Consider the following 113,955-nt stretch of genomic DNA (forward strand, 5'->3'; position numbering starts at 1 on the left):
GAGATCGTCATCGCCTCCCGTGAGATGAAGCAAGTGCCGCCGCGCGAGATCGCTGTAAGGCCCCGAGAGCGTGAGCTTGCGGCAAGATCGGGCGTCCTTCATCCAGGGCGCGCGCTGGCTGAGCATTTCGCGCGGAACTATCGCCAGGATGCGATGGACCGAGTCGGGAAAGCCCACACGGAACGGCCGTTCGCTGTCGACAATGGCGATCTCCCCGGGTTCAAGGCAGAAGCTCTCCTCTCCCTGAGTGATATTGCTGCGACCCCGGATCTGGAGGCTGACCAGGTAGCTGGCTTCAGGCGCTGCCGCGACGTGGCAATTGTTGCGTACGATCCCGTGAGAGGTGGACTCGAATGAAGCCAACCGCAAGTTGCCGAAAGTTCTGCTGGCAATGCTCGCCGAGAAGCCGTTCGCCGGATGCTCGGTCGACACGCTGAGCACTGTCTGACACACCACCTCTCGCCAGTACGAGAAACGCTCCCGCGACTGCACAGTAGCCGTCGACCAAGTGGCCATGCCGCTCTCTCGGGCTCGTTTGCCCGCTCCCGATCATCAATTGCGCTCTTGACCAATTCGGCTTGCGCTCCTGGCCAAGACAATATTGTTGCGCCCTTGTTATGCGGGCGCCTCGCAGTGGCTGGATGCTCCGTAGGGAACGCTCCTCGCAAGAATGAGCGGCCGTATCGGGCAAATTCGAACGGGAATCAACTCCGCAATACAGGTTTGATGCCTGTTTGCATTGATCCGGTGCCTGAAGGAGAGTGCGCGTGCACGACCAAGAAGCCCTTTCCAACTTAGTCGGCAAAATCTACGACGCCTCGCTGGACCCCGCTCTTTGGGCCGAAACGCTTGAGGAAACAAAGCATTTCGTAAGGGGAATGGCCGCGGCTGTATTCTGCAAAGATCCCAAAAGCAAGACTGGCGGCATTTACTATGACGACGGTGGCATCTCGCCCCATTTCAAGAGGATTTACTTCGAGAAGTATATCAAATTGGACCCCATGTCGGCCGGACACTACTTCGCGAAGATCGAGGAGCCGATCAGCACGGCGGACCTTATCGAGTACGATGAATTCGTCGAGACGCGGTTCTATCAGGAGTGGGCCCGTCCACAGGGCGTCGTGGACTTCGTAAGTGCATCACTCGACAAATCCTCGACCACCACGTCGATGTTTGGTGTGTTCCGCCATGAGCGGGATGGCCTGGTTGACGACGCCACGCGCCAGCGCATGCGCCTCATCGTTCCTCATATCCGGCGCGCGCTACTCGTCAGCCGGACAATAGAAATGCGAACCGCCGAGGCCGCTACGCTGGCAACCGCGCTCGACGGACTGAACGCAGGCCTCTTTCTCGTCGATGATAGCGCTCGCGTCGTCCATGCCAATGCCAGCGCCCGATCGATGCTGGCTGATGGCACGGTTCTGCGTGCGCGTGGCGGCAAGCTCGTTGCGCGAGAAGCCCGCGCGCAGCAGGCTCTCAGCGAGGTGTTCGCCGCATCGGGGCAAGGTGATGCCGCTGTCGGCCTGAAGGGAATTGCCGTCCCCATGAGTGCCACGAGCGGCGATCAGTACGTCGCGCACGTGCTTCCTCTCACTGGGGGCGCACGACGTCGCGCGGGCGGCTCCCATGCGGCGGCGGCTGCCATGTTCTTGCACAGCGTGTCGGCGGAAGCACCGGCGCCGGCGGAGGCCATCGCCAAGGCCTTCAGCCTCACGCCAGGCGAGCTTCGTGTCCTTCTGACGATCGTGCAGGTGAGCGGAGTGGCGGAAGCGGCAGAAGCCCTGGGGATCGGGGAAGCGACGGTCAAGACACATCTTCACCGCCTGTTTCAGAAGACGGGCGCCGGGCGACAGGCAGAGCTCGTCAGGCTTGTCGAGCGCTTCAGCAGTCCTCTGGCCGCAGTCTAACTCTCGATAGCCCTCTCCCGTTCATATGCCGATCAGATAGTGCCTCCTGCGTCTGCGATATCGTTCAGCGTCGCGATATCGCAGACGATAGTCGAGCCGGAGCGACGAATGGCTCCGAGATCCTCGAGCAGCATCAGGGCGCGGTTGACCTTCGATCGGCTGGCACCGACGAGGAGCGCGAGCTCGCTCTGCGACATTCCGAGATCGAGGGGCACGCTGTTGGTGTTGTGTCGCGACCCGGTGGTTCGGATCGTCGAAAGCAGCAGGCGACTGAGACGCACTTCAATGCGATGGAGGGCGATCGCCTCGAATCTTTCATCCGTATCTCGCAGGCGCGAGCACAGGAACAGTATTGTCGCCCTCGCGACCTTCGGATTTGATGCCACGATCTCCAGAAATGAGCTCTGCGAAAGGGCCATCGCTTCAACGCGTGTAATCGCCGTAGCCGTCGCGGTTCGCTCACGGCCATCGAGTGCTGCTATCTCGCCAAAAATGCCTCCTGGGATGGCGTGCACGAGTGAAAGTTCGCGGCCGTCGCTTGTCAGTATGGACAAGCGAACGCGCCCTTTGATGACGAGGTATGTGCTCCGCCCGGTCTCTCCGCGCTCGAATATCGTCTGATTGGCGTCGAATTGGACTGGCCGCATGCGAGCTGCAATTGCCTCTCGATCGGCCTGATCAAGAGAGGAGAACAGGGGGGGCGCGCCAAGAAGGTCGGTAAGCAATCGCGTCATGGACTTCGTGATCTGCCGTTCGTGATTGTGAAGGCGCTGCGTCGGCTTTGCGCGAGCGCCGCGCGAGCACGTTCTGGCAGACATTTCGTGCGCGCGCGTCAGCCGATCGGTTGAAGTCGCGAGATCGAGAACGTGTTACTGGCCCGCCAACGCATGTCGCTCGTCGGCATCCGCTCGGCCAAACGCCTGAGCGGTCGACGCCGGCAAGCTGACACCAAATGTTGGAGCGCAACATGATTACCCGAGCCCCACTGATGATGAAATTCTCCGCCGTGCTCGCGCTGGGCGCGGCAATTCTCCTTCCCATTCACTCAGCGGATGCGCGCAAAGGCGGCGGAGACCGTCCGGCAGCCGCAAGCTCGAAGTTCAGCACGTCGGCTCAGCGCAGCGGCAGTCCCGCACTGGTCGCAAAGCGCAGCCCGAGCACCTCCTATCGCGTGACACGTGATCATCGAGGTGAGGCGCCAAAGCGTCAGGCGCCGAATCGGGGTGTCAGGCCGTGCCGCCAAGGCGGCCAGGTGGGCGGGTCTTGCGATCGGTATAATCGACCTCTGCCGGTGCGTGATCACCGCGGCAAATAGTTGAGCGCATCGGCGCACTTCGCCGCGATGTCAGCGATGTGCGCCTTCTTGAGCGCTTGGCCCGGAAGAGCGGCGCTCAAGCTGAGGGCGACTACGACGGGTTGTGCTCGTGCAGGGTGAGCGTGCGCGTCGCCGGGGCGCCATGCTCGTAGCCACGCGCGAGGATCTCGCCAGTCGCCGCGTTGGCCATCAGCGCGAGCCGGGTGTCGGCATTGAGAATGGGCCAGCGGACCCACTCAAAGTCCGGCTCACAGGCGGCCGATGCAGTACGGATCGCCACGAGACGGCTTTCATTCTCGAATGCCTTGTGATGGCGCACCGCAGGAAGCGTGGCCCGCCATTCATTGACGGCGAAAGCGTCCTTGAGTGTGATGTGCGCCTCCGGCAGACGCTCGATCGTCGCGGTCTGCTCGGGGCGGAGCCCCGCGAGCGTAAAGATGACCGGGGTGGTGATGGGCGTCGATTGCAGCATGGCGAGCGCCGCCTCGAAGTCGGGGGCCGTCTCGAATACACGGCGCAGAAGGTGGGCAGGCTGGAGATTCTTCGAATTCCAGATGGTGGCGCGCGTAATCAGGCGGTCAAGGGCTTCGACACCCAGGCGCCTGGGAAGGGTCGGCTGATTGATGGCAGCGGCAAATCTTCCCGGGGCTACGGCCTGGATGACGCCTGTGAAGGCGGGCCACGTGAAGGATATCCACGTACCGAGCGGGTTGGCGATCCGCGCCGCCACGACGTAGCGCCCGATGCCGCTCACTTCCCAATCCAGCGTCCGTTGCAGCAAGGCCGATTTGCCGTCCGCCGAGGCGCGCGCGGCTGTCGTGCAGCCCCATTCGTATGACGTATTCAGATAGTAGATGCCGGGGCGTCTTGCCCCCTTCGCCAGCACCTCGATCTCGGAGAGATAGGGCGAGCCATTGCGCCTCAACCAGTGACGGGAGATCGCGTCGGCGATGCGCAGCGTGCGCTGGGAGACATGGCTCGTTGCCGCGGTAAGGAGCGCGTAGGCGCGACCGCCAACCTGGCTTGCGACCTCGATTGGAAAATCCGGGCCGACGTCGCAGACGAGAATATTGGGCAAACGCTTCATGATCTCAGGATCGAGTAGCAAGTATTCGGTTGGCTGGCCACGCATTTCGACTTTGCCGGCATCGCAGCGCGCATTGGTCGACGCGCCCATGCTGGCGAGAGCCCGTGCTCATTCTATGGCCGATCCCGCAGCGATCATCCTGTGTCGTCAACGACCCGTATGGGAGGGATCGGTTTCGCCAGGATGACAGCAGGGGCGGCAGCTCTATTTGCGTTCCTGCGCGCGGCGCAGGGCGGCCGCAAGCGCGCTCTCGGCCGGAGCGGCCTGCGGCGAGGGGGCGCTGTTGCGAGCACCCGAGGCCGGCGCTGATGTGCGCGCGTTACCGCCGCTCGGGGCTGCCGTGCGGTCGATCGGGCCTGACCGCATGGTGAGCGCGATGCGCTTGCGGCCGGCATCCACCTCCTTCACGCGCACCTTCACTACATCGCCGGCTTTAACCACCTCGCGCGGGTCCTTCACGAAGCGGTCCGCCAGCTCCGAGATGTGCACGAGGCCATCCTGGTGCACGCCGATGTCCACGAACGCACCGAAGGCCGCCACGTTCGTCACGACACCCTCGAGCTGCATGCCGGGCTCGAGGTCGGCGATCTTTTCCACACCGTCCGTGAAGGTGGCGGTCTTGAACTCGGGCCGCGGGTCGCGCCCGGGCTTCTCCAGCTCGGCGATGATGTCGGAGACCGTCGGAATGCCGAAGGTTTCGTCGGCGAACTGCGCGGGCTTGAGCGACTTCAGGAACGCGCGGTCGCCGATGATGGACTTGAGGGGGCGGCTGGTGGCCGCGGAGATTTTCTCCACCACCGGATAGGCCTCCGGGTGCACTGCCGAGCCGTCGAGCGGATTCTTGCCGTTCATGATGCGCAGGAAGCCGGCCGCCTGCTCGAAGGCCTTGGGTCCGAGTCGCGGCACCTTCTTCAGCGCCGTGCGCGTCTTGAAGGCGCCGTTCTCGTCGCGGAAGGCAACGATGTTGGAGGCGAGCGTCTGGTTGAGGCCCGACACACGGGCAAGCAGCGGGGCGGAGGCCGTGTTCACGTCCACGCCCACGGAGTTCACGCAATCCTCGACCACCGCATCCAGCGACTTGGCGAGACCGCCCTGGTCGACGTCGTGCTGGTACTGGCCAACGCCGATGGCTTTGGGCTCGATCTTCACCAGCTCCGCCAGCGGGTCCTGCAGGCGCCGCGCAATGGAGACGGCGCCGCGCAGCGACACATCGACATCCGGAAACTCCTTCGCCGCCAGTTCCGAGGCGGAATAGACGGACGCGCCGGCCTCCGAAACCATGACCTTGGTAAGCGTCAGGTGCGGTGTCTTGGCGATCAGCTCGGCAGCGAGCTTGTCGGTCTCGCGGCTTGCCGTGCCATTGCCGACACTGACCAGGTCCACCTTGTGCTTCATGCAAAGCGCCGCCAGCGTCGCCAGCGCGCCTCGCCAATCGCGCTTGGGCTCGTGCGGATAGATGGTGTCGGTATCGACCAGCTTGCCAGTGGCATCCACCACCGCAACCTTCACGCCCGTACGGAAGCCCGGATCGAGCCCCATGGTGACGCGCGGGCCAGCCGGCGCGGCCAGCAGCAGGTCTTTCAGGTTCTTGGAAAAGACGGAGATGGCCTCGGCATCAGCCCGCTCCTTGAGGCGCGTCAGCAGGTCGGCGCCGATGGATGCGGCCATGCGGCCCTTCCAGGCGAGGCGCGCCGTATCGGCAAGCCACCCGTCAGCGGGGCGCCCGCGCTCGGCGATGTTGAATGCGGTCATCACCTTCAGGATGGCCGGGTGGGGCCTGTCGGCTTGGTGCGGCACATCGATGTGGAGATCGAGAACACCTTCGTTGCGGCCGCGCAGCATGGCGAGCGCGCGGTGAGAGGGAATTTCCTTTATGCTCTGGGCGAAGTCGAAGTAGTCGGCGAACTTCGCACCTTCCTCCTTCTTGCCCTCCAGGACCTTGGAGGTGAGGATGCCCTCACTCCACTCCCACTCGCGCAATGTGCCGACGAGCTTCGGCTCCTCGGCCATGCGTTCGACGAGGATGTGCCGCGCACCGTCGAGCGCCGCCTTGGCGTCGGCAATACCCTTGTCCTCTGCGATAAACTTCGCGGCTTCCGCCTGCGGGTCGAGCGTTGGGTTGGCGAGCAGCGCATCGGCCAGAGGCTCGAGGCCCGCCTCGCGCGCAATCTGCGCCCTGGTGCGGCGCTTGGGCCGGTAGGGCGCATACAGGTCCTCCAGCGCGACCTTGGTCTCGGCGGCATTGACGGCGCGCGCAAGATCCGCCGTGAGCTTGCCCTGTTCCTCGATACTCTTGAGCACAGTGGCGCGGCGGTCTTCGAGCTCGCGCAGGTAACCGAGGCGCTCCTCCAGCTTCCTGAGCTGTGTATCGTCGAGGCTGCCTGTCTTCTCCTTGCGATAGCGCGCGATGAACGGCACGGTGGCGCCTTCGCCCAGCAGCTCCACGGCCGCGGCCACCTGGGCGACGCCGACGCCAAGCTCGGTCGCGATGCGCTGATTGATGCTGTTCATGATGGCCTTCGCGTTACGAAAATTGAGGGCGGTTACATTGCCGATTCGCGTCGGCGCCGGAAGTATGGCCCGGCGCAAAGGGCGACGGTGTGGCCAGCGCGCCGGGAAGGTTTCGGACCCACGCCCTCCAGTTTCGTAGTTTTGGAACCTGGCTACACCCTCCCCGCACTAACACATAAACGCTCGAAGCGCTTTCCGCCTCCGCGCAATGCAGAACACCCCAAGAGGGCCAATTGATCCAACGGCCTTCATTGCCCGGAGGGACGGGTGCGGCCGCTCAAAATGCCATGGAGGCATGCCAGTGCACCCACTGCGGCGCCCTCACCACCGCCGGGGTCACCGGCCGGCCCATCTCCAGCGCAGGGTACGGCCCCCGACGCTCCTGCGCCAAAAGCCGCCAAGCATGGTGCTCGACGGCATCGGATGGCGCCTAGCCGAGCGGCTCAATGTTGTGGTTCATCCGAAACAGGTTCGCGGGATCGAAGCGAGCCTTCACCTGTCGCAACCGGCGATAGTTTACGCCATAGGCGGCAGCGAGAGCTTCGCTGCTCTCGTCGTGACCGAGATAGTTCACATAGCGCGCGGCGCCGAAAAACGGCTGCATACGGGAATACGTGTCGCGGGCCCAGGCGATGCAGCGTTCGTTGTCGGCCGGGCTCGTCCACTCGGACAGAACCAGCAGATTGTAGCCCTCAGCGCGATGCGGATAGGCCGTCTCGGTCGGTCCCACGCGGGTGGCTGCGCCGTGCATGTGCTCGATCAGCACCTGCCCCATGGGCGTCGGGCATTGCGCGAAGCAGGCGATCAAGGCGTCGATGGCCTCGTCGCTCAATTGTGCGAGGAAGCTCGATTTCCAATAGTTCAACGCCCCCTTCGGATATGCGGCATCGAGCATGCTGTTGAGCGCGGAGTACGCCATGGGCCCGAGAACGTCCATGACCGGCGTGCCGAAGGATTTCAGCGGGCGCATCGCCTTTTCGCCGTCAGCGAGCGGTCCACTGTGACACGTGACCATCGCCGCGAGCTTGTTGCCGTCCGGCGCATGGATCAGGCCGCCAAACAGGATGTGCTCGTCCGGGAGCGCGCGCGTGCTGTCGCGGAAGAAACGCAGGGTCTCGCGGGCGCGCTCGAAAGGATGGGCGACGAGACCGCCGGTGACGGTCGGCCCGACCGGGTGGAGCCGGAACTCGAATGATGTGACGATGCCGAAATTGCCGCCACCGCCGCGCACGGCCCAGAACAGATCGGGCTCCTCCGACGCGCTCGCGGTCACGACCTTCCCGTCCGCGGTGACCATCTCGACGGAGAGCAGGTTGTCGAGCGCGAGACCGTGCTTGCCCATCAGCCAGCCGAACCCGCCACCGAGCGTCAGGCCGGCGACGCCGGTGCTCGAAACCACGCCGCCCGTGACCGCGAGCCCGTGCAGTTGCGTCGCCCGATTGACCTCGGCCCAGGTCGTTCCGCCTTCGGCCCGAACGGTGCGCGCCCTGGCATCGACGTGAATACCCTTCATGAGCGACAGGTCGATCATCACGCCGCCGTCGACAGTCGCGCGGCCGGCGACGTTGTGGCCGCCTCCGCGCACGGCGAGCTCGAGCCCGAGCTTGCGGGTCAAAGCAATGGCGTCCACGACATCGGCCACGCCACGACAACGGGCGATCAGGGCCGGGTGCTTGTCGATCAGCCCGTTGTGCACCCTGCGCGCCTGATCGTAGCCCGCATCCTTCGGCTGCAGCAGCTCTCCCGTGAATGTCGGCGCCAGCGCAGCGGTGGCCTCGGTGATGGCTGATATCGAAGACATGACGATCTCCTCGTGCAACGGCTCGGACCATGCTTCCGCCGATTGCAAGGACAAGCAAAATCAAAGATTTCATCCCAAGGTGAGGGATATTCATCTAGTGTGGCGATCGAGAAATTCGCCGCATGTCGGGACACGGTGTCGCTCGGGACGCCAGCATCGAGGTGTGGCGAGCTTCGGCATCGGGACACTAGATTGCCGCCCATGAGCCAGCTACCACCCTTGATCGAGCTGCGAGCGTTCGAGGCTGCGGCGCGCCACCTCAGCTTCAAGCAGGCCGCGGCTGAGCTGGGCGTGACGCCGACCGCGATCAGTCACCACATCCGGTTGCTGGAGCGCTATTGCGGATGTCCGCTGTTTCGCCGCCGACCGCGCCCCCTGTCACTGACGGAACCCGGCGAGCGCCTGTTTCCCGCTATCCGCGATGGGCTCACGATCTTCGCCGGAGCCATTGCGGCGGTGAAGCAGGATGCGGGCGGCCGCCCCTTGCGCATTACGACAACCAACGCGTTCGCCCACTGCTGGCTGGTTCCGCGGCTGCCCGGCTGGGGCAAGTTGCGACCGGATGTGCCGATGGAGGTCATTGGCACGGACGCCGTGCTCGACCTCAAGCGGCGCGAGGCCGACGTCGCAATCCGATACGCTCGAACGGCGCCTGTCGACGGGGTCGCACAACTCCTGGCGACGGATTCGTTCTACGCTTATTGCCGCCCCGCCCTGAAGGCCAAGCTGCGCCGCGTCACCGACCTGCATGGTCAGGTGCTCGTGCACGCCTTCTGGTCGCCGAGCGATACCGAGGCGCCGACCTGGCAGAGGTGGCTGGCCTTGGCGGAGCAGCGATGGAAGAATGTGCCCGCGGCGAAGGAGATGCAGCATCTGAGCTTCCGGGAGGAGCTGCACGCTCTTGAGGCGGTCCTGTCCGGCCAAGGCATCGGCATTTTCAGTGATGTCCTAGTGGCGTCGAAAGTTGCAGACGGCACGCTCGTGAAGGCTTTCGACCTACGCCTGCCGGGCTACCAGTTCCACCTCGTCCACGAGGCCGACCATCCGCGACAGCAGATCATTCGCGCCTTCGCGAGCTGGCTCGGCTCAACTGTTGCTTCCGGCCGCACGGACTAGGCTCCCCTCGGATCTAATGTCCGCTCATCAGCCATCCGTGGCAACGACCACAACCAAGGCCGATGCCGCCTCCGACGTCAGGGCGGTGACCTTGTGTGGGATGGTCGAATCGAACTGGACGCAGTCGCCGGGGTTCAGAACCTCAATCCGCCGTCCAATCTGCAGCTCGATGCGCCCCGTCAAGACAAAGAAGATCTCTTCGCCATCGTGATGGCTCATGATCCGCGCACGCCCCGGCCTCTGACCCGGTCTCAGGACGAAGGCGCGCATAACTCGATCCGGCCCGCCGGCGACCATGGAAAGATAGTCCCGCGGATCACCGGCCTTGCCGTTCTTGGCCCGCACGACACTGATCGGATCCTCTTGGGATGGCTGGCCGAAGAGCTGCTCGACACCAATCCCAAGTGCTCTCGCTATCGTCATAGCGGCACCGATGGACGGGTTCGACAGGCCGCGCTCAACCTTGGACAGGTAGCTTCGGGTGAGACCCGATTGCAGCGCAAGCTGCTCCAGCGTCATGCCGGCTTGCACGCGCAATAGCCTTAGATTGTGGAGCATATCTTCATTCAACGAAGCAAATACAAGGGAACTGCCCTCATACACCGGCAGCTCCCGATCTGCCAGCGGTCCAATGGACCGCTTGCCCCTAGATATCGAGGACAAGCCGCGGGCCTGCGCATCCAGCGACACATACCATGACCTCGTGCTGGCGCTGCATCGGCGACAGCACGCTGTCATTGTGGATCGGTGGCCCCTCCAGCCAACGCGTCCGGCACGAGCCGCAGATGCCACCGGCACACGAGACAGACACGTCGGCCTCCAGCTCCTCGAGGGCGCCCACCAAGCCGATTTCCGGCCGGACGACGATCTCCTTTTTGCTTTGAGCAAGAACGAGCGTGTAGGGGGCCGCATTGTCGTCGCGCGCAAACGCAGGCGGCGTGAAGCGCTCGACGTGCTTTCGTTCGGCGGGCCAGCTCGCCGTTGCCGCATCGAACGCATCCAGCATGGACGTGGGTCCACAGCAGAAGGCACCGGCCTCGTCGCCATATTGTTTCAGGATGGCCGCAAGGCTCGGCCGTGGCTCGATTGCAGTATTGTAGAGATGCACATGCCCGTCGGCGAAGGCGTCCGCGACCATCCCCGGCAAAACCGGATGGCCCGAGCTCGCCCAATGAAGCACGTAGTTCGTCCGGCCCTTCTCCCGCAGATCGCGAATGGCCGAGACGAAGGGCGTGACGCCAATGCCGCCCGCGATGAACACATTCAGCGCCTGATCGTGGGTCTTGAGCCCGCCTCTCGGGAGGGACACGCCGAGCGCCGTGCCGACGCGGAGCTCCTCGTGCACGAAACGAGAGCCACCACGGCCGTCAGCCTCGCACTTGACCGCAATCTCGTAGCGCCGATTGTCCGTCGGCTCGTTGCACAGCGAATAGGTGCGCACCAAGCCCTTTGCCAGATGCAGGTCGATGTGCGCACCCGGCCGGAACGGCGGCAGCTCCCAGTCATCGGGATCGGCAAGAACGAGGCGCTTCACGCCCCTCGCCGGCTCATCGACGGCGGTCACCACGGTCTGAACCGTCTTGATCGGTTTTGCCATTATTCGGGCCGCACGATATCGCCGACGCGCACGACGCCACCAACCAGGATCTTACAGTTCAAGCCCGAGCGATGGATGAGCGGATCGAACACGGGCTTCTCCAGGATCTCCTCGATGTGCCGGCACGGAAACGACAGGCGCGTCGCCTCGAGCAGGGTCGCGCCAAGCCAGAAGCGGCGCCCGACGAGATGATTGAGCGGCACGCCCTCGACCGTGACGTTGCGCCGGTGCTCGTGCGGCAATAGCTTGATCTTCGCGTCGCGCTCGATGGCCTCCAGCGTCTCCATCTCGAAGAGCGTGACCTGCCGCCCTTCCTCCGGCTTGTGCGAGTAGAAGCCGGCTTCCTGGCCGATCATGTAGCGATCGCCCTCGATGCCGCGCCCTGCGACCAGCGTGAGCTCGTTGAAGGATTTCATCGGCAGGAAGGCGCGCGGCGTGGCGTGCAGGTATCGCACGACACCGCTCCACGTGGGCTTCACCTGCTGCATTGATGTTGGTTGCACGTTCATTGAGACGAAGCTCCGAGGCAGGGAACTAGAGGGACGAAGTGCCGTCCGTACGGATGACGCGAGGCTTGGCAGGTGCTTGCAGCTCAGCGCCCGTGAGGTCTTGAAGACCTGCCAGCGTCAGCCCCTCGAGCATGGCATCGACGACGAGCCCACCCGCTGTGACGTCGATGATCGCGAGGTTGGTGAAGATGCGCGAGACCACGCCCACGGCGGTCAGCGGGAACGTGCACTTCTTGACGATCCTCGGCTTACCCTCGCGCGTGATGTGATCCATCATGATCCAGATGGCCTTTGCGCCGACGGCGAGATCGACGGCACCACCGACCCCGGGTGGCGCGCCGTCGCTGTCACCTGTGCTCCAGTTGGCCAGGTCGCCTTTGGCGGAGACCTGGAAGGCGCCGAGAATGGCGATATCCAGATGGCCGCCGCGCATCATCGCAAACGACGTGCTCGAGTCGAAGTACGAGCCGCCCTCCCTCAATGTGATCGGCATTTTGCCGGCGTTGATGAGATCCCAATCCTCTTCGCCCGACGGCGGCTTGGGGCCGACATTCAGGATACCGTTCTCGCTGTGCAGGATCACACCGGTGTCCGCAGGCAGGAAGTCGGCGATCTGCGTCGGCGCACCAATGCCGAGGTTGACGAAACCTTCGGTGGGCAGGTGCAAGGCCACCATCTTCGCCAAGTCCGCGCGCGCGAGCACCTTCATTGCAGCCCCCTCTCGAATACGCGATCGACGAATATGCACGGCGTCACGATGCTCTCGGGATCGAGCTCGCCCACCTCCACGATGCGATCGACCTCGATGGCGACGGTGCTCGCCGCCGTTGCCATCACCTGGCAGTGATTGCGCGCCGTCATGTTGTAGGTGACGTTGCCGAACGCGTCCGCGCACTTGCCCTTCACGAAGGCGAAGTCCGCCTTCAGCGGAAGCTCGAGCAGGAAATCGCGGCCGCCGACATTGATCTTCTGCTTTCCGTGCTCGAAGACGGTGCCGACACCCACCGGCGAAAGAAATCCGCCGAGCCCCGCGCCGCCCGCGCGAATGCGTTCCACGAGCGTGCCTTGCGGCACGAGCTCCAGCTCCACGGTGCCGGCGCGATACTGCTCCGCGAAGACCTGCGCCGCGCGAGGATAGGAGCAGACGATCTTCCTGACGATGCGCGCCGCAAACCAGAGCGACAGATCGCTCTCGTCGGAGCCCGCATTGTTGGAGATGACCGTGAGCTCGCGCACGCCGGTGTCCAGCACGGCCTTGATCGTATCGCGCGGCAGTCCGGCACCGCCGAAACCGCCCACCATGACCGTGTGGCCGTCCTTCAATCCGGCGACCGCCTCACGCGCGTCCTTTACGACAACGTTTCGCACAATTCCGCCCCTGCTATTGATGATCGAAGCCCGATGCCACGGGGTAGTCCTTCGCGAGCCCGCGGCCGATGCGATCCAGAAGCATCTGATTGGTGCCGTCGCCGTAGGCTGCCATGCGCACCTCGGCCTGGAGCATGCTCAGGCGATGTGCGCCTGACGTTCCGACCGCCCCCATGGCACGAATGCACTGATCGACACCCCACAACGCCGTGTCCACGGCGAACGTCTTGCATTGCGCGGCAAGCGTGACGATCGGCTCGCCGCGTTCGACGCACTCGGCAGCGCGAAAGACCAGCGCATTGGCAGCTTCGAGCCTGGTCGCCACCTCGGCGAGCTCCCACCGCAGACCCTGATGCCCCAGCAGCGGCTTGCCGAAAGCGTGTCGCCGATCACAGTAGGCCACGGCCTCGGCGAACGCGGCCTCGAGTGTCGCCACGCACATGGCCGCGACGTGGACGCGCGCCGCGTTGATGCCGCCCATGGCCGTCTTGAAAGCTTCGCCCGGCGGCACGAACAGCGCCCACGTCGGCACGAAGTGATCCTCGAAGCTGATCTCGGCAAAGCGGAAAGAGCGCGCGCCAGGCACCATGATCTCGCGCCGCGTCACGCTCGACGCGCCGTCGAGGCGCACGAGGAAGCTCGCCATGTTGTCGCCGCGATCTGCGCCCTCGACGCGCGCCAGGACAATAAGGGCGTTGACCATCAGCCCATTGGTCAACCAGGCCTTGGTACCATTGAGGCGCCAGCCACCTTCGGCCGGCGTCGCCGTCGTGGTGAGCGCGGCGACGTCGCTACCGCCACCAGGCTCCGTCATCGCGATCGTTGCAAGGATGTCGCCGCTCAGCATCCCTGGCAGCAACTCCTCTTTCTGGCGCGCGCTTCCCGTCTGCGACAGCCGCGTCAGCGATCCTTGATGATGGTTCATGCAGAAGGCCGCAGCGAAGCTGTGCCGCGCCATCTCCTGCGCAACGCGGATCTTGCAGAGGAAGGAGGCCGCATGGCCGCCGTCCTCCCGTCGCGCCTGGAGACCCAGCATGCCCTCCTGCGCCCAGCGCCTGTACCAGTCCGAAGGAAAGGGCTCTCCACGCATGTACGCATCATGAGCCTCGGAGGAGAAGGCGCCGGCGCAGAAGTGCCGCGCCTTGTCGACGAACGATCGTTCCTCTGCGGTGAGCACACGGTCGTATTGCGCGTAGAACTGCATTGGACGATCCCCATTCCTTCCCGACCGTCGCCGGCCTCTTATCGAGCCAGCGGCGTCTTATTCTCCTTGGCCCACTTGTTCCAGAAGTCTACTTCCTCGCCGACTTCTTTGGCGAACTTGTCGGCAGTGGATCCGCGAATGGGTGATGCGCCGATCTTTTCGAGCTGCGCGACGAACTCCTTGTTCTGCATCATGGCATCGAGCGCATCGCCGACCTTCTTGACGACGGCGGGCGGCAAGGCTGCCGGCCCGACGATCCCGAACCACGGCGAGGGATCCCTGAGCTTTCCGCCGCTTTCCTCGACCGTCGGCAGATCCGGGAGACCAGGCGAACGCTCCGAGCCCGCGATGGCGAGCGCCTTCAGCTTGCCACTCTTCACGTGCTGGGCCACCGTCGCCTCGGTGAAGAAGCCGACCTGAACTGTCCCGGCAATCGTATCGATGATCGGCTGCGCACCACCGGGATAGTTGATGAACGTCATCTTGGTATCGTTCAGCATGTCGAAGAACATACCGCCGATATGGGACGACGTTCCGAAGGTCCCACCCGTGTTCACCTCACTAGGGCGGGCCTTGAGATAGGCAATGAGGCCCTTCACATCGGATACAGGCACGCCGGGATGCGCCACAATCAAGCTGCGCTGCCTCGCGACCTTGCGAATGAAGGTGAAGTCTTTGACCTGGTCGTATGCAAGGTTGCCGTTCATGGCGAGAGCGCGTGTCTGCGCCGATTCCACGCTCACGAGCAGCGTGTAGCCATCGGGCTTGGCTTTGACGACACTGGCTGCCGCGATAACGCCGCCGGCTCCGCCCTGGTTCTCGATAATGACGGGCTTTCCAAGCTCGGCCGACAAGCTCTGGCCGATGACGCGCGCGATAATGTCGGTGGGGCCACCCGGCGGGAAACCGACCACCAGTTTGACCGGCTTTGATGGATAGTCGTCAGCCGCCAGCACCGCAGTAGTCGATGCAGCGAGCGCGACTGCCATCAGCAGCATCTTCGACATCTTCATAAATCGCCTCCGGTGGAAAGCCTTCGCCAGATGCGCAATCTAGCTCCGCGAGGACACAAAGTGTCAATAACGAAACTCATGTCATCCCCTGCGCAAGACTTGAGCCGATTGCTCGGCGAACCGGCACGCGGCCTGGATTTGGTGCAATGGCACGCCAAACAGGCACGATCTGCTCGATGTTTTATCGATTAAACAGAGTTATCCTGCGCTTCTCCGCGTTGAATTGCGGCACTGCAATATGCAGATTGCGCTCGACATGATGCGGTGACGTTCGCATAGCTTGACAGGGTCAAAGGAATAGACGATCGGTCTAATAAGGCACGATCGCTTCCAATCTCCCCACCGGATACCCGCCGCGATGGCAAGAAAAGCCGTTCCTCCGAAGCCCAATGCGCGCGAGATCGGATATGCCTCGACGCGCGATGTGCTCATTCGCTGCGGGATGGAGCTTCTGACCGAGCAGGGATTTGCGGCGACGGGACTCGACGCCGTTCTGAAGCGCGCGACGGTGCCCAAGGGCTCGTTCTATCACTACTTCCAGAGCAAGACGGATTTCGGCGAAGAGGTGATGAAGGCCTACGACGCCTACTTCGTGCGCAAGCTCGATCGCGCGCTCCTCAATGAAAGTCGCGCGCCGCTCGATCGCATTGCCGATTTCGTCGCTGACGCCAAGTCAGGTATGGCGCGTCACCGCTACACGCGCGGCTGCCTCGTCGGCAATCTCTCGCAGGAACTGGAAGCATTACCCGCCGACTACCGCAAAAGCCTGGATGCCATCATCTCCGGCTGGGAAGCGCGGATCGCGACGTGCCTCCGATTGGCACGCAAGCAGGGCGCCATCGCACGCACAGCCGACTGCAATGCTCTGGCTCAGTTCTTCTGGATCGGTTGGGAGGGGGCGGTCATGCGCGCCCGCCTGGTGAGAGGGCCGGGGCCCCTCGAAACCTTCTTGAACGGCTTCATTCGCGGCTTGCCGCGCTAACCCGCGATCCAGTCGCGCTGAGGGGTGTCTCGTGATCGAAGCAATTCTCGTAGAGAAGGACGAACGTGGCTACCGCGCCCAAGCGACCACAGTTCGCGAAGACCAGCTTCCTGAAGGCGAGGTCACCGTCCGCGTCGAATACAGTACGCTCAACTACAAGGATGGCCTCGCCATCACGGGCAAGGGCCCGGTCGTGCGCTCGTTTCCTATGGTGCCTGGCATCGATTTCGCAGGCGTGGTGGAAACGAGCACGGATCCTGAATTCTCAGCCGGCGACCGCGTCATCCTGAATGGTTGGGGTGTCGGCGAGCAGCACTGGGGCGGACTCGCGCAGAAGGCCAGGGTAAAGGGCTCCTGGCTCATCCATCAACCATCGTCGATCTCGTCGCGTGAGGCCATGGCCATCGGTACGGCCGGCTATACCGCCATGCTGTGCGTCATCGCGCTGGAGCGCTTCGGACTGACGCCAAAGCATGGGCCTGTGCTGGTCACCGGGGCGAACGGCGGCGTCGGCAGCTTCGCCATTGCGATCCTTTCGGGCCTTGGCTACCGCGTTGTCGCGGCGACGGGACGCGTTTCGGAAGCGGCCTATCTCGAGGGACTCGGCGCTACCGAGATCATCGATCGCGAGCAGCTCTCCAAGCCGGGCAAGCCTCTGCAGAAAGAGCAATGGGCCGCCGCCATCGACTCCGTCGGCAGCCACACCCTGGCCAACGTGTGCGCCGGGCTTCGTGCGGATGGCGCTGTCGCAGCCTGCGGCATGGCGCAGGGGCTCGATCTGCCCTCATCCGTTGCACCATTCATCCTGCGCGGCGTGAGCCTGCTCGGCATCAATAGCGTCACACGCCCGCGGGAGGAGCGTGCCGAAGCTTGGCGCCGGCTTGCCGCCTCACCCGGCGCCATGGGCCTCGCCCGGGCCACACGCGAGATCGCCCTCCGCGATGTGCTTGCAGCGACCGAAGAGCTCATGGCCGGCAAGCTGCGCGGACGCGTCGTAGTCAACGTGTGGAAATGACGAGCAGCGTGGCCAGCCGCGTGAAAGGGGATGCTCCATGATCGCCATTCGTAGTCCTTCCGATTTCTGGGCAGGCCTCCTGTTCATCTTCTTCGGCTCGCTGTTCCTGTATCACGCCCGCGGGATGGATTTCGGATCGGCGCTCCGCATGGGGCCGAGCTTCTTCCCGATCATCCTCTCCGGCCTCCTGGTCCTCATCGGCATCATCACGATCGTTCGCTCGGTCATTGTCGGCGGTGAGCCGATTACGAAACTCGCGCTCAAAGGCATGTTGGCGATCACCGCAGCCGGCTTGCTCTTCGCCGCATTGGTTCGCGGTGCCGGCATCATCTTCGCGGTGCCAGCGCTGACCCTGATCTCCGCTGCCGCGAGCGAACGCTTCCACTGGCGGACCGCACTGATCATGGCGGCCATTCTCACGATCTTCTGCGGTGTCGTCTTCGTCTACGGGCTCGGCGTGCCAATGCCCGTCATCGGGACCTGGTTCGTCGAGTAAGCACCATGGACGTCATCACCGACTTGATGCTGGGTTTCGGGACGGCCATCACGCCCCTCAACCTGATGTACTGCCTGGCCGGGGTTTTCCTCGGCACGTTGATCGGCGTGCTCCCGGGCCTCGGGCCCGTTGCGACGATCGCCATGCTACTTCCGGCAACTTTCGGGCTGCCTCCCGTATCGGCCCTGATCATGCTCGCGGGCATCTATTACGGCGCACAGTACGGCGGCTCGACGACGGCGATCCTGATCAATCTGCCGGGAGAGTCGTCCTCCCTCGTAACAGCGCTCGACGGCTACGCCATGGCCCGCAAGGGCCGGGCCGGCGTCGCGCTCGCAACGGCCGCGATCGGATCTTTCTTCGCCGGCACCGTCGCCACGCTCCTCATTGCGCTCGCAGCACCACCACTTGCCGAGATCGCCCTCAAGTTCGGTCCGCCGGAATACTTCTCCCTGATGGTGCTCGGCCTCCTGGCCTCGGTCGTGCTTGCGCACGGTCCGCTGCTCAAAGCGATCGGCATGATCGTTCTCGGCCTTCTTCTCGGCCTCGTCGGCACTGATCCGAACGCGGCCGTGCAACGCTTCACGCTCGGCGTCCCGGAACTTTCGGACGGCCTCAACTTCGTCGCCGTGGCCATGGGGATGTTCGGGCTCGGCGAGATCATCAAGAACCTCGAGAACGAGAGCGATCGGTCCGCCCTGGTGGGCAAGCTCGCAAACATGATGCCCACGCGAGAGGACTGGAAGCGCATCGTGGGTCCTATCGTGCGCGGCACTGTCGTTGGATCCGTGCTCGGCATCCTGCCGGGCGGCGGCGCCATCCTGTCGTCGTTTGCCGCCTATTCGCTCGAGAAGAAGATCTCCCCTCGCTCCGATGAGTTCGGAAAAGGGGCCATCGAAGGCGTCGCCGCGCCCGAGTCGGCCAACAATGCCGGCGCGCAGACGTCCTTCATTCCCATGCTCACGCTCGGCATTCCTTCGAACCCGGTGATGGCGCTCATGATCGGCGCCCTCATCATTCACGGCGTCCAGCCGGGGCCGTCGGTGATGACGGAGCAGCCCGCTCTCTTCTGGGGGCTCATCGTGTCGATGTGGATCGGAAATCTGTTCCTGATCATCCTGAACCTGCCGCTGGTCGGGGTATGGGCGCGGATGCTGATGATCCCCTACCACATACTCTTTCCCGGCATCATGGTGTTCTGCGCCGTCGGCGTGTTCAGCCTGAACAACACGCCATTCGATCTCTATGTAATGGTGGTGTTCGGATTGCTCGGTTACATCCTCATCAAGCTCAATTGCGAGCTGGCGCCGATGCTGCTCGGCTTCATCCTGGGGCCGATGATGGAGGAATACCTGCGCCGCTCGCTCACGCTCTCCCGCGGCGACCCCATGATTTTCCTGCATCGCCCCATCAGTGCTGCGTTGCTCGTGCTCGCCGCCGTCGCCTTGTGCCTCGTGCTCTTTCCATGGTTCCGCAGAACTCGAGCCGCGGCATTTGCGGAAGATTGAACCTCCGCACGCGATCGATGGTTCTCAGCAACCGGTCAGATGCTGATCAGGTCGCGTAGCTGTCGACCTCGATGACCGCTTGTGCAAATGCGTTTGGTGCTTCCTGGGGCAAGTTGTGCCCGATGCCGCCCGTGATGGTTCGGTGCGTGTATCTGCCGGAGAACTTCTTGGCATAGGTGCTCGGGTCAGGATGCGGCGCACCGTTGGCATCGCCTTCGAGGGTAATGGTGGGCACCCTGATCACCGGAAATTCGGCGAGCCGCTTCTCGAGATCGTCATATTTTGGCTCGCCTTCGGCGAGGCCCAGCCGCCAGCGGTAGTTGTGCACGACGATCGCCACGTGGTCCGGATTGTCGAACGCCGCGGCGCTGCGATTGAACGTGGCGTCACTAAAGGCCCACTTCGGTGATGCGATCTGCCAGATGAGTTTTGCGAAGTCGTGCGTGTATTTCTCGTAGCCCGCGCGGCCGCGCTCGGTGGCGAAATAAAACTGGTACCACCATTCGAGCTCGCTCTTCGGCGGCAAAGGCATCTTGCCGGCGTCCTGGCTGCCGATCAGATAACCGCTCACGGACACCATGCCCTTGCAGCGCTCCGGCCAGAGCGCAGCCATGATGTTGGCGGTCCGCGCGCCCCAATCATAGCCGGCGACGATCGCCTTCTCGATTTTGAGGGCGTCCATCAAGGCGATGATATCGACGGCGATGACCGACGGCTGGCCGTTGCGGAATGTCGCGCTCGAAAGAAAGCGCGTCGTGCCGTAGCCCCGCAGATAGGGGACGATCACCCGGTAGCCCGCCGACGCGAGCAGCGGCGCGACATCGACGAAGCTGTGAATGTCATAGGGCCAGCCGTGCAGAAGGATGACCGCAGGGCCGTCGGCGGGGCCCGCTTCGGCGTAGCCCGTATTCAGGACACCGGCATCGATCTGCCTCAGCGAGGCGAACGATGTGTTCGATCCTGGCTTGATTTTGGGGAGATCTGCACGCTTCGTCCTGGTTTGCGCCTCCGCAGAGCCGATCGGAGCAAGCTTGGCGGTAGCAATGGCGAGGGCGCCCACAGCCGATGTACCGAGAAAGCGGCGGCGGGTCGGTGGTGGCGTTTTCGCAGGCATGGCGATGCTCCATGGCCGGAGTGCCGGTCTCCTTGCTTCAAAGAAATCGGCCCTGGCGAGGCGATCAGCCGACCAGCTTCCAGGACGCAGCGTGGCCTCCATAGGTCGACCTGGAGTGAGCGTGCCCTGCGAAGCAGACCAGCTCTCGACCGCGCCGAGGATCGGTACAAACCCCGGATCGATGTCACCCCGGCATCCGGATACGTTTATCGACCTGACTCAGGTCACTGCTCTGACGACCTCTGCGCACCGCCGGCAAGGCCGTTGCGACGAAGCGCCAGGAGGCCGGCGATGGCGACCGCGGTGAAGGTTGCGCCGGCCAGGAACGTACCTTGCGGACCGATGACGTCCCAAAGGGCACCGGCGATGACGCTGGCTGCCAGCAGCGCGAGGCCGGTCATGAGATTGAACATGCCGTAGGCCGTACCACGCAGCTCCGCTGGCGCAGTATCGGCGACGAGCGTCGCGAGCAGGCCCTGCGTCAGCCCCATGTGCAGTCCCCACAGGACGACGCCCAAGGCGACACCGACGATGCCGCCGGACAAGGCGAGAACGATGTCGGCAACGATCAGAAGTGTAAGTCCTGCGATCAGAATGGAATGACGGTCGACCCGATCGGAGAGGACACCGGCTGGATACGCGGCAAGAGCGTAGACGATATTCATCAGCACCATCACGGCGGGAACCAGCGCGATCGGCAGTCCGACCGACTGTGCCCGCAGGATGAGAAAAGCCTCGCTGAAACGGGCCAGCGTGAAAACCGTCGCGATGCCGACGACCCACCAGTAGTCCGCGCCGAGCCGGACCAGCTCTACGCGGCTCAACGGCGACATGACCTTGCGCAGCTCAGTCGGCCGCTCGGGCTCTTTGACCGCGAAGGCGATCAGGCCGAAGGCGAGGAAGGCGGGAATGACGGCGATCCAAAACACAGCCTGGAAATTGTTGGCCGTCCAGAGCATCAGCAGGATCGCGAGCAGCGGGCCGACGAAGGCGCCAATCGTATCGAGAGATTGTCTGAGCCCGAAGCTTGCGCCGCGCACCTCGGGCGAAGCCAGGTCGGCAACGAGCGCGTCGCGAGGCGCGCCGCGCACGCCTTTGCCGACCCTGTCGATGAAGCGGGCGGCGATCAGCCAGGAGAGGCTCGGCGCAAGCGGGAAGATCGGCTTGGTGAAGGCCGCCATGCCGTAGCCAAGAACGGCAAGCCCTTTGCGTTTGCCCAGCCAGTCGGACAATGCACCGGAGAAGATCTTGGTGATGGCCGCGGTCGCCTCGGCAATGCCTTCGATGATGCCGACCGCCAAGGTCGAGGTGCCGAGGACGGTCACCATGTAGATGGGCAGCAGCGCGTGGATCATCTCCGATGAGATGTCCATGAGCATCGAGACGAAGCCGAGAACCCAGACCCCCGCCGGGATTTGCTTCAAGTTGCCCTTGATCGATTGTGATACCGCCATGGCGAGCCCAGCATTGAACTTCATTGCCACATCAGTGTTGCGCACCTGCAGGGAGGCTGTTGAGGGCCAGCCGCGTCGATACCACCGACCGATGGCACTTCCGCTCATCAACCCGTAGCGAAGAGCGACTTGTCGAGACAATTGTGGCGAACAGCGGTGATTGTCCGCTGTTCGCCACATAAATAGTACTTGGTGCGAAGCATATGTCGGAAATTCGAAGGCACGAGCAGCGATGGACATCCCCCAAGATCTCGACGAATTGACTGCTCTTTTCGAGAAGCTCGGCGCGAGAGAACCCGCATTGTGGGCAAGATCGCAGCTCGAGGAAGGAATTCCTCAGCTTCAGAGGTTCCTGTTTCTGAGGCAAGCGTGGCGCGACGTCGTTTGCGAGAACGATACGAGCTGGATGCAGGCCCATATTCAAAGGGCACAGAAAAATCCTGATGCGCCTTACGCCGGTGTGGGGCACGCGCTGCGGAGGTGCCTCGACAGTGGGGCGTCCGCTCAAGACCTCAATGACATAGTGCGCGGGATGCAAGCAGAGTTGCTTTTTGGCTTCTGCTATTTGTTGGGCGACCCGATGTTCACCGAGGATGAACTCGCAGAGCTGGGGTGGGGACTGTTTGAAGTGGACGGCGATGGCAAACCAGTTCGGCCCATCGGCGGTCTACACGAATCAGTGCTTGATACCGATCCGACGGGCCGGGAAATGCGGCCGCGCAAAGAACCTAGCTGAGAGCGGAAGATGAGCGACTTCGCGAACTAGCGCAAAATGACTCTGAGCAAGGCGTTCGCCCCAAACAGCCAAGCGCGGCCGATCCATTATCTCAGCTTCGGCGATCGCGAGACGCGCGCGCACCCGGCCCTCGAGATCCTCCGGCGCGAGCGCGCGCCCGAGAGCGGCGAGCTTCCCGCTCATATGGCGAATGTCATCGGCCAATGCGGCGCAGGCAGGGCAGGTCTCGAGGTGTGCCGCCATCTCGCGGCGAGCCTCGGGCGCCAATTCCTGATCGATATAAGCGCCGATAAGTTCGGCGGCGCTGTCACATCGCATTGCTCTCATCTTCCGTCTCGATGCGTGTCAAAATTTTCCGCAGCTCGGCGCGTGCCCGGGCGAGCCGCGACATCACCGTACCGATCGGCACACTCGTCAGGTCGGCAATCTCGCGGTAGGACATGGCTTCGAGCTCACGCAGCACGATGGCCTCTCGGAAGATCGGTGCCAGCTCGCTCAGCGCCCGCCTAAGAGTCGCCTGCTCGCCCGAGCCGATGACGACCTCCTCCGCCGATGCACTGTCGTCCGGCACTTGCCAAACCGCCGCTTCGCCCGACTGCCTGTCGAAAAGCGCCGCGTCGAACGAGATCACATTCCTGGCACGCTTGCGGTCGCTGAGCCTCCGGAACGCGACGTTGCGAACGATCTTCATCAGCCAAGGGCGTATGTCGTCGCCTCGGAAGTCATGGAAGCTGCGATAGGCTCTCAGATAGGCATCCTGCATCGCATCCTCGGCGTCAGCGCGATGGCGCAGGAGCCAGAACGCCAAATTGTATGCCGCGTCCATGTGGGGCAGCGCCAACTGCTCGAAGCGAGCGCGTTCTGTCATCGAGTTGTCACTTGCCGGACGTGCAGCGTTCATGGGTCAGATCCACGAGCCTCGCGCTTTATTCCCGCAAATTCGTGATCACTGTTTGCGCTGCGCGCGTGGTCGCCGGGGAATAAACGCGGCTGCCACGGAGTCTCCCCAGTGCGGCGCGATCGAGAGGATGCGCGCCGACAATTCACGGGAGGTAAGCCATGCCCCTGCTGTCACGCCGCGACGTCATCGCGTCAGCGGCTCTCGCCGCTGCGCTCGGTGTCGGCGCGCCCGTCACGTTGATCACGCCCGCACAGGCACAGAAAACGCCACCTCCGGCCACGCCATTCCGCAGGTTTGCGGTCGGCACCTTCGAGTGCACGGCTGTCTACGACGGTATCTGGGAAAAGCCGCACGATCCGGCCTTCATCAAGAATGCCAGCGTGGACGACGTGAAGCGCGCCCTCCGAGCCGCAGGCCAGACGGACGAGTTCGTGCCGATCCCCTTCATACCGCTCGTCGTGAGCACCGGACGCGACCTCGTTCTCTTCGATGCCGGCACGGGCGGACAGGTGCAGCCGACTGCCGGCACGCTTCTCGACAACATGAAGGAAGCGGGGCTCGATCCGGGCAAGATCACGACGATCATGATCTCTCACTTCCACCCCGATCACATCTTCGGCTTGATGGAGAAAGGCTCGAACGCCGCACTATTTCCCAATGCCGAGATCGTCGTCTCGACGGCGGAGTACAAATTCTGGACCGACCCCGCAGTCATCGAGAAGCTGCCCGAGGCCCGCCGCCCGCTGGCGAAGCGCATCCAGTCCACCTTCCCGGCGTGGAAGAACGTCCGGCAGGTCGACGGCGAAATGGAGGTCGCGCCCGGCATACGTTCGATCGCGACGCCGGGGCACACCCCCGGCCACATCGCTTTCCACATCGCGTCGGGCGGGGAGCAGATGATCTACTCGGGCGACACGTTTTACCAACCCGCTCTGTCGCTCAGGACGCCCCACTGGCATGGCTCGTTCGATCAGGACGGGCCGCTCGCCGAGAAATCTCGCCGCGCACTGGCAGACCGCATCGTTGCCGACAAGGTCCCGGTCGCTGGCTATCATTTCCCGTGGCCGGGAGCCGGCGTCCTGGAGAAGGACGGCTCTGGATATGCGTTGACGCCCGCCAAGGCGTGAAGCGTGCGGTGTTGCAATCCACGGCCAAGAGGAGATCGACATGTACGTCATGAAATGCGTGCTCGCGGTCTGCGCCGCCATGTTGTTTGCGGCCCAGATCGCGCTGGCGGTGGACACGCCCGTAACGACGGACGCCCCCGACCTGACGGCGGTCCGCGCCAAGATCAAGGCCAAGGACTTCAAGAGCGCGCTTGCCGACCTGTCTGGCATGGTCGACCGCGGGGTGCAGCACGCCGATGTGTACAATCTGCTGGGCTTCAGCCTGCGCAAGACCGGTGACTACGCCAAGGCGCTGACCTTCTACAAGAAGGCGCTCGACTTCGACGCCAACCACAAGGGCGCACACGAGTACCTGGGAGAGCTGTACGTCGAGACCGGCCGGCTCCCCCAAGCCAGAGAGCATCTGGCTATCCTCGAAAAGCTCTGCCCCAAGGGCTGCGAGGAGCTCGAAGACCTCGCGAAAGCCATCGCCGATGCCACGCCCAAGACCAACTGAGCGGTTTTCCTCATGAGTGCCGCTTTCTCATCATCTGTCCCGGCTGCAGGCCTTGCCATCGGCCGCCTGTTGCTGGCTGCCTTGTTCCTCCTGGAGGGTTGGAGCAAGCTGAGGGGCTACGACGCGGCGGTCGCCTACATGAATCGTTTCGGCGTCTCCGGCGCCCTGCTGCCGGCAGTCATCGCGCTGGAGCTCGGTGGCGGCCTGATGATCGCCGTGGGCTGGCAGACTCGGCTTGCGGCTGCGGCACTGGCGGCGTTCTGCATTCTGACGGCCGTTATCTTCCACGGCAATGTCGCCGATAGAAGCCAGATCCTTCACTTCGAAAAGGATCTGGCCATTGCCGGCGGTTTTTTGGTGCTGGCGGTTGCGGGCGCCGGGCGTTGGTCGGTTGACCACGCGGCCGGACGTTAGCGCGGTTCTGCTCACAGAATGATGTCGCTGGCCTGCCCACTATTGTCCGCCTGAACGCCGGCCGGATTAGCCGCTGGACATTTCGCTGAGCCGCTTGTGGAGCGCCACGCGATCGAGCGCATCGAAAGACAGTTGCATGAAAATGCGCATCTGACGTTCGATTGCCGACAGAGTTTTGCCGTATTCCAATCGTCGCTCCCACACCTCGCCTTTCGCTTTGGTGGGGTCGGGATAGCGCCAATGAGAGGAAACTGGCGCGCCGGGCCAGGCGGGGAACTCCTTGCTCGACGCTGTGTCGCTGAGCGTAAACACGAAGTCCAGGATCGGTGCATCGGCTCCAGTGAACTCTTGCCAGTGCTTGGGATGCAATCCTTCCGTCGCATAGCCGGCGTGATCCAGCACTTCAATCGCAACAGGATCAATCACATCACTCGGCTCTACGGCCGCGCTGAAGGCGCGAAATTTTCCATTGCCTCGCTTATTGACCACGGCTTCGGCCATGACGCTGCGGGCCGAGTTGCGGCGCGATATGAAGAGCAAATTGTAGGCCCGGTCCATGATATGCCCCATCGCTGCTGCAAACGCGAAACACGATGTGCGTTGTCATAGTTCCGGGTTCGGGGGCGAGCTGAACCCATTGGGACCTGTCGCTGCCGCCACGCGAGCTGCTCCCAGCGGACAGCGCTTCCTCCCACACGCGCCTTGCTTCCTGTGGCTCTGACCCAGCATCAGGTGACCGGAACCGACTGAACGCGGGCGATTGAAGCCTGTTTCGGGCCATATGCCGACCGGGCAGTGGACTTTGAGCGATGCCACTGCGGGCTATGGCAGGGAGCCATCTTGTCTGGCCGGTCCGCCCCGCGCGCCACGCGGGATCCTGAACATTCTGCTCGCGACCAGACGCGCTTCGTGACACTATTGTGAAGGTTCAGTGTCAGTCCATTGAGGCGTGAAATAGCGCATGAGATTGCTCTGGCAGACGCGGTCAAACCCGCTCGCTTGGTGGTGGGCCTTCTTGACGCTCGCCAGCAGCGCGAACATTACGCTCTGGTTCCTGCTGTATTGGGAGTTCCACGGCCAGACCATTAAAAGCGCGAGCAGCGCATCCGGCATGCCGCTCATGGTCTTTCTGTCTGCTGCTTATGTTTTTGGCTGCGCCTTCCGGTCGGTTCTCCCGCGCGCGGATGTGCAGCGAATTTGCTTGTTCGATACCTGGCTGTCGAGTGTCTTCATCGGTCGAACTGTCGCGACTGTAGCGGAGGTCTGCTTCGCGACGCAGTGGGCCATCGTCCTGAGCGAGCTTGCCGGCAAAGCGGGCTTGGACACGATAGGAGGCCTCTCCTACGGGATCGTACCTCTGATCCTCGTTGCACAGTGCTGCTCATGGTACGGTGTTTTGACGACCAACTATCTGGCCAATGCCATCGAAAATTCAATCTGGGCAGTTGTTTTTCTCTCGATTGCGATCGGCCTGTGCCAATTGCTTCCGGAGTTCAACGGTGAGGTCCGCATAGGTCTTGCCGTCGCAATTTCCGGCATCGCGGGTTATCTCTATTTTCTCGTCACTATCGACGTACCGATGTACCTCAATCGCTGGCGCCTAGGGCTCTCTGTTGGCCACAACACTCTGAGCCCACTCGAGGGTCTCCGTGACGCGCGGACACGCTGGATAGTGACGCATGATTTCGCGCAATGGCGGGACGAGATTGCCTGGATGTCGCTGTACTTCACAGCGGCAGTGTGGGCCAGTCTCGCGCTTTGTTTCGCTTACGCGCTCATCGCGGTCCATTGATATTGTGCCCTAGAGGTCGCGCTCGCCTGGGCCACGAAGCTGCGATCGGACGCTCGGCTGGAAGCTTACGCGCGTGTTGTCAAAGTCGAGAGCTGATCGGTGTCATAGCGGTTGCGCAGATCGGCGAGCGCTTTTGGATCCGGCGCACCCTGCGCCGCGAGCTTCGCGAGCTCTTCGAAATAATGCTCGTGGCCGGGCGGAGAAACGGTCATCAGCACGCGTGCCGGCTTCTCACTGACATTCGTGATGTTGTGGGGCACCCCCGGCGGGATGAACAGATAGGTTCCCGGCGTTGCGCGGATCGTCTTGTCGTCCACATGCCACTCGCACTCGCCTTCGAGCAGGTAGAAGGTCTCCTCCTGCACCCGGTGAACATGCCGCCCGGTGGCGAACCCCGCGGGGATCGTCCAGTCGAACATGCTCGTGTGCTTGGTATTTTCGCCGGTGACGAGGAAGTTCATAGGATGACCACGCAGCATGACCCCCTTTGTCTCCCCGGGCATGCGAATGACGGCATGAGCGCTCATATGATCCTCCTTCGACGGGGGGCTTACTGCCGCAAGCATTTGTGCAACATCGGCGGCCCCCGCGGGGAAGTCGTGAACCCATTCCCAAAAATTTGCTAAAAGACACGCATGACAGTCAGGGTTGGCCTCTACCAGTTCGGCCCGTTCCGCCTCGACCCGGAGGCGGGCATTCTCTTTCACGGGGGCGAGCCGACCATGCTTGGCCAGCGCGCCGTCGCGCTGTTGCGCCGGCTGCTCGAAAACGCGGGCGCACCGGTGTCCAAGGACGCGCTGGTCGAGGCCGGCTGGGGCGGATTGGCGGTCGCCGATAACAATCTGACGGTTCAGATCGCAGCCCTGCGCCGGGTGCTGGCCGACACCGGGGATGCCGCGAGCTGGATCGAAACACTGCCGCGCCGCGGCTATCGCTATGTCGGGCCGGCTGTTGCCACCCGCGTCCCGGATGCTTCGGCTGCCGCCGCCCTCGCGTCGGCACCGACCTTGCCTGAGAAGCCCTCCATCGCGGTCCTGCCCTTCTCGAACTTGAGCGACGATCCGCAGCAGGCGTACTTCGCCGAAGGGATGGTCGACGACATCATCACGGGTCTTGCTCGCATTAAATGGTTGTTCGTCATCGCGCGGAACTCGACCCTCATCTACAAAGACCGCGCCGTGGACGTGAAGCGGGTCGGCCGCGAGCTCGGCGTGCGCTATGTGCTCGAAGGCAGCGTGCGCAAGGCCGGCCGTAGCGTGCGCGTGACGGGGCAGATGATCGATGCATCGACCGGTGCGCACGTCTGGGCCGAGCGCTACGACCGCAGCTCCGAGGACATTTTCGCACTTCAGGACGAGATCGCACTGTCAGCGGTGGGCGCGATTGCGCCGAGCGTGCGGAAAGCCGAAATCGAACGCGTCAGGCGGAAGCGACCGGACAGTCTCGACGCTTACGATCTCGTGCTGCGGGCCCAACCTGACGTCGATTCAGGTATGCCCGAGCAAGTAACGAGAGCGCTGGCACTTCTCGAGCGGGCGATCGCACTCGAGCCTACTTATGCGCTTGCGCATGGCAATGCCGCGATGTGTCACCATTGCTTGTTTCTTCGTGCCGGCCTGCAGGAGGTCAACCGTGCCGCTTCGATCCGCCACGCCCGATCAGCCATTGTCTATGGGCAAGACGATGCGCTGGCTCTGACATGGGCCGCCTTTTCCATCGGCATGGACGAGCACGATCGCGCCGCAGCATTCACGGCATTGGAAGCTGCGCTCGCCATCAGCCCCTCTTCGGCGCTGACCTACATTCTCGGCAGCGTCATTCTCGGATGGGGCGGCGAAGCCGAACGCGCAATAGAATGGAGTGAGTGGGGTATGCGGCTAAGCCCCTTCGATTCGTGGGTTTGGGCCGCGTTTGACGCGCAAGCAATGAGCCATTTGCTGCGCGGCCGCTATGAGGAAGCTTGTCGAGCAGCCTACAAGGCCGTTCAAGCCAATCCGGCACACAGCATCACTTACGTGCAATTGGCCGCTGCGCTGGCCAAACTTGGCCGGCTGGACGAAGCGAGGGCGGCGGCCGCGCGTGTGCTCGAGCTCCAGCCAGCCTTTCGCTACAGCCGCCAGTTTGCCGGCGTAGACTGTGCGCCAGCCCTTGCGGAAGCGCTCGGTGGTGCGCTGCAGGCCGCCGGGCTGCCGGAATAGCGCGGCATCGAACAGCTTATGTCCTTCCGATCGCCTTTCGATTGGCGGCGTGGGGAACGCCGACCGCGCTCGGTTTGTGGAGTGCCCGCGATGAACTTGCGCGAATGCCCTCGGCCGACCGCGCCTAATCCTCACCAAGCCCTGCTTTTTGGAAGCCCTCCAGGAAGTGCTCCATGAGCTGCGGCGTCTGGTAGGGAACGTTCGCCCTGATCCAGGAGAGCGATAGTTGCGGCTGCTCCCGCCGGATGATCGTCAGAAGGGACCGTGCCTCGTCGACGCGCCCCGCCTGTGCCAAGCTCGCACACAACAAACGTCGCGAACCCTGAAAGCCCGGGCGCAGCCGCTGAGCCTCGAGCGAGCACTCGATGGTTTCCGCATACCGCCCGGCCGCATAGTGAGCGACCGCGATAGCGCCGAGGAACAGCGCCATCTCCGGATCGAGCGGACTGAGCCGGATGGCCTCTTCTCCGTGCTCTATGGCCTCGCGATCGCGACCTGCAAAAGCAAAGCCGCGACTGAGATGGGAATGGGCGGCCGCCGAATTCGGATTGAGGCTGACCGCTCGACGAAATGTCGCGATCGCCTCGTCCGTGCGCCGCTCCATCATGGCCCAGTAGGCGAGCGCGATGTGGCCCCAGGGATGGCGATCATCGAGCGCGATCGCGCGAATGGCCTGCTCCCGGCCGGGCATCAGCCCTCGCTCACGGTCGATCCAGCCCATATGCGTTGCAAATACCTGGCAGAATGCCAACAGACCGCGCGCCGGCGCGTACTCCGGATAGGCTTCCACGGCGCGCTTCAGAGGTTCGACGGCCGCCGCGCAGTCTTCGCGTGTTAAACGCCAGAAGCATGTTTGCGCGCGGGCAACCAGTTCCCAAGCACCTAAGTCGTCGGCAGAACGCGAAAGCGTGCGAATGCCTTCGGCCGCGAGCAAGTGGGGTTCGATTGCCGCAGCGACACTGCGGGTGATCTCGTCCTGCACGACGAACATGTCGCCGATCTGCCGGTCGTATCGCTCGGCCCAATGATGGGCCCCGGTGATCGCATCGACGAGCTGCGCGCTGATACGCAGCCGATCGCCGTCGCGGCGCACGCTGCCTTCGAGGACATAACGGACGCCAAGCTCACGCGAGACCTGGCTCACATCGACAGCGCGGTCCCTGTAGATGAAGGTCGAGTTGCGAGCGATGACGAACAACCATCGGATGCGGGCAAGACCGGTGATCAAGTCCTCGGAGAGCCCATCCACGAAATAGTCCTGACCGGCATCACCGCTCATATTGATGAAAGGTAGTACGGCAATTGAGGGACGGTCAGGGAGTGGCAGAAAGGCAGATGCCCGTGGAGGCAGATGCGCACTGACGATGCCCGCGCCTTCGTCTTCGCGGACATCACCGACAAAGCGGAGGCCCTTGCGGGGCAATGTCCGGATCAATCGCTGTTTATGGCCGGTATCGCCGATCGCACTGCGGGCAGCATTGATCCGGTTGAAAACTGCGGACTCCGAAACGACGCGTCCCTGCCAGACCGCGGCCAGGAGCTCATCCTTACTGACGACGCGATCCCGGTGTTGGACCAGGTGAACAAGGAAATCGAATACCTGAGGCTCGACTGCGACCAGCGCAGCCCCTCGGCGCAGTTCGCGGCAAGCTGTGTCGAGCACACAATCTTCGAATAAGTAGCGCACGAGCCCAATCCCTGGTCGCTCGAGACTGGCCGCAAGCCTAGCACACCACTCCCAGAGGCAAAATGGAAGGACGCCTAAGGAAAAATGGAGGATACCCTGAGGGCGGGTTCGCGGACTTTCTGGCACGGTGGCAGCAGTGCGATCGCGAGGAGGACCGCCATGAACCTGCACAAGCCCACCATCCTGTGCGTCGCGGCGCTGTTGCTGGGTGTATTGGGAGCAGCTCCAATATCGTCGATCGCAACCGCACAGCAAAAACTTGAAATCAAAAGCGTCGCCGAGAAGAAACTCAAGCAACTGCCGCTCGGCCCGCTCTTCTGGCGGGTTGAGAGCTTTCCGACTCTCGGACAGGCGCAGGCCGCAGCGGGCGACACGTCACTGGCTGCCGAGGTCTCGGGCGAGGTCTGGCTCTTCACGCTCGGCCCGAAGGGAGGCGCGACACCCGGCGGCAGCAAGGTGGCGGAGATCGGGCCGGTTCCCCTCATCACTGCCAATGAATATCTTCTACGCATCAATCACGCGTTCGGGCCCCCCGGCACCAAGACACCCGTACACACTCATCCAGGGTCCGAAGCCTTCTACGTTCTTGCTGGCCGCCTCGGTCAGCGAACGCCGCACGGCGTCAGCTACGCCGAGAGCGGCCAGTCCATGAACGGACATGGTGCCGACATGCCGATGGAAGTCTTCAGTGCCGGCACATCCGATCTGGACCAGCTCGTCATGTTCGTGGTGGACGCCGCACGGCCCTTCTCGTCACCCGCCAAGTTGGACTGAGGTAGGTCTGCGCGCTGAACGGATTTAAAGTCGTTGAGCGCCCATCGCTGCGGTGTCGCAAGGGTCGCTTCCGGCCCGCGCCGAGCCGTCGGATGTCGTTTGCGTCACCGGCCTTACAAGCCGCTACTGGCAACCGGTGCGCGCAGCGGGCCGCACGATTGTCGCGGCTTGAAGTCGAACTGGACGAGCGCTCGCTGCGGCGGCATGGAGCGGTCGCCCTTGATCCGCTTCAACAGCAACTCCACCGTGCGCTCCACGATGTCGTCGGTGCTGACTCTGAGCGCCGCGATCGGTGGCACATGCGTCCTCGCAAAGTCCGGATCGCCGATGCTGATGATCGAGACATCATCCGGTATGCGGCACCCCACCATGCTGAGCAGAGGTCGCTCGGTCAGAATGAGATCAACGGTCGAAGCTCGCGGCAAGACAGGAAATCTTTCGTCAGCGATGCGATCCGCATTTGCCGCCTTCAATGGCACCAGGCTGGGGAGTTGCGGCTGCAGAAATCCGGATGCTATGCCTGATGTTCTTCGCGTATGCCCAGTCTAATGAACATGGCTGCGCCTACGCTGATTTTTGCGCGTGAGTGTCCAACCAAATGCGTCTCACCACAGCCGATCAGCGAACACTCCGCGAATGCAGACTGTTCGCTGCTCTCGATGAGAATGATTTTAATCTACTGGCGCAGCACCATCGTGTCATGGAGCTCGCCTTAGGCCAATCGCTCTTCCAACAAGGCATGCCGGCAGAGGCTTTTTTTGTCGTGCTCGAGGGTTGGGCCACCCTTTTCCGCGATCAGCCCAACGGAAATCGCATCGTGATCCATCTATTCGGCCCCGGCGAGTCGTTCGCGGAAGCGCTGATCTCAACCGACAACCTGTTCTATCCGGTAAGTGCCGAGGCCGCATCGCGATTGCGCGTCGCCCGTTTCGACCTCAAGATCTATCGAGACCTCGTTTCACAAAGTCCGCGTCTCGCTCTCGCGGTCATTTCGGCTGTCTTCAAACAGCTCCGCGGCCTTGTGGATCAAATCGAGCACCACAGTGGATGGCCGCCGCGCCGCCGCATCGCAGGGTTTCTTCTCAGAATGTGCCGAGCGGGCGAAGGTGAGAACCGCTTCGATCTGCCACTTGAGCAACAGCTCATCGCCGCACGTTTGTCCATGACACCCTGGACCTTCTCCCGCGAGCTCGGCCGCCTGAGCGAACTCGGCGTCGACGCGAAGCGCGGGCAGATCGTGATCCACGATACAGCGCGCCTCGCGAGGTTCGTGTCCGGCGAGGGTGAGTGAACATGCCGCAGCCGAAACTGTGCCAGCAAGGGCACGCGGTGCAACGGCAGTGAGGGCCGAGTTGCGCTCGCGCAAGTCGTTTCCCGAAACTATACTGTAGAAATCAACAATATTCGGTGAGGGGAGAACACGGGGCGCGATGCGCGTCCCGCAGGGGAGCTTTGCTATGGCTGGAGAAGGCAACGAAAGCGTACCACGCAAGTCGACCACTACAGCCTGGCGACGGGCGGCGTTGGCCACTGGCTTGAGTTTCTCAATGGCGGTCGGTCACACGCTTTCGGCATCGGCGCAGTCGGCCGCGCCCGGCGCGCCGGTTACCCTACCGCCGATCGTTGTTGAGACTCCCAAGGAGGTGGCGCGCCCAGCAAGGACCAAGGCCCGAACAAAGACGGCAGAGCGCATCACCACTCCGCAGTCGCCTACGCCAGTCGTCACACCGGCTCGCCCCGAGAGCGCAGAGGATATCGCGCGCGCCCGCGTGGATGCGCTGTCGGGCGGCACGGCAGTCATCGGCGCGCCGGAGCTGGTCGGAAGGGCGAACGTGACGATCGCCGACACATTGGCCATGGTGCCCGGCGTGATCGTGCAGAGCTTCTTCGGCGGCAACGATCAGCCGCGCATCCAGATCCGCGGTTCGGGACTGCAACAGAACCCTGTCGAGCGCGGCATCCTCATTCTCCAGGATGGTCTGCCGATCAACCGCGCGGACGGCTCGTACGTCGTCGGCCTTGCTGATCCGCGCCAGGCCGAGTTCATCGAGATCTATCGCGGATACACAGCCAACCGCCTGGGCGCGACCGTGCTCGGCGGCGCGATCAATTTCGTCTCGCCGACCGGTGCGAGCGCGCCGGGTGTCGCCTTCGGCATCGAAGGCGGCAGCTTCGGCCAGATCACGGCAACCGGTCAGGCCGGTGCGCGGCAGGGTGATCTGGACGGCCTTGTTCAATTCAGCACATCGCATCGCGATGGCTTCCGCGACTACAACGAATCCGAGCGCACCAACATCGGCCTCAACGCGGGTGCCCGCATCAGCGACAACATCACCACGCGACTCTTCTTAGGCTATACCAAGCTCGGCTTCGATGTTGCGGGCCCGCTGACCAAGGAGGCCATGGAGCAGGATCCGCGGCAGGTGCATCGCGGTCCGGTGATCGTCGGTGGCGTCGCCATCAATCCCGGCCCGAACGTCGTGCGCGATCGGCCGCGCCGCGAGACCGAACAGTTCCGCATTGGCTCGCGCACGACGGCCACCTTCGGGGATCATCTGTTCGATGTCCTGATCGGCTACACCTACAACGACGATATGTTCCGCTTCCCGATCTCCGGTGGCATCCGTTCTACCGTCGGCGGCGATCTGACGGGCGTCGCGCGCTACGCCTACATGCCGGACAAGACGCGCGCGTTGCCACTGTTCGAGCTCACAGCGCAATACGCCTGGGGCACGGCTGATCGCACCTATCATCAGAACCTCTCCGGCACACAAGGCCCGCTGTTCGGCGAGAACGACCTCGAGTCCAGCACCTTGGCGCTCTACGCAGGGCTCAACGTACCGGTCGGCACGCGCGTCACCATCTCTCCGGCCATCTCATACGCCCATGCGCGGCGCATCAACGATGACGTCTATCAGGGCGCGACGCGACCGACGGCCGCCTACAATCCGGCGAACCCCACGGTGGCCCTGCCGGCTGGCGCTGTCGCCGCCACCGATACCAGCTATACGCGCAGATATTCGGGCTGGAGCCCCAGTCTCGGCCTGCTCTATGAGCTGAGCGCACACAACAATCTCTTTGTCGCGGCCAGCCGCAGCTTCGAGCCGCCAACGCATGACGATCTGCTGGCCACCATTAACGGCACGCCCAACAGCTCACCGGGCCGGCCGCAGCCGCCGAACCCGGCGTTCCCGGCCCAAGCCTTCGCCACTCCCGATCTCGACGCGCAGACGGCGACGACGGTCGAAGGCGGCTGGCGAGGCCGGAATAGCCGCTTCGCGTGGAATGCCGTCGCCTACTATTCGTGGATCGACAACGAGCTGCTGAACTTGCGCGATGAGTCTGGTGTCTCGCTCGGTTCCGTCAATGCAAAGAAGACGACGCATTTCGGCATCGAGCTCGGCGTGACGGCGAAAATCACTGATCGGCTTAGCGGACGCCTCGCCTATACGTTCCAGGAATTCCGCTTCGACGATGATCCCGTGCACGGCGACAATCGTCTCGCCGGAGCCCCTCGCCACACGATCGTTGCAGCACTGGGATACGCATTCACGCCAGCGCTCTATGCGGAGGTCGAGGTGAACTGGCGCCCGGATAAAACTCCCGTCGACAACGCCAACACCTTGTATGCCGACCCGTTTGCGATCCTCAACACGCGCGCATCCTACGCCGTATCCGAGACGCTCTCGATCTACGGCGAAGTGCGCAACATCTTCGACAAGACCTACGCATCGTCGACCCTGATCGTCGACCAGGCACGGCCGGACCAAGCGGCTTTTCTGCCGGGTGATGGCCGCGCTTTTATCATCGGAGCCAGAACGCGCTTCTGATCCGGCGCCATGCAGAAGAGTACGCGGATGAAGACGAGGAAGAAGAGGCCCAACCGGCGGCAGGTTTGCAGCTTGCTGGCAAGTGGGGTCGCAATGCCCTTCGTCGGGCTCGGCACTGCTTTCAGCGCCGGAGCGAAGGACGGAGAAGCGATACTGCCCGCGTTGACGCTCTGGGGGCCGCCGGCGGGTCCGTCGATCACGCTCGCGCACGCCATTTCGGCAGGCTACCTTCAGGGTATTGCAGAGAAGCTGGCCTTCAAGGCTTGGCGCAACCCCGACGAGATGCGCGCCGGCCTGACCTCGGGCACGATGCAGGTTGTCATCGTGCCAACGCAGGTTGCAGCCAACCTCTTCAATCGCGGGCTCGGCGTGCGGCTGGTCAACGTGATGACCGACGGACTTCTCTACGTCATCGCGCGCGACGCGAGCCTGACGACCATAGCGGCGCTGCGCGGCAAGAAGGTCGCCGTCCCCTTCCGCAACGACACTCCCGAGTTCATCTTCCGCCGCCTGCTGATGGCGAACACGATGAAAGCCGGCGCGGATCTTACCGTCGAAACAACCGGCACGCCGATTGAGGCGATGCAGCTTCTTCTCGCGGGCCGCATCGACGCCGCCGTCGTGCCCGAGCCCGCAGCAAGCGCCGCTATTGCCCGCGGTACGCTGACGCTGAATTTCGTGACGCGGGTCATGGACGTGCAAAAACTCTGGCGGGAGATCACCAAGTCAGATCACTCCCTGCCTCAGGCGGGGCTGGCCGTGACATCGGCCTTCGCCGACAAGCATCCGGACATCGTTCGGCGCCTGCAGGCCGGGCTCGTCAAGGCCACCGCATCGGTCCTCGAGTCGCCCACCTCCGCAGCCTACGGCGGTTCCTCGGCCCTGGATCTGCCATGGCCGATCCTCCGTCTCTCCATCCCGTGGTCCAATCTCGTCTGCCACGCGGCGCGCGATGCGCGTCCTTCGCTCGAGGCGATGTACGCCGTCATCGCCGAAGCGGACGCGTCCTTGCTCGGTGGCAAGCTGCCGGCTGCGGAGTTCTACATGTGACACGTGCTGCTGCTATCGTATCGAAGCGCCTCGGCCGCACCGGACGCTTCCTGTGGTCGTCGTGGAGTGGCCTCGCCGCGATATTTCTATTCTGCGTCATCTGGCAGATCGGCCACGAGGCCTATGGCGCTTTCATTCTTCCCTCGCCTATCGCCGCCATCGCGGCGGTCCTCCAGCTCGCGACACAAGAAGCGAACTGGCAGACGGCGCTGGTGACGTCCCGACGCGCGCTCGAAGGCTTTGCACTTGCCGCACTGGTCGGCATCTCGGCAGGAATCATCGCCGGATACTCGGCCGCGTCGATCCGCCTGGCCCGGCCATTGGTGACGCTCATTCTCGGTGTCCCACCGATTGCCTGGATCGTGCTCGCGATGATCTGGTTCGGCTCGACGGACGGTATGGTCGTGACCACGGTGGCAATCGCCGCCACGCCGGCCGCTTTCATCGGCGCTGCCGAGGGCATCATGACCCGTGACCGCGGCCTCGACGACATGGCGCGCGCGTTCGGGGCCGGACCATGGCGGCGCTTCTCGACGCTCGCCGTCCGGCATGTCGCCGCATACGTGTTTCCGGCCCTCGTGCTGACACTCGGGACAGCCTTCAAGGTCGCGGTCATGGCCGAGGTCCTGTCCAATTCCGGCGGCATCGGCGGCGGACTGGCCCGCGCTCGTTCCAATCTCGACGTATCCGAGGCCATGGCCTGGGTCCTGATCTCGGTCGTGGCACTGATCGCCGCCGAGTACGGGTTCGTGCGTCCGCTTCACAGCGAGCTCGAACGTTGGCGCGAGGCGGCGCGCCCCTGGGGTGTCCGCCGATGAGTGCTCTCCAGCTCTCCGGCATCGGGCACGCGTACCTCGGGCGCACCGTTCTTGATCACATTGATCTCACCGTCGGGGCAGGAGAGATCGTCGCCCTCGTCGGACCGTCAGGTTGCGGCAAGAGCACGCTCGTCCACGTGGCCGCAGGGATCGTTCAGCCGCTGCGCGGCCGCGTTAGCGCAACATATGTGCGGCATGGCATGGTTTTTCAGGAGCCGCGTCTCATGCCGTGGGCGACGGCCCGCGACAACATCGCCTATCCGCTGCGACTCGCCGGCGTCTCGAGGAAGGAGCGGCGAGCGCGCGCCGAAGATGCGGCCGCGCGTTCGTCTCTCGATGTCGAAGACCTCGACAAGTTCCCGATCGAGCTGTCCGGCGGCATGCGCCAGCGGGTGGCCATTGCGCGCGCGCTCGCAAACCGGCCGGACTTCGTCTATTTCGACGAGCCATTTACCGCGCTCGATGTCGCCCTCAAGCGCCGTATGCAGGACCTGGTCATCAGCGCGGCCCGGGATGAACGCTTCGGCGCTCTATTTGTGACGCACGATCTGTTCGAAGCCGTACGCATTGCCCATCGGATCGCCGTCATGGAACGGCGCGGCCAGGGTATTGCCGGCGAACGCGTGATCGATGGTGTGCCGGGCGCGCGGGAAGATCGGCAGATCTTCGAGATCGTGATGCGCTATCTCGGCGAGGACAGCCTCTTCCACCACGTCAATGATATCGACGAGCGGCGGTTGCCATGAGCACGCCACCTGCCATCCCGACCACGCAGGACGCCCCGCTGCTCACGGTCCTTACGGACGAGGGCCTGCGTCTTTTCTTTCCGCTGGCCGCGTTGTATGCGGCGCTGTGGCCATTCCTCTGGGTGTTCGCCCACAGCTTCGATCTGCCGCTTGCGCGCGATGTCCCGCCTACGCTGTGGCACCCGCATGAAATGTTGGTCGGTGCCTATGGCGCAGCGCTGATCGGCTTCATCACGACCGCAGTGCCCGAGTGGACGGATACCCGACGCCCACAAAAAAGCATCCTTCTCCCACTGGCCTGCCTATGGGGATTGGGGCGCTGCGTCGGAATTCTGGGCTTCGACGCAGTCGGCGCCTTGGGCGCGGCTGGCGACATCGGTTGGATCGCAGGTCTTCTTCTCTATGTCGCCCGCGTGAGTTGGCAACGGAGGTCCTGGGATCTGCTTGGGATGCTGCTTTGGCTTTCGGTCCTGCTCGCCGCTGAGGCGACCACGCGCGTCGGGTTCCTAACCGGCAACCTCGATCGTGCCACACACGGCATCGCTGCGACGAGCTTCGCCTTTCTGGGCTTCCTCAGTTTCGCACTCGCCCGCATCACGGTGCCGGTCACCAACCGCATCCTCGATCCGACCGAAGCGACGAGCCCATATCGCCCGCATCCGGGTCGTCAGAATCTAGCAGCCGGACTCATACTGCTGGCGCTCGCCGGTGACATCGCGGGCTTGTCGGTGGAAGCGCGCGGCTACCTCGTGCTCGCGGCCGGCGCCGCATTCATGGATCGGGCAGGAGAGGCATTCATCGGCCGGCAGTTCTTCAGGGCGGAGATCCTGTGCCTGTTCTTTGCTGCAGCTCTGGCAGGCGCGGGGCTGTTGATGGTCGGGGCCGCTCGTCTCGGGGCTCCGCTCACGGAAACATCCGGTTGGCACATCGCCCTGATGGGTGGCCTCGGCATGAGCATCCTCGCCGTGCTGTCGATTGCAGGGCTATTTCATACCGGTCGCGACTTTCCCTTCCTGTGGCCGGCGAAGGCAGCTTTTGTTCTCCTGATGGCCGCGACTGTGCTGCGCGTTTTGCCGGACTTTGGGCTGAATCTTCCTGGCGGCCTGCATACGCTCAGCACGCTGGCTTGGTCAGCGGCGTTTCTGGTCTGGCTTTACGGGTACTGGCCGATACTCTCCGACGCGCGTTCCATCGGTGGTCACGCCTGCTGAGGCCCTGATTTTCGGAGCCGGTGTCATCGGACTGATTGTCGCTCTTCAGCTCTGCGTTGCGGTGATCATGGATGAGCGTCATAGGCTGCGCCTCAACCGACTTGGAAGCATGGCCGGCGAGCCTCGCATTCGAAAAGACCACTCTTGAACCTAGCGTTGCTCTGATGGAGACAGCAGCTTAACGATTGCCTCAAAGCCATCCCGACAACCGGAAGCTGGCGACCGCAGCTCGAATGAGCCGCCACTACGACGCAAGATCTGTTGCACGATCGACAGGCCGAGACCAAATCCAGGCGCCATCGAGCCGCTCCCTCGCTGAAACCGGTAACGGATATTGATCAGCTCATCTGCTGGAACTACGGGGCCGTCGTTGGCGATGTGGATCGTTGGGCCTTCTGCAATCCAAACACGTATTGTGGAACTCTCGTTGCTATAAGCAATCGCATTGTCGATCAGATTTTGCAGCACGATGGCAAGACCGTCCTGCTCGATGGCGACCGGCATGGTCATATGACCACCGTCGTCGAACTCGATGCGCTTTTTGGAGGGGAGGTAATAGTAGCCATCGATGACGAGCTCTGCCACGGATATGAGATCAGAGGGAGCTGCACCAACCGCCGGCCCTGCGTCCGCTCTACTCTTCTGCAGGAGCCGTTCGATGCGCCCGCTGAGATCCTGCATGGCCGAAAGCACCAGTTCCGCCCGGGCATGATGAGGGCTCGATGCGAGCGCACCAACGACCAGCTCGGCCTGGGCGCGGGCAGCCGCTACGGGATTGCGCAGCTCGTGCGCCCAGTTTGCCGAGAATGCGCGCTCCGCTTCAAGGGCGCGTTTCAATCGGCGCAGCAAGCGATTCGTGTCCAGCACAATGGGCTTCAGCTCTTCTGGCGCCTCCTGAACATTGAGAGGCGACAGGTCCTGACCACTGCGGCGGCCAATATTCTCGGCCAGAAACCGAATGGGTTGCGAGACACGCCGTACGGTTCGCCAAACGACAATAGCGCCAACAAGAATGAGTGCCAGAAGCGGCAGCAGAAAGCTCGCAAGGAGAGTGAGCAATGCTTCCCGACGCTCGTGAGGCTCCTCCGCGACCTGTATCGACTGGCCGTCGCCGAGCACATAGGTGTAGTACCGATTTGGTCCTACATTGGCGAAGCCATTCATGAGCGGCGCGGGATAGGCGGTGGCTGGAGCATTCTTCGACCGCTCCCGCACCACGCCATCGGCTCCCCTAATCTGGTAAGAGATATACTCCGACCGTTCGCCGGATAGCGCCAGGCTCTCAAGCGTCAAAGATGTTCGCGCATCGATTGGAGAGTGGCCCAATGGAACGAGCGTAGCCAGAATCTTAGCGGTCCCCTCAAGCGCATTGTCGTAGACCTCGTTTGTCTCTTCGGTTACGACGAGCGTCGCGATCAATGTGGCACATATCCAAAGCGCCGACACAAGCATCAGCAAACTACGCAGCAGCTCGCGGGTGATGCTCCAAGGCTGCATCAGCGATCTCGCAATCGGTATCCGAGGCCACGCACGGTTGTAATCGTGCCGCGACCCAACTTCCGGCGAAGTCGACTTACATAGACCTCTACAGTGTTGCTTTCGATTTCAGCACCATCTCGATAGAGAGCGTCCTCCAGTTGAGCCTTGCTAACAATAGATCCAGGCCTATCCGCAAGTCGTATCAGAAGCGCCCATTCCCTAGCCGTCATAGTCACGGTGACGCCGTCAAGCCAGAGCTGATGCCCGATTTTGTCGATCGTGACGTTGGCAATCTTCACCGTTGGACTGGGATCACCGACGTGGCGCCTGTGAACAGCCTCGACGCGCGCTGCCAATTCGTCCAAGTGAAACGGCTTCACTATGTAGTCGTCCGCGCCGGCATTGAGGCCGGCAAGTCGGTCACTGAGCTGATCTGCCGCTGTGATGATAAGAACAGGGCGACGGTCGCCACTGCGCCGGAGCGCCGTCAAGATCGACATGCCGCTGCCGCCAGGCAAGTTGAGGTCCAACAAAACAAGCTCATGAGCGGTTGAACGCACAGCGTCTACGGCACTTGCAAAATCGCCGATCAAATCGACCGCATGAGCATCTTGGGACAGGCGCGTGCGGATGGCTTCGCCGAGCGCCATCTCATCTTCAATCAGCAATATTCGCATCGTTCCGGTTCACCCAGAGCGGCTGGGATGAGGACAGTCTTTCAGCTGCGTTTCAGGTTCCGCAGGTAGCCGTATCTATTCGAACGCTGTCGACGAGATCCAGTCGCAGAGCCTGATCCTAGAAGAAAACGCTACCAAAAGCATGCGCCCTATCAGGCCCGAAAACGCTGGCGCTACTCGACGCCGCGACGCCCAAACTGCTTCCGCACATCACCATGATGAGCGTGTTTCCGGCCGCACATAGCTGACAACTTCCCAGCTCCCAACTCAAAAGCGACGAAAGAGTCCCGAGGGGATCGGCCTTTCAGGCACCTTTCAGCATCGCCTGTTAGTGGCCGCTCGTGCGCGTTTGCAAGCTGGTGCTGGCGGCATCGGCGCGCCTTACCGAAGGGGCGTCCATTGACCAAGATATCGATGGGGAAGACGGCTGGCGCATGGCGGCAGCCTGTATCGGGAGCGACCGCGTTTGAGCGCGCACAAAAGGTATTCGGATCTGAGCTGGCGGCAGCTCAATATCCAGCCGGATATCGCCGAGACCTAAAGGGGTGCTTCGAGCGCCGCGCAGTGCTGCGGATATTGTCCGCGTTCCCGAGCGGGGGACACATTCTTGATTGTCCCTCGGGAACAGGCAGAGTGATGCAATTTCTGTTAGGGGCCGGCTTTCGAGTGACAGCCGCCGATTGCTCCGTCCACATGGTGGACCGCTGCCGCGAGAACATGATCTCCGACTTTCCTCACTTGACCGATCGAATGGACTTCAGGGTCGAGGATATCGCGTCGACGACATTTCCCGATCACTGCTTCGATGGGATCATTTGCAATCGACTTTTTCATCACTACGACGATGCCAGCATCCGGATTAGGGTACTGCGCGAACTAGGTCGTCTCACTCGAGGCCTGATCGTCGTTTCCTTTTCAAACTCGTTCTCTGCCTCGATGTTGCGGACAAAACTGCGGGGCGCACTCAGCGGGCGTCATCGCGCGCGCGTTAACTCAATATCGCAGGCGCAGATGTCGAGAGAGTTCGAAGAAGCCGGGATGGATGTCGTTCTCGTTCAACCGGTTTTGTGGGGCCTATCGCGCATGTGGTACATGGCGGGACGACCACGAAGCTGAGCCCTGGCGTCTTGAATGCGACGACGCTCACGCCGGCAAGGCCCACATTGAGCCTCGCTCAAGCAGAAACAGGCCATACGCCAAGGTTCCTGTTCGTCGAGAGCCCCGCCGCCGGCGCGGGGAGGAGCAGGCTCATCGATAAAGTGCGACTGAGCTGGAGGCGATTGGCTGGCTGGCTGGCGACTGCTGGCTGGCTGGCTGCTCAACAGCCAAGGCCGACAGCATGTAGCAGTATAGCCAATTCTTCATGAGGGCATGAGCGTCCTCGACTTCCACGTGAGCCCTAGAACGCACGCGTGGAAGCTGGCGCGATAGCCTTACGCAACTCGTTCAGCTTCTCCAATGTCGCTAACGCATTGGCCTGATCTGCAGCCGCAATTCCTACGATCAGAGCTTCCAAGCAGGCTACGGTGGCGCCATGCAAGGCCACATGCTCGGTTGCGCCTCGCGGTGCAGGAACAGTTACATCGGCGTAACGAGCCAATCGTTGGTCCAACGAGTCGCTAATAAGAACAATCGGCAGCTTCAATCTGCGGGCTTCCTCGATTGTAACAGCAGCCTCCTTGTACGCTCGCCCGTACGCCATGATGAGCAGTGCTTTGCACTCCGCGAGATGCAACAGTTGATCGGCCAGTGCACCGCCCGTTGAGCGTAGGATGTGGCACAGCCTACCATTCCGGGCCAGCAGCGCAGCCGCGTACTCCGCAAGGAATGCTGTCGGCCCAACGCCGAATACAGCAATCCTTGGAGAGCCTTCCAGCAATCTCACTGCGCTCGAAATCCTGGCTCTCACGCCTTCAGCGGCCAGTTGGCTGATCCCGCTCTGCTGCGCACTAAGGACGAAGTCGATCGTCTGCTCGACGTCACCTTCGACCAACGACAGGGTGCGTTGCATATTGTCGGCCGGGCTCGCGCCCTTTCCAAAGGACGCCGCCAACTCACGCTTGAGCTCGGGCAAGCCGGAATAACCTAGTGCTTTCACGGCACGTATAACCGTTGCATCTGAGATACCGAGAGCGAGAGCAAGCTCAGTCGCCGGCTTTGTCATCGCGTCGAGACGGTTACCATCGATGTGGACTGCGACACGCCTAAGCGCCGGGCTCAGCGAAGCGAGCCGGTTCTTCAGTCGCGCGGTCAATCGATCTTCTGTTGCGGCGATTCTTGCCATCTATACGCCCAGCATCGCAGTGTTTCCAAAAGCACTCGGCATTGTAGTAATCACTACACCGGGAGTATACAATTCCCAATATCGTTGGCGTGCGCCGCTTCTGCCGACCGGATGCTTATCGGAGCGATGGAGACTATCGCTTGTGCGGCGCGGTCGCTTTGGGCCATGTGTCCAGATTGCAACTCCGGCTGCCCGAGCGCTACGCGCTCTCGTCTTTTTGTTTACTGCTACAGTCATGAAACAGACCGTGCCTGCGGGTAGCAAGCCAGCAAGCCAGCCGACCGAACGCCAGCCAGCAAGCCAGCCAACCCTGTCCTAAATCCGCCGACACCGACGTGCCGGCGCAAGCACTGTTCCGACAGGAGACATCATGGCTGGGCTGGAAGTCGGCTCCCCTAGCGCAAGGGGACGTAGAAGTGTGACTGGCGTTTCACTAAGGATTACCTTGATTGCAGGCTGCAGCGTGCTTGGCCTGCAGAGCGCAAGAATGGCTCAAGCGCAGCAGCCGCCAACGACGCTCCCTTCGCTGAGCGTTGAGGCACCCGCGGCTAAGAAAAAGCAGCCATCGGCCAAAGCAAAGCAACGTCCTCCGGTCCAGGCCAAGCAGACAGCGCCGGCCCCGGAACCAACGCCGCCACCAGCAGTACAAGCGACCAATCCGGGCGGAGTTACCGGCTATCAAGCCACTCGGACCTCTACGGCGACGAAGACCAACACGCCGCTTATAGACGTGCCCCAGGCGATCTCCGTCGTCACGAAGCAGCAAATCGAGGATCAAAGTGCGCAATCGCTAGCCGACGTTGTGCGCTACATTCCAGGCATCACCATCGCCCAGGGTGAAGGCCATCGTGACGCGCCCATCATTCGCGGACAGTCATCCACGGCTGATTTCTTCCTGAATGGCATCCGCGACGACGTGCAGTACTATCGCGATTTCTACAACATCGATCGCGTCGAGGTGCTGCGTGGTCCCAACGCCATGATCTTCGGTCGCGGCGGTGGCGGCGGCGTCATCAATCGCGTGTCCAAGGAAGCCGGGTGGACGCCCTTGACGGAAGTCTCGGCTACGCTCGGAACTTTCGGCGAGCGCCGCGCTACCGTCGACGTCAATCAGCCGATCAACGACAGGTGGTCCGTGCGGATCAACGGCTTGATCGAAGACTCAGAATCCTATCGCGATTACTTCGAGAGAAAGCGGTATGGGTTCAATCCCACAATCACATTCGCGCCCGACGCACAGACGAGGTACGTCGTTTCCTATGAGTTCTTCAAGGACGACGGCACGACCGATCGCGGCATACCGTCCTATCGGATACCGCCTGCGCTTGGGAAGCCCGTACCCACATCACGCTCGCAGTTCTTCGGAAACCCAGATGAGAGCTACTATGGGGTGGAGGCGCACATTTTGCGTAGCCACCTGCAGCATTGGACGGACGCGGGCGTAAAGATCAGCAACCAGACCCTCTTCGCCAGCTACGACAAGTTCTACCAGAACGTCTATCCGACTGGCGTCAACCCGGCGCTCACGGACGTCACGCTGGGCGCCTACAACAACCAGACGGATCGCACGAGCATCTTCAATCAGACTGACATCAGCTACGCGTTCGATTTCGGCTGGATGAAGCACACGGTTCTGGTCGGTGCCGAGTTGAGCCGGCAAAGGACCGATAACTACCGCGAGACCGGCACCTTCCTAGGCTCAAATACCGTGCCTTACTGGAATCCGGTCTCCCGGACGCCGGTAGTCTTCGCTCCAACAAATAACGATGCCAACAGCAAGTCGACCGTCGACGTCGCCGCGATCTACCTGCAGGATCAGATCGACCTCGGCAAGCACTTCCAGATCATCGGCGGTGTTCGGTATGACCACGTGAGCGTCGATTCCTTCGACAAGCGCCCGACAGCCACCATACGCGAACGCGAACGTGACGACGACTTGGTTTCGCCGCGTATCGGCGTCGTGTTCAAGCCGTTCAGCGCCCTGTCCCTCTACGCGAGCTACAGCGTGTCGTATCTGCCGTACTCCGGAGATCAATTCGCGATACTGGACGGCACGACAGTCACCTTGGACCCCGAGAAGTTCACCAACTACGAAATCGGTGCCAAGTGGGACATCCAGCCCGGCCTGTCGCTGACAGCGGCAGCGTACAAGCTGAACCGCACCAACACGCGCATGAACGACCCGAACAATCCGGGACAGATCATACAGGCTGGCGAAACGGAGACGGAAGGCTTCGAGCTCACGTTGACCGGACAGGTTACCGACAAGTGGCAAGTCGTCGGCGGCTATGGCTACCAGGATGCTGTAGTCGTCAGGTCCGACACGACCCCAGCCGGCAATCGGCTCGCACTCGTTCCAAAGAACACATTCGCACTCTGGAACAAGTACCAGTTCACACCCTCATTTGCCGCCGGTGTCGGCATCATCCATCAAACCGACATGTATGCGGGCGTGGACAACGTGGTGGTCCTTCCCGACTTCACCCGCGTCGATGCAGCCTTGTACTTCAAGTTCACCGATAAACTGCGCGGGCAGGTCTATGTCGAAAATCTCTTCGACGAAAAATACTTCCCGACGGCCCACAGCAACACCAATATCATGCCGGGCTCGCCACGGGCTGCGCGCTTCACTTTGACGTCTAGCTTCTAGGTGGGTGCCTATTATTGCTGCGAGACGGCCGGGTTCCCTGCAGGCAATACCTGCAGGGAACCGTTTTGTCGGCTGTCCAATGCGGCTTAGCTTATCTCAGCAGCTGACGACGGCGTTGAAGGCCTATCTGCCACGCGACTTCCCCTCGCGCGGGTCACTTGGGCTCCTGCTGCTCTTGCTCCGTTGGCCAGACCAATCTCGACAAGACGCCTCTGCTGCTCTTTCCGCTCTGGCTCGCGCAGCTATCCCCGCCATTCTGAGTGCAGTGGGGGCAAAAAGACCGCCAAAAGCCCCACAATCGGAATGAACGAGCAAAGCTGATAGACGCGATCGATGCCTATGCTGTCGGCGAGCTGGCCGAGCATTGCAGCGGCTACACCGCCAAGGCCGAACGTAAGGCCATAGAACAGTCCGCCGATCATACCGACGCGATGAGGCAGTAGCTCCATGGCGAAAATCAGTATGGATGCGAATGCGCTCGCCATGATGAGATTGATTATGACCGTGAGGACACCCGTCCAGAAGAGATTGGCGTAAGGCAGCATAAGCGTGAACGGCAATGCACCGAGGATCGAGAACCAGATGATGCGCTGGCGGCCGATCCTGTCACCTATGATGCCTCCGACGAGCACGCCAGCCGCCGACGACGCCAGGAACAAGAACAACATCATCTGCGAGGACTGCAGGGAAACGTTGAACTGGCCCATGAGATAGAATGTGTAGAACGACGTAAAGCTAGCGGTGTAGGCGTTCTTCGAAAACAAGAGGACGATCAATATGGTCAGCGCCAATGCCACTACAGCAGGTGAGTGGGGAGACGGTTGTACGGTGTTGGACCGAGCTTTGCTCTGCTCGGCACGGCGCCGGACTGCTGTGTGCCGGCCCGCCGACCACACCATCAGAATGATTGCGATCAGCGCGGCAACTGCGAACCACGAGAGGCTTGATTGTCCGCGCGGCACGATGATGAAGGCCGCCAGGAGCGGACCGACGGCGCTACCGGACTGACCACCGACCTGGAAGATGCCTTGCGCGAGACCTTGGCGCCCGCCCGAGGCATTGCGCGCCATGCGTGTCGCCTCCGGATGGAAGATAGAGGAACCAAGCCCGACACTCGCCGCAGCAAGAAGCAGCAAGGGGTAGCTGCTCGCGAAGGCGAGGCCGATCAGACCGCAAAGCGTGAACAACATCCCAACGACGGTTGAATAAGGCATGGGACGGCGATCGGTGACGTAGCCGACTGCCGGCTGGAGCAGTGACGCCGTAACCTGAAACGTCAGGGTGATGAGGCCGATCTGCCCATAGTCGAGCGCATAGGCCTGCTTGATGATTGGATAAACCGCCGGAATGAGCGATTGCATCATATCGTTTAGAAAGTGCGTGGCGCTGAGGATCAGCAGCAGCGGGATGTGAGCCCCTTGAGCTGAGGACACGGAACGCTCGAAGTTCATGGGTCTCTCTCAGGCCAACTTGTTTTGATTATCGGTGCCGTCCGGCCGGTCGTTGGAGCGATTGACCAAAAGTTTGCGGGCAGGATGGTGGCCTCGGCAGTTGCTCTGGTCGGAGGCCGAATGATCCAGCGCCGCCCTGTCTCGCATTGAGGCCAATCTCACGCAAGCGCTCGCGAATGATTGCGGGTCCCGCCTCCTGCAATGCAGATATCATAGACTTGCAGTTCCTAGGGAACGTGCCCGGGCGCGAGGGCAAGGGACTGCTCAACCGCGTTTGTCGCTTTGGCTTTCCCCGCGGCGCGCGCGTTTGCAGTGGCTGCGATCCCATGCTCGGCGGATGCATTCGCGACCGACGGCTTCACGCTATCTGAAAACCTGAGACAGCGTGCGGCACGTATGGAGCTTCGAGCGCTTTCATGTCCTCTGCTGTCAGGCCGAGCGATGCGGCTGCGACGGCGTCGGCGAGATGTTGCGCCTTAGACGCGCCGATGATCGGTGCTGTCACGCCCTTCTTCTGCACAAGCCAGGCAAGAGCAACCTGCGCGCGGGAAACGCCGCGTGCCTTTGCGATAGCCCCAACAGCATCCACAATCTTCTCATCTTGAATGAGCGCGTTCGAATAGAAGCGCTTTCCGGATTCATCAGTTTCCAAGCGCTGACTGCTCTCACCCCATGCACGCGACAACCGTCCGCGAGCGAGGGGGCTCCACGGTGTCACGGCAATGCCTTGATCGGCACAAAGCGGCATCATCTCCCGCTCCTCTTCGCGGTAGAGAAGATTCAGATGGTTCTGCATGGAGACGAAGCGCGTCCATCCATTCAACTGCGAGGTATAAAGCGCCTTCGAGAATTGCCACGCGTGCATGGATGAGGCGCCGATGTAGCGCGCTTTGCCAGCCTTCACGACCTCATGTAGGGCCTCGAGCGTTTCCTCAATCGGAGTTGCGTAGTCCCATCGATGAATGACGTAGAGATCGACGTAATCCGTGCCGAGCCGGCGCAGGCTGTTGTCGATCTCCGAAAATATGGCCTTGCGCGACAGCCCCATACCATTGGGGCCTGGGCGCATACGATTGAACACCTTGGTTGCCAGGATGACCTCGTCGCGCCGCGCAAAGTCTCGGATGGCGCGCCCTACGATCTCCTCCGACGTGCCATCGGAATAGACGTTGGCCGTATCCAGGAAATTGATGCCAAGCTCAAGCGCCTGCTGGATCAGAGGGCGACTGGCTTCCTCATCGATGGTCCACGCGTGCGTTCCACGCGCGGCATCCCCAAAGGTCATGCAGCCGAGGCAGATACGGGACACCTTCATGCCCGTCGTGCCCAATCTTACGTACTCCATGGTCATCTCCCCCTGGGAAGTCTCGAGCAGAGCGCCCGGACTTACCTCTTGTCAGTCGGTATTTGATCTGTCACCCTCGTTATATCCATATGGATATATCGTGGGAAGTACCCTTGGAGCATCGTTTTGCCAGTCCCGCGCCGGCCCTAACTTTGGCCATCGGGGCATGACCGCGCCGCTCCATAGCAGCGGCATCAGCTCATTTCTTGCCGCGCTCGAGCTTGTAAGGCTCTCGCAGGTGCACAGCGAAGACGCTGCATCTGCATCGGCCTGATAGTGCCTTCCGGCTTCGGGTCCCTAGAGGCCCGCAATCTGCCGATCGATATATCCGTGAGGATACAGATCGGCCAACCACCACGGAGGAAGCGATGGATGCGATTGCACTCGATGCTAGGCTTATGTGACGCGCCAACCAGTCGGCGTTGTCGCCGCGATCGTTCCCTGGAACTTCCCGCTCATGAATGCGGTATGGAAGATCGCACCAGCGCTCGCATGTGGCTGCACGGTCGTCCTCAAGCCTGCAGAACTCACACCACTCTCTGCCTTGCGGCTCGGTGAACTTGCACTCGCTGCAGGCTTGCCGCCCGGCGTCCTCAACATCGTGCCGGGGCTCGGCAATGTGGCCGGACAGAGCCTTATCGAGCATCCAGGCGTCGACAAGATCTCGTTCACGGGCTCGCCGCAAGTCGGCAAGCACATCATGGCGACGGCTGCTCAGCAGTGCAAACGGGTAACGCTGGAACTCGGTGGCAAATCGGCGAACATCATCTTCGCGGACGCCGATCTCGATGCCGCGGCTCACGCATCCGGCTCGGGCATCTTCTTCAATGCCGGGCAAGTCTGCTCCGCTGGGTCCCGCATTCTGGTTCAAGAAAGTGCGCACGGTGCACTAGTCGAACGGCTCGTGGACCGCGCGCGGAGACTGAAGCTAGGAAACCCTTTCGATCCCGATACTACCATGGGCCCGCTGATCTCCGCCGTCCAGCAGGAGCGTGTGATCCGACACGTCACACGCGGCCTCGAGGAGGGCGTACGGGTTGCGTGCGGCGGCGAGGTGCATGGCGAGCAAGGCTACTTCGTTCAGCCGACGGTCCTTGCGAGCGCCACAAATGACATGAGCGTGGCGCAGGAGGAAATATTCGGTCCCGTAGCAACGGTCATTCCATTCAAGGACGATGCTGAAGCAATTCGCATCGCGAACACCAGCCGATACTCGTTGGCTGCTGGCCTCTGGACGCGCGACGTGACGCGCGCCCACCGTACCGCCCAGGCCCTTCGCGCTGGCACCGTATGGATCAACACGTTTGGTCCGACCGATACACGCCTGCCGTGGGGGGGCTTTGGAGGCGACTCCGGTGTCGGTCGCGATCTCGGTCGGACGGCGCTCGATAACTACACTGAGCAGAAGGCGGTGTGGCTTCACCTCGGAAAGGTCGCCTGATGCCATCAGGGAGACTGCGCCATTGATCGGTTCTGTCGATTGGATCGATCCACACAATGCGTTGGATCATACTGGGTGAAAGCACCATCCATTTCCGGCCAACAGGAGCTCGGAAATGGACACGCAGGCAGAAGGCCCCACCTCAACGGATATCGCGACCCGCGCGATTTCGTCCGAAGCAAGTACTCGTGGATTTTGCAGCAGCATTGCACCGGGGCTGCTGCTAACCACATCAATTGCCGCGGCAGCCTCGATACTCAGCGGGTTACCCGGCCTTTCTGTATTAAGCTCAATGCTCTTCGCCGTTATCATTGGCATGGGCATCAATGCGAGATGCGGGCTTGCAACCAAAAGCCGGCCCGGGATCGACTTTGTGCTTCGCCGGCTCCTGCGCACGGCCATCATCCTACTTGGGCTGCGGCTAACCGTGGACCAAGTCATATCGGCCGGACCGACTGCGCTCAGCATTATCATGCTGACGTCTATCGCCAGCTTCATATTCACGGTCTGGCTAGGGCGCGTTCTGCGTGTCGATCGAGGCCTGAGCGAACTCATTGCAGCTGGCACCGCAATCTGCGGGGCATCGGCGATCATCGCCACCAACACGCTAACGCGAGCCCGCGGCGAGGACGTCGCCTACGCTTTGGCGAGCGTTACGCTGTTTGGCTCGATCGCCATGTTCGTCTACCCGCCTATTGCTTGGGCAATCGGCATGGAGTCCCCCGCTTATGGGCTCTGGGCAGGCGCATCCATCCACGAAGTCGCGCAAGTTGTCGCCGCCGCATTCCAAGGTGGCCCCGAGGCCGGCGAGTTTGGCACAGTAGCTAAGCTGGCGCGTGTATTGCTTCTCGCTCCGCTGCTCGTCACAATCGGAATAGCCGCGTCGCGCAAAGGCGGGAACGAGGACCGCCTCGGTCGATCCGCTCCGCCGATGCCCTGGTTCGTCTTCGCTTTCCTTGCGCTGGTATTCGCCAACAGCATCTTCGACATCCCTCAATGGCTCAGTGCCGGCGCCTCGAGGATCTCGGACTTCATGCTCACCATGGCCCTCGCCGCGATGGGACTGCAGACAAATATCGGACGGCTACGCGACAGAGGTGTTCGCCCTCTCGTCCTCGGACTATCTGCATCCATTTTCATCGCGATCTTCAGCCTGACACTCATCTTGAGCCTTGGTGTAACACTCTATCCATGACACTCGAGCAACTTCGCATCTTCGTCGCGGTCGCCGAATTCGAGCATGTGACACGCGCCTCCCGCCACCTCAATCTCACGCAGTCGGCAACGAGTTCCGCCGTGGCGGCGCTGGAGACAAGATACGCGATGAAGCTGTTCGACCGAGTTGGCCGTAGGATCGCCTTGACCGAGGCGGGACGGTTGTTTCTCGTCGAAGCCAAAGCTGTCCTGGCGCGAGCAGTCGTGGCCGAAACAGTACTGGCGGATCTCGCTGGTTTGGCCCGAGGGTCCCTGAGGATCTCATCCAGCCAGACTGTCGGCAATTATTGGCTGCCGGCCCTTATCGACCGATTTCAAGCGACGTACCCGGGTATTGCGCTCAGATTGTCACTCGGCAATACGGAGACCGTCGCGACCGCGGTACATGATGGCGCGGCCGAGCTCGGCTTCATTGAAGGTGGGATCGAAGATCCAGCTTTCGTCATTCAGACTGTTGCTGTCGACCGCCTGAAGCTCGTTGCATCGAGTTGCCATCCCTGGGCGCAGAAGGCGCCTACCTCCACGATCGACTTCTCGATGGCTCAGTGGGTTTGTCGTGAACGCGGCTCTGGCACTCGCACAGCACACGAAGCCGGGCTGCAGGCTCTCGGTCTCGGAAGCGAGAACCTCAGCGGCGCACTTGAGCTTCCTTCGAACGAAGCAATCTGCTCGGCCGTAGAAGCCGGTGCAGGCGTCACGATCCTGTCCTCGCTCGTCGTCCGCCGCGCCCTAGAGGCCGGCTCCCTGATTGCCATCGATGTCGATTTGCCTACGCGGCGATTTTCGCTTCTTCGCCACAGGGAGCGCTATCTGACGCAGGCCTCCGCTGCTTTTCAAAAGCTTGCCACTGCAGAGTCTGATTGCGATATATCCGCATGACTCTATCGCACACTCTCCCGTGTGCGCTCAAGCTCATTTGTCGCGGAAATGGGAGCAGTGGCTCGATGCGCATTGCGATTGTAGGGGGCGGCTATGCCGGTGCAGCCGTCGCCGTATCACTGCTGAAAGCACTGCCTCTTGGCGCCGCCATCACGATCTATGAACCAGACGAGGATCTAGGGCGTGGGATTGCCTACGCTCGCGGTCCCGACCACCATCTGCTCAACGTTGCCGCACACACGATCGCGCTGACGCCTGGTGACGAGGGGTATTTCACCGATTGGGCGCTCGAGCGCTATTCGGATGCGGCTTCATATCGCGAAGAGGATGGCGCCTACTTCTTTCCTCGCGCGTGGTTCGGGACGTACGTGGGTGAAGTGCTCTCAACCGAAATGCGCAACAATCCAGCCACGCTGGTCGAGCACCGGCGTGAAATCGCCCAAGCAATCTCGCTCGCCGGCGACGCGCTGACCATCACGTCCGAGAGCGGGCGAAGCAGCTACGACAAGCTCATCCTCGCCATCGGGAACAGTCCCACGCCGCCGCTGCGCGTTCTTGAGCCCATCGGCAGCGGCGATCCGCATGTTGCGCAATCCGCCTGGGGCTTCGATCCTCACGTCGTCAGCAGGGATGCCAGTGTCGTCATCGTTGGCGGCGCGCTGACTATGGCCGATGTCGTGGCTTCCCTCGAGGCCATGGGGCATCGCGGACCGATCACGTGCATTTCACGCAACGGGCGTCGCCCTCACGTGACCGTCGGCTATCGGCCCGAGTTCGTTCCCGCTGATGGCCTCCGAGCGCCAATGACCGCACGTGAGCTGGTTGCCACCGCACGTCGCTGGTCAGAGGAATCGCAGGAACAATGCGCCGACTGGCGGCCTTGCGTCGATTTCATCCGAGTCAACATGCGCCACCTGTGGCGCGCCTTGCCGAAGCGCGAGCGCTCGCGGCTGCATCGGCACGTCCGATCATTCTGGGAGATCCACCGTTATCGGATGCCACCGGCCGCCCACCGGCGGATTGAGGCCCTCGCCGCTTCAGGTCGCTTCAACCACATGCGCGCGAGGGTCCTTGGCGTGGTTCCCGGAGGCGTGAGGATCGAGGCTGCCAGTGGTGTGCAAGTCGTTTCCGCCGATGTCGTCGTCAATGCGTCGGGCTTCGATACCTCATATCGCACGGCGCCTGCATCGATCGGTGATCTGCTCTCGGCAACCGGCATCAGCCCCACGATCGCAGCTTGGGAGGGTTTGGCGGTCGACGACGACGGACGCGTCATTGGGGCAAACAAGGCCGTCTTCAGAAAGATCTATGCGCTCGGATTCTTTGCCCGGGCCAATCACGGCGATCTCGCAACGGTGAACACGATCGGCGGCATTGCGGCAGGCATAGCAGCCGATATCTTGTCCTGACGAAGCGGGGCGAGGCCGAAACGGCCTCGGACCAGCAAATGTCAGAGCGCGATCACAATTCCATGTGCCGACCACCGTCCGCCGTCGCACATCGATCCGTTAGATCGCCCTTCCCATCAGAATGGCCGCCGAGAAGTCCACGCTGTGAGGTCGCTGAATGTATTGGCGTAGACTGATGGATTGGATTCGTAACATGCGACCTCAACGAAGCGCCGCGGCTGCTTCACGCTCAGACGGCATCGGTGTCGCGCGCCCCGGCAGACCAATTGTGGGCCAAAGCCGAGATATCAGAAGGCGCCGAGCAAATTAAGTGATTGATTTTATTGGCGCGCGGGGAAGGATTCGAACCCACGACCCCCAGATTCGTAGTCTGGTGCTCTATCCAACTGAGCTACCCGCGCGGGGCGCCCGGGGCTGTTGCCTGGGCGCTGAAGTGCCGACGCGGACGGTCAGTCCGTCGTCAAGGCTCGCCCTTTTAGACGGTCATGCCGGGAAGTGCAAGCCATGTATCGAGGGCACGTCATCTATTGTCGGAACCTGAGAAATTGAAGGGATTCAACGGCCACGGCGCGCCGCAGGGCAGCGCGGCGACCGGGCGCCGCCGCACGCCACGCTGCGACCAGTCGACTCAGGCCAGGAACTGACCGCCGTCGGCGGTGATCGTCTGTCCGGTCACCCAGCTCGCCATGTCGCTGACGAGGAAAAGCGCAACGCTCGCGATCTCCTCGGGCGCCCCGAAGCGGCCCCAGGGAATGGACTTGAGCGTGGCCTGGTAGAGCGGCGGATTATCGGTCTTGCGCTTGTCCCAAACGCCGCCCGGAAACTCGATGGAGCCCGGCGCGATCGCATTCACGCGGATGCGCTTCCCAGAGAGCATGACCGCCTGTGACTGCGTGTAGTTGATGACGGCCGCCTTGACCGCCGCATAGGGCGCGGAGCGTGCGCTCGCGCGGTAGCCGGAGATCGAGGAGATGTTGACGATGGCACCGCCGCCGGCCTTCTCGATGTGCGGGATCGCCGCGTGCGAGGCGCGCACGGTCGCGAGCACGTCGATGTTGAGGCTCGCCGCCCATCCGGCCTCGTCGTCGGTGGCACCGAAGCCGGACGCATTGTTCACCAGGATGTCGATGCCGCCAAGGGTCGTCGCTGCGTTCTCGACATAGCTTGCGATCGCGGCGGCATTGCCGAGATCGCAGGCGCCCCAATGCACCTGGACACCGTGCTTGCCGATATCGGCGGCTGCGGCCTTCAGCCCGTCCGCACCGCGTGCGCAGATCGACACATTCGCGCCGGCTGCAGCGAAAGCCAGCGCAATCGAGCGGCCGATACCGCGGCTGCCACCGGCGACGACCGCCCGCTTGCCCTTGAGTGAAATATTCATCCTGCGTCTCTCCCTGCTCTCATGTGGCGTTCGTGGGTTCAGGCCTGGATGGCCGCGCGGCAGCGATGGCTTCCTCGAGCACGGCCCGATCCCCGATATGATTCATCAGCAGCAACACCAGGCGAACATTCAACCGAGCGCTCTCGTCGTCGGTAAGCCCCTCGTGCGCTGCCATGAGGCGAGCATAGAGGTCATCGCCGTCCGTGCCGAGGTTCCATGTGGTCGTAAGTGTGGGGTCTGTCATGCGTTGGAGCTCCCTTGGGCGCGTGCGAGAGCGCGGGAAATCTCGGCAACTGTCGGCTCACGGAAGCGCGCGGCGACGTGCTGGTCGGGCCGGATGAGGTAGACGACGCTCGGCGCACCATCATAGCGGGCCGCGAGCAGGCCCTGTGGATCCTGCAGGTCGCCCGAACCCCCGACGGTCAGGCCGCGCACGCCGGGCGGTGTCGATGCCAACGCGCCGAAGCCCAGCGCGATGAAGCTCCCGCCGAGATGATCGAGCAGCCAGCCGTCCTCGCCATTGGCGCCACGAACAGGAGCATCGAGGCAGGGCGCACCGGGAACCATCGTGCCGCCGAGGTCCGATGTTTCGGCCGTCCCAAGTGAAAAGCCTGCAAGCGAGCACGGCCGTGACAGACGCCCCGAGTTCACGAGCTGGCGCGCGAATGGATGTGTGCTTGCGAGGGCCAGTACCTCATCGCGGAACAGATGTTCCATGCGCGACTTCGGCGTCATGAAGCTCGTCGCGCGCGCCGAGTTGAGGATGTTCTCATCGGCGCCGTGCACACGCTCCGTGTTGTATGTCTCGAGCAGTGCGGGTGGGCCCTCGCCTTTCAAGACCGTCGCGAGCTTCCAGCAGAGATTATCGACGTCCTGAATGCCGCCATTGCCGCCGCGCGCGCCAAAGGGGGACACGATGTGCGCGCTGTCGCCGGCAAAGATCACGCGATCATGCACGAAACGCGCGAGCCGCCGACACTGGAAGCTGTAGACGGAGATCCAATCGACCTCGAAAGGCCGCTCGCCCACCATGGCTCTGATGCGCGGAATGACGCGCTCGGGGCGACGCTCCTCCTCCGGGTCGGCGCCGGAGCCAAGTTGCAGGTCGATCCGGTAGATATTGTCCGGCTGCTTGTGCAGAAGCGCCGACTGGCCGTCGTGGAACGGCGGCTCGAACCAGAACCAGCGCTCGGAGGGAAACTCCACCGCCATCTCGACGTCGGTGATCAGGAAGCGCTCCTCGAATGCGCGGCCGATGAAGTCGAGACCTAGACTGCGGCGCACGGTGCTGCGCACACCATCGCAGGCGATGACATAGTCGGCGGCAAGGCGATACTTGCCTTCCGGCGTCTCGACATCGACCCACGCACAGTCAGGATCCTGCCCGGCGTCTGTCACGCGGCTCATGAAGCGCAGCTCGATCAGGTCGGGGAAATCACGCGCGCGATCGATGAGATACTCTTCGACATAGTACTGCTGGAGATTGATGAAGGCCGGGCGCTTGTGGCCGGGCTCAGGGAGGAGATCGAAGGCATAAACCTCGCGATCGCGGTGAAAGAGCCGACCGACTTTCCACGTCACGCCCTTCGCGACCATGCGATCGCCGACGCCGAGGCGGTCGAAGATCTCGAGCGTGCGCTTCGACCAGCAGATGGCACGCGAGCCCGTCGAGACGACATTGCTCTCGTCGATCACGACCGAGGCAATGCCGGCTAGTGCGAGGTCGATCGCGGCAGCGAGGCCTACAGGGCCGGCGCCGACAATCGCAACCGGCCAGCGACGCCCGGCGCGGCCGTCCAGCTCGGGTGGCCGGACGAAGGGAAAAACCGGTGAGCGATAGCGCGGCATGTCGACGATCCCCGATCGCTTCGCGAGCGGGGACTAGTCCCCGCGCCCCTAGCGGGAGGGACACCCTCCCGCACCCACCCGGCTTTATGACTTAGTCCATAAAAGACGGGGGTTCGGGGATGTCCCCCGATCGGGGTGTGGGGCCAAGGCCCCACTCGCGCCAAAGGCGCGACTATCCCTGCAGCGCCTTCCACATTGCCTGATCGCGCTCCGCCGTCCAGATGCGCGGCGTGTCGATGCCAAGGGCCTCGTCGTAAGCGCGCGCGACGTTGAAGGGCAGGCAGTGCTCGTAGATGGCGTAGCTCGCGAACTTCGGATCACATTCGGCGCGGCAGGCGTCCCAAGCTTCCTTGAGCGAGCCGCCGCGACGCGCGACCTGGGCCACGGGACGATAAGTCGAGCGCACGAAATCGGCGGTGAGATCGAGCGCCTCGTTGACCTGCTTCGTGCCAACGAGCGCGCCACCACGGCCAGGCGCAATGGAGTCCGGCGCATATGCGCGAATGGCTTCGAGCGTTCCGGGCCAATCATTGAAATGCGCATCGCCGCAGTAGCAGGCGGAGTGATACTCGACGATGTCGCCGGTCATCATGACGTTCGCATCCGGCACGAAGGCGACGATATCGCCGGCCGTATGCGCGCGGCCGACGAACATGAGCTCGACGGGGCGCTTCCCGAGATCGACGGTCATGCGCTGCTTGAAGGTCATGGTGGGCCACGTGAGGCCGGGAATGGACTCGTGGCCCTGGAAGAGGCGCGGGAAGCGGCCGAACTCGGAGTCCCAGTCCTCCTGCCCGCGCTCGTGGATCATGGCGTGGCATTTTTCCGAGGCGATGATCTCGCTCGCCTTGAAGGCCGAAGCACCGAGCACGCGCACGGCGTGATAGTGCGAGAGCACGACATACTTGATCGGCTTATCCGTGACCTTGCGGATGTGCTCGATGACTTTGCCGGCGAGGCGCGGGGTTGCCTGCGCGTCGACGATCATGACGGCGTTGTCGCCGATGATGACGCCGGTGTTCGGGTCGCCCTCCGCGGTGAAGGCATAGAGATTGCGCCCGATCTCGGTGAAGGAGATCTTCTTCTCGGTCATGTCGCCGACCGACGCGAATGCCTTGCCGCTCATGCGTCCTCCCAATGCTGTTCTCGTTGAAACTCAGGGTTTGCCGTTGAAGCGCTTCTCGAGGCCGTCCCAGCAGGCGGCATAGTCGGGCTGGAGCGTTTCCAGCTCCGCGGCAAAGCGCGTCAGGTGCTGGGGAAAGCGCGTCTCGAACATGAAGGCCATGGTGCCGGTGAGCTTCACGGGTTTCAGCTCCACCGTGCTCGCGTGGCGGAAGGCATCAGCATCAGGGCCGTGCGGGAGCATGCAGTTGTGCAGGCTCATGCCGCCCGGCACGAAGCCCTGCGGCTTGGCGTCGTACACGCCGTAGATGAGGCCCATGAACTCGGACATGATGTTCATGTGGTACCACGGCGGGCGGAAGGAGTGCTCGGCGACGAGCCATCGTTCGGGGAAGATGACGAAGTCGACGTTGGCCGTGCCAGCCGTCTCCGAGGGCGCCGTGAGCACGGTGAAGATCGACGGATCGGGATGATCGAAGAGGATCGCACCGACCGGTGAGTACGTTCTGAGGTCGTACTTGTAGGGCGCGTAGTTGCCGTGCCACGCCACGACATCGAGCGGCGAATGGCCGATCTCGGTGACGTAGAACTTGCCGGCCCACTTGACCGTCAGTTTGCAGGGCTTCTCCTTGTCCTCGAAGGCCGCGACGGGCGTCTTGAAGTCGCGCGCATTAGCGAGGCAGTTGGCGCCAATGGGGCCGCGGTCGGGAAGCGTGAATTTCGCGCCGTAGTTCTCGCAGACATAGCCACGGACCGGGCCGTCGATCGGCTGCGCCTTGAACTTCACACCGCGCGGGATGACGCAGACGTCACCCGGCCCGACCTCGATGATGCCGAACTCCGTGAAGAAGCGCGCGCGGCCCTCCTGCGGCAGGATCAGCAGCTCGCCATCGGCATTGAAGAAGTACTCGTCCTCCATGGGTCGCGACATGAGCATGACGTGCGCTGCCATGCCGGCCTGCGTGTTCACATCGCCCGCCGTGGTCATGGTGCGCAGGCCCTCGATGAACGAGAGGGGATCGTTGGGGATGGGCACCGGTCCCCAGCGCAACTGTCCGACCGGCCGCTCGTGCTCGTCGAGGGCCGGCGCCGTCTTCCAGTACGGGACGGAGGCTTTCTTGAAATGGCTCGCGTGGCGCACCGAAGGGCGGATGCGGTAGAGCCACGAGCGCTCGTTCGTTCCGCGCGGCGCCGTAAAGGGCGAGCCGGAGAGTTGCTCGGCATAGAGCCCGTAGGCACAGCGCTGGGGCGAGTTCTGGCCCTGCGGAAGGGCGCCCGGAAGACTTTCGGTCTCGAAGTCGTTGCCGAAACCCGGCATGTAGGCGAGGGTCATGGCGGTGGCCTCCCATATTCTTCTGGTATGGCGCATCCAGCTCACATGGCCTGCTGATGGCCTACCCGTGTCGCTTTGGTGCAACTTTGCCAAGACCAGCGGCCCGGAGGCAACCGCAATCCGCTCGCGCGTCATGCGGGGCCACAGAGTGTGCGGCCCTCTGAGTATTGTTGCGCCTCGCGCACATGTCGCCCAGCTATCACGCGGCACAATGCCTCTAAGAGCATTTCGGCCTTCAGGCCGCCAATCTCCCTCCTTAAGGTCGATCGAGCATGACGAGTAGGCGGGGAGATCATGCGCGTTCACAAAACAACATTTGGGACAACATTTGGGCTCCTGGCAGCGGCCCTTCTTGCGGGCACGGCGCCGGCCGCCGTCGCGTGGCCGTTGAAGGGTAATCCATCCGAGCTCGAGGCGAACGAGAGCGCGCTCCAGGAGGAATATCTTCTCCACATCGATCCTGCGTGGCTCACCTTCGACCTCAACAAGGAAGCCGCTTGGGCCAACAAGCCGGCGGCAATGGCAGGTGCCTCGCCGGGTGCAGCGAGCGCGTTCACGCCGCAGGAGACACAGAGCGCGATCGCCCGCGCGATCAAGTCCGGCTATTCGGTCGGCATCGAGGCCGACCAGCTCCCGGCCGAGATGAACCGCGGATATGCCGTGTCGGACCGCTTCAAGGCGAGCGTCCGGGCGGGCTTCGATGCTCCCATGGGCGATGAAATGCGCATGACGGCGGCCGGTGCCGAAGCCAGATATGCCCTGGGCCGCCTCGGCCCCGCCATTTCCTGGGGCTGGAACACCGGCGTCGATATGAGCGTCCAATCCGGCCGCGGCACGCACGCGATCGAATCCGGGCCACAGTTCAAGTTCGGCGACGATCGGCTCGCGCTGACGCTCAGCCCGAAGGTGGCACACAATTTCGGGACTCATAACGAAGGCGATGTCGCCTTCGCCTATGCGGCCGGCCTCAAGAGCGAGATCGCCAAGGGTGTTTCGCTGGGCATCGAGGCCTTCGGATCGACATCCGATATTGCCTCGGTCCCCGGCACGGCCCTGCAGACGCACCGTGGAGCCCCCGGCCTCTATGTGGGCCTCGGCCTCCTGCCGACCCAGATGCCGGATCTGAATGGCTCCAAGCTCTCGCTCGAGATCGGCGCCCTGACGGGCATGAGCGAGACCAATTCGGACTGGGCGGGCAAGTTCAAGGCCGCGGTGACCTGGTAGCGCTGAAAGCTCCAGGAGCCGGGGCGCGCGCCTTCAATCTACAGCTCCCAAAATGAAAGCGGGACCCAGAGGGTCCCGCTCGCAATCTTGCTGCCGGGAAGCAGTCAGATCAGAAGGTCATCTTGGCGGTGCCGACGAAGCGCGAGCCGCTGTGGAACAGGCTCTGCGACTGGAAAATGTCCAGATCCGAGTCCCAGTACCGCAGGTCGAGTGAGACCCGGTCCGTGAAGGCGAGCGTCACACCCGCGTTCCAGTAGATGTAGCTGCTCGTATCGAAAGCCACCTTGTAGGCGGAGTCGCCACCGTGCTGGTAGCCGATGAGTGCGCTGAAGGTCGGCGTGATCGAGCCGAGCTTCGGCAGCTCCTGGGCAAGCGCGCCTTCCACGGTCCAGACGCTGCCGGTCTCGCCAGTGTAGTCAGGCGACCAGAAGCCGGTGACGCCCACGGTGCCGCCCTTCCACGGCGCGACCGAGGCACCCGCCTTCACTTCGAAGAAGTTGAACTCTCCGGCCGAATCCCGCGCCCGGGGATAGGTGTAGTAGATCACGCCGAAGTCGAAGCTGACCGGCCCGAGGACAGGCTTGATGCCGGCGGAGAACGTCAGCTCTGCCCAAGCTGCATTCCGACCACCGCTGACCTCACCGAAGTCGACATTCGACATGAACACGCTGCCGTAGAGGATGCCATAGGTGAGATCCAACGTGCCCTGAACGGCCGGATCCTTCGCCGTCTGGGACTGGCCGCGGAAGACGTAGTCGTTGGTGACGGCAAAGCTTGCCGCCCATGCCAGCGTCCGGTCGCTGGGCGCCGGCTCATCCTTGAGGCCGCCAGCGGCAGCCGGTCCTGCGAGAAACGCGAGAGCCATCGCCCCCGCGATGCACTTCGCCACCGTCCCGATCCTCGTGGTCATTGTTATTCGTCCCCTCGTCGCTCGTCGAATGCCCTGAGAATTCCCTGTGACAGGAATGTTGCGGATGGGAGGTGTTCCGCGCAAGCCGCGCTTTGGGTTTTGAGTGATGTTGCAAAGCGTGCGTGGCGCTTCCGTAACACTTTGGTGTTTATGGGCATTTTGCCAGTCTGGAATGCCTGCAAATTAGTCACATTTGGCCTCCAACCTGCCTCTTTTGGCGCCAATTAGGCAGCCAACGTCCTTTTCTCGAAGACCTTGTCGGATTGTCCGACACGCGCGATCATCCGCCCATCGCTTCTCAGCGGCTCCGGTGCGCACGACTCAGCCGGGCCGCAGCCAGGGGCAGATTGCCGGCGTCGCGGGCTGACGGAGCAGACGGTGGGAGGATCTAACGGAGCGGGCGCCCGGACGGCATTGGTCACGGGAGCCGGCCGCAGAATTGGCAGGGCCATCGCGCTCGACCTCGCCCGCAATGGCTGGCGTGTCGGCGTGCACTACGCCGCCTCGCGTGACGACGCCGAAGGGGTGGTTGCCGAGATCCGGGCTGCAGGGGGCCATGCGACTGCCCTTCGCGCTGATCTGGCGAATGCCGAGCAGGCCGCATCGCTCCTGCCGCAATGCACCGAAGCGATCGGAACGCCCGAGCTTCTGGTGAACAGTGCCGCGCTCTTTCTGGATGACCGCCTCGAGACCCTCGATGCAGCACAGTGGGACCGCCAGCACGCGGTCAATCTTCGGGCCCCGGTCCTGCTCGCCAAGGCATTTGCAGCGCATCTACCCGCTGATCGCCCCGGGCTGATCGTCAACATCGTCGACCAGCGCGTATGGCGCCTGACCCCCGAGTTCTTCTCCTACACCATCGCGAAGGCCGGCCTCTATGCAGCGACCCAGACGCTGGCCCAGGCGCTCGCACCGCGCATCCGGGTGAACGCCATCGGGCCAGGGCCGGTCCTGGCAAGCATCCACCAGTCAGCGGCTGCCTTCGCAGAGGAGGTCGCCAGCACCCCCCTCCAGCGCGCCACGCCCCCCGAGGAGATCGCCGCCGCAGTCCGCTTCATCCTTGACGCGCCGTCGATGACCGGCCAGATGATCGCCCTCGATGCGGGGCAGCACCTCGCCTGGCCGGCACCGCCGGCGCCGGACGGAACGGATTGACCGTCTGCACGCTTGTACGGCGACCAGATCTCGACCGAGCAAATAACCCCGCGAGCACCAGCACCCCCGAGATCGCACCATGACCGAGCCGCTCGCCCCTTCGAGCACTTGTGCTGACCGCACGCCGGCAAGTGGCCACCGGCCGCTCAGACGCGTGTTCGTGCGCGACCTCGAGCTGATGGCCTCCGTCGGCGTCTATGAGCTCGAGAAGCGCTACGAGCAGCGCCTCATCATCTCCGCTGATCTCATGGTCCTCGATGACTACGACGGACAATCCGACAACCTCGGCGCCGTGCTCGACTACAGCTCCGTCGTCTCGGGCATTCGCTCGATCGTCGAAAGCGGACACACGAACCTGCTCGAGACGCTGGCCGAGCGCATCGCCACGCGCTGCCTCGCCGACCCGCGCGTCGTGCGCGTGGTCGTGCGGCTCGAGAAGCCCGACATCGTCCCCGGCTGCCGCACGGTCGGCATCGAGATCGTGCGGGATAGGGCTTAACCAAGCGCCGCCGGCTGCTGGAAAGAAGTCCCCTCAATCTATGTCGTGCCTGCCGGCGGCCGCCATTCGGCTAGCTCAGCATTCATCGCGACCTAGAGGATGAACTTCGAGAGGTCCGCGTTGCGTGCGAGATCACCGACGCGTGAGCGCACATAGGCGCCATCCACCACGACCGTGTTGCCGCCGCGATCGGACGCATCGAACGAGATGTCGTCCAGCACGCGCTCGACAACCGTATGCAGGCGCCGCGCACCGATATTCTCCACGGTCGAGTTCACGGCGACCGCGATGTCGGCAATGGCATCGATGGCATCGTCGGTAAAGCTGAGCGTCAGGCCTTCGGTTCCCATGAGCGCGATGGTTTGCTTGACGAGGCTCGCCTGCGGCTCGGTGAGAATGCGGCGGAAGTCCTCGCGCGTGAGCGGCTTCAGCTCGACGCGGATCGGCAGGCGACCCTGCAGCTCCGGGAGCAGGTCCGAGGGTTTGGCCAGATGGAAGGCACCCGAGGCGATGAACAGAATGTGGTCGGTTTTGATTGGGCCGTACTTGGTCGCGACCGTCGTTCCCTCGATGAGCGGCAGGAGATCGCGCTGCACGCCCTCACGGCTCACATCCGCCCCACCACGGCCCGCCCCATCGCTGCGCGAGCAGATCTTGTCGATCTCGTCGAGGAACACGATGCCGTTGTTCTCGACGAGCTTCACCGCTTCCACGGCGATCTGGTCGCTGTCGAGCAGCTTGTCGCTCTCCTGGCCGATGAGCTGCTCATAGCTCTGGCCGACCGTCAGGCGCCGCGTCTTCATGCGCTGGCCAAAGGCCTTGCCGAGCATCTCGCTGATATTCACCATGCCGACCTGACCGCCCGGAATGTCGAAGGTCGGGAAGCCCGGACCGCTGTCGGCAACCTGGATCTCGATCTCCTTGTCGTTGAGCTCATTCCCCCGGAGCCGCTTGCGGAACACCTCGCGCGTCGAGGGCTGCGCGCCGGGGCCGACGAGGGCATCGAGCACGCGCTCCTCGGCATTCTTCTCGGCGAGCGCCTTGACCTCGCGGCGCTTCGTATCGCGGACGAGGCCGATGCCGACCTCGACGAGATCGCGCACGATGCTGTCGACGTCCCGGCCGACATAGCCGACCTCGGTGAACTTCGTCGCCTCGACCTTGAGGAAGGGCGCGCCCGCAAGCCGCGCCAGCCGGCGCGAGATCTCCGTCTTGCCGCACCCCGTCGGGCCGATCATGAGGATGTTCTTCGGCTGGACTTCCTCGCGCAGCTCGCCTTCGAGCTGCTGGCGCCGCCAGCGATTCCTGAGTGCGATCGCGACGGCCCGCTTGGCGTCCTGCTGGCCGACGATATAGCGATCGAGCTCGGAGACGATCTCGCGGGGGGAGAAATTCGACATTCAGCGTGGTCCTTGTACCGCGGCAGCCCGAACGGCGCCGCCCGAGCTGTTATCTGGCGTTCTCCAGCCGTTCGGGCAAGCCCCTCGCGGCAAGCCTTCGCTCAAGAGCTGAACCGCGGACTGACGATTCCCGTTGCGTCGGGCACCACAAGGGTGGACTCTGCCCCGAGCGCGGCGGTAGGCCCAGGTTTGCCCCAAGGATCCCCTCCAAGAGGACCATGCCGCCAGCGAAGAACCCAGGGAGGACGATGTGAGCGACACGACGGACAAGCCGGCGGCGCCCGCGAGGATCGACTTCGAGACCGCGCCCGAGCGCTACAAGCACTGGCGCATTGCCGTCGACGGCCCCGTCGCCGAGCTGATCCTCGACGTCGACGAGAACGCGACGCTCCGGCCCGGCTACCAGCTCAAGCTGAACTCCTATGATCTCGGCGTCGATATCGAGCTGGCCGACGCCGTCCAGCGCCTGCGCTTCGAGCATCCGGGCGTCAAGGTCGTGGTGCTGCGCTCGGGCAAGGACCGCGTGTTCTGCGCCGGCGCCAATATTCGAATGCTCGCGGGATCGAGCCACGCCCACAAGGTGAACTTCTGCAAGTTCACGAACGAGACGCGCTTCGCCATGGAGGATGCAAGCGCGGGATCGGGCCAGCGCTATCTCTGCGCCATTCAGGGAACGGCCGCCGGTGGCGGTTACGAGCTGGCGCTCGCCTGCGACGAGATCATTCTCGCCGACGATGGGAATTCGAGCGTGTCGCTGCCGGAATTGCCGCTGCTCGCGGTGCTCCCGGGCACGGGTGGGCTTACGCGCGTCACCGACAAGCGCAAAGTGCGCCGCGATCGCGCGGATGTTCTGTGCACATTGGAGGAAGGCCTCAAGGGCAAGCGTGCGGCCGACTGGCGCGTTGTCGATCAGGTCGTGCCGCGCTCGCGTATGGACGCGGCCGTGCGGGAGGCTGCCGCACGGCTGGCGGCGCAGTCGGATCGGCCGAGCGACGTCGAGGGCATCAAGCTGACGCCGCTCAAACGAGCGAGTGACGGCGGCACCGTCACGTATTCAAGCCTGCGCGTCGAGATCGATCGGCCGGCGCGACGCGCGACGCTTGTCATTCTTGGGCCGGAGGCCGCACCGCCGGCGGATGCTGCGGCCATGCAGTGCGAAGGTGCAGCCTTCTGGCCGTTGCGCCTCTCGCGCGAGCTGGATGATGCGCTCTTGGATCTGCGCACGAACGAGCGCGACCTCGGCACGCTCGTCTTCAAGTCGGCGGGCGATCCGGCACGCGTGCTCGCCTATGACGCATTTCTCGAAGCGAACAGCGCGCATTGGCTCGCACGCGAGATCCTGCACCAGTGGAAGCGCGTGCTGAAGCGGATCGACCTCACCTCGCGCTCGCTCGTCGCGCTTGTCGAGCCCGGCTCCTGCTTTGCCGGCACGCTGGCGGAGATCGTGCTCGCCTGTGACCGCTCCTTCATGCTGATCGGCACGGAAAAGGGCGACAACCGTGCGGCGACGACGATGGCGCTCTCGCCGCTCAACTTCGGCGCCTATCCCATGAGCAATGGGCTTACACGCCTCGCGACGCGCTTTCTCGGCGAGCCCGAAAGCGTCGAGGCCGCACGCGCCGCTATCGGCAGCACGCTCGATGCCGAAGCCTGCGAGGAAGCCGGCCTCGTCACGATCGCCTACGACACGATCGACTATGCCGACGAGGTGCGCATCTTTCTCGAGGAGCGCGCGAGCTTTTCCGCTGACGGCCTCACCGGCCTCGAAGCGAACCTGCGCTTTGCCGGCCCCGAAACCATGGAGACGAAGGTCTTCGGCCGTCTCACGGCATGGCAGAACTGGATATTCCAGCGCCCGAACGCGATCGGACCGGATGGCGCACTGAAGCGCTACGGCAGCGGCGTGAAGGCCGACTTCGATCCCGAGCGGGTTTAGCAATTCTCCTTCTCCCCGTCCTTACGGGGAGAAGGTCGGGATGAGGGGCGGGAGCTTGCGTGACGTTCGACTATGCCGCCGCCCCTCACCCTAGCCCTCTCCCCGCAAGAGCGGGGAGAGGGGAAGAGAACAGGAGGAACGGATGACAACAAACGCCCAAGGCGCCGTCGATTACTCGACGAAGATCCCGAACAACGTCGGCCTCAATGACGACCAGCGCGTGCTGAAGGCGCTGGAGCAATGGCATCCCGGCTATATCGACTGGTGGATGACCATGGGGCCCGAGGGTTTCCAGACTTCCGACGTCTATCTGCGCACAGCGATCTCGATCGGTCCCAAGGGCTGGGCCAAGTTCGACTACGTGAAAATGCCAGAGTACCGCTGGGGCATCCTGCTCGCGCCGCAGGACGAGAGCCGCATGGTGAACTTCGGCGCCCACAAAGGCGAGAAGGCCTGGCAGGAAGTGCCGGGCGAGTACCGCGCCATGCTCCGCCGCCTCGTCGTCATCCAGGGCGATACGGAGCCCGCGAGCGTCGAGCAGCAACGCCACCTCGGCAAGACCGCACCGTCGCTCTACGACATGCGCAATCTCTTCCAGGTGAATGTCGAGGAGGGCCGGCACCTCTGGGCCATGGTCTATCTCCTGCACAAGTACTTCGGCCGTGACGGGCGCGAGGAAGCGGACGGCTTGCTGCAACGCCGCTCGGGTGATCTGGACAAGCCGCGCATGCTCGGCGCCTTCAACGAGTCGACACCGGACTGGCTCTCGTTCTTCATGTTCACGTTCTTCACGGACCGCGACGGCAAGATGCAGCTCGAGAGCCTCGCACAATCGGGCTTCGATCCGCTCTCGCGCACCTGCCGCTTCATGTTGACGGAAGAAGCGCACCACATGTTCGTCGGCGAGACGGGCGTCGGGCGCACCATCGAGCGCACGTGCGAGGCCATGAAAGCGGCCGGCATCGAGGACCCTTACGACATCAATCGCGTGCGGGCGCTCGGCGTCGTCGACCTGCCGACCCTGCAGAAGAAGGCGAACCTGCACTTCTCGCTCTCGCTCGACCTCTTCGGCTCCGAGGTCTCGACCAATGCCGCGAATTTCTACAACTCGGGCCTCAAAGGGCGCTTCAACGAAACGCGCCTCGATGACGATCACCTGCTGACGAGCGCGACCTATCCGGTGCTCAAGTTCGTCGATGGCGCCATCAGGATGGTGGACGAGCCGGCGCTGACGGCGATCAACATGCGGCTTCGTGACGACTACGTGAAAGACTGCCAGGGCGGCGTCTCGCGCTGGAACCGCATCATCGAGAAGGCCGGCATCAAGTTCCAGCTCACGCTGCCGTCGGTCGCGTTCAACCGCGCGATCGGCGAGTTCCGCAATATCCATGCCTCGCCCGAAGGCCAGCTCCTCTCGGACGGCGAATGGGCCGCGCGCAAGGACGAATGGCTCCCCTCGAAGGATGATGGTGCCTTCATCGAGAGCCTCATGAAGCCTTGCTGGGATCGCGGAAAGTACGCGGGCTGGATATCGCCGCCCAAGGTCGGCATCGACAGCAAGCCCGGCGACTTCGAGTACGTGAAGATTGCGGTTTCGTAACTCGTGATCGTCTCGTCGGAGTGGTATGTGCTGCCCGTCGTATCGTGGCCGCCTTAACTAAGAGCGGTCACAATCGCGCCATTTCGCTGGCGCTTGGCTTGGCGAGAGGACAGCAACCGACTAAGGCTGAGCCGCCCCGAACCGCCGGGCGTACCGATTGCCCCGCGGTAGCGTTCGGGTTTCCGCCCCAACTGAGGATCGCACTGTGAACAAAGTGATGAAGGCCGTCATCGCCGCTGCGCTGCTCGCCGCACCGCTGCCCACCGCGATCCACATCGCGCAAACTGCCAAGGCCCAAGACAAAGCCCAAGAGAAGCTCGTCGCCAAGGTCAATGGCAAGGCCATCACCGAGTCCGACATGCAGCTCGCCGAGGCCGAGATCGGCAGCGAGCTCGGCAGCATCCCCCCCGAGGCGCGCCGGCGCGTGGTCCTCGAGTATGTCATCGAGAACCAGCTCTTTGCCGATGCCGCCGAAGCAGCCAAGCTCGGCAGTGGCGCAGCCTTCGACGAGCGCATGAACTACTGGCGGCGTCGGGCGCTGCGCGAATACTACTTCGAGGCCGAGCTGAACAAGTCCGTCAGCGACGCCGACGCGAAGAAGTTCTACGACCAGCAGGTCAGCGGCGCGAAGGCGCAGGAAGAAGTCCGTGCGCGCCACATCCTCGTCGAGACCGAAGCACAGGCGAAGGAGCTTCTGGAGCGGATCAACAAGGGCGAGGACTTCGTCGCGCTCGCCAAGGCGAACTCCAAGGATCCCGGCAGCAAGGGTGAAGGTGGCGACCTCGGATACTTCGGCAAAGGACAGATGGTGCCCGTGTTCGAGGAGACGGCTTTCAACCTGAAGCCCGGCCAGGTATCGGCACCCGTGCAGAGCCAGTTCGGCTGGCACCTCGTGAAGCTCGAGGATCGCCGCCAGCGCGGCGCGCCGCCGTTCGATGCCATCAAGGAGCGCATCATCGCCTCGATGATCCACCGCAAGGCGCAGGAAGTCGCGGCCGATCTGAGAGCCAAGGCGCAGCTCGAGTACGTCGATCCGGCGATCAAGGCGCAGATTGACCAGGAGCGCGCCATCAAGCCGGTGCCCGCACCCGCGCCCAAGCAGTAAGAGACGCGCGGCTAGTCCGCCTTGGTCGGGCCGAAGCGCTGCTCGAAGGCCGCGCGCAAGGCCCGATCGACCTCCACCATCGTCGCGCTGATGCCGAGATCGGCGAGCGAGGTCACGCCGTGCGCGCTGACGCCGCACGGCACGATGCCCGAGAAGTGCTCGAGGTCGGGCGCGACATTCAGGCTGATGCCGTGGAAGCTGACCCAGCGCCTGAGGCGAATGCCGATTGCCGCGATCTTATCCTCGACCGCTGGCCCGCGATCGGGCCGGCGCACCCAGACGCCGACGCGATCAGCGCGCGTCTCCCCGGTGACGCCGAAGGTCGCGAGCGTATCGATCAGCCAAGCCTCGAGGTCGTGCACGAAGGCGCGCACGTCGCTGCCACGCCGGCGCACGTCCAGCATGACATAGGCCACGCGCTGGCCGGGGCCATGATAGGTGTACTGCCCGCCGCGCCCCGCCGCGTAGACGGGAAAGCGGTCCGGCGCGACGAGGTCCGCTGGCTTGGCGCTGGTGCCGGCCGTGTAGAGCGGCGGATGCTCCAGCAGCCAGACGAGCTCGCCGGCTTCACCCTCGGCAATGGCCTTGGCACGCGCCTCCATGAAGGCGATGGCATCGGGATAGGCCACCGGCTCGGGGCTCACGCGCCAGCCGACAGTGGGCTGAAGGCCGGAGAGATTGCGCGGATGTTGCGTCATGGGGCGCGATTTACACCAAATGATGCGATTTCGCGAGTTGGGAGCACTATGCGCGCTACCACCTCAAGGTAGTGCGTCAACTTAGGTGATGACACCACCCTGGACCTCGCGGCCGCGCTGTGCGATTTCGGCAGCGCAGCACCCATCCTAGCCTAGGCCCGAAGCCCATGTCCCAATCCGCGACCGAAACCCTCATCCGCCGCTACTACGACGCGTTCAACAGCGGCGACACCGCGTCGATGCTCGCCTGTCTCGCCGAGGACGTGGTGCACGACGTGAACCAGGGCGGACGCCGCACGGGCAAGGCCGCCTTCACCGACTTCTGCCGCCACATGAACGAGACCTACGAGGAGCGGCTCACGGACATCGCGGTCATGACGAGCGCCGACGGCAAGCGCGCCGCCGCCGAGTTCAACGTCCACGGCACGTACCTCAAGACCGACGAGGGCCTGCCGCCCGCGACGGGGCAGAAGTACCAGCTCCCGGCCGGCACGTTCTTCACGGTCGCCAACGGGCGCATCACGCGGGTCACGACGTACTACAATCTGACGGACTGGCTGCTGCAGGTGGCCGGCGAGGCCCTGGCGAAGGAGCTGGCGAGCAGGAGCTGAGGAGAGTGCCATGGCGCTGCGCGTCGAGAGCTTGACCGGCGACGCCGTACGTGCCGCCATTCCCGAGCTGGCGCGCCTGCGTGTCGCCGTCTTTCGCGACTGGCCCTATCTCTATGACGGGACCGTCAACTACGAGACGGCCTACCTCCGTCGCTTTGCGGCGTCCAAGGACGCCGTGGTTATTGCCGCCTATGATGGTGACGCGGTTGTCGGTGTCGCGACCGGCGCACCGCTCAGCGATCATGCCGAGGCCTTCGCCAAAGCCTTCACCGAGCGCGGCTACGACATCGACAGGATTTTCTACTGCGGGGAGTCGGTCCTGCTCCCGGACTATCGCGGGCACGGACTCGGACACGCTTTCTTCGATGGCCGCGAGGCGCACGCACGCGCGCTCGGCCGTTTCGACAAGATCACCTTCTGCGGCGTCGTCAGACCAGATGATCATCCGCGGAAACCCGCGGCCTACCGCCCTCTCGACGCATTCTGGATGAAGCGCGGCTACGCCAAAGTCGAAGGCCTGACCACAAAGTTCGCCTGGAAGGACATCGACCAGCCGGGCGAAACGGAGAAGCTCATGCAATTCTGGATGAAGGCGCTCTGACATGGCGGCGTGTGAGCGAACCGTCCGCATGGCTTCGGCTGCCTATCCACTCGATGCGCTGCCGACACTCGGCGCGATCGAGGACAAGATCGCGCGTTGGGTGGGAGAAGCTGCGGGCGACGGCGCCGAGCTGCTCGTCTTTCCCGAGTACGGCGCCATGGAGCTTGCGGCTCCCGCCGGTGAAGCCGTCGTCGCGAGCCTCGATGCCTCGCTCCAGGCCGTGTCGGACGCACTTCCGCGCATCGACGCCGTGCACGCCGATCTCGCCGAGCGCTACAAGGTCCACATTCTGGCGGCGAGCGGCCCGCGCCTCGGGAGCGATGGCCGCTATCGTAATACAGCGCGCTTCTTCGCCCCCTCGGGCAAGTCCGGCCAGCAGGACAAGCGCGTGATGACGCCCTTCGAGCACGACTGGGGCATCGTGCCGGGCGATAGGACTTCAGTCTTCGACACGACGCTCGGTCGGATCGGCGTCGCCGTCTGCTACGACAGCGAGTTCCCTCTGCTCGTGCGCGCGATGATCGAGGCGGGCGTGCGCATTCTGCTCGTCCCCTCCTGCACGGAGCTCGTCTCGGGCTATCACCGCATCCGTACATCGGCCATGGCACGGGCGCTGGAAGGGACGTGCGCGGCGGTCGTCTCTCCGACGGTCGGGGACTCCACCTGGTCGCCTGCTGTCGACTACAACAGCGGTGCGGCCGGCATCTATGTCCCCGCCGAAGCGGGCCTCTCGGACACAGGCGTGCTTGCCGAAGGCATCCTCAATGCCCCGGGCTGGGTCCATGCCGCGGTCGACCTTGCGGCGCTCGCTCGACTTGCAGATACGGGTGAAATGCGCAACCGCGCCGACTGGCGCCTCCAGCCGGGGGGCGCGCTGGCCCTGCCGGCCGTGGAGATCATCTCCCTGGTCTGAGGCGCCCCGCGCTTCCATCACGAGCGGACTTTCTCTAGAACGGGCGGGCCGCTAACTCCTGCGAGGCTTCCATGGCTAAAGGCACCCGTCTTGAAAACCGCATTGCGCTCGTCACCGGCGCCTCACGCGGAATCGGGCGCGCGGTCGCGATCGGCCTCGCGCGGGAGGGGGCGCACGTCATCCTGCTCGCACGCACGGTCGGCGGGCTGGAAGAGGTGGACGACGAGATCCGCGCCTTCGGCGGCACGGCGACGCTCGTCAATCTGGACCTGAAGCAGAGTGACAAGGTCGACGCCCTCGGGCCGACGATCTACCAGCGCTGGGGTAAGCTCGACATTCTCGTCGCCAATGCCGGCGTGCTCGGGCCGCTTTCGCCGCTCGCCCACATCACGGGCGATGCCTGGAACGAGGTCATCGAGATCAACCTCACGGCTAACTGGCGGCTCATCCGCTCGCTCGATCCGGTCCTCAGGCGATCCGAGGGGGCACGCGCCGTATTCGTCTCCTCGGGTGCGGCCGCGGCCAAGAATGCCTACTGGGGCCCCTATTCCGTCTCCAAGGCGGGCCTCGAGGCGCTTGTGAAGACCTATGCGCATGAGGTTGCCAGCACGCCCATCAAGGTGAACCTGCTGAACCCAGGCCCGGTGCGTACAACTATGCGCCAGCGCGCCTTCCCTGGCGAGAACCCCGCGACGCTCCCCGAGCCCGAGGCTCTCGTGCCGCTCTTCCTCGATCTGGTCGATGCCGGCCAGACCGAAAGCGGCCGCGTGTATGACTTCAAGACCGGCACGAGCCGATAGCCGTTTCCGATCAGTTGCATAGGGCCCATGCGCCGGCCGGGACCTTGCGGCCGACAGAGGCGCGAACTAGGTTGGCCGCAAAGCTCGGGCGCCTGCTTCGCCCGGAAATCAATCGAGGAGCCCGAAGCCACCGTGACCTTCGCTGAAGGCGTCGCCGCCGCTGTCGGCCGCACCCCCCTCATCAAGCTGCGCCGCGTCTCCGAGGAGACCGGCTGCACTATCCTCGGCAAGGCCGAGTTCATGAACCCGGGCCAGTCGGTCAAAGACCGCGCGGCCCTCTTCATCATCCAGGATGCCGTGGCCAAAGGCCGGCTGCGGCCCGGCGGCACGATCGTGGAAGGCACGGCGGGCAATACGGGCATCGGCATCACCGTGATCGGCAATGCGCTCGGCTACCGCTCGGTGATCGTCATTCCCGAGACTCAGGCCCAGGAGAAGAAGGACGCGCTGCGCCTTCTCGGCGCCGAGCTCGTCGAGGTGCCGGCCGTCCCCTACAAGAACCCGAACAACTACGTGAAGTACTCGGCCCGTCTTGCCGAAGCCCTCAACAAGTCGGAAGCGAACGGCGCCATCTGGGCCAATCAGTTCGACAACGTCGCCAACCGCGAGGGACACATCGAGACGACGGCGCCCGAGATCTGGAACGACACGGACGGCAAGGTTGATGCGTTCGTCTCCGCCGTGGGATCGGGTGGCACGCTCGCGGGCGTCGCCATGGGCCTCAGGGCCAAGAACCCGAAAATCCAGATCGCCCTCGCCGACGTACCGGGCGCGGCGCTGCACAGCTACTACACGACGGGCGTCCTCAAGGCCGAGGGTTCGTCCATCACCGAGGGCATCGGCCAGGGGCGCATTACGGCGAACCTCGAAGGCCTCACGGTCGATCACTCCTTTCTCATTCCCGATGCCGAGAGCGTGGCGATCGTCTTCCAGCTTCTGGAGGAAGAGGGCCTGTGCGTCGGCTCGTCCTCGGGCGTGAACATCGCAGGCGCCGTGCGCCTCGCGCGCGAGATGGGGCCGGGCCACACCATCGTGACGCTGCTCTGCGATTACGGCACGCGCTATCAGTCCAAGCTCTTCAATCCCGAGTTCCTGCGCTCGAAGAACCTTCCCGTGCCGAACTGGCTCGCGAACCCGCGCGCGCCGGTGCCGACCGTGTTCGAGCCCGTCGAGGGAAGCTAGTGTGATGATCGAGAAATTCGCCACGTCTCGCGGTTCAGCATCGAGCGAATTTCTCGATCTGAATCACACTAGCAAACCTACGATTCTAGTGTCCCTCTTGATTCCGAAGTTCGCTCGGGACGCCAGCATCGAGGTCAAGCGAACTTCGGAATCGGGACACTAGGCGCATGACTGAAACAATTTTCCGTTCGGATGCCTACACGCGCGCGTGCGATGCCAAAGTCCTCGCCATCAACGAGCGTGGCGGCATCGTGCTCGATCGCACCATCTGCTACGCGAGCGCCGGCGGACAGCCGGGCGATACGGGCACATTGAGCTGGGATGGCGGCACCTGCCCGATCGCCACCACTGTCTATGACGCCGACAAGACGACGATCGTGCACGTGCCGGCAGCGGGCGCCACGGCGCCACCCGTCGGCGCACCCGTGAGCCTCGCGCTCGATTGGGATACGCGACACCGCCATATGCGCGTGCACACGGCGCTGCATCTTCTCTGCGCGCTCGTGAAGTGGCCCGTGACCGGTGGTCAGATCGGCGCCGAGGAAGGCCGCCTGGATTTCGATATTGCCGATATGACCGGCATCGACAAGGAGACGCTGACGGCGGCGCTCAATGCGCTCGTCGAGGCGGATCACCCCGTGACGACGCGCTGGATCACGGATGCCGAGCTGGAGGCCGCACCCCACCTCGTTCGCACCATGAGCGTGAAGCCGCCCATGGGCTCGGGCAAAGTGCGCCTCGTCGCCATCGGCGAGGACGGCTCAGTCGACCTCCAGCCCTGCGGCGGCACGCACGTCGCACGTACGAGCGAGATCGGTCGTCTCGCCGTGGTCAAAATCGAGAGCAAGGGCAAGCAGAACCGGCGCATTCGCGTCGCGCTCGTCTAGATTTGCCCGCCAGCATCCCAGAGGAAATGCCCATGCCCACGAGCCCCTCCAAATGGATCGTCGAGACCGAGTGGCTCGCCGATCGCCTCGGCTCGCCCGATCTCGTCATCCTCGACGGCACCATGCACCTGCCGACCTCGGGCCGGAATGCACGCGCGGAGTATGAGGCGGAGCACATTCCCGAGGCGCTCTTCTTCGACATCGATGTCGTTGCGGACAAATCGAACCCGCTGCCGCACATGCTGCCCTCGACCGTACAGTTCGCCTCGCAAGTGAAGAAAATGGGCATCGGCGATGGCGCGCAGATCGTCGTGTACGACACAGAGGGGCTCTACTCGGCGGCGCGCGTGTGGTGGATGTTCTGCATCATGGGGCACGACGACGTCGCAGTGCTCAATGGCGGCCTCAAGAAGTGGAAGGCCGAGGGACGCACCCTCACCGATGAGCCGCCGCGGCCACGCCAGCCGCGCCACTTCACGCCGCGCTTCAATTCCGCGCTCGTACGCGAGGCCGCCGAGGTGAAGGCCCTCATCGGTCATGCGACGACGCAGATTGTGGATGCGCGTGCAGCCCCCCGCTTCAAGGGCAGTGTGCCGGAGCCGCGCGCGGGCTTGCGCTCGGGTCATATTCCAAGCTCGCGCAACGTGCCCTTCACGAATCTGCTCAACGCCGATGGCACGCTCAAGGACGAGGCCGGCTTGCGCGCGGTGTTCGCGGAAGCCGGTGTGGACATCAACCGCCCGGTCGTCGCGAGCTGCGGCTCGGGTGTAACCGCGGGCGTCATCGCCTTTGCACTGGCGCAGCTCGGCCGACCCGACACGGCCGTCTATGACGGCTCGTGGACGGAATGGGGCGCGCGCGCAGACTTGCCCATCGAGACAGGTTGAGCGGGAGGCCACGCGATGGTGGAGAAGCCTCTCGTCCCGTTGTCCGCAATCTCCTGGGTCGGCAGCGGCCTCAAGCGGCCCGAATGCGTGCTGACGACCGCCAAGGGCGAGATCTTCGTCGGCGATCATGAAGCCGGCATCGCGGAGATCGGCAAAGCAAAGCGCACGCTCGTCGGCGCACCGCCGGGCTTCGTGCCGAACGGCGTCGCCATGCGCCCCGACCGCCAGTTCCTGATCGCCAACCTCGGTCCCGGCGGCGGCCTATGGCGGCTCGATCATGACTGGCGGCTGTGGCCGGAGCTCTTCGAGGTCGAGGGCGAGGCACTCCGCGTGTGCAACTTCGTCGGGCTTGACGCCGATCACAACGAGTGGATCTCGGTCTCGACGCGCCAGTACCCACGCGAGCGCGCCATGAAACCCGACTTCGGCGATGGCTTCATCGTGCGGCGTGACAAGCACGGCGCGCGCATCGTCGCCGGCGACCTCGCCTACACGAACGAGTGCCACGTCGATCCGAGCGGGCAGTGGCTCTGGGTGAACGAGACCTTCGGCAGCCGCATCACGCGCTTCCCCATCACCAGGCACGGCCTCGGCCGGCGCGAGGTCATGCACGAGTTCGGTCCCGGCGAGCTGCCGGATGGTTTCGCCTTCGACGCCGAAGGTGCGGCCTGGGTGGCGTGCGTCGTCTCGAACCGCGTCATTCGCATCGAGACGAACGGCCGGCGCACGCTCATCCTCGACGACTCCGACCAGGACGTGGTCGATCGCGCGGAGGCGCAGTATCAGCGCGGTCTCGGCGGCCGCGAAGGCCTTGAGGGTGGCGCCACACGCTCGCTCAAAAACATCGCCAGTGTCGCGTTCGGCGGCCCGGATTTGAAGACGGTCTATCTCGGCTGCCTCAATGGGACAGGCGTCGTCTCCTTCCCATCGCCGATTGCGGGCGCCGAACCCGTGCAGTGGCACTGGTAGCCGAACGTTCCCGGTCGGCAGCCATGCGCGACGCACGCTGGCGGCGGCAGCGCCGGTGCGCTACGTCGAGCCACCAGAGGGCTGGGGCCCATTGATCAGGAGCGCGATACCGCATGACAACAGCGGCAGCCGAAATCCGCTATCTGCATGAGAGCCACCCTCAGGGCACCGAGACATACCAGATCGCCCCCGGCATTCTCTGGGCCCGTCTGCCGCTCCCCTTCCGGCTCAATCACGTCAATGTGTGGCTGCTGCGCGATGCCGACGGCTGGACGATCATCGACACCGGCGCTGATACGGCTGACGCCCGCGCCGTGTGGGAAGCGCTGTTCACCGGACCGCTCGCCGATGCGCGTGTCAATCGCCTCGTTGCAACCCACGGTCACACGGACCACGTGGGTCTTTCCGGCTGGCTGACCGAGCGCGCGGGCGATGTGCCCTTCGTCTCGACGCTCGGCGAATGGATGTCGGCACAGGTCCGCATCTGGGATGCGCAGTCGAAATCGGCAACCGATGGCGCCCAGCGCTTTCTGACGGCCCATGGCTGCGACGACGACACGCTCGCCTCCTACCGCGCCGATCGCGAGCGGACGCACGCGCTGCTCGGCCCATTGCCGATCACGCTTACGCGCCTGCGCGATGGCGATACCATCCGCTTTGGCGAGCGCGACTGGGAGGTGATCGTCGCCGGCGGACACGCCATCGAGCACGCTTCCTTCTGGTGTGCCGAGGATCGCATTCTCATCGCAGGCGATCAGATCCTCTCGCGCATCTCGCCCATGATCGGCGTGTTCCCGGCCATGCCGGAAGCCGATCCGCTCGCCGACTATCTCGCCTCGCTTCCGCGCTTCAAGGCCCTTCCGGCGGATGCGCTAGTGCTCCCCTCGCACGGCCTCCCGTTCTACGGCCTGCACGCGCGCGCCGATCAACTCGCGCGCCATCACGAGTTGCGCCTCGACGACCTCGGCCGCCTCATGGACCGGCCGCGTGTTGCCATGGAGCTGGCTCGTGGGCTCTTCGCCCGGGCTGTGGCTGAAGGCCAGGGTCGCCTCGCGCTCGCGGAGACACTGGCCCACGCCAATTATCTCGTCGGCCGGGGCCGCGCCGTCCGCACCAAGGCACCGGACGGTCGCATTCTCTATGGCCGCGCCGAAGAGCCCGACAGCGAGCTCATGGCCGCGCATTGAGGCTTGCGCTCTCTGCCTCGACCGCGCGAACCTGGAGCAAAGAAAACACCTGCCTGGGGGAATGCGCCATGCGCGTCACGGATCTGCGCACGATCATCGTCGAGCTGCCACTCGCGCGGCCGACGCTCAACTCGAGCGGCGTCGGCCATGACCGCATTCGCTGCGTGCTCGTGTTCCTCGACACGGACGTCGGCGTCACGGGCGAGAGCTTTCTCTTCACGAACGGCGGACGACGCATCGAAGTGCTCGAGACCATGGTGCAGAGCCTCAAGCCCGCGGTGGTCGGCTCGGATGTGCGTCATGCCGAGCGCATTTGGGACAAGCTCTGGCGCGAGCTCTACTTCCTCGGCCACAAGGGCGTGACCATCTTCGGCCTCGCGGCGATCGACACCGCGCTCTGGGATGCCAAAGGCAAGGCGCTCAATGCATCCTTCACCAGCATGCTCGGCAGCGCCCACGACCGCATTCCCGTCTATTCGAGCGCAGGCCTCTGGCTCTCGGCGACGCCGGATGAGCTCGCCAAGGAGGCTGCCGGCTATGTCGCGCAGGGTTTTGCGGGCGTGAAGATGCGCGTCGGCAAGAAGCACATCGAGGAGGATGTCGAGCGCGTCGCCGCCGTGCGCAAGGCCATCGGCCCGAAGGTATCGCTCATGTGCGATGCGAGCCGCGGCTTCACGGCCGATCACGCGATCCGCCTCGGCCGCAAGCTCGAAGCCTTCGACCTCACGTGGTACGAGGAGCCGGTGCCGCCCTATGACCACCGTGGATCGGGTCGTGTCGCAGCCGCGATCGACACGCCGATCGCGAGCGGTGAGACGGAGGCGACGCGCTACGGTTTCCGCGAGATGCTGGCGCATGGCTCGGCCGATATCTGGATGGCGGATCTCGGTCGCGTCGGCGGCGTGAGCGAATTCATCAAGGTCGCGCACCTCGCCGCCGCGCACGATATTGCGATCTCCAATCACCTCTTCACGGAGCCGAGCCTCTCGATCCTCGGCGCCTTCGCCAACGCGACGTGGCTGGAATACATGCCGTGGACGGCCATGCTCTATCGCGAGCGCATGGTCATCGAGGACGGCCATGCCGTGGTTCCCGACCGTCCCGGCCTCGGCTTCACGTTCGATCCTGATGCGATCGAACGCTATCGCGTGCGCTGAAAGTCCATAAAGGCGGGTGGGTTCGGGAGGGTGTCCCCCGGGCGGAGCGCGAGGCTGGCCTCGCTCGCGCTGAAAGCGCGAACAGGGCTGCCGCCTCGCGCTCCGCCCGGGGGACACCCCCGAACCCCCGTCTTTTATTGATTTCGCACGACAGGCCGCGCGGTCTGCTCGAGGTACACGACGATGGCCTCGGAAATTGCCGCGCCTGTGACGCGCTCGGCGAGCGAGATCGCGGGCGATGCCGTCACACCGACGACGATCGGCCCCTGGGGCCCGGCGATCGCGTCAACACCTGCAAGTTCCAGCCCGAGCACACGCGCCGCACGCTCGGCAACGGCGCGCGTCGCCTCGATTGCCGCCGCGTCGTCCGTGCGCCATTCGGCTTCGGCGTGGATGTCATCGCGTTCACGTGACGTGCGCGACATCGCCGCCACGGCACGGTTGCCGACGATCGTGTGGCGAACGAGCGGGCCCAGCGCATGACTGCTGAAGCCATCGGCGAAGAGATGCCGGTCGGCAGCGTCTGGATTTGTCGCAGCACTGCTGACGGCAGCGGCCGGAACAGGAATGCCCGCGCGCGCGAGAAGCTGGCGCGTCGCGAGCGGATCGGACACGCGCAGCAGCGGATCGGGTCCATTGATGACGACCGCGCCGAGCGTCTCGAACTGGCGCGCCACGGCTGCCGAGAAAGTCGGCGTGCCGCGACCAGGCCGCACAATCAGCGCGTCGCAATGCGGCGCGGTCTCGCCATCGAGCAGGATCGCCGGTTCGTTCGTGTCGATGAAGAGCGAGACGCGGTCGCGGTCGACCATGACGAGCTTGTGGCCACGTCGCTCAGCAACACGCTGGATGCGCCGGTTGGTGGCATTGTCGGGGCGGCGCGTGAGAAGGCCGATGGTGAGCGGGCGGCGATCCTCGGCCGTGCGCGTCGGAATGTCGTATCGACGATAGCTGAGGCGCGGCTGGCGAAAGGACGTCGCAGGATCGACGAGCATGTCGTCCTGGATGGCCTGGCGGCCGATCAGCATGCGGTAGCTCATGGTCTCGCGGTTGGCGAGCGTGAGCTCGACCGGCCACGTGCGCTCGCCGAGCTTGAGAGCCGTGCGGATGACGTAGCGCATCTCGCTCTCGCCATTCGAGCTCGTCACCTCGCGATGATCGATCACCTCGGCCGTGCAAATGACCTTCACGTCATTGCGGCCAGGAATGGGATGAACGCCGAAGCGCACCATGCGACGGGATGCGGATCCGAAGGGCTCGACGAAGAAGGCGTGCAGCGCCGAGGTTTTGGCGCCGGTGTCGACCTTCGCCTTGATCGCGGGCAGATCCAGATCGGGCAGGCCGACCCATTCCTCCCAGCCGAGCACGAAGGCCTCAGACACGTCCCTTTCCTCGCATTGGCAGTTGCCGGATCGATCCTGCGAGCAGGTAGCCCAGTCGGGGCCCGAGCGCAATGCCGTCCCGGATGCTGAGCATACGACCGGAATGACAATTGACCAGCACGGCGCGGTTGCCTATCTGAGCGGCATGGCCAAGCTACCGATCATTATCCTCCCCGACCCCATTCTCCGCCAGCCGTCTGCGCCAATTGAACGCGTCGACGACGAGCTGAATAGGTTGGTCGACGACATGCTGGAAACCATGTACGCGGCGCCGGGCGTGGGGCTCGCCGCCGTGCAGGTGGGCGTGCCGCGCCGCCTGCTGGTCCTCGACGTCAGCGACAAGGACGACGAGAAGCAGCCGATCGCCATGATCAATCCCGAGATCCTGTCACTCGGCGGCGAGATGCGCGTGCACGAGGAAGGCTGCCTCTCCATTCCCGATGTGCGGATCGAGATCGAGCGGCCATCATCGCTGACCGTGCGCTACACGGACCGGACGGGCGCGCGCCAGGAGCTGACGGCAGACGGCCTGCTCGCGACCGCCATCCAGCACGAGATGGATCATCTCGACGGCAAGCTGATCATCGACTTTCTGACCCGCCTGAAGCGTGACATGATCGTCCGCCGCTTCCGCAAGCAGGCGAAGGACGGCCCTGCGGTCTGAGTGACGGCCGTTGGCTCAGTCGGGCGCTCTTGGAGCTCAATGGACATGCTGCGCATTGTGTTCATGGGCACGCCGGACTTCTCCGTGCCGACGCTGGCGGCGATCGCCGAAGCTGGCCATAAGGTCGTTGCCGTCTACTCCCAGCCGCCGCGACCTGCCGGGCGCGGGATGCACGAGCAGAAATCACCCGTCCACAAATTTGCGGACAATGCGGGGATAGCGGTTCTGACACCGCGCACGCTCCGCGATCCGGCGGCGCAGGAAACTTTCAGGGCGCACCGGGCCGATGCCGCTGTCGTGGTTGCCTACGGCCTCATTCTGCCGCGCACGATCCTCGACGCGCCGCGCTTCGGCTGCTTCAATCTTCATGCCTCGGCGCTCCCGCGCTGGCGCGGCGCAGCGCCCATCCAGCGCGCGGTCATGGCCGGCGACACCGAGACGGCAGCCAGCATCATGCGTATGGATGAGGGCCTCGATACAGGTCCCGTCTGCGCGACCGCGCCGATCGCCATTGGTCCGGAGATGACGGCTGGCGAACTCCACGATCTGATGGCCGCGCGCGGAGCTGCGCTCATGGTCGAGGCGCTGGCGGCTCTCGAGAAGAACACGCTCGCGTGCACGCCGCAGCCGTCGGACGGCGTGACCTATGCCGCCAAGATCGAAAAGGCCGAGGCCCGCATCGACTGGGCTCGATCTGCCGCCGAAGTGCACAACCAGATCCGCGGGCTCTCGCCGTGGCCCGGCGCCTTCTTCGAAGTACGGCACGAGGGCCGCGTCGAACGCCTGAAGGTGCTTCGCGCGACACAGGTCCAAGGCTCCGGTGCTGCGGGCACTCTCCTCGATGACACCGGCACGATCGCCTGTGCGACCGGCGCCGTCCGCCTCATCGAAGTGCAGCGCGCCGGCAAAAAGCCCATGAGCCTCGCCGAACTGCTGCGCGGCTTCAGCCTTCCTGCCGGCACGTGCGTGCTCGCTACACAGGCCGACGAACGTTAAGCATCGTTACCAAATTCTTAAGAAGATCTTCACGGCTCGGGTAGTATAGCCCCCGAATGCGTTCCTGCCGGAGTTGTACCATCATGCGTCGCGCGCTGCTGTCCACCTCGTTTCTCAGCCTCGCCCTGCTGCTCGGCGGCGCCACAGCCGCAGCAGCAGCCTCCCTCACGCGCATCGAGACGCGCCCGTTCTATGGTGCATCGGTCACGATCGAGGAAGGCGTTCGCGTGTACCGCGCCTTACCGGCGGAGCGCCACGTCATCATCAATCCGGATGGCAAGACGCCGCTGAACCTCACCATCGAAGAGCGCAACATCACCGTCAACCAGCACCAGTATCTGTATCAGTACTCGGAGAACGGGGGCGGCAACGGCGGCGACTACTACGATGGTGGCTACTACGACGGCTACTACGGCTATGGCCTCGGCGGCTACATCGTCGACGGCCGGCGCGGACGCGGCCAGTTTCACCGCGGCCGCGGACATGGTGGCCACATGATCCACGTCCCGGGCGCCGGGCGCGGCGGCTTTGGACCCTTCGGCAGTCGCGCCGGTGGTGGCGGCGGTGGTCGCGGACGCTAAGCGGCGGCGCCGGCCTCAACGCTTCTACTTGAACATGCCCTCGCGCAGATTGATGCCGTACTCGATGTACGCCTTCATCGCGCAGAGCATTTGCGTCCAGCCCTGGCAGTTGCCGTAAGAGGCCTTGAGACCGCCGGGCGTCTGGCGCCAGCCTTCCTCTGCAATCGAGACGAGCGTGCGGCCGTCCTCGAGCGCCTCGAAGGTCATGGTCACCATCGTCTTGTATCCGGCCGAGGCTGTCACCGCGGCGTCACCGTCCGAAGGCGCACCGTCGTTCGCTTCCCAGCGCAGCACGATCCGCTGATCCTTCACGACCTCGACCACCTCGACCGGGAATGCACCCGGAAAGTCGTGGAAATCCCACATCACCGTGGCGCCGGTCTCGAGCCGGCCTTTGGCGCCGCCCGTCGTGAAATAGCGGGAGAGCTCGGCCGGATTGGCGACCGCCTCGAAGACTTCCGACACCGGCCTCGCGATATGCGCAGCAACCTTGAACTTCAGCTCCATGGGGCATCCTCCTTGTACGCCCACCCATCATGTTATATTTATATAACATGTCAACCGACGATTCGGCCGATCGCATTTTCAAGGCGCTAGCCGCTCAGACGCGGCGCTCCATACTGGATGCATTGAAGGACGATCCGCAGACGACAGGCGCGCTCTGCGCGCGATTCCCGGCCCTCGACCGTTGCACGGTCATGCAACACCTCAAGGTGCTCGAGGACGCCGACCTCGTGATCGTGCGGCGCCAGGGCCGCGTCCGCTGGAACGTCCTCAACCCCTTGCCAATCAAGCATATTCACGACCGCTGGATCGGCCCCTACGCGTCCCGCAGCGTCGAAATGCTGGATCGCCTCAAGTCGGATCTCGAGGGCTGAGCGGCGGACCTCCTCACCGCCTTGCCATCATTGTGGTGATAAGGGTATCCGAGCGACTGGGGGGATCATGGCATCCGGAACGAGGTCGATGATCAAGCTGACGCCGGGCGAGCGCCTTCATCTGGCGCGGCTCGCCTTGGCGCGCACGCGTCGCCGCGCCCTGAGCCGCGCCATGCGCACGCGGGCCCTGCGCTGGCTCGCGGGGCCCGGCATCGCCGACGAGTTGCTGATCGTCCCGCCGGATCTGCGCACGCCCGATCCCAGCCTCTTCGAGGAGCTGGCAGCCGGCCAGCTCGGGCTCGGGGGCGCCATCGTCGATCTCAATGGGCACTCACCCTTTGCCCTGCTGCCGCCGTCTCCAGCCTGGGCACGCGAGCTCAATGGCTTTGGCTGGCTGCGCGACCTGCGCGCGGCAAACAGCGATGCGGCCTATGCCATGGCGCGCCGGCTCGTCGCGGAATGGGTCCAGCGCAATGCCCTGACGTTCCCGCGGACAGATCCTCACGCGGTCATCGCACGCCGGATCATCTCGTGGATCAGTCACGCGAGCCTCATTCTGGAGGGCGTTTCACCCCGCGCCTATGAAGCGACGACGGACAGCCTCGGCCAGCAGATCCAGTTTCTTGCAACCTCCTGGCGTGACGCGCCGGCGGGCCACGAGCGCCTGCTCACGCTGACCGCGCTCGTGCTCGCGGACCTCTGTGTGGCCGGCCATGACCGCCAACTTCGGCGCATGCAGCGCCTCTTCGGCGATGAGCTCAATCGCCAGATCCTCCCGGACGGTGGGCACATCAGCCGCAATCCCGGCATTCCGGTGGAGATCCTGCTCGATCTCATGCCGCTCCGCCAATGCTACGTCGCGCGCGGGCGCGCTGCGCCACGTGCCCTGGTGGACGCCATCGACCGCATGATCGCCTTCCTGAAGGCCATGCGGCTCGGCAACGGCACGCTCGCCCGCTTCAACGGCATGGGGCGAACCGAAGCCGATGCCCTTGCGACAGTGATCGCCTATGATCCAGCGCCGGATGCGCCGCTGCCGGCAATGCTGCAATCGCGCTATGTCCGCCTCGAACATGGCGGAACGGTCCTGATCATGGATGTCGGCGCGCCGCCGCCGCTGGAGCTTGCGGGACACGCGCACGCCGGCTGCCTTTCATTCGAGCTGAGCGTCGGCACATGCCTGCTGTTTGCGAACTGCGGCTCGCCGGGCCAGGCACATGAAGCCATGCGCGCAGCCTCGCGCGCGACGGCGAGCCACAACACGCTTTGCTTGGCCGATCGCTCCTCATCCCGGCTCGTGCGGGCGCGGCTCCTGGAGAAGTGGGCGGGCGCGCCGCCCATCCGCCAGCAGGGCGAGGTCCGCTATGGCGTGAGCACGAGCCCCGAGGGATCGGGCGTGCGGGCGAGCCATGACGGCTACGTCAAAGATTTCGGCCCGCGCTACACACGTCGACTGTTCATTTCCGCCAATGGCGCGCGCATCGAAGGCGAGGATCGGCTCGGGGCGCCGAGCGGTACGCTCCGGCTCAACCGCGACCTGCCATTTGCGATCCACTTTCACCTGCATCCAGACACGCTCTGCCGGCTCGGTGAAACCGCGGGGACGGCGCACATCGAAACATTGGACGGCCGTCAATGGCGCTTCAGCGCCGAAGGTGCAGCCCTCGTGCTCGAGCAGAGCTTCGACTACGCGCACTACTCGGGGCCCCGGCTCAGCCAGCAAATCGTGCTGCGCGGCGCGACGCCCGGCGAGAGCATCGTGCGCTGGCGCCTGGAACGTGCGGATGTGGATCGCGAAACCTGACGCGATAAAATCTCAAAAAGACGGGGGATCCGGGGGTGTCCCCCGGACGGAGCGCGAGGCCGTGGCCTCGCTCGCGCCAAAGGCGCGATCGCACGCCCTCACATGCATTGCAGGACCGCTCAAATAGGCCCCTCCGGCACTAGCCATCACTGCCCTTGCGTGAAATATTAGTGCTGTAGATTCATGGGCGAGAGCGGCCGAAGCCGCCGAGTGGGAGAGACGCGCATTGTCAGCCGACTGGAAGGGCGCCATCGACTGCGACGTGCATCCGCACGTCCCGAATATCGATGCGCTCAAGAAGCACATGAACGAGTACTGGCGCGAGACCGTCGAGGTGCGCGGCATTACGGCGTTCGAGTCGGTTGCTTATCCGCCGAATGCGCCCATCACGCTGCGGCCTGACTGGCGCGCCGACAAGGCCAAGGGCCGTGCGCGCGCCGATACGGATGCCGGACGCACCGCTGCTGCGCTCATGGACCGGCACGGCTTTGCCCATTCGATCCTGAACTGCCTCTACGCGGTCCAGCTCATCCGCGACGAGCACATGGCCGCGGCCTTCTGCAGCGCCGTCAACGACTGGATGCGCGCCGAATGGCTCGACCGCGATCCGCGCTATCGGGCTTCAATCGTGCTGCCGCTGCAGAACCCGGAACTGGCCGTCGAGGAAATCGAGCGTTGCGCTGCCGACAAGCGCTTCGTGCAGGTGCTCGCGCTCGCCATGGGCGAACAGCCGCTCGGCAAGAGCCACTTCTGGCCGGTTTGGAAGGCCGCCGAGAAGCACGGCCTCGCGATCGGCATCCACGCAGGCTCGAGCTACCATCACGCGACGACCGGCTCCGGCTGGCCGAGCTATTACCTCGAAGACTATGCCGCGCAGTCGCTCGCCTTTCACACGCAGCTCGGCTCGTTCATCGCCGAGGGCGTGTTCGTCAAGTTCCCGAAGCTGAAGCTCGTGCTGATCGAGTCCGGCGTGACGTGGATCGGCCCCTACCTCTGGCGGCTTTCGAAATTCTGGCGCGGCGTTCGCCTTGAAGTGCCATGGATCGATCGCTCGCCCATCGAGTTCGTGCGCGATCATGTGCGCCTGACCATCCAGCCGTTCGACGCCCCGGCTTCGGGCGAAACCGTCGGGCGGCTCATGGACCAGCTTCAATCCGATGAGATGCTGCTCTTTGCGAGCGACTTCCCGCACTGGCAGTTCGACAACGACGACATGATGCCCGTCGGCATCGATGCGACGCTGCGCAAGAAGATCCTGATCGACAATCCTCTCGCAACCTACGCGCGACTAGTGTGATGATCGAGAAATTCGTCACATGTCGCGGCACGGTACAGAACGAATTTCTCGATCTGAATCACACTAGCAAAGCTATGACTCTAGTGTGGTTCAAATTCCGAAGTCCGCCTCCGACGCCCGCCGCGATGTGGTGGCGGACTTCGGAATTAGCACACTAGGAGGCTCTCATGCCGCTTGACGACCCGATGGGCCCCGCAATCACGACCGCCAACGGCAAGGGCAGCGCGGCGCCGAACCGCCTCGCCGTGATCGACGGCGATATTCACCCAGCCGTTCGCTCGATGGCCGATTTCAAGCCGTACCTGAGCAAGCGCTGGTGGGACCACTACGAAACGTACGGGATGCGCCGCAAGCACGGCAGCTCCAACGGCGAGCCCTATCCGAAGTCGGCGCCGCTCGCCTGCCGGCGCGACGCCTGGCCCGAGGAAGGTGGACGCCCCGGCTCGTCCCTCAGGCTCATGCAGGAGCAGCACCTCGATGCTTATGGCGTCGAGCACGGCATTCTCGGGCCGCTCGGCAATACGGGCCAGGGCGAGATGAACCTCGAGCTTTCGGCGGCCATGTGCTCGGCGACGAACGACTGGCAGCGCGATACGTTCACGCGGCCGGAGAAGCGGCTCAAGGGCGGCCTCGTCGTGCCCTACGAGGACGGCGTCGCCTCGGCGAAGGAAATCGAGCGCTGCGGCGCCGACACGGATTTCGGGCAGGTCTTCCTGCTGACGCGCTCCTCGGAGCCTCTCGGCAGCCGGCGCTACTGGCCGATCTACGAAGCGGCCGAGCGCTACAACCTGCCGATCGGCTTCCACGTGTTCGGCACGAGCGGGCATCCGGTCTCGGGTGCCGGCTGGCCCTCGTATTACATCGAGGAAGGCGCGGGGCATTCCACCTCGTGCCAGACGGTCGTGACGAGCCTCGTCATCGAGGGCGTGTTCGAGCGCTTCCCGAAGCTCAAGGTCGTGATGATCGAGGGCGGCTTCGCATGGGCGCCAGCGCTCGCCTTCCGTCTCGACAAGGTCTTCGAGCGGCTGCGGAGTGAAGTGCCCCACCTCAAGCGCCGCCCCTCGGAGTACATCCGCGATCACGTGTACTTCACGACGCAGCCCATGGAAGAGCCGGACGATCGCCGCCACGTGCTCGACATCATGGATTGGATCGGCTGGGACAAGCTGCTGTTCGCCTCGGACTACCCGCATTGGGATTTCGACGATCCCTTCCGCGCGTTCCCGGCCGGCGTCACCACCGAGCAGCACCGCCGCATCGTCGCCGAGAACGGGAAGTCGGTTTTCCGGCTGAACTGATGCCGCGCAAAGTGCAGGCCCGAACGCTGGAGCATTCGAGACCGTGACCCGTCATGTCGTGGCCCGCGCTGCGGACCTGCCGCCCGGCACGCGCAAGAAAGTCAGCGTCGAGAACCGCGACATCGTGGTGCTCAACATCAAGGGCGAGCTGTTCGCGCTGTCCGACAAGTGTCCGCACAAGGGCGCGAGCCTGTGCGGCGGTCTCCTCACCGGGCTCGTGCGCTCGGATGGCCCTGGCGACTATCAGTATGAGCGCAAGGGCGAGATCCTGCGCTGTCCCTGGCATCAGTGGGAGTTCGACGTGCGCACGGGGCGCTCCTACTGCGATCCCCGGCGCATGCGGCTCATGCAGTTCCCGGTCGCGGTCGAGGCCGGCGCAAGCGTCGTCGAGGGACCGTACAAGGCCGAGACGTTCAACGTCAGTGTCGAGGATGACTACATCGTGCTCGATGTGCCCTGAGCGGCACCGGCAAGAACACGCTCGGCGAGGAACTGTTTCAGGCGCGCCTTCTCGGGCGCGCATCTCGCGAGAATTTCGTCCATCTTCGGGAAATCCATGGTGCGGTAGAGCCCGACATCAGGGCGCAGCATCAGGTCCGGCGCGCGCCGCGCTTCCTTCTCGCGCACGATGGCATTGAAGAGCGCGAAAAAGGCGCCATCCCACAGCTCCTCTTTCCCGTGAGAAGCAACCGGCCTGCGAAGGTCGGGCCGGCCGCCGACATCGACGGCGATGGTGATATCGGCCTTGTCCTGGACGACGTCGAACGGCGTGGGATTGGCGAAGCCGCCGTCGAACAGCACGCGACCGTCGATCTCCACCGGCCGCATGAGCGAAGGCAATGACGAGCTGGCCGTGATGGCTGGGATGACCGGCCCCTTGCTGAGCACGACCGACTCCATGGTGGCGTAGTCGACAGCCATGAGATGCAGCGGGATGGTGAGGCGCGCGAAGTCAGTATTAACGGCCTTGGGGAGGAGGATCTCCAAGAGCGTCGGCCCGTCCACAATAGTCGGATAGCGCGGGCTCCAGAGCTTGAACAGCTTGGATGGATGGCCGAGGATACGCTTCACGACGGCGCTGCGGCCGACGACGAGCGGCGCAAGGTGCGCGCGTATGTCCTTCGCCGAAAGCCCCGCTGCGTAGCAGGCGCCCATCACGGCGCCGATCGAGCAGCCTGCAATGACCTTCGGGCGGATGCCGAGCTCGTCGAAGGCTTCGAGCATCGCGATGTGCGCGGTGCCGCGTGCGGCCCCGCCGCCAAGAGCGAGCGCCACAGTCGGACGCGTAGACGGGCTGGAGAGGGGCTGCGCGTCCATGCTCATTCCTTGCGTTTACGCGATTTGAGGCCAAGCGAAAGACGGCGACGCTTGGGCGGCGGCGTCTCCATTGCTTGCGGTGACTGATCGGTGATGGCGGGCACCGGCTCGGCAGCGGGAACCGTGTGGCTGACCATGAGCAGGTCGAGCTTGCGCTTGAGAAGGTCCTTTGCCGGCGCCGCGGCGGCGAGGATCTCGCGAAAGCGGTGGAACTCGAGCACGTGAAAAGCATCGACATCGACGTCGATGTAGATATCGGGCTGCTGGCGCTTGAGCTTCTCGCGCACGAGCGAGCGTTGCAGGATCTGCGAGCACGCGACAATGGCCTCGACCGCGCCCGGGCCCATCTCGCGCGGATCCGATCGCGGCGCGCCCGAAACGTCCACCGCAACACTGATATCCGCAGCCGCCGAGGCGAGATCGAAAGGCAGCGGATCGACGAGCCCGCCATCCATGAGCGCGCGGTTATTGACGATCACCGGCTGGAAAATGACGGGCAGCGCAATGCTCGCGGCGATCGCCTGGCGCAGGTCGCCTTCGGTGAAGACGATGCTGTCCTGCGCGTAGAAATCCGTCGCGACAACGGCGAGCGGGATGCGCAGATCCTCGAAGCGGCGCGGCACGCGCGAGGGCAGGATGTGCTCGAGCAGCGTTTCGGGCTTCAGCAGCGAGGAGCGCAGCGAGAAGAGGCGAAAGAGCTTCTGCACCGGATCGGAGCGCGCCGCGATCAGATTGCGCGCAAGGTCGAGGCGCTGGGCGAGGATCTCCTCGGTGTGGGCGCGGATGAGCGCCGCCGAGAGCCCGGCGGCATAGGCAGCCCCATAGATGGCGCCGATCGACGTGCCGGTGATGAAGGTCGGCCGGATGCCGAGCTCGTCGAAGGCTTCGAGAATGAGCACATGCGCGAGCCCGCGCGCACCGCCACCCCCGAGCGCGAGCCCAATGCTCGGCTCCCGCGACACCGCCACCGGCCGCCGCGCTTCAGAAGGTTTGCTCGTGACGATACTCTTACGCATGTCGCGCGCGTGCGCCCCCGTCAGGTGGCAAGCAGAAACGGTATCAGATGCGAGAGCGTGGCTGCCGGCTGCTCCTCGGGCAGGAAATGGCCTGACACGACGCCGGCGCCTTGGATATGCGGGCACCACGGCTCCCAAGCCTTGAGCGGCGTGTTGATCGCGCCCTGCCCGCGCTCGACACCCCAGAGTGCCAGCATGGGACATGCGATCTGGCGGCCCGCGGCCTTGTCCGCAGTATCGAACGCGACATCGCTCGTCGCGCCCGCGCGATAATCCTCGCAGCTCGCATGAATGACCTCGGGCTTCATGAAGGCCGCGCGATAATGTGCAAGCGCTGCCGGGTCGAACGCGGAGAGGTCGCCGCTCGCCGTCCACTGCGTCAGCAGATACTCGAGGAAGTACACGGGATCGCGCCCGATGAGCGTCTCCGGAAATGGTGCCGGCCGCGCGAGGAAGCTCCAATGGAAGCGCCCGATCACGGTCTCCCTGCGTGTATCTGCCCAGGCATCGAGCGTCGTGACGATGTCGAGGACGGCAAGGCGCGAAACGCTGTCGGGATGGTCGAGGGCGAGGCGATATCCAACCCGCGCCCCGCGATCGTGACTGACGACGGCAAAGCGATCGTGACCGAGCACGCGCATGAGCGCCACGAAGTCAGCGGCCATGGCGCGCTTCGAGTAGGCCAGATGCTGCGCGTCGACCTCCTCCGAGTCGCCCGGGCCCCGGCTCGCGCCATATCCGCGCAGATCCGGGATGACGAGCGTGAAGTGGCGCGCAAGCTCCGGCGCGACCTTGTGCCAGCAGACATGTGTCTGCGGATAGCCGTGCAGCAACAGGAGCGGCGGCCCGTTGCCCCCAACGCGGGCGAAGATCTCGGCACCAGGCACGTCGATGACGTGCGTCTCGAAACCCGGAAAGAGGTCCGGCAGGTCGGCCATGCTCACGCCTCCTTTGCACGCAGGAACGGCAGAGCCCGCTCGATCAGCGCCGCCGGATTTTCCTCGGGAATGAAATGTCCGCTCTCGATCGGACCGCCGGAAAGATGCGCGCACCACGGCGCCCATACGGCGAGCGGATCCGCAATCTCCGCGAGCGATCCTTCCGTCGCCCAGAGCACCTGAACAGGGCACGAGATGCGCGTGCCGGCATCCCGGTCGTTCTGGTCCAAAACCAGATCGACGCGATGTTCCGAGCGATAGTCCTCGCAGGTGGCGTGAACGCGATCCGCGTGCGCCAGCATATCGATGTAGTCAGCCATGGCCACAGGATGGATCACATCCGATGATTTCGCCAGTGTCGCGCGGCGAAAGCGGCTTTCGACCCAATCCTGCGGGTTCTGCATGATCAGGCTCTCGGGGAGCGGGGCCGGCTGTGACAGGAACACGCCGTGCAGCATCCCGAACTTGAAGCCCTCCTCCCGGAGCCGCGCAATATCGCTCGTTGCGATGATGTCGAGGAGAACGAGGCGTTCGACGCGCTTTGGCGCATCGAGCGCGAGGCGGAAGCCGACGCGCGCGCCGCGGTCGTGTCCCATGACGCTGAAATGCTCGTAGCCGAGGGCCGTCATAAGCGCGGCAATATCGAGGGCCATCGTGCGCTTGGAGTAGGCCCGGTGATTGCCGTCGGACGACGGGCAACCGCTACGGCCATACCCGCGCAGATCAGGCGCGATGACGGTGAAGTGCTGGGCCAGAGCGGGCGCCACGCGATGCCAGCAGGCGTGCGTCTCAGGATAGCCGTGCAGAAGAAGGAGCGGTGGACCGCGGCCGCCGATCCGCGCGAAGATTTCAACGCCGCGCGCAATCATGCGCTCGTCGGTGAAGCCCGGAAAGAGCTCGTCCAGAACGGTCATCCGCCCGCTTTCTCCTGCCGCTCCCGTGCAATGGCCCTCCAGCCAATGTCGCGTCGGCAAAAACCGCCGGGCCAGTCGATCTTGTCCACCGCCGCATACGCGCGCGCCTGCGCGTCGCTGACAGTGCGCCCGAGCGCCGTCACATTGAGAACGCGGCCGCCAGTCGCTTGGATCCGCCCGTCGCGCCGCTCGGTGCCCGCATGGAAGATCTGCACGCCGTCGACAGCCGCCGCGGCATCGAGACCACGGATCTCCGTGCCCTTGGTGTACTCGCCGGGATAACCCTTCGAGGCCATGACGACCGTGAGCGCCACGTCGTCCGACCAGCGAAGATCGAAGTTGTCGAGCACGCCGTCCGCTGTCGCGAGCAGCGCGGCGAGCAGATCGGACTTCAGGCGCATCATGAGCACCTGCGTCTCGGGATCGCCAAAGCGCACGTTGTATTCAATGAGCTTCGGACCGTCCGCCGTCAGCATGAGGCCCGCAAACAGCACGCCGCGGAAAGGCGTGCCGCGCGCCACCATGCCGCGCACGGTCGGCAGGATGATCTCGTCCATGGTGCGCCGGACGAGAGCGGGCGTCATGACCGGCGCCGGTGAATAAGCCCCCATGCCGCCCGTGTTCGGGCCGGTATCGCCGTCGCCGACGCGCTTGTGATCCTGGGCCGTCGCCAGCGCGAGCGCGTTCTTGCCGTCGACGAGCGCGAAGAAACTCGCTTCCTCGCCATCGAGGAATTCCTCGACGACGACCTCATGACCTGCAGCGCCGAACGCACCGGCAAAGCAGGTGTCGATGGCGGCATCGGCCTCGGCGCGCGTCATCGCGATCGTCACGCCTTTACCGGCCGCGAGGCCATCGGCCTTGATCACGATGGGCAGGGATTGCGATGCCGCATACGCCTTGGCAGACGCCGCATCCGTGAAGCGGCGATAGGCCCCCGTCGGAATATTGAACTCGGCACAGAGATCCTTGGTGAAGCCCTTGGAGCCCTCGAGCTGAGCTGCCGCACGCGAGGGGCCGAAGACCTTGATGCCTGCCGCACCGAGATCGTCAGCAAGGCCCGCGACAAGCGGGGCTTCGGGGCCGACGACGACGAAATCGACAGCCTTCTCGCGCGCAAAACGGATGACGGCAGCATGATCGTCCGTCTTGAGAGGGACGCATTCGGCGACCTCGGCGATGCCGGCATTTCCGGGCGCGCAGTAGAGGCGGCTCAGCAGCGGGCTCGCCGCCAGCGCCCAGGCGAGCGCATGCTCGCGCCCGCCGGAACCGATCAGTAGGACGTTCATCCGCCTGCCCCTTATTATGCAGCGCCCATGACGCGCCGGGCCGCCCCCGAATTATAGCGCCGTGGCCTATCCCGCCGGGTCGCTGCGTCGCAAGAATATCGCACCGCGCAGCCCTTGCTGCGGCCAAGTTCATGTAGCATGAACAGCGTTGTAACAAACGGGTGCGATTCGTGGCAGAGCCAGTCCGCGCCGGCCGCGCCGGCGCCAGCAACAACCCGGAACTGACCGTTACCGAGCTCTCCAATGCCATCAAGCGGGCACTGGAGGACAACTTCGGCTTTGTCCGGCTCCGGGGTGAGATTTCAGGCTATCGGGGACCGCACGCCTCGGGCCACTGCTACTTCGCGCTCAAGGACGACAAGTCCAAGATCGAGGCTGTCATCTGGCGCGGTGTCTTCCAGAAGCTCCGCTTCAAGCCCGAGGAAGGCCTCGAGGTCATCGCAACGGGCAAGGTGACGAGCTATCCCGGCTCGTCGAAATATCAGATCGTCATCGAGGCGCTGGAGCCCGCGGGCGTCGGCGCGCTCATGGCGCTACTCGAAGAGCGCCGGCGCAAGCTCGCCGCCGAGGGGCTCTTCGCGGAGGAGCGCAAGCGGCCGCTGCCGTTCCTGCCGCGCGTCGTCGGCATCGTCACCTCGCCGACCGGCGCCGTCATCCGCGACATGCTTCACGGCTTCGAGGAGCGCTATCCGGCGCACGTCATCGTGTGGCCCGTGCGCGTGCAGGGCGAGACGAGCGCCAAGGAAGTGGCGGCGGCCATCCGCGGCTTCAATGGTCTGCCGGTCGATGGCCCCGTGCCGCGCCCTGACGTGCTGATCGTCGCGCGCGGCGGCGGCAGCCTCGAGGATCTCTGGGGCTTCAACGAGGAAATCGTCGTTCGCGCCGCGGCCGAGAGCGCTATTCCGCTCATCTCGGCGGTCGGCCACGAGACGGACTGGACACTCATCGATCTCGCCGCAGATGCGCGCGCGCCGACGCCGACGAAGGCCGCCGAATGGGCCGTGCCAAAACACGGCGAGCTCGTCGAGCGCATCGGCGATCTCGCGCTGCGGCTCAGAAAATGCATCAATCGCACCATCGAAGCTGCGCGCACGCATTTGAAGGCCGCCGCACGCGGCATTCCTCGTCTCGAAGACCTGCTCGCACTGCCGCGCCAGCGCTTCGATGCCGTGGAGCGTCGCCTTGCGCGCGCGCTCGATGCCAATACGCAGGCGCACGGCAAGCGCCTTGCGCGCGTCGAAGCCCGCTTCCAGCCGCGTCTCGTCACGCAACTCCTCGAGCGCGATCGCCAGCGTCTGGAACGCGCCCAGCGCGCCGGCCTCACGGCACTGGCACGACGTACATCGACGCAGCGCACGCGCTTCGAGCGCTTTGCTGCGCGTCTGACGCCGCACCCGCTCCGCCATCGCGTCGTGCGTCTCGACGAGCGCCTCGTAGATCTGTCGGGGCGCCTGCGGCAAGGATTTGCGAGCCGACTGGTACTCGAGCGGCGCGCGCTGGATGCGCAAGCGCAGATGCTCGCCTCGCTGAGCTATCAGAGCGTGCTCAAGCGCGGCTTTGCGGTCGTGCGTGACGCAGAGGGACGTGCCGTGCGCAGCGTTTCCACTCTCGCGATCGATGCACGCGTGGGCCTTGAGCTTGCCGATGGACGCGCGAGCGCCAGCATCACAGCGGTGGATGCCGCTGAGAGCAAGCCCGCAGAGACGCCGAAGCCGCGCGCACCGAAACGCAGCGGCCCGGATGGGCAAGGCTCGCTCTTCTGAAAGTCATAAAAGACGGGGGTTCGGGGGTGTCCCCCGAGCCGGGTTACAGGGCGGCAGCCCTGTTCGCGCCTTCGGCGCGACGGGGGCTAGCCCCCACACCCCTACTGGGAGGGACACCCTCCCAGACCCGCCCGTCCTTATTTTGTTTTTGTCGCGGGCCGGTTCACGAGCCAAAGGCCCAGCACGACGACGACCAGACCGACGCCGAGATAGATCGTCAGCGGCTCTCCGAGCAGAAGCACACCGGCGGCGACGCCGAATGCCGGCGTGATCATCAGGAAAGCCATGACACGCGAGGCGGGGTAGCGCGTCATGAGCCAGAGACTTGTTGTGAACGTGATGAAGGCGACGAAGACGACGGTATAGCCGAATGCGCCCAGCACAAGCGGCGAGGGATCGGTGATCCCGCGTTCACCGAGTGCGAGTGAAATGATTGGAAGCAGAAGGCCCGATATCAGGAGCTGCATGAAGATCACGCGCTCGGGCCGCTCGGCTGCCAGACGCGTCGCACGGATGCTGAGCGTCAGCAGGCCCCACGAGATACCTCCCGCGAGGCAGAGCAGATCACCCGTGAGCGAGCTGATGCCTGTTGTCTCGCGCCCAGCGAGCACGACCATGATACCGGCAAGCGCAGCGAGCAGGCCTGCCGCCTTCGACCATGTCAGACGATCGCCCGGAATGAGGAAGTGCGCACCCGCCGCGACGACGAACGGCGACGTATAGAGAAAGATCACCGCCCGCGAGGCTGTCGTGCGATCGAGGCCGGGATAAAGGAAGGCGAATTCGGCCGTGAAGAAGAGGGCCGAGATGATCATCGGCAGGATCGCGACCCGGCTCACGCGGAGCGATATGCCGCGCACCGCACAGAGAAGTCCGACGAGCGCCGCAGCGAGCAGCGAGCGGAGCCCTCCCTGCAGGATCGGCGAGATGCCGGCGTTCGCGACCTTCATCGCCACCTGGCCGATGCCGAGGAAGATGCACAGCAAGGTCAGGATGGAAACAGCGAAGACGTCGAGGCGATCATGCGCGACCTTGATCGCCGCGCGCCGCGCCAGCTCAGCGTCTGCGTTTCCGTCCTGCATGGGCTTTTGCACTGTGTTGTGCCGGCGCTCTTCTGATCGGAGGGCGCACAAGACCACGAGCGGCGCCGGCAATCCAGCACCAATACGCGCGGAGCTATGCAGGGTTCCGAGATTACGCGAGCGCGAGGTGGCGCTGCGTCGCCGCTTCACGGGCGGCAATCTCGCGGCGAATGTCCTCGGCTTCGCGTTGTGCAGCCGCCATCCCGCGCGAGATGAGCGCATCGGCAGCGTGGAAGTCGAAGAGGCCGATACCGGCGAGGCGCGGATTGATGATTGCATCCGGCGGGTCACCAGCGAGACGCGAGCGCGCGATGCGGTCCTGGACGATGTTGAAGGCGTCGACCATGACGCTCGAAATGCCGGGGCCGCTGTCGCCGCCGCCGAAGAGCTGGCGCTTGATCAGGTTGCGGGCGCCGAAGCCGTTGGCGAGCGTACGTGCGGGCGCCGGTTCCGGCTCCGGTTCGGGCAGCCGCTCGATCAGGCCACCGTCGAGCTCTGGGAACTGATTGCCGCGTCCGCAGGCATCCGAATTGAGATTGACCGCGATGACATAGCGGGCGCCGAGGGCACGGCAGACCGAGGCCGGCACGGGGTTGCAGAGCGCACCATCCATCAGCCAGCGGTTGTTGACGCGAACGGGCTTGAAGATGCCGGGGAGCGCATAGGAGGCGCGCATCGCCTCGACGAGCGGCCCACGCGTGATCCAGGTCTCCTGCCCGGTCCCGAACTCGGTGGCGACCGCGGCGAAACGCGACTGCATTTCCTCGATCTGAAGACCCTTGAGGTGGCCTTCGAGGCGCTCCACGACCCGCTGGCCGGTGATGAGACCGGAGCCGGAGAGGTTGAAGTCCAGGTATCCGAAGATTTTGCGCTTGGTCAGATCGCGGGCAAAGCCCTCGAGCTCGTCCAGCCGGCCAGCGGCAAAACAACCACCGACCACCGCGCCGATCGACGTGCCTGCGATAATGTCCGGGACGACCCCGACCTGAGCGAGCGCCCTGAGCACACCGATGTGCGCCCAACCGCGTGCTGCGCCACCCCCAAGTGCAATGCCGACCTTACCGCGTGCCATATTCGGACTCCCCGAGCGGCCGCCGGCAGCGGACACTCCGAGCCTCTGCTCGTGCTTCTGGTCTGCAAACCTCGTGCCGGAGGAGCTGTACTCCCCTCGGCATGGGCCGTTTCCCTATCCAGAGGCCGAGTATAGGCGAGCCGTATTAAGGTTTACCTACGGCGGCGCGGGATGCGTCGTCAGGCGGCCGGGGACCTGCCGGAGGCCGCCAGCACTTGCTTCAACAACGCAGCGAATTGAATCGTTCCGTCGCCTGCATATGCTATCCGGCAATTGTCGTAAGCCAATCAGTAACATCACTCTATCCGCGGTCGGCTGGCCCTGACTGCCGTGGCACACGCGCCACGCGCGGCTCCCAGATTTCCCGGTGGCCGTACTCAGATCATCAGTCGCGTGTTACGCTTTCTCCATTCAGGAGAAAGTGGATGAACAGGCACCGGTCGTTGTTCTGGTTATTCGTCTCGAGCGTGTTCGGTTTGATCCTGGGTGGCTGCGCCAATAATGACGCCGCGGGCATCGAGACCGCTGCCGTACCTCCCTCGACGGCCGTGCCTGCAAACTATCGAGCGATCATAGCGCGCAACGTCCGCGCAAAGGCAGCTCCCAGCAGCATTGTCCATGCCGAGATCTCCCCGCCGGGACTTTGGGTCGGGCCGATGGGTCTGGGTACGCCGAGGCCTATCGCCTGTGTGAAATGGCGGTCGAGCGGAACGTTCGGCCAGGAGGAGCACAACATCGGCTATACGTTCGCGGATGGGCACATCGATGAAGTCATCGGGTTCAATCCGTTGACTTCGGGCGGCCTGGTGGCAGCCGCGGCGAAGCACGCCTACACGTGCGGCAAGCTTTCCTACGGACCCTTTCCCGAAGTCATGCGTGCGCGATAGGAAAGCAGCGCGCGACGCCGCGATTGCACTTGTCGATTGGCGGGAATGCAAAGCAAGGACGAGATCGTATCGTTCCTCGGCCAGCAGGCCAGTATCATGCGCCTGCTGACGGCGGTCGCCGCACTCAACATCAAAGATTGCTGGATCGGAGCGGGAACGATCCGCAACGCCATCTGGGATCAGTTGCACGGCTTCCCCGCGAGGCCCATCCCGGGCAGCGATGTCGATGTCGTCTTCCACGATCCGAGTGACGTGAGCCCTGCGCGGGACCTCGAGTTGCAGAGGCGGCTGTTTGCGGACATGCCAGACGCCGCCTGGGAGGTGCACAATCAAGCCCGCATGTGGAGTACGAACGGTGACCCTCCCTACGGGAATACGGCTGATGCCCTCCGATGCTGGCCCGAGACCGCCACGGCCATCGCGGCGCGCCTTGAGGATGGGTGCGTGGAGATCCTCGCCCCGCACGGTCTGCAGGATCTGCTCGGGCTGATCGTTCGCCCTACGCCGGCGTTCGCCGCCAGACGCGAAGAATATTGCGCGCGCCAGGCTGCCAAGAAGTGGTGTGAGCGCTGGCCCAAGCTGCGGTTCATCACCCCATGCTAGCGTGATTCAGATCGAGAAATTCGCTCGGTACCGCGCCCCGAGATCTGGCGAATTTCTCGATCATCACACTAGAGGCACACAGCTCTGCCCCCTCCCCTTTGTCCGTCGCCGATCCTGAAGAGTCGATCTTTCGGGCATTCGGTGTACATTCCCGGCAACATGTGGCCAGCAGCAAGCAGGCGCGGACGACACACGACGACCGGGAGGCAAAATGCCAGTTGGGAAGGATGAAGGCAGCTACGACTACGTCATCGTGGGAGCCGGCTCGGCGGGCTGCGTACTCGCCAACAGGCTGAGCGAGCAGGCGGGCGTGACGGTCGCGCTGCTGGAGGCCGGCGGCAAAGACACCAACCCCTGGATCCACATTCCCGGCGGCTATTTCCGCACGATGTACAATCCCGACATCACCTGGCAGTACGCGGCAGGCCCCGAGCCTCATCTCGGCGGCCGCTACGTCCCCTGGCCGCGCGGACGCGTCCTCGGCGGCTCGAGCGCGATCAACGGGCTGCTCTACGTACGCGGTCAGGCGCGCGACTACGACGTATGGCGCCAGCTCGGCAATGTCGGCTGGTCCTTCGCGGACGTGCTGCCGTACTTCAAGAAGGCGGAGGGCCAGGAGCGCGGCGAAAGCGAGCTGCACGGCGCCAGCGGCCCCCTCTCGGTCACGGACGTGCACGTCGACAATCCGCTGTGCTCCGCGTTCGTCGCGGCCTGTATCGAGGCGGGCATCCCCCCGACGGACGACTTCAACGGCGCCTCGCAGGAGGGTGCCGGCTACTACCAGGCCACCATCCGCAATGGCAGGCGCGGTTCGACGGCGGTCACCTATCTCAAGGACGCTGCGGGGCGCCCCAACCTGCGCGTCATCACGCACGCCGAGGTCGAGGCCATCGCGCTCGACGACAAGCGCGCCTCGGGCGTGCGCTACTCGGTCGGTGGCGAGAAGCGGTTCATCAAGGCGCGACGCGAAGTGCTGCTGGCAGCAGGCGCCATCGGCAGCCCGCAGATCCTCGAACTCTCGGGGATCGGTCAGGGCGAGGTGCTGAAGAAGGCGGGCGTCGAGGTTCGCCATGAGCTCAAGGGCGTCGGCGAGAACCTGCAGGATCACTATCAGGTGCGGACCGTCTACGAGGTCACGCTGCCTTACAGTCTCAATGCCGTGTGGCACAGCCCCATGCTGCAGTTCAAGACGGGCCTGCAGTACGCCTTCAATCGGCAGGGTATCCTCGCGACGGGCGCGGCCGTGGCGGGCGTCTTTGCGAAATCATCGCCCGAGCTCGACGAGCCCGACATCCAGTTTCACTTCATACCGTTCTCAGCCGACGCACCGGGCAAGGGCTTGCACAAGTATCCCGGCGTGTCCTCGACGATCTGCGTGCTGAGGCCCGACAGCCGCGGGCACCAGCACATCGTCTCGTCCGATCCGAAGGAGAAGCCCTCGATCATCGCGAACTATCTTGCTGCTGAAAGCGACCGCCGCGTCACGCTCGCCGGTCTGAAGCTCGCCCGGCGCATTGCCGAGCAGCCCTCGTTCAAGCCCCTCATCAAGACCGAGACCATCCCCGGATTGCAGTGCCAGAGCGATGAAGAGTTCATGCAGTTCGCCATGGAGCGCGGCACCACGGTCTTTCACCCGTGCGGCACGTGCAAGATGGGGAGCGACCCGATGGCTGTCGTGGATACGCGGCTGCGCGTGCACGGCATTGGCGGGCTCAGGGTGATCGATGCCTCGATCATGCCGAACCTGATCTCGGGCAATACGAACGCGCCGACGATCATGATCGCGGAGAAAGCGGCCGACATGATCAAGGTCGACGCGCGCGCCTGACAAGTGGGCGCGGTGCTGCAGCCGCTCGGCAAAAGCCGCGGGATCAGTTCTTCGCCGGAGGCGGCGGCGCGGGCGGCGGGGCTGCCGCCTTCTCGTCACCGGGGAGGACGTAGTCGACGCCTTCCCAGGGGCTCTCGAAGTCGAAGTTGCGAAATTCCTGCGTGAGCCGTACGCGGTCGTAGACGACGCGCTTCAGCTCGTCGTCGTAGCGCACCTCGACATAGCCCGTGAGGGGGAAGTCCTTCCTCAGGGGATAGCCTTCGAAGCCGTAGTCGGTCAGAAGCCGGCGGAGGTCCGGGTGCCCCGAGAAGGGCATCCCGTACATGTCATAGGCCTCGCGCTCATACCAGTTGGCGGCAGGAAAGACGTTGACGACGCTCGGGACGGGCGTTGTCTCGTCGGTCTCGAGCGTGACGCGGATCCGCTGGTTCTGGCGCACCGAAAGCAGGTGGTACACGACATCGAAACGCCGCTCGCGCGCGGGATAATCGACGCCGCAGATGTCAATGAGCACCTCGAACTGGCAACGCCCATTGTCGCGGAGGTACGTCAGCACAGGCACGATCTGCTCGCGCGGCACGACCAGCGTGAGCTCGCTGTAGGCGATGCGCACGTCGCGCAGCCTGTCGCCGAGCCCGGCAGCAATATGCTCCTTGAGATCCTCAAGGCTCTCGATGGTCGTCTGCATGGTGCTCCGCCCGCGCCTAGCGCTCGATGGTGCCGGTTCGCCGGATCTTCTTCTGCAAAAGCAGAATACCGTACACGAGTGCTTCCGCCGTCGGCGGGCAACCTGGCACGTAGATATCGACCGGCACGATGCGGTCGCAGCCGCGCACAACAGCGTAACTGTAGTGGTAGTAACCGCCACCGTTGGCGCACGAGCCCATGGAGATCACGTAGCGCGGCTCGGGCATCTGGTCATAGACCTTGCGCAGCGCCGGCGCCATCTTGTTGGTGAGCGTGCCGGCGACGATCATAACGTCCGACTGGCGGGGCGAAGCGCGCGGCGCGAAGCCGAACCGCTCGACATCGTAGCGCGGCATGGACGCCTGCATCATCTCGACCGCGCAGCAGGCGAGGCCGAACGTCATCCACATGAGCGAGCCGGTGCGCGCCCAGTTGATGAGATCGTCGGTCGTAGTGACGAGGAAGCCCTTGTCGGCGAGCTCGTTCGAAAGCTCGGTGAAACCGCGGTCGCCGGGCTTCACGATGCCACCGGCGCCCTCGCGCGGCTTGTCGAAGACAGGAACTGGCGGCACGATCAATCCCATTCGAGCGCTCCTTTGCGCCACTCGTAGATGAAGCCGATGGTGAGCACGCCGAGGAAGATCATCATCGACCAGAAGCCGAAGGCGCCCACTTCCTTGAAGGCGACGGCCCAGGGAAAGAGGAAGGCCACCTCGAGATCGAAGATGATGAACAGGATGGCGACAAGGTAGAAGCGCACGTCGAATTTCATGCGCGCGTCGTCGAAGGCATTGAAGCCGCACTCGTAGGCCGAGACCTTCTCGGGATCTGGATTGCGGACGGCGACCAGGAACGGCGCGATCATCAGCGCCAATCCGATCACGAGCGCGACACCGATGAAGATGGCGATCGGCAGATAGGTCATCAGCAATTCAGGCATCGGTTCGTCCCGGGTGGCTGACGTCAGGCGCTTGGAGCGAGGTTGAATTCGGAATCATACCCGCTAGACCAGCATCATTTTGGGGTGTTAGCGCAGCCCGCAGGCCGGCGCAAGGGGCGAGCCTAGCCCCCGAACGCGTTTGGGTGCGGCATTCCAGGTATCCCTGGATTTAGCAGCGCAATTACAGGTCTTCAGGCGTGAGAAAGGGCCGCTTTGCGGGCGGCCCTTCCTATTCTGTGCGTCTCGATCTTGTTCAGATCAGAAGCGGATGCGGGTACCAGCCGTAAACATGTGGAGGTCTTCCGCACCGCCGACGCCAGCGCGATTGAACGCCGCTGCATCGAGCGAGTAGGTCTTGTAGGCCAGCCAGAACTCCATCGCGGCTGCATCGACGTTCTGGACGATGCCAACACCCCAATGGGTGACCTTGTCGCCAGACAGACCAACCGCTGTGCTATTGCCGGCACCCAGAGGGCCGACGACAGTGGTGACGCCGGTATCCTGGCTCGTGCCCTTCCACTCGCTGTACTCGCCGTACGCCACCGTGTCGCCGATCCCGAAGAAGTTCCGCGCAACACCGCCCGAGAGATAGAAGAAGCTCGCGCTGAAATCGCGCGCACCGGCAAAGCCGCCACTGATGCTAGCCTGGGTGTTCTCATAGTCGCGCTCACCGAACGCACCCGTGAAGAACAGGCCCGTCGGCATGTGGCGGACGGAGAGGGCACCAACGAGCTGACGGAGCTCCTTGTCGCAGTTTGCCGTGCACACGATCGTCCCAGCACCCACGCCAGTCGTCGGCATCGAGTTTTCGCCAGTCGGGTTATTGTACTCCGAGCGCACGCTGTAGCCGAGGCCAGCGGCGATGCGGATGCCGTTGAACTCACCCGCGTAGCGCAGCGCCACATCCCAGTAGTTGTCCTCACCGAACGAGGCGCCGAGCGTGAAGCCGGCGATCGTCGGCGTACGATACGAGATGTGATCGAGGCGCTCGTTCAGCCAGTCACCCGAGCCGCCCTGGAAGTACGTGCCCCAGGTCGCGCTGGAGTAGAGGCCGTTGCCCTGAGCGATACGCATGCTCGAGTTGTGCAGGCGCACGTCGTTCGACGCTGCCATGCCCTTGCCGGACAGGTCGATCAGGATGATGTTGTTGGCTTCCGAGCCACCGAAGCCCATTTGCACGCGGCCGAGGCGTGCGTGCTCGACGTAGGCCCAGTGCTGACGCAGGTTGGCGCTCGTCGCGCCACCGTCGTCACCGAAGCCGCTGCCAACCGTATTCGACGGCCCGGTGCCGTTCATCTGGTTCTGGCTGGCCGAGCTGCTGCCGAAGGCCTCGAACTCGTACATGAAGCCGGCGGTGATCTCGGGCGAGATCTTGGCCGAGCCCGTGATGCGCCAGCGCGAGTTCGACGAGGTCGGACCCGAGATGTAGACGTCCTTGCTGACGCCGTCGTCCCAGAACAGCAGCTGCTGCGAGATCTGGCCCGAGATGGTCACCGAGACCTTGCGCGTGCCTTTGCGTACCGTCGTCGCCTCGAGTTCGGCGACCCGCTCTTCGAGGTCGGCGCAGCAATCACCACCGAGATCGGCAGCCGACGCTGAGCTAACGCCATACAGACCAGCGGCAGCGACGATCGCCAGCGCGCTAGCTGATTTCAACAGTCCCCCATACATATGACACCACTCCCATTTCGCTAACGCTACTCTACGTCACTATGACGCGAGAAACCGCCCCTGGCCGATCAAGCCCTTCGACTGCCACTGATACGGCCATCGACCCCTTGCCGGTCACCAAGGATTAACGCAGGGCCTAACGGGCGGTAAACAGTTAATGCCCAGACATCGGCCGTTTCAAAGGGCTCAGTGGCGAATCAGGCACATACACGCATAGCGTGCAATGTGCGATCGGCTTCAATTAAGTAAATATTCCTTTTATTCCAGAATATTATGCATTTGAGCTTAGAATGAATGATCGATCGCGAGAAGTAGCAATTTCCCTTCGCACACCAGCATTTCTTGGCCTGCGCTGCACAATCCGAGCAAGTTTCCCCACCGGTCCTTGCCCGACGGCTCTCGAGAGCGTCTCCGACGGCCGAGAGGACAGCCCGCCCCGAGGTCCGCTCGCTGCGGCGGATCTGGGTAAAACCACCATAAACAGGGCATTTCTTCGACATTACGGCGGACTTGTCGGGGCGTTCACGGGACGACGCCGATCGCCTGTCCGATACCGCGCCCGCGCGCTGTTCGCTGCTATCTCCACGGTGCCGGAAAACCCCCTGATGCAAGCGCGCCACGATGACGTTGCGAGAGCGACACGACGATCCGTACAATTACAGGTTGCTTACTGATTTATTACAATCTAAGATTGCATAATCATCACTTCTCACCCGCCCCGCCGTCGCGTCATGCCTGCCCCGCGGAGGCGCCAGACCCGTCGTCGCCAATCTTGACGAGCCCGCCTCCGCTCGTGCACCTGCACGGGGGCCCGGCAGGCGGAGGGACAAAGCTTGGAGACGTTCGACTACATCATCGTCGGCGCCGGTTCGGCCGGCTCGGTGCTCGCCAACCGGCTGAGCGAGGACCAGGGATGCCGCGTCGCCGTGCTCGAGGCCGGCCCCACGGACTGGCATCCCTACATCCATATCCCCGCAGGTTTCATCAAGACCTTCTACGATAAGCGGGTGAATTGGCTCTATGACATGGAGCCGAGCGCGTGGACGGGCGGCCGCCGGATCCTCGCCCCGCGCGGCAAGACGCTCGGCGGCTCGAGCTCGATCAACGGGCACGTCTACAACCGCGGCCAGCGCGGTGACTTCGACACCTGGGCGCAGTACGGCAATCGCGGCTGGGGCTATGCCGATGTACTCCCCTACTTCAAGCGCCTCGAGCGCCGTATCGGCGACGGCGACGACACGTACCGCGGCCGTGATGGCGCGCTGACCGTCACGGACATCGACTACCATCACCCGCTCTGCGAGGCCTTCATTCAGGGCTGTGTGGAGGCCGGAATCCCGCGCAATCCCGACTACAACGGTCGCATCCAGGAAGGCGTCTCCTACGCCCAGCGCACGATCTACAAAGGTCGGCGCATGAGCGCGGCCCGCGCATTCCTGCACCCAGCCATGAAGCGGCCGAACCTCGATGTGCGCACGGGCGTTCATGTGACGAGCATCGACTTCGACGGCCGGCGCGCAACCGGCATCACCTATCGCAAGGGCGGCCGCAACGGCGCTCGCCACACGCTGAAAGCCAGCCGCGAAGTCATCCTGTGCGGCGGCTCGTACAATTCGCCGCAGCTCCTGCAGATTTCCGGCATTGGACCGCCGGAGGTGCTCGGCAGCCTGGGCATCCAAGTGCGCCACGCGCTCGCTGGCGTCGGCGAGAATCTCAAGGATCACTACGCGCCGCGCTTTGCCGCCCGCGTGAAGAACATCGAGACGATCAACGAGCGTACGCGCGGCCTCAAGCTCGCGACCGAGGTCGCCAAATGGGCCTTCCAGCGCAAGGGCATTCTCGCGCTGAGCCCGACGCTCGTTTATGCCTTCTGGCACTCCGGGGAGACGGCCGAGAGCTCCGACGTCCAGCTCACGTTCACGCCGGCGAGCTACATGGAAGGCGTACAGGGCCAGCTCGAGCGCGAGCCGGGTATGACGGTGGCCTCCTGGCAGCAGCGCCCGGAAAGCCGCGGCACGGTTCGCGCGCGCTCCGCCGATCCCTTCGACGCCCCGATCATCAATCCGAACTACCTCGCCGAGGAGATCGACCGTCGCGTTCTGCTCGGCGCCATGAAGCTCGCGCGGCGCCTGCTGCAGAGCCGGCCGCTCGCACCCTACTTCGAGCGCGAGGATTTCCCGGGCCCGAGCGTCCAGAGCGACGACGAACTGCTCGGCGCCGCCAAGGAGCGCGGCACGACGACCTTCCATCCGGCCGGCACGTGCCGCATGGGACCGGCGAATGACCCGCTCGCCGTCGTCGACGACCAGCTCCGCGTCCGCGGCCTCGAAGGCCTGCGCGTCGTCGATGCCTCGATCATGCCGACCATGCTGTCCGCCAACCTCAATGCCGCGACCATGATGCTTGCCGACAAGGCATCCGATCTCATTCGTGGCAAGACAGCGCCGGAAGCGATCGTGGTGGCTTAGGTCGTGGGCTTGGTGGCGCCTTCCGTACCGGGCGCGCGGCGCATGATCTCGCCGAGAAAATCGCGGACCCGCACGGGCGGTGCCTCGATGAACGGCAGTGGACGCGTCACCTCGACGGCAGCCGCGCCGATGCGTGCGGTGAGCGCGCCATTGAACACGCCCTCGCCGAGCCGTCGCGAAACGCGTCTCAGCAGATCCTGCCCGAGGAACTGACCGATCAGATCGTCGGTAAGCGCGATGCTACCGGTCGCAACGATGTGCGTCAGCACCATGCGCGCGAGACGTGCCGTGCCAGCAAATCCAGGACGGCCGCCATAGAGGCCCGCAAGATTACGCAACAGGCGCAGGTTTTCGATCAGTACATAACCGACAGACACAAATGCTGCCGGACTGATTGCCGTGACGACCGTCACGCGCTTAGCCGCCTTGGCAACGAGCCGGCGCGCCTCGCCGTCGAGAACGAGCATGAGGTCTCGATCGGCAAGGCGCATGAGATCGCCTGGATCGCGCACATCGCGCGCGTGCTCATCCAGACGCGCGAGGTGCCAGCGCAGCTCGGCGCGGCCCGCGAGCAGGCGCTTGATCGCCTGAATGGTCTCGCGCTCCTCGGCCACATTGCGCTCGCGCAGTGCCTTCTCCGCGGCGGCCTTGATCTTGCCGAGGCGACGCAGGCGCACGAAGCCGATGAGCTCGCGCAAGATCAGCATGAGAAGGGTGACGAGAATGACGATCGCGAGACCGAACGAGATCCAGCCGATCCAATCCTCGCGCGCGACGGCGACGGAGACGAAGCGCGAGAACCAGACGCCGAAGGCAATACTGGCGAGCGCACCCATGGCCGAGAGGAGCCATGTGCCCCAGCGCACGCCGCGGCCGATGTCACCGAACGTCGGCATCTGCAGGCCGGCCGGCAATGTGGGCTGGGCCGGCGCGCCCTCGCCTGCGGTCTCTGCCTGTGGCGCTGCCGGCTCGATGATCTCGGCCTCGGAAGGCGAGAAAGCGCGCGGGCGGCGAGGATCGGACGTCGCGTTCATGCGAGATGATCTCCGATCAGAAACTCGAGCGCACGATCGAGGCGGACGTGCGGCCATGGCGCGGCGAGACCGGAAGGCGTCTCGGTGATGATCCGCGGCGGCGCGAAGCGCACGACATGCACATCGTGCTTGAAGGTGCCGCCGGCAACCTCGCCAGTCACGACGTCGGGTGATGGCAGATCGCCGGGAAAGACCGCCGCTGAGCGCCGCCCGTCGAACGTCTCCCCGCCGATCTTCTCGCCGGCAAGCGGCGTGCCGATGATGCAGGGAAGGCGCTGGCCATCGCGCATGACCTCGCCTTCCTTGGTCGCGCGAAGGGCGGCAATCGCGAAAGCCTTGATATCGGCGCCGGCACTCGCGGCTCGGGCTTCAGCGCGCGCGGTCAGCGCTCCGAGGATGGCTTCGAGGCGATCGTGATTGGCGCTGTGCAGATGGTCGGCCTTGGTCGCCGCAAAAGCAATGCGGTCAATGCGCGGCGAGAAGAGCTGGCCGAGCCAGCTCGCGCGACCTGGGCGGAAGGCTCCCAGCACAGCGGTGAGCGTCGCTTCGAGATCAGCAATGCCTTCAGGGCCGCTGTTGAGTGCGGAAAGCACATCGACGAGCACGATCTGGCGATCGAGGCGACTGAAATGATCGCGGAAGAAGGGTCGCACGACATGCGTCTTGTAGGACTCGAAGCGACGCTCGAGCATCTGCGCAAGACCGCTGCGCTTCTCGCCATCGAGCGGGAGCGGGAAGAAGGTCAGCAGCGGCGAGCCTTCGAGATCGCCGGGGAGCAGAAAGCGGCCCGGCCCTGTAATGGAGAGCGTCGGATCGGCGGCGCGTGCGGCGAGCAGATAGTCCGTGAAGAGGCGTGCGCCGCGGATCGCAACCTGCTCGTCCTGCGGCGCGCCGCGGTCCAGCGCGCGCACGAAAGATAGAAATGCCGCGGCTGGCGCTGAACGCCGCGGCGCAGAGGCCAGCGCCAGCGCTTCTGCAGACCAAGCCGCATAGCTTTGCGCCATGAGAGGCAGGTCGATCAGCCACTCGCCAGGATAGTCGACGATGTCGAGGTGCAGGCGGTTCGGCAGGAGCGCGCGGCGCATGGCACTCGCCGACGCATACTCCATGGTCACGCGAAGCTGGCTGATGCGGCGCGTGCTCTCCGGCCACTGCGGCGGATCGCGCGAGAGCGCGGCCAGATGCTCCTCGTAGGCAAAGCGCGGCACGCTGTCGTCAGGCTGCGGCTCGAGATAGGCGCGCACGAGCCGCTGCTCGCTCGCGACCGAGAAGAACGGGAGCCGCCCGCCGAGCGTCAGATTGCGCACGAGCGCGGCGATGAAAACCGTCTTGCCCGAGCGCGCGAGCCCCGTCACGCCGAGCCGCACGGTCGGCGTCACGAGATCGGCGAGATAGCCCGAGGCCTCACGGAGCGCCGCGCCGGTCGCCTGAGTGACGGAAGAAAGGGGCAAGAGGCGTCCTTGTTCTGCTGCCACGCGGACCGCATAGCCCGCGTGCGCAGAGAATAGATCGGCCCGCGCCCTGAAAGGTCAAGGGCGACCGATCGCGCCGACCGGAGTTGCAGAGGCGTCCGTCAACCGGCCTTGTCGGCCTTGGAGCCCTTCGCGCGCAGCCGCGCGGCGACCTCCGCCGGCAGACCGCGCTCGACCAGTTCGTCGAGCACCTCCCGCTGATGCTCGCCAATGCGCGGACCAGCGTGCTTGATGCGTCCGGGTGTGCGCAGCATCCGCGGGAACACGTTCTGCATCTTGAGCGGACCGAGATCGGCATCCTGAACGGTCGTGATGCTCTCGCGCGCGAGGTACTGGGGATCCTCGAAGATCTGGGCAATGTCGTAGACGGGCCCGATCGCGGCCTCCGCCTTCTCGAAGGCATCGAGCACCTCCGTGAGCGTGTGCCTGGCAATCCAGCCGCCGACAATGGCGTCCACCTCATCGACGTGCCGAATACGATCGGCATTCGTGCGGAAGCGCGGATCGTCAGCCGTTCCGGGACCGCCAGTCAGCTCGAGCACACGCCGCGTGATGCTCGGCGAAGCAGCCGAAAGCGAGACCCAGCGCCCGTCTTTGGTCATGTAGGCATTGCGCGGCACATTGTTGGCCGAGCGGTTCCCCAAGCGCTGCTGGATGAGGCCGAGTTGGTCGTACGTGGAGGCCTGGCCACCGAGCAGCGAAAAGAGCGGCTCGTAGAGCGAGAGGTCGATGACCTGGCCCTTGCCGCTGCCCTGCACGTCGCGCTCGTAGATCGCGAACATGATCGAGAAGGCACCGTGGTAGGCTGCGACGCCATCGGCAAGGCCAAAGGGCGGCAAAGTCGGAGGCCCATTCGCCTCGCCCGTGATGTGGGCAAAACCCGAGAAAGCTTCCGCGATGGTGCCGAAGCCCGCGCGATGCTTGTAGGGACCCGTCTGGCCGAAGCCCGTAACGCGCAGCATGACGAGGCGCGGATTGAGCTCCGAGAGCACATCCCAGCCGAGGCCCCAGCGCTCGAGCGTGCCCGTGCGGAAGTTCTCGATGAGAACGTCCGCGTCCTTGATCATGGCGAGGAAGGCCGCCTTGCCGTCGTCCTCATGCAGGTCGAGCACGATAGCGCGCTTGTTGCGCCCGGTGACCTTGAACCAGAGGCCGTGGCCGTCCTTCAACTTGCTCATTTTGCGGAGTGGATCGCCGTCCGGGTGCTCGATCTTGATGACGTCGGCGCCGAAATCGGCGAGCACCATGGCCGTCAGCGGTCCCGCGAACACGGTCGCGCAGTCGATCACCTTGAGGCCGGCGAGGGGGCCCTCGCGCTCCGTGTCATGCTTCATCTTTTCGTGCCTTTCCGAGCTGCGAGCGCCTTCACCTTGCGCTCGCGCATGAACGTGTAGAGACCTGCCGCCACGACGACGACCGTGCCGATGAGTGCGGGGGCATCGGGCCATTCTCCCCACAAGAGGATGCCGGCGAGGACTGCCCAGATTATCACCGAGTAGCGGAACGGCGCGACCACGGCTACCTCGCCGTAGCGCATCGCGTGCACCATGAAGTAGTAGCCGCAGAGCAGGAAGACCGCCGAGCCGAACAGCAGCAGAAGGCTTTTTGGAGCCGGGACGATCCATGTCTCGACGAGCGCGAAGCCGGCCGCTGACATCGTCACGGTGATCGAGGAGATGGTCACCAGGAGGATGGCCGGAACCTGAAGGCCGATGCGGCGCGTCGACAGATCGCGCAGGACGGAGAAGGCGACGCCGCCCAGCGCGAACAGCGACCAGGCATTGAACGCGTCGCTGCCGGGCCGGATGACGATCATGACGCCGATGAAACCCACGAATGCCGCGAGCCAGCGCCGCCAGCCCACCGGCTCGGCCAGGAACAGCGCAGCGCCGGCCGTGATCGCGAGGGGCGTCAACTGCAGGATCGCGGTCGCCGTCGCGATCGGCATGTGAAAGAGCGCGAACAGGAAGAAGAACGTCGCGCCGATCTCGCCGATGTTGCGCAGCGTCAGAATGCGCCCCTGGCCGCGCAGCGGCGCGAAGTTGAAGGCGCCGAAGGCCAGACAAACCGAAAGCGAAACCAGGATCGCCATCACGCCGCGCATGAAGATGGCCTGTCCGCCCGGAAGACCGGCGGCCGCAAGCTTGATCAGCGCATCGTTGAACGTGAAGCTCGCCTGGCCGATGAGCATGGCGGCGATGGCGCGCAGGTTCGACGCCGCGTGGTGGTCGCCGGGGGCACTCATGACGACTTCCGTGCCTCGCCGAGCCGCGCCCGCATGAGCCGGCGCTCATGAGCGAGCATGGCCAGGCCCGCTGCGACCACGACGAGGATGCCGAAGACGGCGAGCAGGTTCGGCGTCTCGCCCCAGAGCAAAATACCGATGAGCAACGCCCAGAGCATGGTGCCATAGCGGAAGGGCGCCACGGCCGAAATTTCACCGAGGCGCATGGCCTGGACCATGCAATAGAAGCCGCCGGCGACGAACACGCCGCTTGCGACGACGAGCAGCGCCGCGTGCCCCGACGGCCATGGCCAAGGCGCCAAGGGCAAGAGCGCGAAACCACCGACCGCGACACCGGCCGCCGAAGCCGTTCCGACGAGCAGCGTCGGGACGCTGCGATCGATGCGTGTCGTCGCGAGATCGCGCAGCGACATGCAGAGCATGGCGGCGACCGCGAGCAGCGACCACCACGTGAACCCGCTCGTCCCCGGCTGCAGCACGAGCAGCACGCCGACGAGACCGACAGCACCGGCAAGCCAACGCTGCCAGCCGACGCGCTCGGCAAATAGCCAGGCCGCCACAACCGTCGTGACAAGCGGAATGAACTGGAGGATCGCGGCCGCATTGGCAAAGGGCATGCGCAAGATGGCCGCGATGAAAAGCAGCGCCGCGCCGACCTCGCCGAGCACGCGCAAGCCCATAGCGGGCGTCAGAATGGCAGGATGCCAGCGAAGGGCCGACTGCGTCCACGCGGCAAAGCCGAGCAAGGCACAACCGACGATACTGCGCCCGGCAACGACCTGCCCGAGCGGCAACTCGGCGGACGCGATCCTCAGGCAAGCATCCGAGCAGATGAGGAAGAAGCCGGCGCCGATGACGGCCGCAATCGCCAGCAGATTGTTGCGCGGCGCAGCGTGCGCGAGAGCAGGCGCACGGATGCTCCCCTCGGACGGACCGCTCCCCACGTCGCAACCTCCCTCACCAGCCTTGCGGCCGGCCTTTCATGTTTCCGGATCGCACTCGTCCGGATTGCCACGTCACTTCTGCCGTCAGGATTGCCGCGCTGCCAGCCGGCGTAGCTTCTGCTCCCGATAGAAGGTGTAGAGGCCGGCAAGGACGACGATCGCGATCCCGAGAAAGGTCAGTGCATCGGGGAGATGCCCGAAGACGACCACGCTCGAGACGATCGAGAACAGAATGATCGTATAGCGGAAAGGCACGACCGCCGACACCTCGCCCGTGCGCATGGCTATGATGACGCCGAGCTGGCCGAGCAGGCTGAACATCGCCGCGCCGGAAAGCTTGAGCATGAGTGCCTGATCGGGCCACTGCCAGTTCGAGAATGGCGCGACCGCGAGAGCAGCGACGGTTACGGCGCCCGCCGACAGCGTCATGATCAGGATGGCCGGAACGCGGCGGTTGATGCCTCGGGTCGAGAGATCGCGCAACGTCGTGCAGCAGACCGAGGCGATCCCCACCAATGCCCACCAACTGAACGTGGACCCGCCTGGCCGGACGATGATCAGGATGCCAAGGAGGCCGACGGCCGTCGCGGTCCAGCGTCGCCAGCCGACGCGCTCAGCGAGAAAGATGGCGGAGGCTGCCGTCAGCATCATGGGGCTCAGTTGCCCGATGGCCGTGAGGTCGGCGTAAGGCAAGCGGGCGAGCGCGCTTTGGAAGAGCCATCCGCTGCTGACGTCGCCGACAATGCGCCCGCCCATGGCACGCTCGAAGACGTGGCGGAGTTCTCGAAGCGCGCCGGTGAAGAACGCCACGCTCAGCGAGACGACGAAGATGACGGCCCCGCGGATGAAAAGAAGCTCACTGGTCGGCACGCT

104 protein-coding genes, 1 tRNA gene and 2 pseudogenes (2 of these 107 only partly in view) are annotated in these 113,955 nt (G+C 64.1%); 54 read left to right on the forward strand and 53 right to left on the reverse strand.

Translation table 11 applies throughout. The features are described 5' to 3' along the window. On the reverse strand, positions 1-516 hold the 5' portion of the coding sequence (locus CS1BSM3_RS20870; protein ID WP_072390395.1) for a helix-turn-helix domain-containing protein. The gene continues 432 nt to the left of window position 1, outside the view; only the first 516 of its 948 coding nucleotides appear in the window; its start codon is at positions 514-516; its stop codon lies off the left edge, out of view. A 362-nt stretch (positions 517-878) separates the two neighbouring features. Between CS1BSM3_RS20870 and CS1BSM3_RS20875 the strand changes: the two genes are divergently transcribed. Then, positions 879-1,907, forward strand: a complete 1,029-nt coding sequence (locus CS1BSM3_RS20875; protein ID WP_083528773.1) for a LuxR C-terminal-related transcriptional regulator — start codon at positions 879-881, stop codon at positions 1,905-1,907. A 32-nt stretch (positions 1,908-1,939) separates the two neighbouring features. On the opposite strand, the gene CS1BSM3_RS20880 is transcribed toward CS1BSM3_RS20875, so the two are convergent. The 4 genes from CS1BSM3_RS20880 to CS1BSM3_RS20895 all read right to left on the reverse strand — a co-directional run bounded on the left by CS1BSM3_RS20880 (position 1,940) and on the right by CS1BSM3_RS20895 (position 8,621). After that, positions 1,940-2,554 carry a Crp/Fnr family transcriptional regulator gene (locus CS1BSM3_RS20880; RefSeq protein WP_244540577.1) on the reverse strand — a complete coding sequence of 205 codons (615 nt, stop codon included), beginning with the start codon at positions 2,552-2,554 and terminating at the stop codon, positions 1,940-1,942. A 759-nt stretch (positions 2,555-3,313) separates the two neighbouring features. Next, positions 3,314-4,399: a C45 family peptidase gene (locus CS1BSM3_RS20885; protein ID WP_083528774.1), complete on the reverse strand. Its 1,086-nt coding sequence runs from the start codon at positions 4,397-4,399 to the stop codon at positions 3,314-3,316. A gap of 114 nt (positions 4,400-4,513) precedes the next feature. Next, complete coding sequence (locus CS1BSM3_RS20890; protein WP_072390399.1) at positions 4,514-6,820, reverse strand: Tex family protein; 2,307 nt, start codon at positions 6,818-6,820, stop codon at positions 4,514-4,516. Positions 6,821-7,250: 430 nt separating this feature from the next. Beyond that, positions 7,251-8,621 carry an FAD-binding oxidoreductase gene (locus CS1BSM3_RS20895; RefSeq protein ID WP_072390402.1) on the reverse strand — a complete coding sequence of 457 codons (1,371 nt, stop codon included), beginning with the start codon at positions 8,619-8,621 and terminating at the stop codon, positions 7,251-7,253. A gap of 201 nt (positions 8,622-8,822) precedes the next feature. Between CS1BSM3_RS20895 and CS1BSM3_RS20900 the strand changes: the two genes are divergently transcribed. Next, positions 8,823-9,737 carry a LysR substrate-binding domain-containing protein gene (locus tag CS1BSM3_RS20900; RefSeq protein WP_072390405.1) on the forward strand — a complete coding sequence of 305 codons (915 nt, stop codon included), beginning with the start codon at positions 8,823-8,825 and terminating at the stop codon, positions 9,735-9,737. A gap of 27 nt (positions 9,738-9,764) precedes the next feature. On the opposite strand, the gene CS1BSM3_RS20905 is transcribed toward CS1BSM3_RS20900, so the two are convergent. Genes CS1BSM3_RS20905 through CS1BSM3_RS20935 form a run of 7 tightly spaced genes read right to left on the reverse strand, consistent with a single transcriptional unit; the run spans position 9,765 to position 15,428 of the window. Beyond that, positions 9,765-10,340 (reverse strand): helix-turn-helix domain-containing protein, encoded by a 576-nt coding sequence (locus CS1BSM3_RS20905; protein ID WP_244540578.1) that lies wholly within the window; start codon positions 10,338-10,340, stop codon positions 9,765-9,767. A 43-nt stretch (positions 10,341-10,383) separates the two neighbouring features. After that, a complete protein-coding gene (locus CS1BSM3_RS20910) occupies positions 10,384-11,334 on the reverse strand; it encodes a PDR/VanB family oxidoreductase (RefSeq protein WP_072390411.1) in 951 nt (316 codons plus the stop codon). Then, on the reverse strand, positions 11,334-11,843 hold the full coding sequence (locus CS1BSM3_RS20915; protein ID WP_072390414.1) for an MOSC domain-containing protein: 510 nt from the start codon (positions 11,841-11,843) through the stop codon (positions 11,334-11,336). The genes CS1BSM3_RS20910 and CS1BSM3_RS20915 overlap by 1 nt, the downstream gene beginning before the upstream one ends. Positions 11,844-11,868: 25 nt before the next feature. Then, positions 11,869-12,552 (reverse strand): 3-oxoacid CoA-transferase subunit B, encoded by a 684-nt coding sequence (locus tag CS1BSM3_RS20920; RefSeq protein ID WP_072390417.1) that lies wholly within the window; start codon positions 12,550-12,552, stop codon positions 11,869-11,871. Next, positions 12,549-13,211, reverse strand: coding sequence for a 3-oxoacid CoA-transferase subunit A (locus tag CS1BSM3_RS20925; protein ID WP_072390420.1), 663 nt, complete (start codon positions 13,209-13,211; stop codon positions 12,549-12,551). The genes CS1BSM3_RS20920 and CS1BSM3_RS20925 overlap by 4 nt, the downstream gene beginning before the upstream one ends. A gap of 13 nt (positions 13,212-13,224) precedes the next feature. Beyond that, positions 13,225-14,415: an acyl-CoA dehydrogenase family protein gene (locus CS1BSM3_RS20930; RefSeq protein ID WP_072390423.1), complete on the reverse strand. Its 1,191-nt coding sequence runs from the start codon at positions 14,413-14,415 to the stop codon at positions 13,225-13,227. Between the two features lie 38 nt (positions 14,416-14,453). Beyond that, the gene (locus CS1BSM3_RS20935) at positions 14,454-15,428 is read right to left on the reverse strand and encodes a Bug family tripartite tricarboxylate transporter substrate binding protein (protein ID WP_083528775.1); all 975 of its coding nucleotides are present in this window, start codon (positions 15,426-15,428) and stop codon (positions 14,454-14,456) included. 358 nt (positions 15,429-15,786) lie between these two features. On the opposite strand from CS1BSM3_RS20935, the gene CS1BSM3_RS20940 reads away from it, so the two are divergent. Genes CS1BSM3_RS20940 through CS1BSM3_RS20955 form a run of 4 tightly spaced genes read left to right on the forward strand, consistent with a single transcriptional unit; the run spans position 15,787 to position 19,429 of the window. Then, the gene (locus CS1BSM3_RS20940; RefSeq protein WP_072390426.1) at positions 15,787-16,410 is read left to right on the forward strand and encodes an acrylate utilization transcriptional regulator AcuR; all 624 of its coding nucleotides are present in this window, start codon (positions 15,787-15,789) and stop codon (positions 16,408-16,410) included. Positions 16,411-16,441: 31 nt separating this feature from the next. Then, positions 16,442-17,425, forward strand: a complete 984-nt coding sequence (locus tag CS1BSM3_RS20945; protein WP_072390429.1) for an acrylyl-CoA reductase (NADPH) — start codon at positions 16,442-16,444, stop codon at positions 17,423-17,425. A 37-nt stretch (positions 17,426-17,462) separates the two neighbouring features. Further along, positions 17,463-17,921 carry a tripartite tricarboxylate transporter TctB family protein gene (locus CS1BSM3_RS20950; protein WP_072390431.1) on the forward strand — a complete coding sequence of 153 codons (459 nt, stop codon included), beginning with the start codon at positions 17,463-17,465 and terminating at the stop codon, positions 17,919-17,921. Positions 17,922-17,926: 5 nt separating this feature from the next. Continuing rightward, positions 17,927-19,429 carry a tripartite tricarboxylate transporter permease gene (locus CS1BSM3_RS20955; RefSeq protein WP_072390434.1) on the forward strand — a complete coding sequence of 501 codons (1,503 nt, stop codon included), beginning with the start codon at positions 17,927-17,929 and terminating at the stop codon, positions 19,427-19,429. A 46-nt stretch (positions 19,430-19,475) separates the two neighbouring features. Here the strand turns inward: CS1BSM3_RS20955 and CS1BSM3_RS20960 are convergent, their stop codons facing one another. Both CS1BSM3_RS20960 and CS1BSM3_RS20965 read right to left on the reverse strand, forming a co-directional pair. Further along, a complete protein-coding gene (locus CS1BSM3_RS20960; RefSeq protein ID WP_072390437.1) occupies positions 19,476-20,543 on the reverse strand; it encodes an alpha/beta fold hydrolase in 1,068 nt (355 codons plus the stop codon). 224 nt (positions 20,544-20,767) lie between these two features. Continuing rightward, positions 20,768-21,997: an MFS transporter gene (locus CS1BSM3_RS20965; RefSeq protein ID WP_244540640.1), complete on the reverse strand. Its 1,230-nt coding sequence runs from the start codon at positions 21,995-21,997 to the stop codon at positions 20,768-20,770. Positions 21,998-22,229: 232 nt separating this feature from the next. On the opposite strand from CS1BSM3_RS20965, the gene CS1BSM3_RS20970 reads away from it, so the two are divergent. Then, positions 22,230-22,733, forward strand: coding sequence for a hypothetical protein (locus CS1BSM3_RS20970; RefSeq protein ID WP_072390443.1), 504 nt, complete (start codon positions 22,230-22,232; stop codon positions 22,731-22,733). A gap of 307 nt (positions 22,734-23,040) precedes the next feature. Here CS1BSM3_RS20970 and CS1BSM3_RS20980 read toward each other — a convergent pair whose 3' ends face one another. Continuing rightward, a complete protein-coding gene (locus tag CS1BSM3_RS20980; RefSeq protein WP_210188816.1) occupies positions 23,041-23,634 on the reverse strand; it encodes a sigma-70 family RNA polymerase sigma factor in 594 nt (197 codons plus the stop codon). A gap of 158 nt (positions 23,635-23,792) precedes the next feature. On the opposite strand from CS1BSM3_RS20980, the gene CS1BSM3_RS20985 reads away from it, so the two are divergent. The 3 genes from CS1BSM3_RS20985 to CS1BSM3_RS20995 all read left to right on the forward strand — a co-directional run bounded on the left by CS1BSM3_RS20985 (position 23,793) and on the right by CS1BSM3_RS20995 (position 25,671). After that, entirely contained in the window at positions 23,793-24,761 is a 969-nt protein-coding gene (locus CS1BSM3_RS20985; RefSeq protein WP_072390449.1) for an MBL fold metallo-hydrolase, read from the forward strand. Between the two features lie 79 nt (positions 24,762-24,840). Further along, entirely contained in the window at positions 24,841-25,257 is a 417-nt protein-coding gene (locus tag CS1BSM3_RS20990; RefSeq protein ID WP_244540641.1) for a tetratricopeptide repeat protein, read from the forward strand. A 12-nt stretch (positions 25,258-25,269) separates the two neighbouring features. Beyond that, complete coding sequence (locus tag CS1BSM3_RS20995; RefSeq protein WP_072390455.1) at positions 25,270-25,671, forward strand: DoxX family protein; 402 nt, start codon at positions 25,270-25,272, stop codon at positions 25,669-25,671. A gap of 66 nt (positions 25,672-25,737) precedes the next feature. Here CS1BSM3_RS20995 and CS1BSM3_RS21000 read toward each other — a convergent pair whose 3' ends face one another. Continuing rightward, a complete protein-coding gene (locus tag CS1BSM3_RS21000; RefSeq protein ID WP_244540579.1) occupies positions 25,738-26,229 on the reverse strand; it encodes an arsenate reductase ArsC in 492 nt (163 codons plus the stop codon). Between the two features lie 403 nt (positions 26,230-26,632). Between CS1BSM3_RS21000 and CS1BSM3_RS21005 the strand changes: the two genes are divergently transcribed. Beyond that, positions 26,633-27,463 (forward strand): hypothetical protein, encoded by an 831-nt coding sequence (locus CS1BSM3_RS21005; RefSeq protein WP_072390458.1) that lies wholly within the window; start codon positions 26,633-26,635, stop codon positions 27,461-27,463. A gap of 65 nt (positions 27,464-27,528) precedes the next feature. On the opposite strand, the gene CS1BSM3_RS21010 is transcribed toward CS1BSM3_RS21005, so the two are convergent. After that, complete coding sequence (locus CS1BSM3_RS21010; RefSeq protein ID WP_072390462.1) at positions 27,529-27,990, reverse strand: cupin domain-containing protein; 462 nt, start codon at positions 27,988-27,990, stop codon at positions 27,529-27,531. A 108-nt stretch (positions 27,991-28,098) separates the two neighbouring features. Here CS1BSM3_RS21010 and CS1BSM3_RS21015 point away from each other — a divergent pair, with 108 nt between their 5' ends. Then, positions 28,099-29,661, forward strand: coding sequence for a winged helix-turn-helix domain-containing tetratricopeptide repeat protein (locus CS1BSM3_RS21015; RefSeq protein WP_072390465.1), 1,563 nt, complete (start codon positions 28,099-28,101; stop codon positions 29,659-29,661). A gap of 124 nt (positions 29,662-29,785) precedes the next feature. Here CS1BSM3_RS21015 and CS1BSM3_RS21020 read toward each other — a convergent pair whose 3' ends face one another. Further along, the gene (locus CS1BSM3_RS21020; protein ID WP_244540658.1) at positions 29,786-30,910 is read right to left on the reverse strand and encodes a tetratricopeptide repeat protein; all 1,125 of its coding nucleotides are present in this window, start codon (positions 30,908-30,910) and stop codon (positions 29,786-29,788) included. Positions 30,911-31,123: 213 nt separating this feature from the next. Continuing rightward, a pseudogene (locus tag CS1BSM3_RS28895) lies at positions 31,124-31,519 on the reverse strand (winged helix-turn-helix domain-containing protein); the annotation flags it as partial. On the opposite strand from CS1BSM3_RS28895, the gene CS1BSM3_RS21025 reads away from it, so the two are divergent. Then, the gene (locus tag CS1BSM3_RS21025; RefSeq protein WP_072390471.1) at positions 31,508-32,122 is read left to right on the forward strand and encodes a cupin domain-containing protein; all 615 of its coding nucleotides are present in this window, start codon (positions 31,508-31,510) and stop codon (positions 32,120-32,122) included. The pseudogene CS1BSM3_RS28895 and the gene CS1BSM3_RS21025 sit on opposite strands and share 12 nt — an antisense overlap. A 113-nt stretch (positions 32,123-32,235) precedes the next feature. Here CS1BSM3_RS21025 and CS1BSM3_RS21030 read toward each other — a convergent pair whose 3' ends face one another. Next, positions 32,236-32,547, reverse strand: a complete 312-nt coding sequence (locus CS1BSM3_RS21030) for a substrate-binding domain-containing protein (RefSeq protein ID WP_143149305.1) — start codon at positions 32,545-32,547, stop codon at positions 32,236-32,238. A 275-nt stretch (positions 32,548-32,822) separates the two neighbouring features. Here CS1BSM3_RS21030 and CS1BSM3_RS21035 point away from each other — a divergent pair, with 275 nt between their 5' ends. From CS1BSM3_RS21035 to CS1BSM3_RS21060, 6 genes are all read left to right on the forward strand, one after another. Continuing rightward, entirely contained in the window at positions 32,823-33,413 is a 591-nt protein-coding gene (locus CS1BSM3_RS21035; RefSeq protein ID WP_174263746.1) for a Crp/Fnr family transcriptional regulator, read from the forward strand. A 256-nt stretch (positions 33,414-33,669) separates the two neighbouring features. Then, positions 33,670-35,952, forward strand: a complete 2,283-nt coding sequence (locus CS1BSM3_RS21040) for a TonB-dependent receptor family protein (RefSeq protein ID WP_083528778.1) — start codon at positions 33,670-33,672, stop codon at positions 35,950-35,952. Positions 35,953-35,979: 27 nt separating this feature from the next. Next, a complete protein-coding gene (locus CS1BSM3_RS28715; protein WP_072394214.1) occupies positions 35,980-37,002 on the forward strand; it encodes an ABC transporter substrate-binding protein in 1,023 nt (340 codons plus the stop codon). After that, on the forward strand, positions 36,999-37,820 hold the full coding sequence (locus CS1BSM3_RS21050) for an ABC transporter permease (RefSeq protein WP_083528779.1): 822 nt from the start codon (positions 36,999-37,001) through the stop codon (positions 37,818-37,820). The genes CS1BSM3_RS28715 and CS1BSM3_RS21050 overlap by 4 nt, the downstream gene beginning before the upstream one ends. Then, entirely contained in the window at positions 37,817-38,566 is a 750-nt protein-coding gene (locus tag CS1BSM3_RS21055) for an ABC transporter ATP-binding protein (protein ID WP_072390483.1), read from the forward strand. Before CS1BSM3_RS21050 ends, CS1BSM3_RS21055 begins: the two co-directional genes overlap by 4 nt. Continuing rightward, positions 38,563-39,777 (forward strand): NnrS family protein, encoded by a 1,215-nt coding sequence (locus tag CS1BSM3_RS21060; RefSeq protein ID WP_072390486.1) that lies wholly within the window; start codon positions 38,563-38,565, stop codon positions 39,775-39,777. The genes CS1BSM3_RS21055 and CS1BSM3_RS21060 overlap by 4 nt, the downstream gene beginning before the upstream one ends. Positions 39,778-39,927: 150 nt before the next feature. Here the strand turns inward: CS1BSM3_RS21060 and CS1BSM3_RS21065 are convergent, their stop codons facing one another. Next, positions 39,928-41,274, reverse strand: coding sequence for a sensor histidine kinase (locus CS1BSM3_RS21065; RefSeq protein ID WP_072390489.1), 1,347 nt, complete (start codon positions 41,272-41,274; stop codon positions 39,928-39,930). Further along, a complete protein-coding gene (locus CS1BSM3_RS21070; protein WP_072390492.1) occupies positions 41,274-41,933 on the reverse strand; it encodes a response regulator in 660 nt (219 codons plus the stop codon). The genes CS1BSM3_RS21065 and CS1BSM3_RS21070 overlap by 1 nt, the downstream gene beginning before the upstream one ends. A 399-nt stretch (positions 41,934-42,332) precedes the next feature. Here CS1BSM3_RS21070 and CS1BSM3_RS21075 point away from each other — a divergent pair, with 399 nt between their 5' ends. Further along, positions 42,333-43,049, forward strand: a complete 717-nt coding sequence (locus CS1BSM3_RS21075; protein WP_143149306.1) for a class I SAM-dependent methyltransferase — start codon at positions 42,333-42,335, stop codon at positions 43,047-43,049. 283 nt (positions 43,050-43,332) lie between these two features. Here CS1BSM3_RS21075 and CS1BSM3_RS21080 read toward each other — a convergent pair whose 3' ends face one another. Continuing rightward, on the reverse strand, positions 43,333-44,217 hold the full coding sequence (locus CS1BSM3_RS21080) for a MurR/RpiR family transcriptional regulator (protein ID WP_072390498.1): 885 nt from the start codon (positions 44,215-44,217) through the stop codon (positions 43,333-43,335). 487 nt (positions 44,218-44,704) lie between these two features. Here CS1BSM3_RS21080 and CS1BSM3_RS21085 point away from each other — a divergent pair, with 487 nt between their 5' ends. Then, on the forward strand, positions 44,705-46,867 hold the full coding sequence (locus tag CS1BSM3_RS21085; RefSeq protein ID WP_083528780.1) for a TonB-dependent receptor: 2,163 nt from the start codon (positions 44,705-44,707) through the stop codon (positions 46,865-46,867). 242 nt (positions 46,868-47,109) lie between these two features. Here the strand turns inward: CS1BSM3_RS21085 and CS1BSM3_RS21090 are convergent, their stop codons facing one another. Together CS1BSM3_RS21090 and CS1BSM3_RS21095 are read right to left on the reverse strand one after the other, a co-directional pair. Then, positions 47,110-48,318 carry an MFS transporter gene (locus tag CS1BSM3_RS21090; RefSeq protein WP_072390501.1) on the reverse strand — a complete coding sequence of 403 codons (1,209 nt, stop codon included), beginning with the start codon at positions 48,316-48,318 and terminating at the stop codon, positions 47,110-47,112. 358 nt (positions 48,319-48,676) lie between these two features. Next, positions 48,677-49,663, reverse strand: a complete 987-nt coding sequence (locus CS1BSM3_RS21095; RefSeq protein WP_072390504.1) for an aldo/keto reductase — start codon at positions 49,661-49,663, stop codon at positions 48,677-48,679. A 406-nt stretch (positions 49,664-50,069) separates the two neighbouring features. Between CS1BSM3_RS21095 and CS1BSM3_RS21100 the strand changes: the two are divergent. From CS1BSM3_RS21100 to CS1BSM3_RS21115, 4 genes and pseudogenes are all read left to right on the forward strand, one after another. Next, positions 50,070-51,104 (forward strand): annotated as a pseudogene (locus CS1BSM3_RS21100) (aldehyde dehydrogenase family protein); the annotation flags it as partial. Between the two features lie 115 nt (positions 51,105-51,219). Next, positions 51,220-52,299, forward strand: a complete 1,080-nt coding sequence (locus tag CS1BSM3_RS21105; RefSeq protein WP_083528781.1) for a YeiH family protein — start codon at positions 51,220-51,222, stop codon at positions 52,297-52,299. Beyond that, complete coding sequence (locus CS1BSM3_RS21110; RefSeq protein WP_072390510.1) at positions 52,296-53,198, forward strand: LysR family transcriptional regulator; 903 nt, start codon at positions 52,296-52,298, stop codon at positions 53,196-53,198. Before CS1BSM3_RS21105 ends, CS1BSM3_RS21110 begins: the two co-directional genes overlap by 4 nt. A 65-nt stretch (positions 53,199-53,263) precedes the next feature. Further along, entirely contained in the window at positions 53,264-54,607 is a 1,344-nt protein-coding gene (locus CS1BSM3_RS21115) for an FAD/NAD(P)-binding protein (RefSeq protein WP_072390513.1), read from the forward strand. A 324-nt stretch (positions 54,608-54,931) separates the two neighbouring features. Here the strand turns inward: CS1BSM3_RS21115 and CS1BSM3_RS21120 are convergent. The 6 genes from CS1BSM3_RS21120 to hmgA all read right to left on the reverse strand — a co-directional run bounded on the left by CS1BSM3_RS21120 (position 54,932) and on the right by hmgA (position 60,327). Further along, positions 54,932-55,008, reverse strand: a tRNA-Arg gene (locus tag CS1BSM3_RS21120). Positions 55,009-55,235: 227 nt separating this feature from the next. Then, positions 55,236-55,988, reverse strand: a complete 753-nt coding sequence (locus tag CS1BSM3_RS21125; RefSeq protein ID WP_083528783.1) for an SDR family NAD(P)-dependent oxidoreductase — start codon at positions 55,986-55,988, stop codon at positions 55,236-55,238. Between the two features lie 19 nt (positions 55,989-56,007). Beyond that, positions 56,008-56,232 carry a DUF2783 domain-containing protein gene (locus CS1BSM3_RS21130; protein ID WP_072390519.1) on the reverse strand — a complete coding sequence of 75 codons (225 nt, stop codon included), beginning with the start codon at positions 56,230-56,232 and terminating at the stop codon, positions 56,008-56,010. Further along, positions 56,229-57,836 (reverse strand): FAD-dependent oxidoreductase, encoded by a 1,608-nt coding sequence (locus CS1BSM3_RS21135; RefSeq protein ID WP_072390522.1) that lies wholly within the window; start codon positions 57,834-57,836, stop codon positions 56,229-56,231. The genes CS1BSM3_RS21130 and CS1BSM3_RS21135 overlap by 4 nt, the downstream gene beginning before the upstream one ends. A gap of 172 nt (positions 57,837-58,008) precedes the next feature. Beyond that, positions 58,009-58,962 (reverse strand): MBL fold metallo-hydrolase, encoded by a 954-nt coding sequence (locus CS1BSM3_RS21140; RefSeq protein ID WP_072390524.1) that lies wholly within the window; start codon positions 58,960-58,962, stop codon positions 58,009-58,011. A 30-nt stretch (positions 58,963-58,992) separates the two neighbouring features. Next, on the reverse strand, positions 58,993-60,327 hold the full coding sequence (gene hmgA, locus CS1BSM3_RS21145; protein ID WP_072390527.1) for a homogentisate 1,2-dioxygenase: 1,335 nt from the start codon (positions 60,325-60,327) through the stop codon (positions 58,993-58,995). Positions 60,328-60,585: 258 nt separating this feature from the next. On the opposite strand from hmgA, the gene CS1BSM3_RS21150 reads away from it, so the two are divergent. Beyond that, positions 60,586-61,515, forward strand: coding sequence for a hypothetical protein (locus CS1BSM3_RS21150; protein WP_072390530.1), 930 nt, complete (start codon positions 60,586-60,588; stop codon positions 61,513-61,515). A 109-nt stretch (positions 61,516-61,624) separates the two neighbouring features. Here CS1BSM3_RS21150 and CS1BSM3_RS21155 read toward each other — a convergent pair whose 3' ends face one another. Then, positions 61,625-62,425 (reverse strand): TorF family putative porin, encoded by an 801-nt coding sequence (locus CS1BSM3_RS21155; protein WP_072390533.1) that lies wholly within the window; start codon positions 62,423-62,425, stop codon positions 61,625-61,627. A gap of 378 nt (positions 62,426-62,803) precedes the next feature. On the opposite strand from CS1BSM3_RS21155, the gene CS1BSM3_RS21160 reads away from it, so the two are divergent. After that, on the forward strand, positions 62,804-63,580 hold the full coding sequence (locus CS1BSM3_RS21160) for an SDR family oxidoreductase (RefSeq protein ID WP_072390536.1): 777 nt from the start codon (positions 62,804-62,806) through the stop codon (positions 63,578-63,580). A gap of 79 nt (positions 63,581-63,659) precedes the next feature. Next, positions 63,660-64,079: a dihydroneopterin aldolase gene (gene folB, locus CS1BSM3_RS21165; protein WP_072390539.1), complete on the forward strand. Its 420-nt coding sequence runs from the start codon at positions 63,660-63,662 to the stop codon at positions 64,077-64,079. Positions 64,080-64,171: 92 nt separating this feature from the next. On the opposite strand, the gene hslU is transcribed toward folB, so the two are convergent. Next, the gene (gene hslU / locus CS1BSM3_RS21170; protein ID WP_072390542.1) at positions 64,172-65,479 is read right to left on the reverse strand and encodes an ATP-dependent protease ATPase subunit HslU; all 1,308 of its coding nucleotides are present in this window, start codon (positions 65,477-65,479) and stop codon (positions 64,172-64,174) included. Positions 65,480-65,729: 250 nt separating this feature from the next. Here hslU and boxC point away from each other — a divergent pair, with 250 nt between their 5' ends. From boxC to CS1BSM3_RS21185, 3 genes are all read left to right on the forward strand, one after another. After that, positions 65,730-67,415, forward strand: a complete 1,686-nt coding sequence (gene boxC, locus CS1BSM3_RS21175) for a 2,3-epoxybenzoyl-CoA dihydrolase (protein ID WP_072390545.1) — start codon at positions 65,730-65,732, stop codon at positions 67,413-67,415. Between the two features lie 142 nt (positions 67,416-67,557). Then, positions 67,558-69,015 (forward strand): benzoyl-CoA 2,3-epoxidase subunit BoxB, encoded by a 1,458-nt coding sequence (boxB, locus tag CS1BSM3_RS21180; RefSeq protein ID WP_072390548.1) that lies wholly within the window; start codon positions 67,558-67,560, stop codon positions 69,013-69,015. A 205-nt stretch (positions 69,016-69,220) separates the two neighbouring features. After that, positions 69,221-70,120: a peptidylprolyl isomerase gene (locus CS1BSM3_RS21185; RefSeq protein WP_143149307.1), complete on the forward strand. Its 900-nt coding sequence runs from the start codon at positions 69,221-69,223 to the stop codon at positions 70,118-70,120. An 11-nt stretch (positions 70,121-70,131) separates the two neighbouring features. On the opposite strand, the gene lipB is transcribed toward CS1BSM3_RS21185, so the two are convergent. After that, complete coding sequence (gene lipB, locus CS1BSM3_RS21190; protein ID WP_083528786.1) at positions 70,132-70,818, reverse strand: lipoyl(octanoyl) transferase LipB; 687 nt, start codon at positions 70,816-70,818, stop codon at positions 70,132-70,134. Positions 70,819-70,985: 167 nt separating this feature from the next. Here lipB and CS1BSM3_RS21195 point away from each other — a divergent pair, with 167 nt between their 5' ends. The 10 genes from CS1BSM3_RS21195 (at position 70,986) to CS1BSM3_RS21240 (ending at position 80,012) form a co-directional block, all read left to right on the forward strand. Continuing rightward, the gene (locus CS1BSM3_RS21195) at positions 70,986-71,429 is read left to right on the forward strand and encodes a ketosteroid isomerase-related protein (RefSeq protein WP_072390554.1); all 444 of its coding nucleotides are present in this window, start codon (positions 70,986-70,988) and stop codon (positions 71,427-71,429) included. Between the two features lie 10 nt (positions 71,430-71,439). Continuing rightward, the gene (locus tag CS1BSM3_RS21200) at positions 71,440-72,030 is read left to right on the forward strand and encodes a GNAT family N-acetyltransferase (RefSeq protein WP_072390557.1); all 591 of its coding nucleotides are present in this window, start codon (positions 71,440-71,442) and stop codon (positions 72,028-72,030) included. A 28-nt stretch (positions 72,031-72,058) separates the two neighbouring features. Then, a complete protein-coding gene (locus CS1BSM3_RS21205; RefSeq protein WP_244540582.1) occupies positions 72,059-72,943 on the forward strand; it encodes a carbon-nitrogen hydrolase family protein in 885 nt (294 codons plus the stop codon). Positions 72,944-73,014: 71 nt separating this feature from the next. After that, the gene (locus CS1BSM3_RS21210) at positions 73,015-73,743 is read left to right on the forward strand and encodes an SDR family NAD(P)-dependent oxidoreductase (protein WP_072390562.1); all 729 of its coding nucleotides are present in this window, start codon (positions 73,015-73,017) and stop codon (positions 73,741-73,743) included. A gap of 132 nt (positions 73,744-73,875) precedes the next feature. After that, complete coding sequence (locus CS1BSM3_RS21215) at positions 73,876-74,925, forward strand: cysteine synthase A (RefSeq protein WP_072390565.1); 1,050 nt, start codon at positions 73,876-73,878, stop codon at positions 74,923-74,925. 167 nt (positions 74,926-75,092) lie between these two features. Further along, positions 75,093-75,812, forward strand: coding sequence for an alanyl-tRNA editing protein (locus CS1BSM3_RS21220; RefSeq protein ID WP_072390568.1), 720 nt, complete (start codon positions 75,093-75,095; stop codon positions 75,810-75,812). A 32-nt stretch (positions 75,813-75,844) separates the two neighbouring features. Further along, complete coding sequence (sseA, locus tag CS1BSM3_RS21225) at positions 75,845-76,699, forward strand: 3-mercaptopyruvate sulfurtransferase (protein WP_072390571.1); 855 nt, start codon at positions 75,845-75,847, stop codon at positions 76,697-76,699. Positions 76,700-76,714: 15 nt separating this feature from the next. Continuing rightward, complete coding sequence (locus CS1BSM3_RS21230) at positions 76,715-77,668, forward strand: SMP-30/gluconolactonase/LRE family protein (protein ID WP_072390574.1); 954 nt, start codon at positions 76,715-76,717, stop codon at positions 77,666-77,668. 113 nt (positions 77,669-77,781) lie between these two features. Further along, positions 77,782-78,855 (forward strand): MBL fold metallo-hydrolase, encoded by a 1,074-nt coding sequence (locus CS1BSM3_RS21235; RefSeq protein WP_072390576.1) that lies wholly within the window; start codon positions 77,782-77,784, stop codon positions 78,853-78,855. Between the two features lie 68 nt (positions 78,856-78,923). Then, positions 78,924-80,012 carry a mandelate racemase/muconate lactonizing enzyme family protein gene (locus CS1BSM3_RS21240; RefSeq protein ID WP_072390579.1) on the forward strand — a complete coding sequence of 363 codons (1,089 nt, stop codon included), beginning with the start codon at positions 78,924-78,926 and terminating at the stop codon, positions 80,010-80,012. Positions 80,013-80,146: 134 nt separating this feature from the next. Here CS1BSM3_RS21240 and CS1BSM3_RS21245 read toward each other — a convergent pair whose 3' ends face one another. Beyond that, entirely contained in the window at positions 80,147-81,394 is a 1,248-nt protein-coding gene (locus CS1BSM3_RS21245; RefSeq protein ID WP_072390582.1) for a putative ATP-dependent zinc protease, read from the reverse strand. Between the two features lie 145 nt (positions 81,395-81,539). Between CS1BSM3_RS21245 and def the strand changes: the two genes are divergently transcribed. The 3 genes from def (at position 81,540) to CS1BSM3_RS28120 (ending at position 83,635) form a co-directional block, all read left to right on the forward strand. Then, entirely contained in the window at positions 81,540-82,058 is a 519-nt protein-coding gene (def, locus tag CS1BSM3_RS21250) for a peptide deformylase (RefSeq protein ID WP_072394235.1), read from the forward strand. A 45-nt stretch (positions 82,059-82,103) separates the two neighbouring features. Then, positions 82,104-83,054 (forward strand): methionyl-tRNA formyltransferase, encoded by a 951-nt coding sequence (fmt, locus tag CS1BSM3_RS21255; RefSeq protein ID WP_072394238.1) that lies wholly within the window; start codon positions 82,104-82,106, stop codon positions 83,052-83,054. 83 nt (positions 83,055-83,137) lie between these two features. Further along, entirely contained in the window at positions 83,138-83,635 is a 498-nt protein-coding gene (locus CS1BSM3_RS28120) for a hypothetical protein (RefSeq protein WP_072390585.1), read from the forward strand. Between the two features lie 24 nt (positions 83,636-83,659). Here CS1BSM3_RS28120 and CS1BSM3_RS21265 read toward each other — a convergent pair whose 3' ends face one another. Beyond that, the gene (locus CS1BSM3_RS21265; RefSeq protein WP_072390588.1) at positions 83,660-84,142 is read right to left on the reverse strand and encodes an SRPBCC family protein; all 483 of its coding nucleotides are present in this window, start codon (positions 84,140-84,142) and stop codon (positions 83,660-83,662) included. 47 nt (positions 84,143-84,189) lie between these two features. On the opposite strand from CS1BSM3_RS21265, the gene CS1BSM3_RS21270 reads away from it, so the two are divergent. The 5 genes from CS1BSM3_RS21270 (at position 84,190) to CS1BSM3_RS21290 (ending at position 89,372) form a co-directional block, all read left to right on the forward strand. Continuing rightward, positions 84,190-84,513, forward strand: coding sequence for an ArsR/SmtB family transcription factor (locus CS1BSM3_RS21270; protein ID WP_072390591.1), 324 nt, complete (start codon positions 84,190-84,192; stop codon positions 84,511-84,513). Between the two features lie 88 nt (positions 84,514-84,601). Next, a complete protein-coding gene (locus CS1BSM3_RS21275; RefSeq protein WP_072390594.1) occupies positions 84,602-86,317 on the forward strand; it encodes a heparinase II/III family protein in 1,716 nt (571 codons plus the stop codon). A gap of 226 nt (positions 86,318-86,543) precedes the next feature. Next, the gene (locus CS1BSM3_RS21280; protein ID WP_072390597.1) at positions 86,544-87,614 is read left to right on the forward strand and encodes an amidohydrolase family protein; all 1,071 of its coding nucleotides are present in this window, start codon (positions 86,544-86,546) and stop codon (positions 87,612-87,614) included. A gap of 185 nt (positions 87,615-87,799) precedes the next feature. Then, complete coding sequence (locus CS1BSM3_RS21285) at positions 87,800-88,912, forward strand: amidohydrolase family protein (protein WP_072394241.1); 1,113 nt, start codon at positions 87,800-87,802, stop codon at positions 88,910-88,912. A gap of 43 nt (positions 88,913-88,955) precedes the next feature. Continuing rightward, positions 88,956-89,372: a Rieske (2Fe-2S) protein gene (locus CS1BSM3_RS21290; protein WP_072390600.1), complete on the forward strand. Its 417-nt coding sequence runs from the start codon at positions 88,956-88,958 to the stop codon at positions 89,370-89,372. Here CS1BSM3_RS21290 and CS1BSM3_RS21295 read toward each other — a convergent pair. From CS1BSM3_RS21295 to purD, 5 genes are read right to left on the reverse strand one after another with little or no spacing between them, the layout of a single operon-like run. After that, positions 89,348-90,229, reverse strand: coding sequence for a patatin-like phospholipase family protein (locus CS1BSM3_RS21295; RefSeq protein ID WP_174263747.1), 882 nt, complete (start codon positions 90,227-90,229; stop codon positions 89,348-89,350). The genes CS1BSM3_RS21290 and CS1BSM3_RS21295 overlap by 25 nt on opposite strands. A 2-nt stretch (positions 90,230-90,231) precedes the next feature. Beyond that, positions 90,232-91,245, reverse strand: a complete 1,014-nt coding sequence (locus tag CS1BSM3_RS21300) for a patatin-like phospholipase family protein (protein ID WP_072390606.1) — start codon at positions 91,243-91,245, stop codon at positions 90,232-90,234. A 20-nt stretch (positions 91,246-91,265) separates the two neighbouring features. Further along, complete coding sequence (locus CS1BSM3_RS21305; protein ID WP_072390613.1) at positions 91,266-92,183, reverse strand: alpha/beta fold hydrolase; 918 nt, start codon at positions 92,181-92,183, stop codon at positions 91,266-91,268. A 2-nt stretch (positions 92,184-92,185) separates the two neighbouring features. Beyond that, positions 92,186-93,097: an alpha/beta fold hydrolase gene (locus tag CS1BSM3_RS21310; RefSeq protein ID WP_072390616.1), complete on the reverse strand. Its 912-nt coding sequence runs from the start codon at positions 93,095-93,097 to the stop codon at positions 92,186-92,188. Then, positions 93,094-94,386 carry a phosphoribosylamine--glycine ligase gene (gene purD, locus CS1BSM3_RS21315; protein ID WP_072390619.1) on the reverse strand — a complete coding sequence of 431 codons (1,293 nt, stop codon included), beginning with the start codon at positions 94,384-94,386 and terminating at the stop codon, positions 93,094-93,096. The genes CS1BSM3_RS21310 and purD overlap by 4 nt, the downstream gene beginning before the upstream one ends. A 170-nt stretch (positions 94,387-94,556) precedes the next feature. Between purD and xseA the strand changes: the two genes are divergently transcribed. Then, a complete protein-coding gene (gene xseA / locus CS1BSM3_RS21320; protein WP_072394244.1) occupies positions 94,557-96,149 on the forward strand; it encodes an exodeoxyribonuclease VII large subunit in 1,593 nt (530 codons plus the stop codon). A 137-nt stretch (positions 96,150-96,286) separates the two neighbouring features. Here xseA and CS1BSM3_RS21325 read toward each other — a convergent pair whose 3' ends face one another. Both CS1BSM3_RS21325 and CS1BSM3_RS21330 read right to left on the reverse strand, forming a co-directional pair. Beyond that, positions 96,287-97,231: a DMT family transporter gene (locus CS1BSM3_RS21325; RefSeq protein ID WP_083528789.1), complete on the reverse strand. Its 945-nt coding sequence runs from the start codon at positions 97,229-97,231 to the stop codon at positions 96,287-96,289. Between the two features lie 112 nt (positions 97,232-97,343). After that, a complete protein-coding gene (locus tag CS1BSM3_RS21330; RefSeq protein ID WP_072390622.1) occupies positions 97,344-98,303 on the reverse strand; it encodes a patatin-like phospholipase family protein in 960 nt (319 codons plus the stop codon). A 425-nt stretch (positions 98,304-98,728) separates the two neighbouring features. Here CS1BSM3_RS21330 and CS1BSM3_RS21335 point away from each other — a divergent pair, with 425 nt between their 5' ends. The 3 genes from CS1BSM3_RS21335 (at position 98,729) to CS1BSM3_RS21345 (ending at position 101,621) form a co-directional block, all read left to right on the forward strand. Beyond that, on the forward strand, positions 98,729-99,190 hold the full coding sequence (locus CS1BSM3_RS21335; RefSeq protein WP_072390624.1) for a hypothetical protein: 462 nt from the start codon (positions 98,729-98,731) through the stop codon (positions 99,188-99,190). A gap of 96 nt (positions 99,191-99,286) precedes the next feature. Further along, positions 99,287-99,793 (forward strand): nucleotidyltransferase family protein, encoded by a 507-nt coding sequence (locus tag CS1BSM3_RS21340; RefSeq protein WP_083528969.1) that lies wholly within the window; start codon positions 99,287-99,289, stop codon positions 99,791-99,793. Positions 99,794-100,004: 211 nt separating this feature from the next. After that, complete coding sequence (locus tag CS1BSM3_RS21345; RefSeq protein ID WP_072390630.1) at positions 100,005-101,621, forward strand: GMC family oxidoreductase; 1,617 nt, start codon at positions 100,005-100,007, stop codon at positions 101,619-101,621. Between the two features lie 43 nt (positions 101,622-101,664). Here CS1BSM3_RS21345 and CS1BSM3_RS21350 read toward each other — a convergent pair whose 3' ends face one another. The 4 genes from CS1BSM3_RS21350 to CS1BSM3_RS21365 form a co-directional block, all read right to left on the reverse strand. Continuing rightward, positions 101,665-102,309, reverse strand: a complete 645-nt coding sequence (locus CS1BSM3_RS21350; protein ID WP_072390633.1) for an NADH-quinone oxidoreductase subunit C — start codon at positions 102,307-102,309, stop codon at positions 101,665-101,667. 16 nt (positions 102,310-102,325) lie between these two features. Further along, the gene (locus tag CS1BSM3_RS21355; RefSeq protein ID WP_072390636.1) at positions 102,326-102,892 is read right to left on the reverse strand and encodes a NuoB/complex I 20 kDa subunit family protein; all 567 of its coding nucleotides are present in this window, start codon (positions 102,890-102,892) and stop codon (positions 102,326-102,328) included. Then, positions 102,883-103,248, reverse strand: coding sequence for an NADH-quinone oxidoreductase subunit A (locus tag CS1BSM3_RS21360; RefSeq protein ID WP_072390639.1), 366 nt, complete (start codon positions 103,246-103,248; stop codon positions 102,883-102,885). The genes CS1BSM3_RS21355 and CS1BSM3_RS21360 overlap by 10 nt, the downstream gene beginning before the upstream one ends. 258 nt (positions 103,249-103,506) lie before the next feature. Further along, on the reverse strand, positions 103,507-104,904 hold the full coding sequence (locus CS1BSM3_RS21365; RefSeq protein ID WP_143149309.1) for a porin family protein: 1,398 nt from the start codon (positions 104,902-104,904) through the stop codon (positions 103,507-103,509). Between the two features lie 848 nt (positions 104,905-105,752). On the opposite strand from CS1BSM3_RS21365, the gene CS1BSM3_RS21370 reads away from it, so the two are divergent. Beyond that, entirely contained in the window at positions 105,753-107,387 is a 1,635-nt protein-coding gene (locus tag CS1BSM3_RS21370) for a GMC family oxidoreductase (protein ID WP_072390644.1), read from the forward strand. Here CS1BSM3_RS21370 and CS1BSM3_RS21375 read toward each other — a convergent pair. The 6 genes from CS1BSM3_RS21375 to CS1BSM3_RS21400 form a co-directional block, all read right to left on the reverse strand. Beyond that, entirely contained in the window at positions 107,384-108,421 is a 1,038-nt protein-coding gene (locus CS1BSM3_RS21375) for a YcjF family protein (protein ID WP_072390647.1), read from the reverse strand. The two genes, CS1BSM3_RS21370 and CS1BSM3_RS21375, sit on opposite strands and share 4 nt — an antisense overlap. After that, entirely contained in the window at positions 108,418-109,872 is a 1,455-nt protein-coding gene (locus CS1BSM3_RS21380) for a YcjX family GTP-binding protein (protein WP_072390650.1), read from the reverse strand. The genes CS1BSM3_RS21375 and CS1BSM3_RS21380 overlap by 4 nt, the downstream gene beginning before the upstream one ends. Before the next feature lie 122 nt (positions 109,873-109,994). After that, positions 109,995-111,227 (reverse strand): CaiB/BaiF CoA transferase family protein, encoded by a 1,233-nt coding sequence (locus CS1BSM3_RS21385; protein WP_072390653.1) that lies wholly within the window; start codon positions 111,225-111,227, stop codon positions 109,995-109,997. After that, positions 111,224-112,138 (reverse strand): DMT family transporter, encoded by a 915-nt coding sequence (locus tag CS1BSM3_RS21390; RefSeq protein ID WP_072390656.1) that lies wholly within the window; start codon positions 112,136-112,138, stop codon positions 111,224-111,226. The genes CS1BSM3_RS21385 and CS1BSM3_RS21390 overlap by 4 nt, the downstream gene beginning before the upstream one ends. Beyond that, a complete protein-coding gene (locus tag CS1BSM3_RS21395) occupies positions 112,135-113,082 on the reverse strand; it encodes a DMT family transporter (RefSeq protein ID WP_083528792.1) in 948 nt (315 codons plus the stop codon). Before CS1BSM3_RS21395 ends, CS1BSM3_RS21390 begins: the two co-directional genes overlap by 4 nt. Before the next feature lie 84 nt (positions 113,083-113,166). Further along, positions 113,167-113,955: the 3' portion of a DMT family transporter gene (locus CS1BSM3_RS21400; RefSeq protein ID WP_083528793.1), read on the reverse strand. The gene runs 150 nt beyond the window's last position; 789 of the gene's 939 nt are visible here — the last part of the coding sequence; its start codon lies beyond the right edge, outside the window; it ends in the stop codon at positions 113,167-113,169.

The sequence above is a fragment of the Hyphomicrobium sp. CS1BSMeth3 genome (assembly GCF_900117415.1).
Lineage (GTDB): Bacteria > Pseudomonadota > Alphaproteobacteria > Rhizobiales > Hyphomicrobiaceae.

Coding starts and splice junctions, on each gene's coding strand:
- CS1BSM3_RS20875 (WP_083528773.1), top strand. CDS start 879: ATGGCCGCGGCTGTATTCTGCAAAGATCCCAAAAGCAAGACTGGCGGC.
- CS1BSM3_RS20880 (WP_244540577.1), bottom strand. CDS start 2,554: ATGCGGCCAGTCCAATTCGACGCCAATCAGACGATATTCGAGCGCGGA.
- CS1BSM3_RS20885 (WP_083528774.1), bottom strand. CDS start 4,399: ATGGGCGCGTCGACCAATGCGCGCTGCGATGCCGGCAAAGTCGAAATG.
- CS1BSM3_RS20890 (WP_072390399.1), bottom strand. CDS start 6,820: ATGAACAGCATCAATCAGCGCATCGCGACCGAGCTTGGCGTCGGCGTC.
- CS1BSM3_RS20895 (WP_072390402.1), bottom strand. CDS start 8,621: ATGTCTTCGATATCAGCCATCACCGAGGCCACCGCTGCGCTGGCGCCG.
- CS1BSM3_RS20900 (WP_072390405.1), top strand. CDS start 8,823: ATGAGCCAGCTACCACCCTTGATCGAGCTGCGAGCGTTCGAGGCTGCG.
- CS1BSM3_RS20910 (WP_072390411.1), bottom strand. CDS start 11,334: ATGGCAAAACCGATCAAGACGGTTCAGACCGTGGTGACCGCCGTCGAT.
- CS1BSM3_RS20915 (WP_072390414.1), bottom strand. CDS start 11,843: ATGAACGTGCAACCAACATCAATGCAGCAGGTGAAGCCCACGTGGAGC.
- CS1BSM3_RS20920 (WP_072390417.1), bottom strand. CDS start 12,552: ATGAAGGTGCTCGCGCGCGCGGACTTGGCGAAGATGGTGGCCTTGCAC.
- CS1BSM3_RS20930 (WP_072390423.1), bottom strand. CDS start 14,415: ATGCAGTTCTACGCGCAATACGACCGTGTGCTCACCGCAGAGGAACGA.
- CS1BSM3_RS20935 (WP_083528775.1), bottom strand. CDS start 15,428: ATGAAGATGTCGAAGATGCTGCTGATGGCAGTCGCGCTCGCTGCATCG.
- CS1BSM3_RS20940 (WP_072390426.1), top strand. CDS start 15,787: ATGGCAAGAAAAGCCGTTCCTCCGAAGCCCAATGCGCGCGAGATCGGA.
- CS1BSM3_RS20950 (WP_072390431.1), top strand. CDS start 17,463: ATGATCGCCATTCGTAGTCCTTCCGATTTCTGGGCAGGCCTCCTGTTC.
- CS1BSM3_RS20955 (WP_072390434.1), top strand. CDS start 17,927: ATGGACGTCATCACCGACTTGATGCTGGGTTTCGGGACGGCCATCACG.
- CS1BSM3_RS20960 (WP_072390437.1), bottom strand. CDS start 20,543: ATGCCTGCGAAAACGCCACCACCGACCCGCCGCCGCTTTCTCGGTACA.
- CS1BSM3_RS20965 (WP_244540640.1), bottom strand. CDS start 21,997: ATGGCGGTATCACAATCGATCAAGGGCAACTTGAAGCAAATCCCGGCG.
- CS1BSM3_RS20970 (WP_072390443.1), top strand. CDS start 22,230: ATGGACATCCCCCAAGATCTCGACGAATTGACTGCTCTTTTCGAGAAG.
- CS1BSM3_RS20980 (WP_210188816.1), bottom strand. CDS start 23,634: ATGAACGCTGCACGTCCGGCAAGTGACAACTCGATGACAGAACGCGCT.
- CS1BSM3_RS20985 (WP_072390449.1), top strand. CDS start 23,793: ATGCCCCTGCTGTCACGCCGCGACGTCATCGCGTCAGCGGCTCTCGCC.
- CS1BSM3_RS20990 (WP_244540641.1), top strand. CDS start 24,841: ATGTTGTTTGCGGCCCAGATCGCGCTGGCGGTGGACACGCCCGTAACG.
- CS1BSM3_RS20995 (WP_072390455.1), top strand. CDS start 25,270: ATGAGTGCCGCTTTCTCATCATCTGTCCCGGCTGCAGGCCTTGCCATC.
- CS1BSM3_RS21000 (WP_244540579.1), bottom strand. CDS start 26,229: ATGGACCGGGCCTACAATTTGCTCTTCATATCGCGCCGCAACTCGGCC.
- CS1BSM3_RS21005 (WP_072390458.1), top strand. CDS start 26,633: ATGAGATTGCTCTGGCAGACGCGGTCAAACCCGCTCGCTTGGTGGTGG.
- CS1BSM3_RS21010 (WP_072390462.1), bottom strand. CDS start 27,990: ATGAGCGCTCATGCCGTCATTCGCATGCCCGGGGAGACAAAGGGGGTC.
- CS1BSM3_RS21015 (WP_072390465.1), top strand. CDS start 28,099: ATGACAGTCAGGGTTGGCCTCTACCAGTTCGGCCCGTTCCGCCTCGAC.
- CS1BSM3_RS21025 (WP_072390471.1), top strand. CDS start 31,508: ATGAACCTGCACAAGCCCACCATCCTGTGCGTCGCGGCGCTGTTGCTG.
- CS1BSM3_RS21035 (WP_174263746.1), top strand. CDS start 32,823: ATGGAGCTCGCCTTAGGCCAATCGCTCTTCCAACAAGGCATGCCGGCA.
- CS1BSM3_RS21040 (WP_083528778.1), top strand. CDS start 33,670: ATGGCGGTCGGTCACACGCTTTCGGCATCGGCGCAGTCGGCCGCGCCC.
- CS1BSM3_RS28715 (WP_072394214.1), top strand. CDS start 35,980: ATGAAGACGAGGAAGAAGAGGCCCAACCGGCGGCAGGTTTGCAGCTTG.
- CS1BSM3_RS21055 (WP_072390483.1), top strand. CDS start 37,817: ATGAGTGCTCTCCAGCTCTCCGGCATCGGGCACGCGTACCTCGGGCGC.
- CS1BSM3_RS21060 (WP_072390486.1), top strand. CDS start 38,563: ATGAGCACGCCACCTGCCATCCCGACCACGCAGGACGCCCCGCTGCTC.
- CS1BSM3_RS21065 (WP_072390489.1), bottom strand. CDS start 41,274: ATGCAGCCTTGGAGCATCACCCGCGAGCTGCTGCGTAGTTTGCTGATG.
- CS1BSM3_RS21070 (WP_072390492.1), bottom strand. CDS start 41,933: ATGCGAATATTGCTGATTGAAGATGAGATGGCGCTCGGCGAAGCCATC.
- CS1BSM3_RS21080 (WP_072390498.1), bottom strand. CDS start 44,217: ATGGCAAGAATCGCCGCAACAGAAGATCGATTGACCGCGCGACTGAAG.
- CS1BSM3_RS21085 (WP_083528780.1), top strand. CDS start 44,705: ATGGCTCAAGCGCAGCAGCCGCCAACGACGCTCCCTTCGCTGAGCGTT.
- CS1BSM3_RS21090 (WP_072390501.1), bottom strand. CDS start 48,318: ATGAACTTCGAGCGTTCCGTGTCCTCAGCTCAAGGGGCTCACATCCCG.
- CS1BSM3_RS21095 (WP_072390504.1), bottom strand. CDS start 49,663: ATGGAGTACGTAAGATTGGGCACGACGGGCATGAAGGTGTCCCGTATC.
- CS1BSM3_RS21105 (WP_083528781.1), top strand. CDS start 51,220: ATGGACACGCAGGCAGAAGGCCCCACCTCAACGGATATCGCGACCCGC.
- CS1BSM3_RS21110 (WP_072390510.1), top strand. CDS start 52,296: ATGACACTCGAGCAACTTCGCATCTTCGTCGCGGTCGCCGAATTCGAG.
- CS1BSM3_RS21115 (WP_072390513.1), top strand. CDS start 53,264: ATGCGCATTGCGATTGTAGGGGGCGGCTATGCCGGTGCAGCCGTCGCC.
- CS1BSM3_RS21125 (WP_083528783.1), bottom strand. CDS start 55,988: ATGAATATTTCACTCAAGGGCAAGCGGGCGGTCGTCGCCGGTGGCAGC.
- CS1BSM3_RS21130 (WP_072390519.1), bottom strand. CDS start 56,232: ATGACAGACCCCACACTTACGACCACATGGAACCTCGGCACGGACGGC.
- CS1BSM3_RS21135 (WP_072390522.1), bottom strand. CDS start 57,836: ATGCCGCGCTATCGCTCACCGGTTTTTCCCTTCGTCCGGCCACCCGAG.
- CS1BSM3_RS21140 (WP_072390524.1), bottom strand. CDS start 58,962: ATGAGCGGCAAGGCATTCGCGTCGGTCGGCGACATGACCGAGAAGAAG.
- hmgA (WP_072390527.1), bottom strand. CDS start 60,327: ATGCGCCATACCAGAAGAATATGGGAGGCCACCGCCATGACCCTCGCC.
- CS1BSM3_RS21150 (WP_072390530.1), top strand. CDS start 60,586: ATGCGCGTTCACAAAACAACATTTGGGACAACATTTGGGCTCCTGGCA.
- CS1BSM3_RS21155 (WP_072390533.1), bottom strand. CDS start 62,425: ATGACCACGAGGATCGGGACGGTGGCGAAGTGCATCGCGGGGGCGATG.
- folB (WP_072390539.1), top strand. CDS start 63,660: ATGACCGAGCCGCTCGCCCCTTCGAGCACTTGTGCTGACCGCACGCCG.
- hslU (WP_072390542.1), bottom strand. CDS start 65,479: ATGTCGAATTTCTCCCCCCGCGAGATCGTCTCCGAGCTCGATCGCTAT.
- boxB (WP_072390548.1), top strand. CDS start 67,558: ATGACAACAAACGCCCAAGGCGCCGTCGATTACTCGACGAAGATCCCG.
- lipB (WP_083528786.1), bottom strand. CDS start 70,818: ATGACGCAACATCCGCGCAATCTCTCCGGCCTTCAGCCCACTGTCGGC.
- CS1BSM3_RS21195 (WP_072390554.1), top strand. CDS start 70,986: ATGTCCCAATCCGCGACCGAAACCCTCATCCGCCGCTACTACGACGCG.
- CS1BSM3_RS21200 (WP_072390557.1), top strand. CDS start 71,440: ATGGCGCTGCGCGTCGAGAGCTTGACCGGCGACGCCGTACGTGCCGCC.
- CS1BSM3_RS21205 (WP_244540582.1), top strand. CDS start 72,059: ATGGCTTCGGCTGCCTATCCACTCGATGCGCTGCCGACACTCGGCGCG.
- CS1BSM3_RS21210 (WP_072390562.1), top strand. CDS start 73,015: ATGGCTAAAGGCACCCGTCTTGAAAACCGCATTGCGCTCGTCACCGGC.
- CS1BSM3_RS21220 (WP_072390568.1), top strand. CDS start 75,093: ATGACTGAAACAATTTTCCGTTCGGATGCCTACACGCGCGCGTGCGAT.
- sseA (WP_072390571.1), top strand. CDS start 75,845: ATGCCCACGAGCCCCTCCAAATGGATCGTCGAGACCGAGTGGCTCGCC.
- CS1BSM3_RS21230 (WP_072390574.1), top strand. CDS start 76,715: ATGGTGGAGAAGCCTCTCGTCCCGTTGTCCGCAATCTCCTGGGTCGGC.
- CS1BSM3_RS21235 (WP_072390576.1), top strand. CDS start 77,782: ATGACAACAGCGGCAGCCGAAATCCGCTATCTGCATGAGAGCCACCCT.
- CS1BSM3_RS21240 (WP_072390579.1), top strand. CDS start 78,924: ATGCGCGTCACGGATCTGCGCACGATCATCGTCGAGCTGCCACTCGCG.
- def (WP_072394235.1), top strand. CDS start 81,540: ATGGCCAAGCTACCGATCATTATCCTCCCCGACCCCATTCTCCGCCAG.
- fmt (WP_072394238.1), top strand. CDS start 82,104: ATGCTGCGCATTGTGTTCATGGGCACGCCGGACTTCTCCGTGCCGACG.
- CS1BSM3_RS28120 (WP_072390585.1), top strand. CDS start 83,138: ATGCGTCGCGCGCTGCTGTCCACCTCGTTTCTCAGCCTCGCCCTGCTG.
- CS1BSM3_RS21265 (WP_072390588.1), bottom strand. CDS start 84,142: ATGGAGCTGAAGTTCAAGGTTGCTGCGCATATCGCGAGGCCGGTGTCG.
- CS1BSM3_RS21270 (WP_072390591.1), top strand. CDS start 84,190: ATGTCAACCGACGATTCGGCCGATCGCATTTTCAAGGCGCTAGCCGCT.
- CS1BSM3_RS21275 (WP_072390594.1), top strand. CDS start 84,602: ATGATCAAGCTGACGCCGGGCGAGCGCCTTCATCTGGCGCGGCTCGCC.
- CS1BSM3_RS21285 (WP_072394241.1), top strand. CDS start 87,800: ATGGGCCCCGCAATCACGACCGCCAACGGCAAGGGCAGCGCGGCGCCG.
- CS1BSM3_RS21295 (WP_174263747.1), bottom strand. CDS start 90,229: ATGGACGCGCAGCCCCTCTCCAGCCCGTCTACGCGTCCGACTGTGGCG.
- CS1BSM3_RS21300 (WP_072390606.1), bottom strand. CDS start 91,245: ATGCGTAAGAGTATCGTCACGAGCAAACCTTCTGAAGCGCGGCGGCCG.
- CS1BSM3_RS21305 (WP_072390613.1), bottom strand. CDS start 92,183: ATGGCCGACCTGCCGGACCTCTTTCCGGGTTTCGAGACGCACGTCATC.
- CS1BSM3_RS21310 (WP_072390616.1), bottom strand. CDS start 93,097: ATGACCGTTCTGGACGAGCTCTTTCCGGGCTTCACCGACGAGCGCATG.
- purD (WP_072390619.1), bottom strand. CDS start 94,386: ATGAACGTCCTACTGATCGGTTCCGGCGGGCGCGAGCATGCGCTCGCC.
- CS1BSM3_RS21325 (WP_083528789.1), bottom strand. CDS start 97,231: ATGCAGGACGGAAACGCAGACGCTGAGCTGGCGCGGCGCGCGGCGATC.
- CS1BSM3_RS21330 (WP_072390622.1), bottom strand. CDS start 98,303: ATGGCACGCGGTAAGGTCGGCATTGCACTTGGGGGTGGCGCAGCACGC.
- CS1BSM3_RS21335 (WP_072390624.1), top strand. CDS start 98,729: ATGAACAGGCACCGGTCGTTGTTCTGGTTATTCGTCTCGAGCGTGTTC.
- CS1BSM3_RS21340 (WP_083528969.1), top strand. CDS start 99,287: ATGCGCCTGCTGACGGCGGTCGCCGCACTCAACATCAAAGATTGCTGG.
- CS1BSM3_RS21345 (WP_072390630.1), top strand. CDS start 100,005: ATGCCAGTTGGGAAGGATGAAGGCAGCTACGACTACGTCATCGTGGGA.
- CS1BSM3_RS21350 (WP_072390633.1), bottom strand. CDS start 102,309: ATGCAGACGACCATCGAGAGCCTTGAGGATCTCAAGGAGCATATTGCT.
- CS1BSM3_RS21355 (WP_072390636.1), bottom strand. CDS start 102,892: ATGGGATTGATCGTGCCGCCAGTTCCTGTCTTCGACAAGCCGCGCGAG.
- CS1BSM3_RS21360 (WP_072390639.1), bottom strand. CDS start 103,248: ATGCCTGAATTGCTGATGACCTATCTGCCGATCGCCATCTTCATCGGT.
- CS1BSM3_RS21375 (WP_072390647.1), bottom strand. CDS start 108,421: ATGAACGCGACGTCCGATCCTCGCCGCCCGCGCGCTTTCTCGCCTTCC.
- CS1BSM3_RS21385 (WP_072390653.1), bottom strand. CDS start 111,227: ATGAAGCATGACACGGAGCGCGAGGGCCCCCTCGCCGGCCTCAAGGTG.
- CS1BSM3_RS21390 (WP_072390656.1), bottom strand. CDS start 112,138: ATGAGTGCCCCCGGCGACCACCACGCGGCGTCGAACCTGCGCGCCATC.